123 protein-coding genes (2 of these 123 only partly in view) are annotated in these 109304 nt (G+C 62.0%); 52 read left to right on the top strand and 71 right to left on the bottom strand.

All coding sequences use genetic code 11. From position 1 onward, the window contains the following. The 4 genes from sufD to sufA all read left to right on the top strand — a co-directional run. Positions 1–1235, top strand: partial view of a Fe-S cluster assembly protein SufD gene (sufD, locus tag LB559_RS02265; RefSeq protein ID WP_127384847.1) — the 3' portion only. The gene continues 34 nt to the left of window position 1, outside the view; 1235 of the gene's 1269 nt are visible here — the last part of the coding sequence; its start codon lies beyond the left edge, outside the window; the stop codon is at positions 1233–1235. A gap of 4 nt (positions 1236–1239) precedes the next feature. Beyond that, positions 1240–2484, top strand: coding sequence for a cysteine desulfurase (locus LB559_RS02260; protein ID WP_224672949.1), 1245 nt, complete (start codon positions 1240–1242; stop codon positions 2482–2484). Between the two features lie 21 nt (positions 2485–2505). Further along, positions 2506–2898: an SUF system Fe-S cluster assembly protein gene (locus LB559_RS02255; RefSeq protein ID WP_013532157.1), complete on the top strand. Its 393-nt coding sequence runs from the start codon at positions 2506–2508 to the stop codon at positions 2896–2898. A 103-nt stretch (positions 2899–3001) separates the two neighbouring features. Next, positions 3002–3382 (top strand): Fe-S cluster assembly scaffold SufA, encoded by a 381-nt coding sequence (sufA, locus tag LB559_RS02250; protein WP_224672948.1) that lies wholly within the window; start codon positions 3002–3004, stop codon positions 3380–3382. Between the two features lie 184 nt (positions 3383–3566). Here sufA and LB559_RS02245 read toward each other — a convergent pair whose 3' ends face one another. Then, positions 3567–4064, bottom strand: coding sequence for a GFA family protein (locus LB559_RS02245; protein WP_024504571.1), 498 nt, complete (start codon positions 4062–4064; stop codon positions 3567–3569). A gap of 90 nt (positions 4065–4154) precedes the next feature. Between LB559_RS02245 and LB559_RS02240 the strand changes: the two genes are divergently transcribed. Continuing rightward, a complete protein-coding gene (locus LB559_RS02240; protein WP_224672947.1) occupies positions 4155–4478 on the top strand; it encodes a TfoX/Sxy family protein in 324 nt (107 codons plus the stop codon). A gap of 66 nt (positions 4479–4544) precedes the next feature. On the opposite strand, the gene LB559_RS02235 is transcribed toward LB559_RS02240, so the two are convergent. Together LB559_RS02235 and LB559_RS02230 are read right to left on the bottom strand one after the other, a co-directional pair. Then, entirely contained in the window at positions 4545–5462 is a 918-nt protein-coding gene (locus LB559_RS02235) for a pseudouridine-5'-phosphate glycosidase (protein ID WP_027162377.1), read from the bottom strand. Positions 5463–5536: 74 nt separating this feature from the next. After that, complete coding sequence (locus LB559_RS02230) at positions 5537–6481, bottom strand: carbohydrate kinase family protein (protein WP_224672946.1); 945 nt, start codon at positions 6479–6481, stop codon at positions 5537–5539. 280 nt (positions 6482–6761) lie between these two features. Between LB559_RS02230 and recA the strand changes: the two genes are divergently transcribed. Together recA and alaS are read left to right on the top strand one after the other, a co-directional pair. Next, on the top strand, positions 6762–7859 hold the full coding sequence (gene recA / locus LB559_RS02225; RefSeq protein WP_013532151.1) for a recombinase RecA: 1098 nt from the start codon (positions 6762–6764) through the stop codon (positions 7857–7859). Between the two features lie 292 nt (positions 7860–8151). Further along, positions 8152–10818 carry an alanine--tRNA ligase gene (gene alaS, locus LB559_RS02220; protein WP_224619625.1) on the top strand — a complete coding sequence of 889 codons (2667 nt, stop codon included), beginning with the start codon at positions 8152–8154 and terminating at the stop codon, positions 10816–10818. Positions 10819–10870: 52 nt separating this feature from the next. Here alaS and LB559_RS02215 read toward each other — a convergent pair whose 3' ends face one another. Together LB559_RS02215 and LB559_RS02210 are read right to left on the bottom strand one after the other, a co-directional pair. Further along, positions 10871–11497, bottom strand: a complete 627-nt coding sequence (locus LB559_RS02215; RefSeq protein ID WP_224672945.1) for a glutathione S-transferase family protein — start codon at positions 11495–11497, stop codon at positions 10871–10873. A gap of 12 nt (positions 11498–11509) precedes the next feature. Continuing rightward, complete coding sequence (locus LB559_RS02210) at positions 11510–12721, bottom strand: NADP-dependent isocitrate dehydrogenase (RefSeq protein ID WP_224672944.1); 1212 nt, start codon at positions 12719–12721, stop codon at positions 11510–11512. 213 nt (positions 12722–12934) lie between these two features. Between LB559_RS02210 and LB559_RS02205 the strand changes: the two genes are divergently transcribed. From LB559_RS02205 to LB559_RS02195, 3 genes are all read left to right on the top strand, one after another. Then, on the top strand, positions 12935–13849 hold the full coding sequence (locus LB559_RS02205; RefSeq protein ID WP_064995404.1) for an RNA methyltransferase: 915 nt from the start codon (positions 12935–12937) through the stop codon (positions 13847–13849). Continuing rightward, positions 13842–14642 carry a glutamate racemase gene (murI, locus tag LB559_RS02200; protein WP_064995403.1) on the top strand — a complete coding sequence of 267 codons (801 nt, stop codon included), beginning with the start codon at positions 13842–13844 and terminating at the stop codon, positions 14640–14642. Before LB559_RS02205 ends, murI begins: the two co-directional genes overlap by 8 nt. 64 nt (positions 14643–14706) lie before the next feature. Then, a complete protein-coding gene (locus tag LB559_RS02195) occupies positions 14707–14895 on the top strand; it encodes a DUF3008 family protein (RefSeq protein WP_013532144.1) in 189 nt (62 codons plus the stop codon). 112 nt (positions 14896–15007) lie between these two features. Here LB559_RS02195 and LB559_RS02190 read toward each other — a convergent pair whose 3' ends face one another. Next, positions 15008–15217: a hypothetical protein gene (locus LB559_RS02190; protein WP_013532143.1), complete on the bottom strand. Its 210-nt coding sequence runs from the start codon at positions 15215–15217 to the stop codon at positions 15008–15010. A 371-nt stretch (positions 15218–15588) separates the two neighbouring features. On the opposite strand from LB559_RS02190, the gene rpsD reads away from it, so the two are divergent. The 4 genes from rpsD to LB559_RS02170 all read left to right on the top strand — a co-directional run bounded on the left by rpsD (position 15589) and on the right by LB559_RS02170 (position 18482). Further along, the gene (gene rpsD / locus LB559_RS02185) at positions 15589–16206 is read left to right on the top strand and encodes a 30S ribosomal protein S4 (protein ID WP_013532142.1); all 618 of its coding nucleotides are present in this window, start codon (positions 15589–15591) and stop codon (positions 16204–16206) included. A 107-nt stretch (positions 16207–16313) separates the two neighbouring features. Next, positions 16314–17198 carry a tRNA 2-thiocytidine(32) synthetase TtcA gene (gene ttcA, locus LB559_RS02180; RefSeq protein ID WP_224619619.1) on the top strand — a complete coding sequence of 295 codons (885 nt, stop codon included), beginning with the start codon at positions 16314–16316 and terminating at the stop codon, positions 17196–17198. Continuing rightward, a complete protein-coding gene (locus tag LB559_RS02175; protein ID WP_013532140.1) occupies positions 17188–18015 on the top strand; it encodes an inositol monophosphatase family protein in 828 nt (275 codons plus the stop codon). The genes ttcA and LB559_RS02175 overlap by 11 nt, the downstream gene beginning before the upstream one ends. 59 nt (positions 18016–18074) lie before the next feature. Then, positions 18075–18482 (top strand): hypothetical protein, encoded by a 408-nt coding sequence (locus LB559_RS02170; protein ID WP_064995401.1) that lies wholly within the window; start codon positions 18075–18077, stop codon positions 18480–18482. Here the strand turns inward: LB559_RS02170 and LB559_RS02165 are convergent. The 6 genes from LB559_RS02165 to LB559_RS02140 form a co-directional block, all read right to left on the bottom strand. Further along, a complete protein-coding gene (locus LB559_RS02165; RefSeq protein WP_013532138.1) occupies positions 18479–19747 on the bottom strand; it encodes a multidrug effflux MFS transporter in 1269 nt (422 codons plus the stop codon). The two genes, LB559_RS02170 and LB559_RS02165, sit on opposite strands and share 4 nt — an antisense overlap. Positions 19748–19910: 163 nt before the next feature. Further along, on the bottom strand, positions 19911–20246 hold the full coding sequence (grxD, locus tag LB559_RS02160; protein ID WP_013532137.1) for a Grx4 family monothiol glutaredoxin: 336 nt from the start codon (positions 20244–20246) through the stop codon (positions 19911–19913). A gap of 140 nt (positions 20247–20386) precedes the next feature. Further along, a complete protein-coding gene (locus LB559_RS02155) occupies positions 20387–20620 on the bottom strand; it encodes a BolA/IbaG family iron-sulfur metabolism protein (RefSeq protein ID WP_010909092.1) in 234 nt (77 codons plus the stop codon). A gap of 125 nt (positions 20621–20745) precedes the next feature. Further along, complete coding sequence (locus LB559_RS02150; protein WP_024504561.1) at positions 20746–21258, bottom strand: hypothetical protein; 513 nt, start codon at positions 21256–21258, stop codon at positions 20746–20748. Beyond that, on the bottom strand, positions 21255–23486 hold the full coding sequence (purL, locus tag LB559_RS02145; RefSeq protein ID WP_027162367.1) for a phosphoribosylformylglycinamidine synthase subunit PurL: 2232 nt from the start codon (positions 23484–23486) through the stop codon (positions 21255–21257). The genes LB559_RS02150 and purL overlap by 4 nt, the downstream gene beginning before the upstream one ends. 119 nt (positions 23487–23605) lie before the next feature. Next, complete coding sequence (locus LB559_RS02140; RefSeq protein WP_224672943.1) at positions 23606–25015, bottom strand: PLP-dependent aminotransferase family protein; 1410 nt, start codon at positions 25013–25015, stop codon at positions 23606–23608. Between the two features lie 92 nt (positions 25016–25107). On the opposite strand from LB559_RS02140, the gene LB559_RS02135 reads away from it, so the two are divergent. After that, positions 25108–25359: a DUF1127 domain-containing protein gene (locus LB559_RS02135; protein ID WP_224672942.1), complete on the top strand. Its 252-nt coding sequence runs from the start codon at positions 25108–25110 to the stop codon at positions 25357–25359. A 76-nt stretch (positions 25360–25435) separates the two neighbouring features. On the opposite strand, the gene LB559_RS02130 is transcribed toward LB559_RS02135, so the two are convergent. The 7 genes from LB559_RS02130 to purC all read right to left on the bottom strand — a co-directional run bounded on the left by LB559_RS02130 (position 25436) and on the right by purC (position 30041). Next, positions 25436–26077, bottom strand: a complete 642-nt coding sequence (locus LB559_RS02130) for a Pr6Pr family membrane protein (protein WP_013532132.1) — start codon at positions 26075–26077, stop codon at positions 25436–25438. A gap of 3 nt (positions 26078–26080) precedes the next feature. After that, the gene (locus LB559_RS02125; RefSeq protein WP_064995398.1) at positions 26081–26488 is read right to left on the bottom strand and encodes a hypothetical protein; all 408 of its coding nucleotides are present in this window, start codon (positions 26486–26488) and stop codon (positions 26081–26083) included. Beyond that, positions 26485–27150, bottom strand: a complete 666-nt coding sequence (locus LB559_RS02120; RefSeq protein ID WP_013532130.1) for a glutathione S-transferase family protein — start codon at positions 27148–27150, stop codon at positions 26485–26487. The genes LB559_RS02125 and LB559_RS02120 overlap by 4 nt, the downstream gene beginning before the upstream one ends. 84 nt (positions 27151–27234) lie before the next feature. Then, positions 27235–27903: a phosphoribosylformylglycinamidine synthase subunit PurQ gene (gene purQ / locus LB559_RS02115; protein WP_224672941.1), complete on the bottom strand. Its 669-nt coding sequence runs from the start codon at positions 27901–27903 to the stop codon at positions 27235–27237. Beyond that, the gene (locus tag LB559_RS02110) at positions 27900–28928 is read right to left on the bottom strand and encodes a hypothetical protein (RefSeq protein ID WP_224672940.1); all 1029 of its coding nucleotides are present in this window, start codon (positions 28926–28928) and stop codon (positions 27900–27902) included. Before LB559_RS02110 ends, purQ begins: the two co-directional genes overlap by 4 nt. 26 nt (positions 28929–28954) lie before the next feature. Beyond that, complete coding sequence (gene purS, locus LB559_RS02105; RefSeq protein ID WP_224673102.1) at positions 28955–29203, bottom strand: phosphoribosylformylglycinamidine synthase subunit PurS; 249 nt, start codon at positions 29201–29203, stop codon at positions 28955–28957. A 43-nt stretch (positions 29204–29246) separates the two neighbouring features. Continuing rightward, the gene (gene purC / locus LB559_RS02100; protein ID WP_013532127.1) at positions 29247–30041 is read right to left on the bottom strand and encodes a phosphoribosylaminoimidazolesuccinocarboxamide synthase; all 795 of its coding nucleotides are present in this window, start codon (positions 30039–30041) and stop codon (positions 29247–29249) included. A gap of 274 nt (positions 30042–30315) precedes the next feature. Between purC and LB559_RS02095 the strand changes: the two genes are divergently transcribed. Together LB559_RS02095 and LB559_RS02090 are read left to right on the top strand one after the other, a co-directional pair. Further along, positions 30316–30636 (top strand): DUF1476 domain-containing protein, encoded by a 321-nt coding sequence (locus LB559_RS02095; protein WP_013532126.1) that lies wholly within the window; start codon positions 30316–30318, stop codon positions 30634–30636. A gap of 128 nt (positions 30637–30764) precedes the next feature. Next, positions 30765–31538, top strand: a complete 774-nt coding sequence (locus tag LB559_RS02090; RefSeq protein ID WP_224672939.1) for an HpcH/HpaI aldolase family protein — start codon at positions 30765–30767, stop codon at positions 31536–31538. A 38-nt stretch (positions 31539–31576) separates the two neighbouring features. On the opposite strand, the gene LB559_RS02085 is transcribed toward LB559_RS02090, so the two are convergent. Then, complete coding sequence (locus tag LB559_RS02085) at positions 31577–32746, bottom strand: acyltransferase family protein (RefSeq protein WP_224672938.1); 1170 nt, start codon at positions 32744–32746, stop codon at positions 31577–31579. A gap of 167 nt (positions 32747–32913) precedes the next feature. Beyond that, positions 32914–33462, bottom strand: coding sequence for an RBBP9/YdeN family alpha/beta hydrolase (locus LB559_RS02080; RefSeq protein WP_224673101.1), 549 nt, complete (start codon positions 33460–33462; stop codon positions 32914–32916). A gap of 249 nt (positions 33463–33711) precedes the next feature. Here LB559_RS02080 and LB559_RS02075 point away from each other — a divergent pair, with 249 nt between their 5' ends. Next, a complete protein-coding gene (locus LB559_RS02075; RefSeq protein WP_224672937.1) occupies positions 33712–34524 on the top strand; it encodes a VOC family protein in 813 nt (270 codons plus the stop codon). A gap of 243 nt (positions 34525–34767) precedes the next feature. On the opposite strand, the gene purB is transcribed toward LB559_RS02075, so the two are convergent. The 3 genes from purB to LB559_RS02060 form a co-directional block, all read right to left on the bottom strand. Beyond that, complete coding sequence (purB, locus tag LB559_RS02070; protein WP_224672936.1) at positions 34768–36075, bottom strand: adenylosuccinate lyase; 1308 nt, start codon at positions 36073–36075, stop codon at positions 34768–34770. Positions 36076–36134: 59 nt separating this feature from the next. Further along, complete coding sequence (locus LB559_RS02065; protein ID WP_084016242.1) at positions 36135–36548, bottom strand: hypothetical protein; 414 nt, start codon at positions 36546–36548, stop codon at positions 36135–36137. A 107-nt stretch (positions 36549–36655) separates the two neighbouring features. Next, positions 36656–37381 carry a DUF2259 domain-containing protein gene (locus tag LB559_RS02060; protein WP_224672935.1) on the bottom strand — a complete coding sequence of 242 codons (726 nt, stop codon included), beginning with the start codon at positions 37379–37381 and terminating at the stop codon, positions 36656–36658. 128 nt (positions 37382–37509) lie between these two features. Here LB559_RS02060 and LB559_RS02055 point away from each other — a divergent pair, with 128 nt between their 5' ends. Continuing rightward, the gene (locus LB559_RS02055; protein ID WP_013532118.1) at positions 37510–37764 is read left to right on the top strand and encodes a DUF2171 domain-containing protein; all 255 of its coding nucleotides are present in this window, start codon (positions 37510–37512) and stop codon (positions 37762–37764) included. 9 nt (positions 37765–37773) lie between these two features. On the opposite strand, the gene LB559_RS02050 is transcribed toward LB559_RS02055, so the two are convergent. Continuing rightward, positions 37774–38799: a P1 family peptidase gene (locus LB559_RS02050; protein ID WP_224672934.1), complete on the bottom strand. Its 1026-nt coding sequence runs from the start codon at positions 38797–38799 to the stop codon at positions 37774–37776. Next, entirely contained in the window at positions 38799–39872 is a 1074-nt protein-coding gene (locus LB559_RS02045) for a branched-chain amino acid ABC transporter substrate-binding protein (RefSeq protein ID WP_013532116.1), read from the bottom strand. The genes LB559_RS02050 and LB559_RS02045 overlap by 1 nt, the downstream gene beginning before the upstream one ends. 179 nt (positions 39873–40051) lie before the next feature. Between LB559_RS02045 and LB559_RS02040 the strand changes: the two genes are divergently transcribed. The 7 genes from LB559_RS02040 to LB559_RS02010 all read left to right on the top strand — a co-directional run bounded on the left by LB559_RS02040 (position 40052) and on the right by LB559_RS02010 (position 46452). Next, a complete protein-coding gene (locus tag LB559_RS02040) occupies positions 40052–40579 on the top strand; it encodes a flavin reductase (protein WP_013532115.1) in 528 nt (175 codons plus the stop codon). Continuing rightward, entirely contained in the window at positions 40576–41505 is a 930-nt protein-coding gene (locus tag LB559_RS02035) for an AAA family ATPase (protein WP_013532114.1), read from the top strand. The genes LB559_RS02040 and LB559_RS02035 overlap by 4 nt, the downstream gene beginning before the upstream one ends. A 3-nt stretch (positions 41506–41508) precedes the next feature. After that, a complete protein-coding gene (locus LB559_RS02030) occupies positions 41509–42753 on the top strand; it encodes a vWA domain-containing protein (RefSeq protein ID WP_224619601.1) in 1245 nt (414 codons plus the stop codon). Between the two features lie 60 nt (positions 42754–42813). Next, entirely contained in the window at positions 42814–43152 is a 339-nt protein-coding gene (locus LB559_RS02025; protein ID WP_063167827.1) for an XdhC family protein, read from the top strand. Between the two features lie 65 nt (positions 43153–43217). Continuing rightward, positions 43218–43922, top strand: a complete 705-nt coding sequence (locus tag LB559_RS02020) for an XdhC family protein (protein ID WP_013532111.1) — start codon at positions 43218–43220, stop codon at positions 43920–43922. Then, on the top strand, positions 43919–45529 hold the full coding sequence (locus LB559_RS02015; protein WP_224672933.1) for an NTP transferase domain-containing protein: 1611 nt from the start codon (positions 43919–43921) through the stop codon (positions 45527–45529). Before LB559_RS02020 ends, LB559_RS02015 begins: the two co-directional genes overlap by 4 nt. A gap of 32 nt (positions 45530–45561) precedes the next feature. Then, on the top strand, positions 45562–46452 hold the full coding sequence (locus tag LB559_RS02010; protein ID WP_013532109.1) for an alpha/beta hydrolase family protein: 891 nt from the start codon (positions 45562–45564) through the stop codon (positions 46450–46452). Between the two features lie 27 nt (positions 46453–46479). On the opposite strand, the gene LB559_RS02005 is transcribed toward LB559_RS02010, so the two are convergent. Continuing rightward, complete coding sequence (locus LB559_RS02005; protein ID WP_064995386.1) at positions 46480–47532, bottom strand: DUF1176 domain-containing protein; 1053 nt, start codon at positions 47530–47532, stop codon at positions 46480–46482. A 138-nt stretch (positions 47533–47670) separates the two neighbouring features. On the opposite strand from LB559_RS02005, the gene LB559_RS02000 reads away from it, so the two are divergent. Beyond that, complete coding sequence (locus tag LB559_RS02000) at positions 47671–48177, top strand: DUF1993 family protein (RefSeq protein ID WP_063167831.1); 507 nt, start codon at positions 47671–47673, stop codon at positions 48175–48177. 61 nt (positions 48178–48238) lie between these two features. Here LB559_RS02000 and LB559_RS01995 read toward each other — a convergent pair whose 3' ends face one another. Further along, on the bottom strand, positions 48239–48403 hold the full coding sequence (locus LB559_RS01995) for a hypothetical protein (RefSeq protein ID WP_023810361.1): 165 nt from the start codon (positions 48401–48403) through the stop codon (positions 48239–48241). Between the two features lie 309 nt (positions 48404–48712). Here LB559_RS01995 and LB559_RS01990 point away from each other — a divergent pair, with 309 nt between their 5' ends. The 3 genes from LB559_RS01990 to LB559_RS01980 all read left to right on the top strand — a co-directional run bounded on the left by LB559_RS01990 (position 48713) and on the right by LB559_RS01980 (position 51667). Beyond that, positions 48713–49168 carry a hypothetical protein gene (locus LB559_RS01990; protein ID WP_013532105.1) on the top strand — a complete coding sequence of 152 codons (456 nt, stop codon included), beginning with the start codon at positions 48713–48715 and terminating at the stop codon, positions 49166–49168. 114 nt (positions 49169–49282) lie between these two features. Further along, positions 49283–50350 (top strand): aldo/keto reductase, encoded by a 1068-nt coding sequence (locus LB559_RS01985; protein ID WP_013532104.1) that lies wholly within the window; start codon positions 49283–49285, stop codon positions 50348–50350. 51 nt (positions 50351–50401) lie between these two features. Next, a complete protein-coding gene (locus LB559_RS01980) occupies positions 50402–51667 on the top strand; it encodes a cysteine desulfurase-like protein (protein WP_064995383.1) in 1266 nt (421 codons plus the stop codon). 15 nt (positions 51668–51682) lie between these two features. On the opposite strand, the gene LB559_RS01975 is transcribed toward LB559_RS01980, so the two are convergent. The 9 genes from LB559_RS01975 to LB559_RS01935 form a co-directional block, all read right to left on the bottom strand. After that, positions 51683–52711 (bottom strand): histone deacetylase family protein, encoded by a 1029-nt coding sequence (locus LB559_RS01975; protein WP_224672932.1) that lies wholly within the window; start codon positions 52709–52711, stop codon positions 51683–51685. Continuing rightward, the gene (locus LB559_RS01970; RefSeq protein WP_064995381.1) at positions 52708–53220 is read right to left on the bottom strand and encodes a GNAT family N-acetyltransferase; all 513 of its coding nucleotides are present in this window, start codon (positions 53218–53220) and stop codon (positions 52708–52710) included. The genes LB559_RS01975 and LB559_RS01970 overlap by 4 nt, the downstream gene beginning before the upstream one ends. A 25-nt stretch (positions 53221–53245) precedes the next feature. After that, positions 53246–54175, bottom strand: a complete 930-nt coding sequence (locus LB559_RS01965) for a 3-keto-5-aminohexanoate cleavage protein (protein WP_013532100.1) — start codon at positions 54173–54175, stop codon at positions 53246–53248. 3 nt (positions 54176–54178) lie between these two features. After that, positions 54179–55564 (bottom strand): aspartate aminotransferase family protein, encoded by a 1386-nt coding sequence (locus tag LB559_RS01960; RefSeq protein WP_224672931.1) that lies wholly within the window; start codon positions 55562–55564, stop codon positions 54179–54181. A gap of 1 nt (position 55565) precedes the next feature. Continuing rightward, positions 55566–57209, bottom strand: coding sequence for a N,N-dimethylformamidase beta subunit family domain-containing protein (locus LB559_RS01955; RefSeq protein WP_224672930.1), 1644 nt, complete (start codon positions 57207–57209; stop codon positions 55566–55568). A gap of 8 nt (positions 57210–57217) precedes the next feature. After that, positions 57218–57982, bottom strand: coding sequence for an amino acid ABC transporter ATP-binding protein (locus LB559_RS01950; RefSeq protein ID WP_127367581.1), 765 nt, complete (start codon positions 57980–57982; stop codon positions 57218–57220). After that, a complete protein-coding gene (locus tag LB559_RS01945) occupies positions 57979–58638 on the bottom strand; it encodes an amino acid ABC transporter permease (protein WP_224672929.1) in 660 nt (219 codons plus the stop codon). Before LB559_RS01945 ends, LB559_RS01950 begins: the two co-directional genes overlap by 4 nt. A 12-nt stretch (positions 58639–58650) precedes the next feature. Next, entirely contained in the window at positions 58651–59298 is a 648-nt protein-coding gene (locus LB559_RS01940) for an amino acid ABC transporter permease (protein WP_063171988.1), read from the bottom strand. Positions 59299–59362: 64 nt separating this feature from the next. Next, on the bottom strand, positions 59363–60145 hold the full coding sequence (locus LB559_RS01935; RefSeq protein ID WP_224672928.1) for an ABC transporter substrate-binding protein: 783 nt from the start codon (positions 60143–60145) through the stop codon (positions 59363–59365). Between the two features lie 135 nt (positions 60146–60280). Here LB559_RS01935 and LB559_RS01930 point away from each other — a divergent pair, with 135 nt between their 5' ends. Beyond that, positions 60281–61240: a LysR family transcriptional regulator gene (locus LB559_RS01930; RefSeq protein WP_013532093.1), complete on the top strand. Its 960-nt coding sequence runs from the start codon at positions 60281–60283 to the stop codon at positions 61238–61240. Positions 61241–61255: 15 nt separating this feature from the next. Here the strand turns inward: LB559_RS01930 and LB559_RS01925 are convergent, their stop codons facing one another. Then, on the bottom strand, positions 61256–61672 hold the full coding sequence (locus LB559_RS01925; RefSeq protein ID WP_024504355.1) for an acyl-CoA thioesterase: 417 nt from the start codon (positions 61670–61672) through the stop codon (positions 61256–61258). 197 nt (positions 61673–61869) lie between these two features. Here LB559_RS01925 and LB559_RS01920 point away from each other — a divergent pair, with 197 nt between their 5' ends. The 10 genes from LB559_RS01920 to LB559_RS01870 all read left to right on the top strand — a co-directional run bounded on the left by LB559_RS01920 (position 61870) and on the right by LB559_RS01870 (position 69853). Continuing rightward, positions 61870–62118, top strand: a complete 249-nt coding sequence (locus LB559_RS01920) for a ParB N-terminal domain-containing protein (RefSeq protein ID WP_013532091.1) — start codon at positions 61870–61872, stop codon at positions 62116–62118. A 199-nt stretch (positions 62119–62317) separates the two neighbouring features. Further along, on the top strand, positions 62318–62803 hold the full coding sequence (locus LB559_RS01915; RefSeq protein WP_024504356.1) for an SRPBCC family protein: 486 nt from the start codon (positions 62318–62320) through the stop codon (positions 62801–62803). A 40-nt stretch (positions 62804–62843) separates the two neighbouring features. After that, entirely contained in the window at positions 62844–63800 is a 957-nt protein-coding gene (locus LB559_RS01910) for an alpha/beta fold hydrolase (RefSeq protein WP_224672927.1), read from the top strand. Between the two features lie 187 nt (positions 63801–63987). Further along, a complete protein-coding gene (locus LB559_RS01905) occupies positions 63988–64386 on the top strand; it encodes a GFA family protein (RefSeq protein WP_013532088.1) in 399 nt (132 codons plus the stop codon). 185 nt (positions 64387–64571) lie between these two features. Beyond that, complete coding sequence (locus tag LB559_RS01900; RefSeq protein WP_013532087.1) at positions 64572–64769, top strand: hypothetical protein; 198 nt, start codon at positions 64572–64574, stop codon at positions 64767–64769. Between the two features lie 189 nt (positions 64770–64958). Next, a complete protein-coding gene (locus LB559_RS01895) occupies positions 64959–65831 on the top strand; it encodes an undecaprenyl-diphosphate phosphatase (protein WP_013532086.1) in 873 nt (290 codons plus the stop codon). A gap of 71 nt (positions 65832–65902) precedes the next feature. Continuing rightward, positions 65903–66691 (top strand): phosphodiester glycosidase family protein, encoded by a 789-nt coding sequence (locus LB559_RS01890; protein ID WP_224672926.1) that lies wholly within the window; start codon positions 65903–65905, stop codon positions 66689–66691. Between the two features lie 148 nt (positions 66692–66839). Continuing rightward, positions 66840–67934, top strand: a complete 1095-nt coding sequence (locus LB559_RS01880; RefSeq protein ID WP_411970021.1) for a GH25 family lysozyme — start codon at positions 66840–66842, stop codon at positions 67932–67934. A gap of 226 nt (positions 67935–68160) precedes the next feature. Further along, positions 68161–68769, top strand: coding sequence for a class I SAM-dependent DNA methyltransferase (locus tag LB559_RS01875; protein ID WP_064995486.1), 609 nt, complete (start codon positions 68161–68163; stop codon positions 68767–68769). Positions 68770–68887: 118 nt separating this feature from the next. Next, complete coding sequence (locus tag LB559_RS01870; protein WP_224672923.1) at positions 68888–69853, top strand: DUF3592 domain-containing protein; 966 nt, start codon at positions 68888–68890, stop codon at positions 69851–69853. Positions 69854–69867: 14 nt separating this feature from the next. Here LB559_RS01870 and LB559_RS01865 read toward each other — a convergent pair whose 3' ends face one another. Then, a complete protein-coding gene (locus tag LB559_RS01865) occupies positions 69868–70227 on the bottom strand; it encodes a hypothetical protein (RefSeq protein ID WP_064995372.1) in 360 nt (119 codons plus the stop codon). 164 nt (positions 70228–70391) lie between these two features. On the opposite strand from LB559_RS01865, the gene LB559_RS01860 reads away from it, so the two are divergent. Both LB559_RS01860 and LB559_RS01855 read left to right on the top strand, forming a co-directional pair. Continuing rightward, positions 70392–70913, top strand: a complete 522-nt coding sequence (locus LB559_RS01860) for a hypothetical protein (protein WP_064995371.1) — start codon at positions 70392–70394, stop codon at positions 70911–70913. 341 nt (positions 70914–71254) lie between these two features. Further along, positions 71255–71524, top strand: coding sequence for a hypothetical protein (locus LB559_RS01855; RefSeq protein ID WP_224672922.1), 270 nt, complete (start codon positions 71255–71257; stop codon positions 71522–71524). Between the two features lie 19 nt (positions 71525–71543). Here LB559_RS01855 and pqqE read toward each other — a convergent pair whose 3' ends face one another. The 8 genes from pqqE to LB559_RS01815 all read right to left on the bottom strand — a co-directional run bounded on the left by pqqE (position 71544) and on the right by LB559_RS01815 (position 78964). Further along, complete coding sequence (gene pqqE / locus LB559_RS01850; RefSeq protein WP_024504365.1) at positions 71544–72665, bottom strand: pyrroloquinoline quinone biosynthesis protein PqqE; 1122 nt, start codon at positions 72663–72665, stop codon at positions 71544–71546. Next, complete coding sequence (gene pqqD, locus LB559_RS01845) at positions 72662–72958, bottom strand: pyrroloquinoline quinone biosynthesis peptide chaperone PqqD (protein WP_024504366.1); 297 nt, start codon at positions 72956–72958, stop codon at positions 72662–72664. Before pqqD ends, pqqE begins: the two co-directional genes overlap by 4 nt. Beyond that, positions 72955–73713, bottom strand: coding sequence for a pyrroloquinoline-quinone synthase PqqC (pqqC, locus tag LB559_RS01840; RefSeq protein WP_063167843.1), 759 nt, complete (start codon positions 73711–73713; stop codon positions 72955–72957). The genes pqqD and pqqC overlap by 4 nt, the downstream gene beginning before the upstream one ends. Then, positions 73710–74648, bottom strand: coding sequence for a pyrroloquinoline quinone biosynthesis protein PqqB (pqqB, locus tag LB559_RS01835; protein ID WP_224672921.1), 939 nt, complete (start codon positions 74646–74648; stop codon positions 73710–73712). The genes pqqC and pqqB overlap by 4 nt, the downstream gene beginning before the upstream one ends. A gap of 415 nt (positions 74649–75063) precedes the next feature. Continuing rightward, entirely contained in the window at positions 75064–75624 is a 561-nt protein-coding gene (locus LB559_RS01830) for a PQQ-dependent catabolism-associated CXXCW motif protein (protein WP_224672920.1), read from the bottom strand. Beyond that, the gene (locus tag LB559_RS01825) at positions 75621–76514 is read right to left on the bottom strand and encodes a quinoprotein dehydrogenase-associated putative ABC transporter substrate-binding protein (RefSeq protein ID WP_013532072.1); all 894 of its coding nucleotides are present in this window, start codon (positions 76512–76514) and stop codon (positions 75621–75623) included. The genes LB559_RS01830 and LB559_RS01825 overlap by 4 nt, the downstream gene beginning before the upstream one ends. Continuing rightward, entirely contained in the window at positions 76486–77010 is a 525-nt protein-coding gene (locus tag LB559_RS01820) for a c-type cytochrome, methanol metabolism-related (RefSeq protein ID WP_013532071.1), read from the bottom strand. Before LB559_RS01820 ends, LB559_RS01825 begins: the two co-directional genes overlap by 29 nt. Before the next feature lie 178 nt (positions 77011–77188). Continuing rightward, positions 77189–78964, bottom strand: a complete 1776-nt coding sequence (locus LB559_RS01815; protein WP_128278335.1) for a methanol/ethanol family PQQ-dependent dehydrogenase — start codon at positions 78962–78964, stop codon at positions 77189–77191. A gap of 812 nt (positions 78965–79776) precedes the next feature. On the opposite strand from LB559_RS01815, the gene LB559_RS01810 reads away from it, so the two are divergent. Further along, positions 79777–80130, top strand: coding sequence for a hypothetical protein (locus LB559_RS01810; RefSeq protein ID WP_013532069.1), 354 nt, complete (start codon positions 79777–79779; stop codon positions 80128–80130). A 124-nt stretch (positions 80131–80254) separates the two neighbouring features. Here LB559_RS01810 and LB559_RS01805 read toward each other — a convergent pair whose 3' ends face one another. The 6 genes from LB559_RS01805 to LB559_RS01780 all read right to left on the bottom strand — a co-directional run bounded on the left by LB559_RS01805 (position 80255) and on the right by LB559_RS01780 (position 84993). Beyond that, the gene (locus LB559_RS01805; protein ID WP_063171999.1) at positions 80255–81118 is read right to left on the bottom strand and encodes a quinoprotein dehydrogenase-associated SoxYZ-like carrier; all 864 of its coding nucleotides are present in this window, start codon (positions 81116–81118) and stop codon (positions 80255–80257) included. Between the two features lie 118 nt (positions 81119–81236). Then, the gene (locus LB559_RS01800; protein WP_224672919.1) at positions 81237–82199 is read right to left on the bottom strand and encodes a quinoprotein relay system zinc metallohydrolase 2; all 963 of its coding nucleotides are present in this window, start codon (positions 82197–82199) and stop codon (positions 81237–81239) included. A gap of 34 nt (positions 82200–82233) precedes the next feature. Continuing rightward, on the bottom strand, positions 82234–82974 hold the full coding sequence (locus tag LB559_RS01795) for an ABC transporter ATP-binding protein (RefSeq protein ID WP_013532066.1): 741 nt from the start codon (positions 82972–82974) through the stop codon (positions 82234–82236). Further along, positions 82943–83767, bottom strand: a complete 825-nt coding sequence (locus tag LB559_RS01790) for an ABC transporter permease (RefSeq protein ID WP_027162619.1) — start codon at positions 83765–83767, stop codon at positions 82943–82945. The genes LB559_RS01795 and LB559_RS01790 overlap by 32 nt, the downstream gene beginning before the upstream one ends. Next, positions 83764–84750, bottom strand: a complete 987-nt coding sequence (locus LB559_RS01785) for an ABC transporter substrate-binding protein (protein ID WP_024504373.1) — start codon at positions 84748–84750, stop codon at positions 83764–83766. The genes LB559_RS01790 and LB559_RS01785 overlap by 4 nt, the downstream gene beginning before the upstream one ends. A gap of 33 nt (positions 84751–84783) precedes the next feature. Next, positions 84784–84993: a hypothetical protein gene (locus LB559_RS01780; RefSeq protein WP_013532063.1), complete on the bottom strand. Its 210-nt coding sequence runs from the start codon at positions 84991–84993 to the stop codon at positions 84784–84786. Positions 84994–85356: 363 nt separating this feature from the next. On the opposite strand from LB559_RS01780, the gene LB559_RS01775 reads away from it, so the two are divergent. After that, entirely contained in the window at positions 85357–85737 is a 381-nt protein-coding gene (locus LB559_RS01775; RefSeq protein WP_024504374.1) for a c-type cytochrome, read from the top strand. Positions 85738–85779: 42 nt separating this feature from the next. Here LB559_RS01775 and gph read toward each other — a convergent pair whose 3' ends face one another. The 10 genes from gph to LB559_RS01725 are packed head-to-tail and all read right to left on the bottom strand — an operon-like array spanning position 85780 to position 95757. Then, positions 85780–86481 carry a phosphoglycolate phosphatase gene (gene gph, locus LB559_RS01770; protein ID WP_013532061.1) on the bottom strand — a complete coding sequence of 234 codons (702 nt, stop codon included), beginning with the start codon at positions 86479–86481 and terminating at the stop codon, positions 85780–85782. Further along, a complete protein-coding gene (locus LB559_RS01765; RefSeq protein WP_027162618.1) occupies positions 86478–87035 on the bottom strand; it encodes a thioredoxin family protein in 558 nt (185 codons plus the stop codon). The genes gph and LB559_RS01765 overlap by 4 nt, the downstream gene beginning before the upstream one ends. A 21-nt stretch (positions 87036–87056) precedes the next feature. After that, the gene (gene rpe / locus LB559_RS01760) at positions 87057–87743 is read right to left on the bottom strand and encodes a ribulose-phosphate 3-epimerase (protein WP_224672918.1); all 687 of its coding nucleotides are present in this window, start codon (positions 87741–87743) and stop codon (positions 87057–87059) included. Between the two features lie 58 nt (positions 87744–87801). Continuing rightward, positions 87802–88740 (bottom strand): CbbX protein, encoded by a 939-nt coding sequence (cbbX, locus tag LB559_RS01755; protein ID WP_013532058.1) that lies wholly within the window; start codon positions 88738–88740, stop codon positions 87802–87804. Between the two features lie 7 nt (positions 88741–88747). Continuing rightward, complete coding sequence (locus LB559_RS01750; protein ID WP_013532057.1) at positions 88748–89182, bottom strand: ribulose bisphosphate carboxylase small subunit; 435 nt, start codon at positions 89180–89182, stop codon at positions 88748–88750. Positions 89183–89200: 18 nt separating this feature from the next. Continuing rightward, on the bottom strand, positions 89201–90694 hold the full coding sequence (locus tag LB559_RS01745; RefSeq protein WP_013532056.1) for a ribulose-bisphosphate carboxylase large subunit: 1494 nt from the start codon (positions 90692–90694) through the stop codon (positions 89201–89203). 21 nt (positions 90695–90715) lie between these two features. After that, the gene (fba, locus tag LB559_RS01740) at positions 90716–91795 is read right to left on the bottom strand and encodes a class II fructose-bisphosphate aldolase (protein ID WP_224672917.1); all 1080 of its coding nucleotides are present in this window, start codon (positions 91793–91795) and stop codon (positions 90716–90718) included. An 11-nt stretch (positions 91796–91806) separates the two neighbouring features. Then, positions 91807–93819 (bottom strand): transketolase, encoded by a 2013-nt coding sequence (gene tkt, locus LB559_RS01735; protein WP_224672916.1) that lies wholly within the window; start codon positions 93817–93819, stop codon positions 91807–91809. A gap of 10 nt (positions 93820–93829) precedes the next feature. Continuing rightward, a complete protein-coding gene (locus LB559_RS01730) occupies positions 93830–94702 on the bottom strand; it encodes a phosphoribulokinase (RefSeq protein WP_013532053.1) in 873 nt (290 codons plus the stop codon). An 8-nt stretch (positions 94703–94710) separates the two neighbouring features. Beyond that, positions 94711–95757 (bottom strand): class 1 fructose-bisphosphatase, encoded by a 1047-nt coding sequence (locus tag LB559_RS01725; RefSeq protein ID WP_013532052.1) that lies wholly within the window; start codon positions 95755–95757, stop codon positions 94711–94713. A gap of 123 nt (positions 95758–95880) precedes the next feature. Here LB559_RS01725 and LB559_RS01720 point away from each other — a divergent pair, with 123 nt between their 5' ends. Further along, positions 95881–96819, top strand: coding sequence for a LysR family transcriptional regulator (locus LB559_RS01720; protein ID WP_063172003.1), 939 nt, complete (start codon positions 95881–95883; stop codon positions 96817–96819). Positions 96820–97020: 201 nt separating this feature from the next. Next, a complete protein-coding gene (locus LB559_RS01715) occupies positions 97021–97221 on the top strand; it encodes a hypothetical protein (RefSeq protein ID WP_013532050.1) in 201 nt (66 codons plus the stop codon). Between the two features lie 16 nt (positions 97222–97237). Here the strand turns inward: LB559_RS01715 and LB559_RS01710 are convergent, their stop codons facing one another. The 6 genes from LB559_RS01710 to LB559_RS01685 all read right to left on the bottom strand — a co-directional run bounded on the left by LB559_RS01710 (position 97238) and on the right by LB559_RS01685 (position 102280). Further along, entirely contained in the window at positions 97238–97768 is a 531-nt protein-coding gene (locus LB559_RS01710; protein ID WP_224672915.1) for a hypothetical protein, read from the bottom strand. A gap of 98 nt (positions 97769–97866) precedes the next feature. Beyond that, positions 97867–98703, bottom strand: a complete 837-nt coding sequence (locus LB559_RS01705) for an ABC transporter permease (RefSeq protein WP_224673100.1) — start codon at positions 98701–98703, stop codon at positions 97867–97869. A gap of 35 nt (positions 98704–98738) precedes the next feature. Continuing rightward, positions 98739–99527, bottom strand: coding sequence for an ATP-binding cassette domain-containing protein (locus tag LB559_RS01700; protein ID WP_024504382.1), 789 nt, complete (start codon positions 99525–99527; stop codon positions 98739–98741). A 57-nt stretch (positions 99528–99584) separates the two neighbouring features. After that, the gene (locus LB559_RS01695) at positions 99585–100028 is read right to left on the bottom strand and encodes a hypothetical protein (RefSeq protein ID WP_013532046.1); all 444 of its coding nucleotides are present in this window, start codon (positions 100026–100028) and stop codon (positions 99585–99587) included. Positions 100029–100057: 29 nt separating this feature from the next. Further along, entirely contained in the window at positions 100058–101029 is a 972-nt protein-coding gene (locus LB559_RS01690) for a YVTN family beta-propeller repeat protein (protein ID WP_224672914.1), read from the bottom strand. Between the two features lie 21 nt (positions 101030–101050). Further along, positions 101051–102280, bottom strand: a complete 1230-nt coding sequence (locus tag LB559_RS01685; protein ID WP_027162614.1) for an ABC transporter substrate-binding protein — start codon at positions 102278–102280, stop codon at positions 101051–101053. 250 nt (positions 102281–102530) lie between these two features. Here LB559_RS01685 and LB559_RS01680 point away from each other — a divergent pair, with 250 nt between their 5' ends. The 4 genes from LB559_RS01680 to LB559_RS01665 are packed head-to-tail and all read left to right on the top strand — an operon-like array spanning position 102531 to position 106897. Next, on the top strand, positions 102531–104360 hold the full coding sequence (locus tag LB559_RS01680; protein WP_224619560.1) for a (5-formylfuran-3-yl)methyl phosphate synthase: 1830 nt from the start codon (positions 102531–102533) through the stop codon (positions 104358–104360). A 3-nt stretch (positions 104361–104363) separates the two neighbouring features. Continuing rightward, the gene (locus LB559_RS01675; protein ID WP_013532041.1) at positions 104364–104915 is read left to right on the top strand and encodes a flavoprotein; all 552 of its coding nucleotides are present in this window, start codon (positions 104364–104366) and stop codon (positions 104913–104915) included. After that, entirely contained in the window at positions 104908–106302 is a 1395-nt protein-coding gene (locus LB559_RS01670; protein WP_224672913.1) for a DUF6513 domain-containing protein, read from the top strand. The genes LB559_RS01675 and LB559_RS01670 overlap by 8 nt, the downstream gene beginning before the upstream one ends. A gap of 4 nt (positions 106303–106306) precedes the next feature. Next, positions 106307–106897 (top strand): DUF447 domain-containing protein, encoded by a 591-nt coding sequence (locus tag LB559_RS01665; RefSeq protein WP_224672912.1) that lies wholly within the window; start codon positions 106307–106309, stop codon positions 106895–106897. 20 nt (positions 106898–106917) lie between these two features. Here LB559_RS01665 and LB559_RS01660 read toward each other — a convergent pair whose 3' ends face one another. Continuing rightward, a complete protein-coding gene (locus tag LB559_RS01660; protein WP_224672911.1) occupies positions 106918–107955 on the bottom strand; it encodes a hydantoinase/oxoprolinase family protein in 1038 nt (345 codons plus the stop codon). Between LB559_RS01660 and LB559_RS01655 the strand changes: the two genes are divergently transcribed. After that, a complete protein-coding gene (locus LB559_RS01655) occupies positions 107905–108699 on the top strand; it encodes a HisA/HisF-related TIM barrel protein (protein ID WP_224672910.1) in 795 nt (264 codons plus the stop codon). The two genes, LB559_RS01660 and LB559_RS01655, sit on opposite strands and share 51 nt — an antisense overlap. 137 nt (positions 108700–108836) lie before the next feature. Here the strand turns inward: LB559_RS01655 and fae are convergent, their stop codons facing one another. After that, positions 108837–109304: the 3' portion of a formaldehyde-activating enzyme gene (gene fae / locus LB559_RS01650; RefSeq protein ID WP_013532036.1), read on the bottom strand. Its footprint extends 39 nt past the window's final position; only the last 468 of its 507 coding nucleotides appear in the window; the start codon falls outside the window, past its right edge; the stop codon is at positions 108837–108839.

The following is a 109304-nucleotide window of genomic DNA, read 5'->3' as shown; positions in this document are numbered from 1 at the left end:
CCGAGACAGCGTTGATCGACGCGTTCGGCGACCGGTTGTCGCTGCTGCCCGGCGACGGCGCGGTGATGCTGAAGCGCGACGACGCCATCGAGACGATCAAGCACGGCCTGCCGACGCGGCGCGTCGAATCCTGGCACTATACCGACCTGCGCCGGTTGCTGAATACCGTGCCGGACTTCGACCCGGCCGCCTTGGCCAAAGTCATTGCGCCGATCGTCGACGGTTCCACCGTGGTGTCGATCCTGAACGGCAAGTCCGACGCCAAAGCGCCGGTTCTTGAAGGCGTCTCTTTCCAGCGCCTGTCGGAAAAGCTGGTCGACGGCAGCGCAGCACCTGGGCTCGACCCCTATGGCAGCGACGACGCCATCGGCGCGCTGAACACGGCTTTCGTCGCCGACGGATATTTTGTCGACATCGCCGATGGCGTGGAACTCGAAAAGCCGGTCGAGCTGCAGAACCTGCAGGCCGGCGGCCAGACCCATGTGCGCCTGCCAGTGCGTGTCGGCGCCGGCGCCAAGGCCGTCATCGTCGAACGGCAGACAGGTGACGGCGCTGCCCTGGGCAGCTCGGTCAGCCAGCTCGTGCTCGGCGAAGGCGCCGAGGTGACGTGGCTGATTGTCCAGGAACAGCCGGAAACGGCGACGCATCTGGCCCAGTTCAAGGCCCATATCGGCAAGAATGCCAAGCTGACGTTGTTCGTCATGAACGCCGGCGGCAAGCTCGTGCGCCAGGAGATCATGGTCAGGACGACTGGCGAAGGCGCCGATTTCAAGCTGCGCGGCATCAACCTCTTGGCCGGCGACACCCATACCGACGTGACCATGGTTCTCGACCACGCCGTGCCGCACACGACCTCGACGGAGATCATCCGCAACGTGGTGACGGGCAAGGCGCGCGGCGTGTTTCAGGGCCGCATCAACGTCCATCAATATGCGCAGAAGACCAACGCCAAGATGGCTTGCAACACGCTGTTGCTGTCGGACGACGGCGAATTCTCGACCAAGCCGGAGCTGGAAATCTTCGCCGACGACGTGATTTGCGGCCATGGCGCGACGGTCACCGAGATCGACCACGATCATCTGTTCTACCTGATGGCGCGCGGCGTCGACGAGAAAAGCGCGCGGGGGCTGCTCGTGAAGGCCTTCGTCGCCGAGGTGATCGAGGAACTGGACGACGAGGCGATCGTCGAAGCGCTGGAAGCGCGGCTCGACGGCTGGTTCGTGGCACACGGGTGACCTGATGAACGCACCGGGCAAGATCGGAGATTTCTACGACGTCGAAGCGATCCGCCGCGATTTCCCGATCCTGTCGCGGGAAGTCTATGGCAAGAAGCTGGTCTATCTCGACAATGGCGCCTCGGCACAGAAGCCGCAGGTGGTGCTCGACGCCGTCCAGCACGCCTACAGCCAGGAATACGCCAACGTCCATCGTGGCCTGCACTTCCTCTCGAACGCCGCGACCGACGCTTATGAAAAGGCGCGAGAAACGGTGCGCCGCTTCCTCAATGCGCCAAGCACCGACAACATCGTCTTCACCTCGAACACGACCTCGGCCATCAACACGGTCGCCTACGGCTATGGCATGCCCAACATCGGCGAGGGCGACGAGATCGTGCTGTCGATCATGGAGCACCACTCCAACATCGTTCCCTGGCATTTCATCCGCGAGCGGCAGGGCGCCAAGCTGGTCTGGGTGCCGGTCGACGATCTCGGCGTCTTCCACATCGAGGAATTCGAGAGGCGGCTGACCGATCGCACCAAGCTCGTTGCCATCACGCAGATGTCGAATGCACTGGGCACGGTGACGCCGATCAAGGAGATCGTGCGCATCGCGCATTCGCGCGGAATTCCCGTCCTCGTCGACGGCAGCCAGAGCGCCGTGCATATGCCGATCGATGTGCAGGATCTCGACTGCGACTTCTTCGTCTTCACCGGGCACAAGGTTTATGGCCCTTCGGGCATCGGCGTGCTCTACGGCAAGAAGGACATTCTCCAGGGCATGCGCCCCTTCATGGGCGGTGGCGAGATGATCGAGGAGGTGACGGAAGACATCGTCACCTACAACGAGCCGCCGCATCGTTTCGAAGCCGGCACGCCGCCGATCGTGCAGGCGATCGGACTGGGTGCCGCGCTCGACTATATGGAAACGATCGGCCGCGAGCGCATCGCCGCGCATGAGGAAGACCTCAAGACTTATGCGCATGAGCGGCTACGCGCCATCAATTCGCTGCGCATCTTCGGCGATGCTCCCGGCAAGGGAGCCATCATCTCGTTCGAACTGCAAGGCATTCATGCGCACGACGTGTCGATGGTGATAGACAGGCAGGGCGTTGCTGTCCGCGCGGGCACCCATTGCGCCCAGCCGCTGTTGAAACGTTTTGGTGTAACCTCCACATGCAGGGCATCGTTCGGCATGTATAATACCAGGGCCGAAGTCGACGCTTTGGCCGAGGCGCTTGAAAAAGCGCGCAAATTCTTCGGATGACGATTTTTTTGGGTGACGACCATGGATGATGCAAGCATCGCTGCCGAGACCACTCCGGAAACCGCGCCCAATGCGCTGGTTTCGGGATCGGCCATTCCAGCCGACGAACTGGCGCGGTTGACCGACGACATCGTATCGGCGCTGAAGACGGTCTACGATCCGGAAATCCCGGCCGATATCTACGAGCTCGGCCTCATCTACAAGATCGACATCGAGGACAATCGCTCGGTCAAGATCGACATGACGCTGACCGCTCCCGGCTGCCCTGTCGCCGGCGAAATGCCCGGCTGGGTCGAAAATGCCGTCGGCGCCGTCGAAGGCGTGTCCGGCGTCGAGGTCAACATGACCTTCGACCCGCCCTGGTCGGCCGACCGCATGTCGGAAGAGGCGCAGGTGGCGGTGGGTTGGTACTAGCCCGACAGAGGCTGGTGCACTTGCGCCATGGATAAAACTTCACCATTTTAGGTGAGGAATCATTCGGCAGGCCTTGAACCTGCATGGAATGGAAGGAAAAAGAATGGGACGCTTCGCCGTCATCACCATGACCGAAAAGGCCGCCGACCGGGTGCGCGAGATCGTCGCCACCCGCGGCAACGCGCATGGCATCCGCCTCGGCATCAAGAAGGGCGGCTGCGCCGGCATGGAATATACGGTCGATCTGGTGAGCGAGCCCAACACCAAGGACGACCATATCGAGCGCGACGGCGCCCATGTCTATGTCGCGCCGGAAGCAGCCCTTTTCCTGTTCGGCACCGAGATGGATTTCGAGCAGACGACGCTGCGCACCGGCTTCACCTTCCACAACCCGAACCAGAGTTCGGCCTGCGGCTGCGGCGAATCCGTCGAATTGAAGCCGGCCGACCTGAAGGCGCTGGCAGAGGCCCGCGCTTCGGCTTGATTTTTTCCTTCGCCCCGTTTACGCGGAGAAAGTGTCACGAAGTGACGGATGAGGGGCAGCGCCAGCCTTTCCAGAGTTAGCTCCGCCCAGCCTGCCGGCGTACGTCGTTAGAAAATCCAAGCAATTGGCTTTTCGTTCGCTGCGCGGATCACTCCTCACCTCCCCGTAAACGGGGCGAAGAAACTCACTCCACCCACATGCCCGTCCGCTTGTGCCAATCGGCGATCGATTCCTCGGGATAGACGTCGAAGACCTTGTCGTGCTTGCCAACCACCGGCTCCACCCAGTTCGCTTTGTATTTCAGCATCAGGTGCACTCGGCTCGGCGGAATGGGTAAATCGCTGTCGATCGCTGAGGCGAAGGGGTGCACCAGTTCCGGCCATGTCGGATCGTAGAGCCAAAGGGCTGAGCCGCATTTCTTGCAGAAATTGCGCTCGCCGGTTGAGATTTCGCAATGCGGATGCTCGTCGTCCTCGATCTCCGCCCGAAAGACGCCGAGGCTGCGCTTGCCCCTGATGTTCAGTGTCTCGTTGTCGGCACCGAGATTGATGGCAAACCCGCCGCCGCCCTGCTGCTTGCGGCAGATCGAGCAGTAGCACAGCATGAATGGCGCCGGCGTGTGGCTCTCCACCTCGAAACGCACGGCATTGCAGCGGCAGGACCCTTTCAGCAGAAGCGGCATGGCGGGAAAACTCCGATACCTCTCTCAACCTGTCAGCATGATTTTGGTTGCGGCGATGACAAGGCCAGATGCCGGTGACATGATCTCGGCATGGACAATGAACGCATCGCCGAACTGTTCGAGGGCCTAGGCCCGGTCAGCATCCGCAAACTGTTCGGCGGCAAGGGCATCTATTTCGACGGCGTCATCGTCGCCATCGTGCTGCGCAGCGAATTGCTGTTGAAGGCCGACGAGCAAAGCGCCCCCGAGTTCGAGGCCGCCGGCTGCACGCAATGGACCTATACCGGCTCGCGCCACGGCAAGCTGGTCGCCATGCCCTATTGGAGCGTTCCCGACAGCGCTTTCGATGATCCCGACGAGATGACGGCCTGGGCACGCCGGGCCTATGAGGCGGGGCGAAGGGCGGGGAAGTGAATGCCAACTTTGGCACAGCGGAGGGACAGCACCCCCCTCTGTCCCGCCGACCTTGGAGGCCGTGCCCTACAATGCCCTGGCTATCCTCGCCGCCAGCCGTGCATTGTTTTCCACCAGCGCGATGTTGGTCTTGAGGCTCCTGCCGCCGGTCAGTTCGAGGATTTTTCCCAGCAGGAACGGCGTCACCGCCTTGCCGGTCACGTTGAGCGCTTCGGCGGCCTTCTGCGCGGCCTCGATATAGCCCGTCATCTCTTCAGCCGGGATTTCCTGGTTTTCCGGCACAGGATTGGCAATCAGCATGCCGCCGGCGAGCCCTAGTGCCGCCCGCGTCTGGTAGAAATGCGCGATCTCTTCCGGCTCGTGCAAGGTCAGCGGCGCGCGGAACGGCGATTGCCTGGACCAGAAGGCCGGCATCGTCTCGCAGCCATGGCCGATCACCGGCACGCCGCGCGTCTCCAGCACTTCCAGCGTCTTTTCGATGTCGAGGATGGCCTTGGCGCCGGCCGAGACGACAATCACCGGGGTGCGCGCCAGCTCGTCGAGATCGGCGGAAATGTCAAAGCTCTTTTCGGCGCCCTTGTGCACGCCGCCGATACCGCCGGTGGCGAACACTTTTATGCCGACCATATGCGCCGCGATCATCGTGGCGGCGACCGTGGTGCCGCCGGTGCGCCCTTGCGCCACGGCAAAACCGAGATCGGCGCGCGACAGTTTCATGGCGTCGCCCGTCATCGCCAGCGATTCGCGCTCGCCGTCCGAAAGCCCGATCTTGATGCGGCCGCCAACCACGGCGATCGTCGCCGGCACGGCGCCGCCATCGCTGATGATCTTTTCGACATCAGCCGCCATGGCGCCATTGTCGGGGTAGGGCATGCCATGGGTGATGATGGTGCTTTCCAGCGCCACCACCGGCCGGCCGTCGGCCAGGGCCTGCGCCACCGGCGCGTGGATGTCGATGAAGGGGCGGGCGGTCTCAGGGGTCATCAAGGTCTCCTATCCGGAATGCGGCGCGTCCGTCGGACGCTCGGCAACATCGCGGCACTATGAATTCGCCGGTCTCATGCCACTTCCCTGGCATCCGGCACAAGAGCCAACGCTTCCGCGAAGCTCGCCGCGGTGAACTCCGGAACGGCGGCGGCGCTTTCGATGGCAAGCGTCGCCCCGGCAATGCCTTCGCGCAGAGCTGCCCGCAGCGGCAGTCCGCGCAGCAAGGCAGCGACCGTTGCGCCCGCCAGCGCATCGCCGGCGCCGGTGACGTCGGCGACCTTTCTTGGTGGCGGCGGCAGGATAGAGAAGGCGCCGGCTTCATCGAAGCCCAGCATGGGCCCGCCGCCTGCCGTCACCACGCCGCTGACGAGGCCGCTGCATCGCAACCCGTCGACGACCTCGCGCTTCGTGGCATTCGCGGCGACGCCGGCCAGCGCCATGGCCTCGCGCCGGTTCATGAAGACCAGCGAAAGCTCCTTCAGCACCGGTAGCAACCGCACCACCTTGGCCGGCGAAATGGCAATCGCGAAAACCGGCTTGCCCGCGGCGAGCGCGACCAGCCGCTCCAGCGCCGTCGTCGGCAGGTTGGCGTCGCAGAAGACGGCATCTGCGGCAGCGATCACCTCCCGCACCTTGGAGCGCCTGATCTGCTTGGGAAACGCCAGGTCGTAGAGCGCCATGTCGGCAAAGCCGACGATCAGTTCGCCTTCGCTGTCGATCAGCGCCGTGTAGCTCGGCGTCGTGCGGTCGAGGAAGACCGCCGACAGGTCGGCAATGCCTGCCTCGGCGATGGCTCGCGAAACGGTGTCGGCAGCGGGATCGCCGCCGCGAACCGACATCAGCGACGCGGAGACGCCGCGCCGCACGGCACTGCGCAAGGCGTTGAAGACGCCGCCGCCGACATCCTCGCGCATCGTGCCCGGATTGGAGGCGGCGGGCACGTAGGCGCCGGACACCTGGCCGCGCCGGTCGATATGGGCGCCGCCTACGGCCAGTATTTTCGCGGATTTCAGCATGCCGGCGATATGACCTTTGTTATTCCAGCCGCACAAGCGCTAGGCTGTGCGACCGAGCTTCGCATGCAAGGCGGCGATTCGGCAGGTCGAAACAACCGAGCCGTCTGGCCCAACGTGCGGTGCATTCCTGATCGAATCCTTGGACAAAAAAAGAACAAATCCGGATATTGCTTGTTTTTCAGTTATTTGGTCCCTCTTGCCAAATGAGAACAAAAAAGGTACAAATAGGCAGGGATTACGGATTGTCCGGCCTTCATTGACGACCAAGGGGTGATGTATCATGGCTCAGAATTCTTTGCGGCTGGTAGAGGACAAGGCAGTGGACAAATCAAAGGCTCTGGATGCGGCGCTGTCGCAGATCGAGCGGGCTTTCGGCAAGGGCTCGATCATGCGGCTCGGCGCCAACGAGCAGGTCGTCGAGATCGAAACGGTGCCGACCGGCTCGCTTGGCCTCGACATCGCGCTTGGCGTCGGTGGCCTGCCGCGCGGCCGCATCATCGAGATCTACGGGCCGGAAAGCTCGGGCAAGACGACGCTGGCCCTGCACACCGTGGCCGAAGCCCAGAAGAAGGGCGGCATCTGCGCTTTCGTCGATGCCGAGCACGCGCTTGACCCGGTCTATGCCCGCAAGCTTGGCGTCGATCTCGAAAACTTGCTGATTTCGCAGCCCGACACCGGTGAGCAGGCGCTGGAAATCTGCGACACGCTGGTGCGCTCCGGCGCCATCGACGTGCTGGTGGTCGATTCGGTCGCGGCGCTGACGCCACGCGCCGAAATCGAAGGCGAGATGGGCGATTCGCTGCCCGGCCTGCAGGCCCGCCTGATGAGCCAGGCGCTGCGCAAGCTGACCGCCTCGATCTCGCGCTCCAACACCATGGTCATCTTCATCAACCAGATTCGCATGAAGATCGGCGTCATGTTCGGTTCGCCCGAGACGACGACCGGCGGCAACGCACTGAAATTCTACGCATCGGTGCGCCTCGACATCCGCCGCATCGGCTCGGTCAAGGACCGCGACGAAGTCGTCGGCAACCAGACCCGCGTCAAGGTGGTCAAGAACAAGCTGGCGCCGCCCTTCAAGGTGGTCGAGTTCGACATCATGTATGGTGAAGGCGTGTCCAAGACCGGCGAACTGGTCGATCTCGGCGTCAAGGCCGGCGTGGTCGAGAAGTCGGGCGCCTGGTTCTCCTACAATTCGCAGCGTCTCGGCCAAGGCCGCGAGAATGCCAAACTGTTCCTGCGCGACAATCCCGACACCGCACGCGAGATCGAGCTGGCGCTCCGACAGAATGCCGGGCTGATCGCCGAAAAGTTCCTTGAGAATGGCGGCTCCGAAGGTGGCGACGACGGGTTCGAGGAGGAATCCGGCGCGATGTGACAACTCGCGAGGTCGGCCGGAGTTCGGCCATAATCGCATTCTATTATCTCGGGCTTAAGTAATCGAGTTCCGCGTTAATGCGTTTTGAAACCGCCGGCCCAGTGCCGGCGGTTTTGCGTTTCGGCGGCGAAAACAGGCCGGTTCGAACGGCCGGCAAAGGCCGTGGATTGGACCAATTCCGTGTTTCTGGACAGGGTGAAGCGCGGCGGCTAAAAGGCCAAGTCCTAATCTTCTAAAACGCAGAGCCCATTTCCGCCGGTTTGCCGGCGGCCCTTCCGAAAAGGCAGCATTCATGAGTGGCGTGAACGAAATCCGGTCGACATTTCTCGACTACTTCCGCAAGGAGGGGCACGAGATCGTCGCGTCGAGTCCGCTGGTGCCGCGCAACGACCCGACGCTGATGTTCACCAACGCCGGCATGGTACAGTTCAAGAACGTCTTCACCGGCCTGGAGAAGCGGCCCTATTCGCGCGCCTCGACCGCCCAGAAGAGCGTTCGCGCCGGCGGCAAGCACAACGATCTCGACAATGTCGGCTACACCGCGCGTCATCTGACCTTCTTCGAGATGCTCGGCAACTTCTCCTTCGGCGACTATTTCAAGGAGCGCGCCATCGAGCTTGCCTGGAACCTGATCACCAGGGAATTCGGGCTGAGCAAGGACAAGCTGCTGGTCACCGTCTATCACACGGATGACGAGGCGGCCGGCTTCTGGAAGAAGATCGCCGGTTTTTCCGACGACCGCATCATTCGCATCGCGACCTCGGACAATTTCTGGGCGATGGGCGACACCGGACCCTGCGGGCCGTGCTCGGAGATCTTCATCGACCGCGGCGAGCACATCTGGGGCGGCCCTCCCGGCAGCCCGGAGGAAGATGGCGACCGTTTCCTGGAATTCTGGAACCTGGTATTCATGCAGTATGAACAGGTGACGAAGGAGGAGCGCATCGACCTGCCGCGCCCCTCGATCGACACCGGCATGGGCCTGGAGCGCATGGCGTCCATCCTGCAAGGGGTGGAAAGCGTCTTCGAGACCGATCTGTTCCGTCACCTGATCGACGCGGCCTCGTCCGCGATCGGGCATGGTCCCGACAAGGAGACGGTCGCCTCCTACCGGGTCATTGCCGATCATCTGCGCTCGTCCTCCTTCCTGGTCGCCGATGGCGTGCTGCCCTCGAACGAAGGCAGGGGCTACGTCCTGCGCCGCATCATGCGCCGCGCCATGCGCCATGCACAGCTGCTCGGTGCCAACGAACCGCTGATGTGGAAGCTGGTGCCGGCGCTGGTGCGCGAAATGGGCCAGGCCTATCCGGAACTGCTGCGCGGCGAACAATTGATCACCGAGACGCTGAAGCTCGAGGAGACCAGGTTTCGCAAGACGCTGGTGCGCGGCCTCGGCCTGCTTTCCGAGGCGACCGAAACGCTGCATGCCGGCGACATGCTGGATGGCGAGACGGCCTTCAAGCTCTACGACACCTATGGCTTCCCGCTCGACCTGACGCAGGACGCACTGCGCCAGCGCAGCATCTCGGTCGATCTTGCCGGCTTCACCAACGCGATGGAGCAGCAGAAGGCCGAGGCGCGCAAGCATTGGGCCGGGTCCGGCGACGCCGCCACCGAGACCATCTGGTTCTCGGTGCGCGAGAAGGCCGGTGCCACCGAGTTCCTCGGCTATGAGACTGAAGCTGCGGAAGGCATCATCCAGGCGCTTGTCCGGGACGGCAAGGCTGTCGACGGCGCCGGCAAGGGCGACGCGGTGGCGATCGTCGTCAACCAGACGCCGTTCTATGCCGAGTCCGGCGGCCAGATGGGCGACACCGGCGTCATCTCCGGCGAGGGGTTCTCGATCGAGGTTTCGGATACGCAGAAGAAGGCCGACGGGCTGTTCGTGCATATCGGCAAGGTGGCCAGCGGCACCGTCAAGACGGGCGCGGCTGTCGAGCTGAAGGTCGATCATGCAAGGCGCTCGAGGCTGCGCGCCAACCATTCCGCGACGCATCTGATCCATGAGGCGCTGCGCGAAGTGCTGGGCAGCCATGTCGCACAGAAGGGCTCGCTGGTCGCGCCCGAGCGCCTGCGCTTTGACATCTCGCACAACAAGCCGATTTCGGCCGAAGACCTCGAAGAGGTCGAGCGCATGGCCAACGAGATCGTCGTCCAGAACGGCCCGGTGACCACGCGCCTGATGTCGGTCGACGATGCCATCGCCGAGGGCGCCATGGCGCTGTTTGGCGAAAAGTACGGCGACGAAGTGCGCGTCGTGTCGATGGGCACCGGCCTGCACGGCGCCAAGGCGAACCGGCCCTATTCGGTCGAGCTCTGCGGTGGCACCCATGTCCGGGCGACCGGCGATATCGGCCTCGTGCGTGTCGTATCGGACAGCGCGGTCGCCGCCGGCGTGCGCCGCATCGAGGCATTGACGGGCGAAGCCGCGCGCAAACATCTCGACGAGCAAGACAGGCGTTTGAAGGCGACGGCAGCCGTGTTGAAGATTTCGCCGGCCGATGTACCGGCGCGCGTCGAGACGCTGCTCGAAGAGCGCAAGAAGCTCGAAAAGGAACTGACCGAAGCGCGCAAGAAGCTGGCATTGGGCGGCGGATCGTCTGCCGATGCTCCAGCCGCCAATGAGACGGTCGCCGGTGTCGGCTTCCTCGGCAAGACGGTCTCAGGTGTCTCACCGAAGGACCTGAAGCCGCTGGCCGATGCCGGCAAGACGTCGCTCGGCTCCGGCGTCGTCGTCTTCGTCGGCTCCGGTGAGGACAACAAGGCCAGCGTCGTCGTCGCCGTCACCGACGACCTCGTCGGCCGCTTCAGCGCCGTCGACCTTGTCCGTGTGGCCTCCGCAGCACTCGGCGGGCAGGGCGGCGGCGGACGGCCCGACATGGCCCAGGCTGGCGGCCCCGACGCTTCCAAGGCCGATGATGCGATTGCTGCGGTAAGGGCGGCACTCGAAGCGGCGTAGGCGAGTGGACTGAATTTAAAGCAACGGTTGGAGGGACAGCGGACGTCACTTATCAGCCGATTTTTTCAGTCTGCACGAAGCTCGGCCGAGCCGCAATGCGCGCATACCAGTCCCGGATATCAGGGAACTCGGCCAGCAGATTTTGCCCCTCGGCGACCTTGACGAAATAACCGATGATCGGTGCGGCATGCAGGTCGGCCAGCGTCAGCTGGTCGCCCAGCAGCCACGGTCCCGGCGCTTTCAGCGCGGACAGCGTCCGAAGCGCTTTGCTCGCCTGAGCAAGGCCGCCGGCGATCAACGCCTCATCCGGCTGAGCCTTCTCCAGCCGCTCGACGGCGACATCCCAGACCATCGACCTGTAGGCGTAGGCATCGAGCAAGCCGATGATCAGGTTCATGGTTGCGCGGGTGCGCGCATCGGCAGGCTGCAGCGCCGGCCCGTCGAAGGCTTCGTCGATATAGCGGGCGATCGCATTGGTCTCGAACAGCCGAAACCCGTCATGCGCGAAGGCCGGGATGCGGCCGAACGGATGATGCTCGAAATACCAGGCGGGAACGCCCTCGGCGGCAAAGACATCGACCGGCACAAGCTCGTAGTCGATGCCTTTTTCCGCGAATACGAGGCGGACGATGCGTACATAGACGCTGTAATCCGCCCCGTAGACGATGGGCTTGCCCATCTTGCTTACTTATCAGGCCATCGCTTTCTGCAAATTCTCGTCGATCTTGTCGAGGAAACCGGTGGTCGACAGCCAGGGCTGGTCGGGGCCGATCAGCAGCGACAGGTCCTTGGTCATGAAGCCGGACTCGACCGTCTGGATACAGACCTTTTCCAGCGTGTCGGCAAAGCGCTTCAGCTCGGCATTGTCGTCGAGCTTGGCGCGGTGGGCGAGCCCCCGCGTCCAGGCGAAGATCGAGGCGATCGAATTGGTCGAGGTTTCCTCGCCCTTCTGGTGCTGGCGATAGTGGCGGGTAACGGTGCCGTGCGCGGCTTCCGCTTCCACGGTCTTGCCGTCCGGCGTCATCAGCACCGAGGTCATCAGGCCGAGCGAGCCAAAACCCTGGGCCACCGTGTCGGACTGCACGTCGCCGTCATAGTTCTTGCAGGCCCAGACATAGCCGCCCGACCATTTCAGGGCGGAGGCAACCATGTCGTCGATCAGGCGGTGTTCGTACCACAGCTTCTTCGCCTTGAACTCGGCCTCGAATTCAGCCTCGTAGACTTCCTGGAAGATGTCCTTGAAGCGGCCGTCATAGGCCTTGAGGATGGTGTTCTTGGTCGACAGATAGACCGGATAATTGCGCAGCAGGCCATAGTTCAGCGAGGCGCGGGCAAACTCGCGGATGGACTCGTCCAGATTGTACATGGCCATGGCGACACCGGCGCCGGGCGCATCATACACGTCGTGCTCGATCACCTTGCCGTCCTCGCCGACGAACTTGATCGTCAGCTTGCCCTTGCCGGGAAAGCGGAAATCGGTGGCGCGGTACTGGTCACCGAAAGCGTGACGGCCGACGATGATCGGCTTGGTCCAGCCGGGCACCAGGCGCGGCACGTTCTTCATGATGATCGGCTCGCGGAAGATCGTGCCGCCAAGGATGTTGCGGATAGTGCCGTTCGGCGACTTCCACATCTTCTTCAGCTTGAACTCCTCGACGCGCTGCTCGTCAGGCGTGATCGTCGCGCATTTCACGCCGACGCCGTATTTCTTGATGGCGTTGGCCGAATCGATGGTCACCTGGTCGTTGGTGGCGTCGCGATGCTCGATGCCGAGGTCGTAATATTCCAGCTTGAGGTCGAGATAAGGGTGGATCAGCTTGTCCTTGATGAACTGCCAGATGATGCGGGTCATCTCGTCGCCGTCGAGCTCGACGACCGGGTTCGCCACCTTGATCTTCGCCATGGAAAGAATGCCTCGTTGCTGGGATGTGGGACGGCCTTGCCCGCGTGGCGTTGGGCCGGGAGATGTCGCCCGTATATCAAAGCGCTTTTGGCCACGCAAACGGCGATCGGTCACGAATTGGCCAGAGCCGTCGTCATTTGCGAATGCTTCATTTTCCCGGCCGAATATGGCAGGGGACGCTGAAATGCCGCAAACAGCAGTTCATTGACAATCATGCCCGTCACCAAAGATCCTGATAGCATTGCAGTCGCCGGCCCGGCGATCATCCTCGTCGAGCCTCAGCTTGGCGAGAACATCGGCATGGTCGCGCGCGCCATGGCCAATTTCGGTCTGTCGGAGCTGCGCCTCGTCAATCCGCGTGACGGTTGGCCGAGCGAGAAGGCACGCGCGGCGGCCAGCCGCGCCGATCATGTCATCGACGCCGTCACCGTCTTTGACGATCTGGCCTCGGCGCTCGCCGACCTGAACTTCGTCTTCGCCACCACGGCCAGGCAGCGCGACGGCTTCAAATCCGTGCGCGGGCCGGTGGAGGCGGGCAGATTGCTGCGGGCGCGCCACGTGATGGGCCAGCGCACCGGCATCCTGTTCGGACGCGAACGCTTCGGCCTCTACAATGACGAGGTCGGCCTTGCCGACGAAATCGTCACGTTCCCGGTCGATCCCGATTTCTCGTCGCTCAACATCGCCCAGGCCGCGCTTCTGATGTCCTACGAATGGATGAAGTCCGGCCTGGAAGACGAGACCAAGACCAATTTTTCCGGCCCGGACATGAAGCCGGCAAGCAAGGAGGAATTGCACGGCCTGTTCGCCTATCTCGAAGGCGCACTGGAAGCACGCGGCTATTTCCGGCCGGCACCGAAGAAGCCGAAAATGATCGACAATCTGCGTGCGGTGCTGACGCGCGCCGGTTTTGCCGAACCGGAGCTGAAGGTGCTGCGCGGCATCATCTCGTCGCTCGACAGGTTTTCGCCGGCGATGCCGCGCGGCGACGGGTCCCCTGGCGATGATCCACGGCGCTTGCCCGCGGCCGCCGCGCGGGCCCGCAAGGCGGAAGCGGCGCGCCTTGCCGGCGCCGGCAAGGACGATGACATACCGCCGCTTGGCGGAAAAGGAACCGACAATGACTGAGCGGCCGATCCTGATGTTCGATTCGGGCATCGGCGGGCTCACCGTACTGCGCGAGGCGCGCGTGCTGATGCCCGACCGCCGCTTTATCTATGTCGCCGACGACGCTGCGTTTCCCTATGGCGCCTGGGAAGAGCCGGCGCTGAGGGTGCATATCCTCGAAGTCTTCGGCAAACTGCTTGAGCGGTTTGCGCCGGCCATTTCGGTCATCGCCTGCAACACCGCCTCGACGTTGGTGATCGACGCGCTGCGCGACAGATTTCCCGAGCATCCTTTTGTCGGCATGGTGCCTGCGATCAAGCCGGCGGCGGAACGCACGCGCTCAGGGCTGGTTTCGGTGCTGGCGACGCCTGGCACCGTCAAGCGCCAGTACACGCGCGACCTGATCAGCAAATGGGCGCAGAAATGCCATGTCCGCCTGGTCGGCAGCGACAGGCTGGCGGGACTGGCTGAGATCTACATGCGTGAGGGCTTCGTCGATGAGGAGGCCGTGCGCGCCGAGATCACGCCATGCTTCGTCGAACGTGATGCGCTGCGTACGGATATCGTCGTGCTCGCCTGCACACACTACCCCTTTCTGGCCAATCGTATGCGCAAGACGGCGCCTTGGCCGGTCGACTGGCTCGACCCCGCCGAAGCGATCGCGCGCCGGGCGCTGTCGCTTCTCGCCGACATCGATCCGAGCGGTCGTGGCGAGATGTTGCCTGAAGGGCCCGACCTTGCCGTCTTCACATCGAAAAGAGCCGATTTCCCCACCCGCCGCCTGATGCAGGGGTTCGGGTTGGCGATGTCGTGATTGCGAAGCGGAACATCACGGCAGTCGTTGCGTTTTTCTCCTGATGCCAACGGGAGAAAGAGCCATGCCAGCCACCTCGAAAGCCCAGCAGAAAGCCGCCGGCGCGGCTCTGTCGGCCAAGCGCGGCGAGACCAAGAAGAGCGAACTCCAGGGCGCTTCCAAGGGAATGTACGAATCGATGAGCGAAAAGCAGCTCGAGGAATTCGCCGAGACGAAGCGCAAGGGCCTGCCGGAGAAGAAGTCGAAAGGCTAGAGTGCGGTCCGCCGTTCAAGGGAAACGCCGAAGAACACGAGCCGGAATCGAAAGCCCGCGGCCAAACCGCGGGCTTTGAAGTGATGTCGGCCGCCTGAGACCGGATTGGAGCCTACCAGCGCCCTCTGCACTGCTTGATCTTGTAGCGGATGACCTTCTTGTGGCCGTGCCGCCAGATAATTTTCTTCTTGATCACGATGCGGCAAGCCTGGTGGTGCCGGTGCCCTTGCCAATGCCTGGCCTCAGCCGGCTCCGGTGTCATGACCGCCATGGATCCCGCCAACACAGCGGCTCCTGTCAGGGTAAGGAAGAATTTCTTCATGCGAATGTAGCTCCTCTGCTCCGGTCCCTTCCTGATGCCGCTGGCGCAACCTCCCGCCACATCCGGCACTGTACTCAACCCAGAGACGCTATATCGTCGCCATGGCCTACGCCAGCCACAAGCTTGACACCGGTTAAATCTCCGTTTAATCAGCGCGCCAACACCGGGCCGCAATGCCCGGTGGTTTTCTTTATGTGCGCAAGATGGAAATCCAATTCTACTATCTTGTTTGAACTGACGTGTCCCGTGGGTTTTCCGCCGCGTTGCGTGGGAAAACCCTGTCAGGTCTCGAAAACGGAGGCCAGAGGAGGGCGCGTTTCCTTCACCCGGACCATGAGGTTCCGGGTGTGTTGTTTTGAAAAGGGAATGCGATGAGCAAGCGCGAATCCGCGAAGTACAAGATCGACCGCCGTCTCGGCGAAAACATCTGGGGCCGCCCGAAGTCCCCGGTCAACAAGCGTGAATACGGCCCCGGCCAGCATGGCCAGCGCCGCAAGGGCAAGCTTTCCGATTTCGGCCTGCAGCTGCGCGCCAAGCAGAAGCTGAAGGGGCACTATGGCGACGTTTCGGAAAAGCAGTTCCGCAAGGTTTATGAAGAGGCTGACCGCCGCAAGGGCGACACCTCGGAGAACCTGATCGGCCTGCTCGAGTCGCGTCTCGACGCGGTCGTCTACCGCGCCAAGTTCGTGCCGACCATTTTCGCCGCCCGTCAGTTCGTCAACCACGGCCACGTCAACGTCAACGGCAAGCGCGTCAACATCGGCTCGTACCGCTGCAAGCCGGGCGATGTCGTCGAAATCCGCGAAAAGTCCAAGCAGCTGGTCATCGTTCTGGAAGCGGTCGGTCTCGCCGAGCGCGACGTGCCGGACTACATCGAAGCCGATCACAACAAGATGGTCGCGACCTTCTCGCGCATCCCCGGCCTGGCGGATGTTCCGTTCGCCGTGCAGATGGAACCGAACCTGGTCGTCGAATTCTATTCGCGCTAAACGAGCGCGTTCTGCGACATCCTGCGAAGGCCGCCCGTCGAGGCGGCCTTTTCTTTGTCGGTCATGTCCGCTAATCCGGCGCTCTGGGCCATTGAAAGCGACATGCCATGAACATGCTTCCAGACATTGAAACGCTCGAACCGGTCGCCGACAGCGAAGGCGGTTTCCATCCGCTGTTCGCCGACGTGCCGTCCTCGGTCGAGTTCAACAAACTGCGCAAGCGGCTGCTGCGGCTGACCCGGCAGGCGATCGAGGATTTCTCGATGGTCAAGCCCGGCCAGCGCTGGCTCGTAGCGCTATCGGGCGGCAAGGATTCCTACGGCCTGCTCGCGGTGCTGCTCGACCTAAAATGGCGCGGGCTCTTGCCGGTCGATCTTCTGGCCTGCAATCTCGACCAGGGCCAGCCGAATTTCCCCAAACATATCCTGCCGGACTATCTCGACAGCAACGGCATTGCGCACCGGATCGAATATCAGGACACCTATTCCGTCGTCACCGACAAGCTGCCGGCGGGCAGCACCTATTGCTCGCTCTGCTCGCGTCTCAGGCGCGGCCATCTCTACCGCATTGCACGCGAGGAGGGGTGCTCGGCGCTGGTGCTCGGCCACCATCGCGAGGACATTCTCGAGACCTTCTTCATGAACCTCTTCCATGGCGGGCGTCTCGCCGCCATGCCGCCAAAACTGCTCAATGACGAAGGCGACGTCATGGTGCTGCGGCCCTTGAGCTATTGCGCCGAGGTCGATCTGGAAAAATTCGCTGCCGCCATGCGATTCCCGATCATTCCCTGCGATCTCTGCGGCAGCCAGGAAGGTCTTCAGCGCAACGCCATGAAGGCGATGCTCGAGGATCTGGAAAAGCGCATGCCGGGCCGCAAGGATACGATGCTGCGCGCGCTGTCGAACAGCAGGCCATCGCATCTGCTCGACAGAAAGCTGTTCGATTTCGCTGCCCTCAAGACCCTCACCACAAGGCAAGCCGATGACATTTGACGACACCGCGATCGACTGGCTGGCCGGCATTCTGGCCGAGGCGGCACTTGCCGAGATCATGCCGCGCTTTCGCCGGTTGGGCGATGGCGATGTCAGGCAGAAGACGTCGGCCGCCGACCTGGTGACCGAAGCCGACGTCAATGCCGAGCGGCTGATCACCGCGCGGCTGCGCGAGCGGTATCCCTCAGCGATGGTCGTCGGCGAGGAGGCCTGTTCCGACAATCCAGCGCTTTTAAACGGGTTGGGCGATGCCGATCTGGCCTTCGTCATCGACCCGGTCGACGGTACTTTCAATTTCGCCTCCGGCGTGCCGCTGTTCGGCGTCATGCTGGCGGTCGTGGTCAAGGGCGAGACTGTCGCCGGCATCATCCACGATCCCGTCGGCAAGGACTGGCTGATTGGCGCCAGGGGCGCCGGCAGCCATATCCGGCATGCGCATGGCAGCATCGAGAAGGTGCATGTAGCGGTACCCGCGCCGATCTCGGAGATGACCGGCTCTGTCTCCTGGCAATATATGGCCGAGCCGGAACGGACACGCCTGGCGCGCAACCAGACCAAGATCCTGTCGCAGTTCGCCTATCGCTGCGCCGCGCACGAATATCGCCTGCTGGCGAGCGGCCATGCCCACTTCGTCGTCTACAACAAGCTGATGCCGTGGGACCACCTGGCCGGCGTGCTGATCCATGCCGAGGCCGGCGGCCATGCGGCGCGCTTCGACGGCAGCGCCTATCTGCCCTCGCATCTCGGCGGCGGCCTGCTTGTCGCGCCGGACAAGGAAAGCTGGCACGAATTGCGCCGCGAGCTCTGGGCGCAGTAGGATCGATTGCTGCATTAGCCGAAAGCAGTACAATCTCGCGCAAATCCGGAGGCTCTCGAATGAAACCTCGGTTTGCATTTGTCGCGGTGGCTCTTGCCGCCGGTCTGTTCGCCAGTTCCCTGGAAGCAAGGTCGCAAGAGCGCAGCTGTCGCAGTACCGATCTCGTCGACACGATAAAGGAGATGTCGGACGCGATCTATGCCTGCTGGAAGCCGCCACCCGGAACCGCGGGCATGTCCCTCACGCTGCGGTTCTCGCTTCGCCGCAACGGCACGCTGATCGGCAAACCTCGCGCCACATATTCCGATCTGGGAACCGATGCCCAGCGCAGCCGGGCCTTCGTGGCATCCATCCTCAGGGCACTCGATGACGCTCTGCCATTGCACTTTTCGGACAGCATGGGCGAAGCAATTGCGGGGCGCATGCTTGCCCCTCGGTTCACGGCAGCCCTTGAAGGTGCGTCCTAATGCAAGTCGGTGATGTGCCCTGAAACGGGCGGGTTCTGTGGCTGGAACATCTTGCCGCGCTCAGCGATGAAGATCATCAGCAGCGCGGCGACCGAGACGCTGCAGAAGCCGGCGGCCAGCGGCGTCACCGTGCCGTTGAAGGCCTGGCCGATCAGCGTACCGAGAATGCCGCCGAGAAACGTCTGCATGAAACCGAGGATCGACGAAGCCGTGCCGGCCAGTTGGCCGAGCGGCTCCATGGCCAGCGCGTTGAAGTTCGCGCCGAGCGCACCGAATGGAAGCATGGCGCAGGCAAAGAAGGTGATGAACAGCCAGAGCGGCATCTTCATCTCCAGCGAAATCACCAGCCAGGCAAGGCTGATGACCAGGAACAGCAGCAACGCACTCTGCGACAGGCGGCGCATGCCGATGCGGCCGACAAGGCGCGAGTTCAGAAAGTTGGAGAAGGCGAGCACGCCCGCAACCCCAGCAAAGATGACCGGGAACATCTCGCCGACTTTGAAAATGTCGACATAGATCTGCTGCGCCGAAGCGATGAAGCCAAACATGGCGCCGAAAATGAAGGTGCTGGCGAAGGCATAGCAGATCGCAATGCGGTTGGTGAGAACGATACGAAACCCGCCGACAATGGAGTTGAGCGTCAGCGGCCGGCGATGTTCGGGATGCAGCGTTTCAGGAAGGCGCAGCAGCGACCAGGCCGAGACGAGCAGCGCACCGACGGCCATGGTGACGAAGATCCAATGCCAGGTCGCAAACAGCATGATAAATTGGCCGATGCCGGGAGCAATGACCGGTATCGCCATGAACACCATGAAGATCAGCGACATCACCTCGGCCATGCGCCGGCCGTCGAACGTATCGCGCACGATCGAGACCGCGATGACACGAGTGGCGGCTGCACCGATGCCTTGCACGGCCCGGCACAGCAGAAGTGTTTCAAAGCTTGGTGCAACGGCGGCGGCCGCAGCCGCGGCGACATAAATCACCAGCCCTGCGACCAGTGGTGCGCGACGTCCGAAGCGATCCGAGATCGGCCCGAAGAACAGCTGCCCGCCACCGAAGCCCAGAATGTAGGCCGTTATGACGTACTGCCGGTGGTTTTCATTTTCGACGCCGAGCGAGGCGCCGATCTGCTGCAGAGCCGGCAGCATGATATCGATGGCCAACGAGTTCAGCGCCATCAGCGCCGCGCACAGAGCGATGAACTCCCAGCGCGGAATGGGCAGTTTGCTTGCCGATTGCGGCGCTGGTCTTGGCTGGTCCACGGCAAGTCCGATCTTTCAAACGAAAATGCGCCGGCGGGCCGGCGCATTGGCTCGTCCTGGTCCTGGGGTCAGGACATGAAAATTGCCGAGGTGGGGTTGCCCCGGTGCCTGGTGCTCGATGCCCGAAAATCAACGTCGATTTCGGGCATGCACAAAACAGAAATCAGGCGGCGCCTTTGACGCTGACGCCCTTCTCGACGAGGAACGTCTGTAGCTCGCCAGCCTGGAACATCTCGCGCACGATGTCGCAACCGCCGACGAATTCTCCCTTGACGTAGAGCTGAGGGATCGTCGGCCAGTTGGAGTATTCCTTGATGCCCTGGCGCAGTTCAGCCGAGTCCAGGACGTTCACGCCTTTGTAGTCGGCGCCGATATAGTCGAGGATCTGGACGACCTGGCCGGAAAATCCGCATTGCGGGAAACCAGGTGTGCCCTTCATGAAAAGGACGACGTCGTTGCCCTTCACTTCATTGTCGATGTAGTCGTTGATGCCGCTCATGGAATATCCTTTCCCGCCTGTGGGAGTCAGGCTCGAAACATACCCTTCAAATAAACCCAACGATTGCTCGAAACAAGACGTTAGCCGCGCCGTGGCTGAAATGGCGCAAAGGATGAGCCGTGTTGGGCCAAGCGCTAAGGTCAGTCGGGAACGCTGGTCTGCAGCGCCAGTGCGTGCAACACGCCGCCCATATTGCCCTTCAGCGCGTCATAGACCATCTGGTGCTGCTGGACGCGGCTCTTGCCGCGAAAGCTCTCGGCCACCACCTCGGCCGCATAGTGGTCGCCGTCGCCGGCGAGATCGCGAATCGTCACCTTGGCGTCCGGAATGCCGTCCTTGATCAGTTTTTCGATGTCGTGGGCATCCATTGCCATGGCAAAATCCTGTTTCGAGCGGCCGGTAGCCGGCCATAAGATGAGAGTCGGGTGAGCCTAAAGCCTTTCCGGTCCGGATTGAAGCCGTTCTGTCCCGCCAACGGCCACACGGCTTCAGAGAAAGACTAGGCCGGTGGGCTTGCTTCATCCTCGGCAACGTCCTCGCGTGTCGAGAAAGCGCGGCCAAGGCTGAAGGCAAGCACATAGAGCGGCGCGTTGAGCAGCAGGCTGACAATGGGGAGATAGCTCGTCATTTGCCAAGCCGGCGAGAAGAACCCTTGGCCATGGCCGTCGCAGATGAGCGACGAGCCGTACTCCCACAACGCGCCCACGACCACCGTGCCGGCGAAAAGCTTGACGCAGGTGACGATGTGCCTTGCCCGTGCCGGATCCGGGAAAAGGCGGCCCCAGAGCACCAGGCAGATGATCGGGACCGCGTAGAGGAGGTTCTGCAGCGCCAGCATCGGGACGGCGCCGTTCGCCGCGGCAAGGAACTCCGCACGTGTTTCCAGCCGCATACAAACCTCGCTCGAGGTTGTCGACAGCAGGAAAAAGACGAACGGTCCCAGGAACCAGAAGAAGAACAGCGACGGCCAGAAAACGACTGCAAGCAGCGCCCGGGCAGCCAGTGTGGTCAACTAGCCTGATCCATGAAGCGCGGGAACCAGCCTTCGTGAGCCGAGGAGAGTTCGCTGACCGGGATTGCCCTGGCGTCGCCAAGCTTCAGCGCGCTGCCGCCTGTGGAGCCGATCCACGGCGCGAAGATGCCAAGCTCGCCCTGCTGCTTGCGAATGGCGTCCCATTCGTCACCATGCGGATCGATCGACAGCGTCAGCAGATAACGGCCCTGATCCTCGCCGAACCAGACCGGGATCGGGTCGGTGCCGACAAGCCCGGGGACGGTGGCGCCGATGCCGGACGCCATCGCCATTTCGGCAAGTGCCACGGCGACACCGCCATCGGAAACGTCGTGCGCCGCCGTGACGATGCCGGAGGCGATGAGCGCGCGCACATGGTCGCCGACGCGCTTTTCATGCTCGAGGTCGACCGGCGGCGGCGGTCCATCCGTGCGGCCGTGTATGTCCCTGAAATAGACCGATTGCCCGAGATGCGTTCCCCAGGACGCCGGCGCGCCGACCAGCAGGATCATTTGGCCCTCGGCCGCAAAGCCGGCCCGCACCATCTTCGACCAATCGGCGATCAGGCCGACGCCGCCGATGGTCGGGGTTGGCAGGATGCCCTGGCCGTTGGTCTCATTGTAGAGCGAGACATTGCCGGAGACGATCGGGAATTCGAGCGCACGACAGGCGTCGCCTATGCCTTTCACAGCACCGACCAGCTGGCCCATGATCTCGGGCCGTTCCGGGTTGCCGAAATTGAGGTTGTCGGTTGCGGCCAGCGGCAGAGCGCCGGTGGCGGTCAAGTTGCGCCAGCATTCGGCCACCGCCTGCTTGCCGCCCTCGTAAGGGTCAGCCTCGCAATAGCGCGGCGTCACGTCGGACGAGAAGGCGAGCGCCTTGGTCGCATGGCCTTCGACCCGCACCACGCCGGCATCGCCGCCTGGAAGCTGCAGCGAATTGCCCTGGATCAGCGTGTCATACTGCTCCCAGACCCAGCGGCGCGAAGACAGGTCGGGACCGCCGAGCAGCTTCAGCAGCGCGTCTGCAACATCGGCTTGCGGAACATCATTGGCGGCCAGCGGCGCCGGCTTCTTCGGTTCGGTCCACGGCCGGTCATATTCCGGAGCCTTGTCGCCAAGATCCTTGATCGGCAGGTTGGCAACCTCGTCGCCCTGGTGCAGCACGCGGAAGCGCAGATCGTCGGTGGTCTTGCCGACGATGGCGAAGTCGAGCCCCCATTTGTGGAAGATCGCCTCGGCTTCCTTTTCCTTTTCCGGACGCAGCACCATCAGCATGCGCTCCTGGCTTTCCGAAAGCATCATTTCGTAGGCGCTCATGCGCTCTTCGCGCACCGGCACCTTGTCGAGATCGAGCTCGATGCCGAGGTCGCCCTTGGCGCCCATTTCGACCGCCGAGCAGGTGAGGCCGGCCGCACCCATGTCCTGGATGGCGATGACGGCGCCCGAGGCCATCAGTTCGAGGCTGGCTTCCAGCAGGCACTTTTCGGTGAAGGGATCGCCGACCTGCACTGTCGGACGCTTCTCATCGATCTTGTCGTCGAATTCGGCCGAAGCCATGGTGGCGCCGCCGACGCCGTCGCGGCCGGTCTTGGCGCCGAGATAGACGACCGGCAGGCCGACTCCCTTGGCTTCGGACAGGAAGATCGCATCGGTCTTGGCAAGGCCCGCTGCAAAGGCGTTGACCAGGATGTTGCCATTGTAGCGGGCATCGAAATTGACCTCGCCGCCGACCGTCGGCACGCCGAACGCGTTGCCATAGCCGCCGACGCCGGAAACCACGCCTGAAACGAGGTGCCTGGTCTTGGGATGGTCGGGCGCACCAAAACGCAGCGCATTCATCGCCGCGATCGGCCGCGCGCCCATGGTGAAGACGTCGCGCAATATGCCGCCGACGCCGGTCGCCGCACCCTGGTAGGGCTCGATGTAGGATGGGTGGTTGTGACTCTCCATCTTGAAGACGACGCAGTCGCCATCGCCGATGTCGACCACGCCAGCATTCTCGCCCGGCCCCTGGATGACCTGAGGTCCGGTGGTCGGCAGCGTGCGCAGCCATTTCTTCGAGGATTTGTAGGAGCAGTGCTCATTCCACATCGCCGAGAAGATGCCGAGTTCGGTGAAGCTCGGCTCGCGCCCGACGAGGTCGAGAATGCGCTGGTACTCGTCGGGCTTGAGCCCGTGTGAGGCAATGAGCTCGGGGGTGATCGGCACGGAATTGGAAATGGTCATGGGCGGCGATTTTTATCCGGGACGTTGGGATTTTGAGTCCCGTCTTATCGCAAGCCTTGCGGCCGATACACCCATGGATTGACGAAAAACGACGGAAAACCGGACAAAGCCACGCAGTGTCAGGAGAAGCTGTCGTAGCCGGCGCGGCCTTCATCGAGAAGTCGCCGGATCACCGCAACGCCTTCAGCGATATCCCCGCGCTGTCTCGGCTGCGAAACGCCGAAGCGGACGCCATGGAAAACCTGCTCGGAACGGCCGGCCTTGAATTCGTCCTCGTCGTCGATCAGCACGCCGTGCTCCAGGCAAGCGTTCTTGAAGGTGCCGGAAAGCCAGGGGTCGGGCAGGGTCAGCCAGACAAAGGGCACCCTGTCATGCGACTTGAAGGCGAAGCCGGCCAAAGTCTCGCGTACGATGGCGATGCGGGCGCTGATTTCGGCGATGCTGCGCTTTCGTATCTCATCCGCCTGACCGGACAGCACCAGCCTTGTATTCACCTCCGCCAGCAGGAAGGGCATGCCGCCGGTCATCATCTTGTGGGCGACGCGGATGCGGTGGCGGTAGGCGGGCGGGCAGGAAAGCCAGCCGCCGCGCACACCGGCTGCGACCGACTTCGACAGGCCGCCCGCGACAATGGTCCTCTCAGGAGCATATTCGGCCAGCAACGGCGTCGGATCATCGGTCAGATTGCCATAGAGGTCGTCCTCGATGAGGACGACATTGTATTCGCGTGCGACATGGGCGATCGTTTCGCGGCGCGCCGCCGACAAGGTGGCCAGCGTCGGATTCTGCGCCGTCGGCATCAGGAAGATCATTTTGGGATGCTTTTGCGCGCAGACGCGCTCGAAATCCTGCGGATCGATGCCTTCATCGTCCGATGCCACCAACGCGGTGCGCCTGCCGATCAAGCCGGCACTGCGGGAAACCTGCGAGTAGGTGAGGTGCTCGAAGGCAACATAGTCGCCAGGCATGGTGAGCGCCGCGATCGCCGCCATCACCGCCGCATGGGTGCCGAGCGTGGGAACGATGGTGTCGGCATCCGGGCGAAAGGAATTGCGCGCCAACCAGCGGGCGCCGGCTTCGTACCATCGTTCGGGGAAATCCCTGGTGTAGCTCGAAATCTCATGCGGATGGTCCTGCGCCGTGCGCGACAGGACACCGGCGACAATGTCGCCCTGGCCGATATCAGGTGCTGCGGTGCTGTCGAAACGCAGCTTGCCTTTAGGCGCATCGATATAGCGCGTGCCTTCGCCGCCGACGTCCGGAGCCGGAAAATCCGGCTTCGCGCGCTGGCCGAGCACATAGGTTCCACGCCCGACCTCGCCGCTCACCAGCCCACGCTCGCGCAGCAATTGATAGGCCCGGCCGACCGTGCCGACGGTGGTGCCGATGTCGTAGGCGAGGTCGCGCTGCGGCGGCAACTTTGCGCCGGCATCGATCACGCCCCGATCGATGTCCGTCTCGATGGAATCCGCCAGCCGCTGATACAGCGGGCCGGAGCCGGCAGTGAGATCTGGAAGCCAATTTGTCATGGTGACAATTTTCTATATTGCACCGATAGATGAGTCAATACATATCAATCGCGTGCCAAAAGGGTACAATTTAGGACTTTGGCAGAAAGAAAATGAATACAATTGCGATAATACGTCATTCGAGCGCTGCATTATCGGCCCAATCGACACGCCCGTCGGCTCAGCGCGGCTTTGTCAGCCGCCTTGTGCGCGTGCTGAGGTCGCTGGCAGGATGGATCGACAACCTGCTGGATCGCCGCCGCAGCCGGTTGGCTCTGCTGGAGATGACCGACGACCAGCTCAAGGATATCGGCGTCACGCGCTGCGACGCCCACCGCGAGGGCATCAGGCCGTTCTGGGACTGACCGTGATCCCAAAAGTGGGAACCGGTTTGGGAAAGATGATGGTCCCGGGAAATCCGGACAGAAGGTCCGCACAGTTCTAACGGACCCTCGACGCCCTGGTGCGTGCAACGGCATGGTCCGCAAGGACGGCGACCACGCACAGCACGAGGAAAAGTCCGGTGATGGCTGCAGCTGAGATGACGACGCTGGTCGCGCCGTTCTTGGCGATGTTCAGGAAAGGGTAGGGCACCTCGCCGGCAAGCGGCGCCCGCACCAGCGCATAGACCAGATAAGCGATGGGATAGATCACCCACCACGAAATGTCGCTCCAGCGTGTCCGGCCGTCGGCGCCCGATATCAGCCACCACAGCACGAACAGCACCGGCGTGACGTAGTGCAGGAGAACATCGCAGAGCAGGAACAGTCCCTGCGGCTGCCAGAGTCGTGCCAGAACCGTTGCGTAGATGATGAAGACCAGTGCGATCGAAACCGCAACGCCGGTGCGCATCCGCGCCCCTGCAAAGGCCGGCAGCCAGGCATAGAAGGTGGGTGACAGCAGCGACGTGTACACCAGCACCGCGCCGATGTTGGTCAGGATGGTGAAGAAGCTGAAGACGAAAATGACGGAGCCAAGCAGGCTGCGGCCTGCTTCCATCGATGCAGGAATGCTGATGCAGAACTGCAGGATGAGCCCGGCCAGACCGATGACCAGCCCCACAATCTGCAGGAACCGGCCCATGGGCTAGGCCGTCGCGGCGCAGGCCGGATTGCCGGCCTGCCAGCGCGCAATGTCGGAGCCGATGCGGGCGCCGAGCGGATCGTTCATCAGCGGTCCGAAGACGTCGACACGGCTAGAATTGCCTTGCGCCTGCACGACCAGCAAAGGTTTGCCGCCATAGTGCTTGGCCGGAACCAGCAGGAAACGCGGCGTGCCGCTGAACGAATTCAGCTCATTGGCCATCTGGTACGGTTTGAAGGCCGGGTCCTTGCTGGCGATCCAGCATTTGTGGGCGGCGATCGCCACTTGTTCCATGGCCAGCAGCGCAGCACTTTTGCCCGAGGGAACAGGCGTGCTCTTTGGCGTCGACTGGCAGGATGCCAGCACAAAGCCCGCCGCGGCGACCAGCGCGATCGTCCTCGACTTGATCAAGCGGCACCCATCTCAAGCTCGGACAGGAAGATTTTCAAGCCGTCGGTCATCTCGCCCCACACACGCGACAATGCCGGGTGTTGCGAGGCGATCTGCTGGTAGGCGTCGAATTTGGGATAGGCGTCGAGCAGGTCGTGGCGTCCTGTCATGGCGCGGAAATTGTTGAAGATGAACCGCGTCGGCGTCAGCCAGGCATCGGCGAAGCTGATGTCGTCGCCGAGTGCGAAGGGCCCTTGCGCCATACGGGCCTCGATTGCCGCCAGTCCATGATGCAGACGGGCGAACTGAGCGTCGATCTCGGCATTGTTGCGCTTCGGCACGGAATGAAGCTCGAAAAGCTTCATCAACGGGGTCAGCACATCGAGATCGGTGATGCGGGCGAACATGCGCACCAGCGCACGGTCCTTGGAATCGGGCGGCAGCAGCGCCGGTTCCGGAAACCGTTCCTCGAGATATTCGGCGATGACCACCGATTCGACAATCGTCTCGCCCGAGCCGGTGATCAGCACCGGAATCCGGTTCATCGGCGAGATGGCGCGAAACTCTTCCGGGATGGGAAAACCGGGCGGCGGCGCGATGATCTTGAGTGGTACGTCTTTGATGTAGGCCAATGCCCGCACGATCGACGAGTAGGGCGACAACGGCCGCGAATAGAGTTTCATGACCGTCTCTCTCCCCAATGAACCAGACTTGCTCCAAAGAGACAGGAATGTCCGGCTGTTTTCAAGCTGTTCGCTTCGATATCGTCAGGCAGCGATGCCGAGGGCGCTCTCGAACAGTCCGCGGCCGTCGGTACCGCCATGAGCTGCTTCGATCAGGTTTTCCGGATGCGGCATCAGCCCGAGCACATTGCCTTGGCTGTTGACGATGCCGGCAATGTCGTTGATCGAGCCGTTGGGGTTGGTGCCCTCGGCATAGCGGAACACCACCTGGCCTTCGCCTTCGAGACGGGCAAGCGTGTCGGCGTCGGCGAAATAATTGCCGTCATGATGCGCGACCGGCGAGCGGATGATCTGGCCCGGCTGATAGCGGCGGGTGAACATGGTGTTGGCGTTGGTGATCTCGAGCTTCACCTCCCGGCAGACGAATTTCAGCGAGGTGTTGCGCATCAAGGCGCCCGGCAAAAGGCCGGCCTCGACCAGGATCTGGAAACCGTTGCAGACGCCGATGACCGTCACGCCCGCGGCCGCTTTTTCGGCCACTGCCCGCATGACCGGCATGCGCGCGGCGATCGCGCCACAGCGCAGATAGTCGCCGAAGGAAAAGCCGCCCGGAATGGCGATCAGGTCGACATCGGGGATTTCGGTGTCGGTCTGCCAGACGGTGACCGGCGGTGTTCCCGAAATCTTGGTCAACGCCGCGATCATGTCGCGGTCGCGATTGAGGCCAGGCAGGAGGACGACGGCTGATTTCATTCTGATGTCTCACCCTTGTTCGCTATCAACCGAGGACCTTTCAAAGGGGGCAGCATTTCAAATCTTTTATCTATTTCAGCTGCTCGATCCAGCAATATCTTTCGCGCCTCAGCCTCCGAATTAACAGCCTCAGCTTCGTTCTTTTGGCCGTCTGATGCCTCGCCGATAGGAGGAATATGAACGTGGTACTCAAAGCCTGATTCGATGCTGTCGAGCAGCCGCTTTGCCACCAATGTGCATTTCTGAATGTCGAATTTATCTCCACTAGTAAACGCCTCAGATATCTTTTCAGCGCACTTAAGCGCTATTTGCTCCTTGGCTTTATTGTAGAACTCACTTTCGTAAGGTAAGCCAGTAGCATCGCTGATTTCATTCATCTTTATACGAATATCAAGCATTGAGTTTGCTGATGTAAGTATGAAGCAAACGGCTGCGCTAAAATGCGTAATGTATTTGTAGTTAGATTTCAAAAATGCACTAATTCTCGAGGAGGATATTGAGAGGATTTCAATATCTTCCTGCGTGCCAAATAGGCATTCATTTAGCAATTTTAATATTGTATCTTGATCGGATGTAAGCTTTGAAAAAGAAAGAAGATTGACGTATTCGGGGAATACAATCTCTATTATTGGACCTTCGTTCGGACTATCTGGAGCATAAATGGCGTCTGCCTGCACCATCGCAATATAGATGCTAGAAACTGAACTTCTTGCTTCTATATACTTTTCTTTAAGGCCGCGAGTGATTTCAAAAAAAGTGTCATTTATATCGTAATCGGAGTATGCTTGTTTTATTGGTAGTAAAAGTTTTGGAGTAAGGAATCTATCAAAATCCGACCCATTCTTCAGTCCTGAACGAAATAAGTACGTATCGTATCTATAGTGTTGGAATTTGGATTCTAAGGAATTGATGTTTTTATCGATTGTTTTCTTTGCGGCATCCTTGTCGGAAAAGTGTTGCACTGCCAAAATTTCATTGAAGTTCTTTTCCGCATTTACGCGGACAGTGTAGTTCCAAAGATTCATATAAAATCTCTGTAAATACTCCGCCTTCATTGTTTAATGATATCCACCGCGTAGTTCTCAATCACCGTATTCGCCAGCAGCTTGTCGCACATGGCCTTGAGGTCGGCTTCGGCCTTGGCCTTGTCGCTTTCCGCCAGCTCGACATCGAACACCTTGCCCTGCCGCACCGCGCCGACGCCGCCGAAGCCCAGGCCGGACAATGCGTGTTCGATCGCTTTGCCCTGCGGGTCGAGCACGCCGTTCTTGAGTGTGACGGTAATGCGGGCCTTGATCACGCTGGACATGCTCCTGTTCTGACTATCGGGTCGCAAACCGCGATCAGTGCGGCTTGCCTTTGAGGCCGTCGGTCGAGGCGACAAGCACCGGGCCGGTCGGGCGCGGCGGCTCGTTCTCGTTCATGATGCCGAGGCGGCGGGCAACTTCCTGGTAGGCCTCGACGAGGCCGCCCATGTCGCGGCGGAAACGGTCCTTGTCGAGCTTGTCCTGCGTCGCCACGTCCCACAGGCGGCAGGAGTCCGGCGAGATCTCGTCGGCGACGACGATGCGCATCATGTCGCCTTCGAACAGGCGGCCGCATTCGATCTTGAAGTCGACGAGCTGGATGCCGACGCCCATGAACAGGCCGGAGAGGAAGTCGTTGACGCGGATGGCCAGCGCCATGACGTCGTCGATCTCCTGCGGGCTCGCCCAGCCGAACGCGGTGATGTGCTCTTCCGACACCATCGGGTCGTCGAGCGCGTCGGCCTTGTAATAGAATTCGATGATCGAGCGCGGCAGAACGGTGCCTTCCTCGATGCCGAGCCGCTTGGACAGCGAGCCGGCGGCGACATTGCGCACCACCACTTCGAGCGGAATGATCTCGACTTCCTTGATCAGCTGCTCGCGCATGTTCAGACGGCGGATGAAATGGGTCGGAATGCCCATGCGGTTCAAATGGTTGAAAATATACTCGGAAATGCGGTTGTTGAGGACGCCCTTGCCGTCGATGACCTCGTGCTTCTTCTTGTTGAACGCGGTTGCATCATCCTTGAAGAACTGGATAAGCGTGCCCGGTTCGGGTCCCTCATAGAGTATCTTGGCCTTGCCTTCATAAATGCGGCGGCGATTTTTCATCTGATTTTTCTCTGGGGTTCCGGACAGGCGGTATCAGACCATTTCCTGTCCGTCTGCCTGAAATAGTGCGGCTACGGTAGGGTTCAATGCCGGGTCTATCCCAATCACATCGTTTGCTCAATCGGCAAATCCTTCCAATCAACCGCTTTCGGGACTGAAATGCCGCAGCGCAGCATGCGATGAAGCATATTGACCGGCCCGCGACCTTTTGGTTTGTGCTTTGACAACGCACATATTCACCGCCAACGAATCGAATTTGACCCGGAGGGACGCCATGAGCAGCATGAAAGACCGTGAAGAGGGCTTTGAGCGTAAATTCGCATTCGACGAGGAGCTTCGGTTCAAGGCCTCGGCGCGCCGCAACAAGGCGCTCGGCCTGTGGGCCGCCGAAAAGCTCGGAAAGTCCGGCGCCGATGCCGACGCCTATGCCAAGGAAGTGGTTATCTCCGACATCGAGGAGGCCGGCGACCACGACGTGTTCCGCAAGATCCGCGGGGATTTCGACGCGGCCGGCGTCGAGCAGTCGGACCACCAGATCCGCCGCACCATGGACGAACTGATGGCGCAGGCGATCGAGCAGATCAAGAACACCTGATCCGGACCATGCGCTGATCCCGCGGCCATACGCTGGACCAATCGACCGCCCGGCCTATCCGGGCGGTTTTTCTTTGCCTTTGCCGCCGTTTCCGGCTGAAACTGCGGTCGTTAACAAGGAAAGAGTTCATGTCCCTGAAGTCCCGCCTCGCGGCCGATGAAACGTTGTTCACCGCATGGTCCGGTGTGCCGGATGCCTTGACGGTCGAGATCGTCGCCAAGCAGGGTTTCGATGCCGTCACGCTCGACATGCAGCATGGCGGCCATCACGAAGACAGCGTGCTGCGTGGCCTGGTGCCGGTGCTCGCTACCGGCAAGCCGGCGCTGGTGCGAATTCCCGTTGGCCGTTTCGACATGGCAAGCCGCGCGCTCGATTTCGGCGCCGAGGCGGTCATCGCGCCGATGGTGAACTCGGTTGCCGACGCAAAACTGTTCGCCGCCGCCATGAAATACCCGCCGGTCGGCGAGCGCTCCTGGGGCCCGACCTACGCTTTTCCCCGCCACGGCCAAGGCGACCAGGCCGACTGGCTGCGCGACACCAACCAGCGCACCATGGCCTTCGCCATGGTCGAGACGCGTGCAGCCCTCGATGCGCTCGATGGCATCCTCGATACGCCCGGCATCGACGGCATCTTCCTGGGCCCGTCGGATTTCTCGATCGCCTGGAGCAATGGCGCCACGGTCAATTCGACGCTGGAAAGCATGATGGAGACGGTGGCGTCGGTGGCCGAGCGCACTCGCAAGGCCGGCAAACATGCGGCGATCTACGTTGTCGAGCCGGCAATTGCCGGCCGGGTCGTGTCGATGGGCTATCGCCTGCTCGCCACGGGCTCGGAGCATGCGCTGATTTCACTGGGCGCAAAGACCCTGCTCAAGGGCATCAAGGATTCGATCGGATCCTGAACCCGAACCGGAAGCACTGCCGTCACAGCGCCGGGCGGTTAGGCGCTCGACGCCGCAGGCGCCGCGGCGATAGGTCCGCCGTGCCTGAACCTGTTGAACAGGGCGCCGACCATCTGGACCCACCAGTTGTTGAAAGTCATGAGCGGCAACGCCGCGAGGATCGAACCCAGTATGGCGGCGGCGGCGCCGAGTGCGGTGGAACCGCTTGTCAACAAAACCCATGACCCCAATGAGCAGATAACGGGTACATGCACGAGGTAGAGTGGGAAGGACAGGTCGCCCAGAAAACGTGCCACCTTACCCGAGAGCCATGATAGAGGCTCATCCACACTCAGCACCGCGTAGACCAACATGACGCTTGCCGGGATGGCCACGCAGGCTTGCCGCAGGCCCACATCGGAAGCCACGTCAAGCACGGCGAACGGGCGATATATGCCCACGGCACTCCCCGCATAACCCAGCAGCGCCAGGGAAATCATCACCATGGCGCCTCTCACCCACCGATTCGGGCGAAAATCCATGGCGAGAAGCGGATAGAGCAAGAGGCTGGCCGGAAAGGCACAAAGAAAGTAACTGACTTGCAGCGCCAGGAACACGACTGCTGCTATGCAGACCCGGAACGATAACGTCCAGCGGCCTTGAAGGAAAAAGACGATCGGGGCGAGGGCGAAGGTCAGCATGCTCCCCCAGAACTCGACCGTCATGGTCCACAGACTGCTGTCATAATAGTTGTCGCCGTAGATGAACGTCCGCCACGCCCCTTGCAGAAACGCGTCGGCGAAACTCGCAGTCTCCGGCGATAGCACCTTTGAAGCATTGCCGAAACTTCTCAGCCAGTCGGATTGGGTGACAGCGGCCGCATCCTTGATGAAATACAGGTCGAGCTTGAAGATGATGCAGGATGCCAGCGTCGTAACGAGTACCGGGCCGGCCAGGCGTGGCAGGCGCTTGATCGCACCCAACCGCAGATCTTGTGCCTTGCTGGTCTGAAAATAACGCTTCACGAGCACGTAGGAAGACAGGACGAAAAACAGGTAGACGGCGGAGCCGCCATTGAACGCGACGAAAGCCAGGCTTGTTTTGAGCGATTGCCCGGCCAAGTCTCCCTCGCCTTCCATCAATGGCGCAAAAGCACCCAAACAATGCCCATTCAGAACTACGAGCGCGGCGACACCTCTTAACAATTCGAGTGAAGCATCCTTGGCCAAGTATGGGCTTTCTTTGAATAATTGCTATTTAGTACGCGCGAATATAATCGTTCGGCGAACAGAGTTCGCCGTTGCTGGAGAGATTATCGCGATCTGCATTAAATTATTGTTCACGCAAGCCGGATGGCCTGCCGAGCAGCTTCGTGTTCAGGCTTTGACCGTATATATTACAGGTCCGTCAGGAACTTGGCGAAGGTCATCGAGCCTTCGGGCCACGGTCCGAAGCCCGAATCCGCGTTGAGATGACCGGTTTCGCCGGCATCGATGAACAGCGAGCCCCAGGCACCGGCAATGTCTTCGGCGACATCGAAGGCGCAGAACGGATCGTTGCGGCTGGCAATCACGATCGAGGGAAAGGGCAGCGGCTCACGCGGGTAGGGGCCGAAGGTCATCAGGTGCCTGGGCCTGATCTCGGGGTTAGCGACATCGGGCGGCGCCACGAAGAAGGCCCCGGCGACCGGCTTGCGGAATTGCGGAATGGCTTGCACCGCGGTGGCGACGCCAAGTGAGTGCGCGACCAGGACGACCGGCCGCTCGGCCTCGTTGACCGCCTTGGCGACGCTCGCCGTCCAGTCCTCGCGCACCGGCTTCGACCACTCCGCCTGTTCGACGCGGCGCGCCGTCGACAGCTTCGACTGCCAGCGGCTCTGCCAATGGTCGGGGCCGGAATTGGTGTAGCCCGGCACGATGAGAATATCTGCGTCTCTGACCTTCATGGCGCTGAGATAGCGAGCGGCATCGCTTCGTGCAACCGGCAGAAACGCCACGTTTGATCACAATAGTGAACACCATGTTCGCTTCTTCGCGTCTTGTGTGAACGATGCGGATGGACGATCTGTGGTCAGGAAAAGAAACAGCCGTGCGCGGGAACCCTGACTTTGGAACTGACACGACGTACAATGATCGGCGGAGTGGGGTTTCTCGCTTTGGGAGCTTCATCGCAGGCCGGTCGAACGGAGCATTTGATGAGCGAGTTGCCTTTTGCCGCCACCACCCCGGTCAGCGTTGCCCGCGTCGGGCTGAAGGCGCGCGACGCGGAAAGCCTTGCCGCATATTATCGCAGCATCGTCGGTCTGCAGGAACTGAGCCGCGCCGATGGGGCGATCACGCTGGGCGCCGCCAACCGTCCGTTGCTGGTCATCGAGGCCGATCCTTCGGCCAAGCCGGATGATCCTCGCAGCGCAGGCCTGTTCCATACGGCCTTCCTGCTGCCCAGCCGTGCCGATCTCGGCCGCTGGATCAACCACGCCATATCAAACAAGATCGCCATCGAGGGCGCTTCCGACCATCTGGTCAGCGAAGCACTGTACCTGACCGATCCCGAAGGCAACGGCATCGAGATCTATGCCGACCGCCGTCCGCAGGACTGGAAGTGGAATGGCGACAAGGTGGCGATGGCGACCGAGCGGATGAACATTCCGTCCGTCGTTGCCGAAGTGCCTGCGGGTGACGCCGGCTGGCAGGGCGCGCCGGAAAACAGCGTCGTCGGCCATGTCCACCTGCGCGTCGGCAGTCCGGAAGACGCCGAAGCCTGGTGGAACCAGGAATTCGGCTTCGACACGGTGGCCAAATATGGCGGCCAGGCGGTGTTCCTGTCGTCAGGCGGCTATCACCACCACATCGGCGCCAACGCCTGGCAGAGTTCGGGCGCCGGCCGCCGCGATCCCAGCCGGTCGGGTCTGGCCTGGGTGGAGATGCGTTCGGACAATGTGACCAGCCCGGTGACCCGCGAAGATCCATGGGGCACGGTGATCAGGACTGTTCCCGGCAAGGCTTGATTTGAGGGCTGCGCCAAGCTGGAGCACCCCTCAACCGTCGCGGCGTTGCGCGCCGATCCACCTTCTCCCACAGGGGAGAAGGTGAAGCCTGCCGCTCGCGGCTCTGCAAATCTCGATCGCTGATGCTTGGCGGCAAGGTTGCCGCAGCCTTTCCTTTTCCCCTTGTGGAAGAAGGTGGCCTCGCGAAGCGAGGTCGGATGAGGGGTGCTCAGCTTGACGCCAGCGACGGTATAGCGCTTTGCCTCAGGCTTTGCCAAACACCCGCTTGAAGATCGTGTCGACATGCTTGGTGTGATAGCCCAGGTCGAATTTCTCGCGGATTTCGGCCTCGGGCAGGGCAGCGGTCACTTCCCTGTCGGCCAGTAATTCTTCAAGAAAATCAGCGCCTTGCTCCCACACCCTCATGGCGTTGCGCTGGACCAGACGGTAGGAGTCTTCGCGAGACAACCCAGCCTGCGTCAGCGCCAGCATGACACGCTGCGAATGCACGAGGCCGCGGAACTTGTTCATGTTCTTCAGCATGTTGTCGGGATAGACGAGCAGCTTGTCGATGACGCCGGTCAGCCGTGACAGTGCGAAATCGAGCGTCACGGTGGCGTCAGGGCCGATCATGCGCTCGACCGAGGAGTGGGAAATGTCGCGCTCGTGCCAGAGCGCCACATTCTCCATCGCCGGCATCGCCATGGAGCGAACCATGCGGGCAAGGCCGGTGAGGTTTTCGGTCAGCACCGGGTTGCGCTTGTGCGGCATGGCCGAGGAGCCCTTTTGGCCCGGCGAAAAATACTCTTCCGCTTCGAGCACTTCGGTGCGCTGCAAATGCCTTATCTCGATCGACAGCCGCTCGACCGACGAGGCGATGACGCCGAGCGTGGCAAAGAACATCGCGTGGCGGTCGCGCGGGATCACCTGCGTCGACACCGGCTCGGGCTTCAGGCCGAGCTTCGCCGCCACATGTTCCTCGACATAGGGGTCGATGTTGGCGAAGGTGCCCACAGCCCCGGAGATCGCACAGGTGGCGATATCCTCACGCGCGTGCACCAACCGCTCGCGGCAGCGCGAGAACTCGGCATAGGCTTGCGCCAGCTTGACGCCGAATGTCGTCGGCTCGGCATGGATGCCGTGGCTGCGGCCAATGGTGACTGTGTTCTTGTGCTCGAAGGCGCGGCGCTTGAGCGCTGCAAGCAGACCGTCGATGTCGGTGAGCAGGATGTCGCTGGCGCGGGTCAGCTGTACCGCGAAGCAGGTGTCGAGAACGTCGGACGAGGTCATGCCCTGGTGGATGAAGCGGGCGTCCGGTCCGACGAATTCGGCAAGATGGGTCAGGAAGGCGATGACGTCATGCTTTGTGACGCGTTCGATCTCGTCGATCGCCTCGACGTCGAATTTTGCGGCACTGCCCTTTTCCCAGATGGTTTTTGCCGCTTCCCTGGGGATGACGCCGAGTTCGGCCAGTGCGTCGCAGGCATAGGCTTCGATCTCGAACCAGATGCGGAACCGGGTTTCTGGCGACCAGATGGCGACCATTTCCGGCCGGGAATAGCGAGGGATCATCGGTCAGTCCTGACATATCGAGAAGTTTGCCCGCGTCCTAACAGAGGCGAGCAAAATGCTCAACGCCGCTGGCGCGCAAACCAGACGCCCGCGGTAAACAGAGCGATGAAACCAACTGGAAAATAGAGCCGGATGCCCAGCACCACGAATTGATAGAGCGCAATCAACGTCGTGAAGACGAACTGGAGGACCCAGGTGCGGGTGAAAGCAGGCGCATGCCACTCGGCGTAGTAGGAGCGGTACTGCAGGGCAAACAGCCCGCCGGTCAGGCCGATCGTCGCCGCTGCTAGGCACACGAAGGCGGCGGCGAAAGCGACTTCCCAGCGTCTTCCCTGCGAGACCAGCCGCGCCGCAAACAGGCCGATGGGGAAGGCCAGCGCAGCTCCCGCCGCAAACAGCATGGTGACTATGAGGATTTTCGCCGGCGTCTCCCAGTCGCCCAAAGACAAGGTGAGGAGCGCGCTGGCGCCCATTGTCACGGCCCACAACAAGGCGCCGATAAGCGCTGTGCGCGGCGTCGGTATCGCGCGGCGAAGGCGGTTCAGCGCACGATCGCGCGCGGCGGGTTGAGCAGGGGGTGTCACAGGCGGCCGGTCACCGCGATCCAGCGAAAGTCCGGGCCTTCAAAGCCGTATTGGCGCACCGCGATCAGCACGGCATAGGCGCTGAGGCTGTCCATGGAAAAGGTCTGCACGGCGCCGATGCGATAGCCGTTCGGGCAACCCCGGCTTTTCGGTATCGCCTTGTCCTCGTGCAGCAGCTTGGTCGTGCCGCCATCCTGCGCCTCGATGCGCAGCAGCCGGAAGCCGTTGATTTCGCCCTGGCTCTCGCAGCCATCGGCGTTGTTCATGCCCAACTCGTCGAGCCGGAACTCGAGCGGTGGGTCGACCGGAGTGAAGATCGGGCGCGGATTGACCGCCATCCGGTGCGGATCCGCCGAAAGCTCGGTCACCGGGTTGAAACCTGCGGTGATGCCGCGGTTGGCGTCCAACTCGGCCTGGCTGGCAATGGATTCGCCTTTTTGCCGGGCCTGAAGGCGCACCGCATCCAGTTTGGCATTCTCGTCCTCAAGCCGGACCCGGATCGGCGTGCCCTTCAGAAAGCTGTCGGTGCTGGTGTCGATGTAGTAGCGGTTGGCATAGGGAAAGCCCGATCCATCCTGCACGCCATATTCCTCGAAAGCGAAGACGCTGCCGTCCTTGGTGAAGCCGAGGATTTCAAGTTCAGCGACATCGCCGGCATGAGCCGCGATCGAGGTCGCAAGCTGTGCAAGCAGGCCAACGGCAAACAGAAAGAGCATTCGCATCGGTCTTCACCCCCATGATCGTTTCAATCCCCTAGCACGACGGAATCAAAACGTCGTGCGGTGCGAAAGCCGATGCATCCAATCGGCCCGTCATTTGTTATTGTCGGCAGTCCCAATGGAGAACCACCATGACCGACACCAGCAAAATTCGTGAGCATATGGAAGTCGTCGGCGCCGATGGCGTGCATGTCGGCACTGTCGACAAGGTCGATGGCCAGCGCATCAAGCTGACCAAGGCCGATAGCGGCGAGGGCGCCCACAAGGGCCATCACCACTACATTCCCCTGAGCCTGATTGCCGAAGTCGACGGCAAGAAGGTCTGGCTGTCGGCGAATTCTGATGTCGCGGTGACGTTCGAGGAAGAAAAGTCCGATCCGGTCTGATTGATCGCTTCACTTCATGCGTGACGACCAGACCGGAAACAGATCGTTTTCGGCAGGCGTCGCGGCATAGACGCCTCGGCTGATGGCGCGCGCCATGGTGGCGCCGGCGGCGGCGTAGAGATCGATTGCTGCATCGGCGGCGAGTTCGATACCGCTCGTGCCGGTCGCCAGCGCGAACACAAGGTCGCCATCGGCCGGAGTGTGCGTCGGCCAGATGGCGCGCACGAATCCATCATGCGCCGACATCGCCAGGCGCTTGGCGGCAGCCTTTGTGAGCACCGCATCGGTGGCAATGACGGCGATGGTGGTGTTGCCGCCGGTCTCCGTCTGCCGGCCAAAATGTTTGTCGCGGTACTTCAAAAGAATCCGTTTCGCCTCGTCAGGCATCGGCGAGGGATAGCCAAGCCCACCGAATTCGTCGCCGATTTCGAACGGTGCCGCCCAGAAATGGCGGGTTCGGCCTGTGGTCACCGAACCGGTCGGATTGACGGCGGCCAGCGCGCCGATGGTGACGCCATTGTCGAGCAGCGTCGAGGCGGAGCCGAGGCCTCCTTTCAGCCCCGAAGTGAGCGCGCCGGTGCCGGCGCCGATGGTGCCGAGTTGGAAATCGGCGGTGGCGGTTTGCGCGGCTTCATAGCCAAGCTCGCGGTAGGGCGGATAACGGCCCCAATCCTTGTCGCCGCCATTGCGCAGGTCGAACAGGATCGCCGACGGCACGATCGGAACGCGAAAACCGCCGACCTCGAGGCCGATGCCGCGTTCACGCAACGCCGCCTGCACGCCGGAAGCTGCGTCGAGGCCGAAAGCCGAGCCGCCCGAAAGCACCACAGCGTGCACCACATCGACGGAATTGTGCGGTTCGAGCAGGTCGGTCTCGCGGGTGCCCGGCGCACCGCCCAGGATCTGAACGCCCGCCACTGTGGACGCATCGCAAAGCACGGTCGTTACCCCGGATTTCAGCTTGGCGTCGGACGCATTGCCGACGCGCAGGCCGGCAACGTCGGTGATCAGGTTGCGTGGGCCGGTGCGAAACATCAGTTGCTTTCCAAGGGCGCAAAGCGCGTGCCATCGAAGCGGAAGACGCGGTAGGGGCTCCGGCTGAGATCGCCTTTCGCATCAAACCGGATCGGCCCGATCGCCGTGGTGAAATCCTGTCCGGTCAGAGCTTCGGTCAGTGGTTTGCCCGAGCTTTCGGACAAGCCCGACGCTGCCTTGGCGATTTCGACCGCCGCAAAGGCCGGCAGCGTATAGCCGTCGGGCACGACTTTCTGCGCGGCAAAGGCCGCCAGCACTTTTGGATCGGCGACATCGGCCCATTCCGGCGGTGCGATCATCAGTGTGCCCAAGGAATAGGGCACGTCGCCGGGCGGCGTGCGCAGATTCTCGCCGCCGGCAAAGACGATGCCCGCCTGAAGCTGTGCGGCATCGCGGCCCATGATGGCGATGTCGTCGCCATCGCCGCCGGCAAAGACATGCGTCGCGCCGGCCTTCTTCAGCCGACCGATCATGCCGATCTGATTGTCGAGCTGGGGCCGGAACGTGTCGACGAACACAGGTTTCAGCGCTGCCTGTTCGGCCGCTGCCCGCAACGTCTCGGCGATTTCACGGCCGTAGATGGTCCCGTCGTCGATAATGGCGAACAATTCGTTTTGCCACAGGCGGGTGAGGGCTGACGCGACCGCATTGCGCTCATCGTCGCCGCGTGGTCCGAGGCGATAGACCGGCCAGCCGGTCTTGGCGCGGCGGTCGGTCAGGCTTTCGGTTCGCACGCCAATGGTGATGACCGGAATGTTGGCGTCCTTCAGGATCGGCATCGCCGCCTCGATCGCCTCGGTGCAGAGAAAGCCGACCACGATATTGACCTTGACGGCTGCGAATTCCCTGGCCGCGGCAGCGCCGCCATCGGCGGTGCAGGCGTCATCCACGGTCTTGAGTTCGATGCCGTCCGCTTCGGCGGCCATACCGGTACCGGCCTCGATCTGCTTGCCGAGAATGGCCGATGGTCCCGACAGGGGCGCCGAGACGCCGACCAGCAGCGTCCGGGCATCCGCACCACTGGCCAGGAACAGCCAGAACAGCGCCGCTATTGTTCTTGTCCTGGGTCGCATTCGAGCGATGGGATCCTCCGGGCCGGTCCTATGCTCCCGGCACTGTTGCCGCCAAGACCTAAAGGCTGCCCGGCCTTGGTGCAACACGCGAATTTCGGGATATGGCTCAGGCACTTCGCTTGTGGCGGGCTATGTCTGGCCATATATGTCGATAGGATCCTGACAATGGAAAAAATACGGTGCTGAAGAAGAACGACATTGGGCCGCAGGCCTATCGCGACGCGATGAGCCACTTTGCCGGCCACGTCCATGTGGTCACCACCGACGGGCCGGCCGGCAAGCGCGGCGCGACGGTGATCGCGGCCTGCTCGGTTTCGGACACCCCGCCGACCATTCTGGTCTGTCTCAATCGCGAAAATCCCAAGAACGAACCGTTCGTGAAAAACGGCAGGTTTGCCTTGAACACCCTGGCTTCCCACCAGGAGCCGCTGTCAGTCGGCTTTTCCGGAATCACCGGCTTGCCGGTCGAGGAGCGCTTCGCGCTCGGCGAATGGGACGTGATCTCCACCGGCGCGCCGACGCTGAAGGGTGCGCTCGCCGTGTTCGACTGCGAATTGATCGATACCAAGGACCTGGCCACCCATCGTGTGCTTTTTGGCAAGGTGACAGGCCTGCGGATGGGCGATAATTTGCGGCCGCTGATCTATCACGCCCGCGGCTACCACGTACTGGAAAGCGGAGCGGCGGCGTTCACGGAGAAAGAATGACCGAGCTGAAACCGCGCGCCGCGCCACGGACGATCGACGAGACGCTCGATCTCCTGACCGGTGCGGACTATGTGGCGGACCGGTCGCTGGCGACCGTACTGTTCCTGTCGTTGCGTATGAAGCGGCCGCTTTTCCTTGAGGGCGAGGCCGGCGTCGGCAAGACCGAGATCGCCAAGGTGTTGGCACAGGCGCTCGGCCGCCGGCTGATCCGCCTGCAATGCTATGAAGGCCTTGACGTCTCGTCCGCCGTCTACGAGTGGAACTACGCCGCGCAGATGATCGAGATCCGCATGGAGGAGGCGGCCGGCAAGGTCGAGCGCTCCGCCATGGAGCGCAACGTCTTCTCCGAAAAATACCTGATCCGCCGCCCGGTGCTCGATGCGCTGACCGGCAAGGCGGGGGCTGCCCCGGTTTTCCTGATCGATGAGCTCGACCGCACCGACGAGGCGTTCGAGGCCTTCCTGCTCGAAATCCTGTCCGACTTCCAGGTGACGGTGCCCGAGCTCGGCACCATCAAGGCGGAAGAGCCGCCGATCGTCATCATCACCACCAACCGCACCCGTGAGATCCACGACGCGCTGAAGCGGCGCTGCCTCTATCACTGGGTCGACTATCCCAATGCCGAGCGCGAGTTGGAGATCGTGCGCCGCAAGGTGCCGCAGGCCAACCAGCGCCTTTCGGCCGAAGTGGTCTCCTTCATCCAGAAGCTGCGCCAGATCGAGCTGTTCAAGGTGCCGGGTGTCGCCGAAACCATCGACTGGGCCGGCGCGCTGACCGAGCTCGACAAGGTGGCGCTCGATCCGGAAACCGTCTCCGATACGATCGGCGTGCTGTTGAAATACCAGGACGACATTGCCCGCATCGAGCAGGGCGAAGGCCGGCGCATCCTCAACGAGGTGAAGGCCGAGCTTTCGGCGGCGGAGTAGGCGATGCCGCGCCCCGAGCCAAAAGAGGCCATGCCGCACGGGCGGATCGCCGACAACATCGTCTATTTTGCCCGCACCTTGCGCAAGGCGGGCATGCGGGTCGGGCCGGCCTCGGTCAAGGACGCCATCGAGGCGGTGCTCGCCGCGGGCATCGGTTCGCGCGACGATTTCTACTGGACGCTGCACGCGGTGCTGGTGTCGCGGCATGAGGATCACGCCATTTTCGACGAGGCCTTCCGGCTGTTCTGGAAGTCGCGCGAACTGATCGAAAAGATGCTGGCGATGTTTTCGCCGGTGGCGCCCGACACCAGGGAAAAGCAGAAGCCACGCGCCGCTGAAAACCGGGTCAGCCAGGCGATGTTCGAGGGACACCAGAAGAATCAGCCGCTACAGGAAATTCCCGAGATCGAGGTCGACGCCCGCTTCACCTTTTCCGGCAACGAGGTGCTGCGGGCCAAGGATTTTGCCCAGATGAACGCCGCCGAGATGGCCGACGCCAAGAAGGCGATCGCGCAGTTGCGGTTGCCTTTCGATATGGTGCGGACGCGGCGCTTCAAGGCCGATGCGCATGGCCGCCGCATCGATCCGCGCGCCATGATGCGTTCGGCCGCGCGCACCGGCGGCGAACTGATCCTGCCGAAATTCCGCTCAGCCCGCGAGGTTCATCCGCCGCTGGTCGTGTTGGCCGACATTTCCGGCTCGATGAGCCAGTACACGCGGATTTTCCTGCATTTCCTGCATGCGCTGACGGAAAAAAGGCGTCGCGTGCACACCTTCGTCTTCGGTACCCGGCTGACCAATCTGACGCGGCAGATGCGCCATCGCGACCCGGATGCAGCCCTTGCCGACTGTTCGGCGGCGGTCATGGACTGGTCGGGTGGCACCCGCATCGGCGACACGCTGGCCGAGTTCAACCTGATATGGTCGCGTCGCGTGCTGGGGCAGGGGGCGGTCGTGCTTCTGATCACAGATGGGCTGGAGCGCGACGATGTCGCCGGCCTGTCGGAGGAGATGGAGCGCCTGCACAAATCCTGCCGGCGGCTGATCTGGCTGAACCCGTTGCTGCGCTTCGACGGCTTCCAGGCGCGCGCCCGTGGCGTCAAGGCGATGCTGCCGCATGTCGACGAGTTCCGCTCGGTGCACAATCTCGATGCGCTCGCCGATCTCTGCGCGTCATTGGACAAGAAGTCGGCACAATCCGTCGATCCGCGCCGATGGCTGGAAGCTGGCGCGAGGCGCGCCGCATAACCATATCCTTCCCATCCGGAAAACAGATCCCGAGAAAAACAGACTTCTGGAGAAACGATCATGGAAAACAGCATTTATCTGGATGAGGCCCGCGACCCGCTGATCATTGCGGAGGGCTGGATGAAGGACGGCAAGGACGTGGCCATCGCGACAGTGGTCGAGACCTGGGGTTCGGCGCCCCGACCTGTAGGCAGCCATCTGGTCATCGACGCACACGGCAATTTCCATGGCTCCGTCTCGGGCGGCTGCGTCGAAGGCGCTGTGGTCAGCGAGGCCATCGACGTCATCGACAGCGGCAAGGCCAGGATGCTGGAGTTCGGTGTTGCCGACGAAACCGCATGGCAAGTGGGCTTGTCCTGTGGCGGCCGCATCAAGGTGTACGTGGAAAGACTGGGCTAGAGCATGATCCCAAAAAGTGGGACCCGGTTTTTGGACAAGATGATGCTCGGACAAGAGATTTCCTGATGGATCCCTACGCCTTAAAAACTTTGAACGCCGAACGACGCGCCCGCCGTGCGGCGATCCTTGTCACCGATCTCGGTGACGGCCGCGACCGGATCGTGCGCGAGGGCGATCACGTCGCCGGCGATCTCGGAACCGCGATCGCCAGGGCGTTTCGCACCGGTAATTCCGGTTCGGTCGAAGCCGAGGGGCGGACTTTCTTTCTCAACGCGCATCTGCCGCAGCCGCGTCTGGTCGTGATTGGCGCTGTCCATATCAGCCAGGCGCTGGCGCCGATGGCGAAGATCGCCGGCTATCCCGTGGAGATCATCGACCCCCGCACCGCTTTCGCCACGCCGGACCGCTTTCCCGATGTGGCGCTTCATGCCGAATGGCCGGAGGATGTGCTGAAGCGTCAGCCGCTCGACAGCTACACCGCACTTGCCGCCGTCACCCATGATCCGAAGGTCGATGATTTCGCCCTGAAGGCAGCACTAGACGCCAACTGTTTCTATGTCGGCGCACTCGGCAGCAGGAAGACGCATGCCAAGCGTGTCGAACGTTTGCTGGCGCTGGGCGCGAGCGCCGACCAGATCGCCCGTATCCATGCGCCGATCGGGCTCGATATTGGTGCTGCCAGCCCGGGAGAGATTGCTGTTGCGGTGTTGGCCCAGGCGATCCATGCCTTCCGCTCGCGCGGGCTGGACGCAAAAGGTGCGGCGGCGTGAAATTCGGACCGATCCCGATCGAGACGGCGGAAGGCGCGGTGCTGGCACACTCCACCACCGCTGGTGAACGCCGCTTCCGCAAGGCGCATAGGCTGAGCGCCGAAGATGTGGCGCTGCTACGGACTGCCGGTGTTTCCGAGGTCGTTGCGGCTGTTCTGGCTGAGGACGACCTCGGCGAGGATGCGGCCGCGCAAACGATTGCCGGGAGCATGGCCTTTCGCGGCATCGAAGCCAAGCCTGCCGCGACCGGGCGGGTCAACCTCCACGCCAAGGCGCCGGGCATCTTCACGGTCGATGCCGTTGCCATCGACGCCATCAATGCCATCGATCCCGCCATCACCATCGCCACGCTGGCGCAGCATGCGCCGGTCGAAAAAGGCCAGATGGTCGCGACGGTGAAGATCATTCCCTTCGCGGTCGGTTCAGCGCTGGTCGACGCTGCGACAGAAATCTGCGCCGCAGGCGAGATATTTGCCGTCAATGCCTACCGGCCCGTGCGTGTCGGCGTCATCCAGACGGTTCTGCCGGGCATCAAGCCTTCCGTGCTCGACAAGACGCTGCGGGTCACCGAAGCACGGCTGGCGCGCACCGGCGGCAGGCTGACGGCCGAGCGCCGCACGGCGCATGAGATCGCGCCGGTGGCGGAGGCCACGGCTTCCCTGGTGCGCGACAATGACATGGTGGTGATCTTCGGCGCCTCGGCGATGAGCGATTTCGCCGATGTCATTCCCGCGGCGATCGAGAAAGCGGGCGGTACCGTCGTCCGGGCCGGTATGCCGGTCGATCCCGGCAATCTGCTGGTGCTCGGTACGCTCGGCGGCAAGCACGTCATCGGCGCGCCCGGCTGCGCCCGCAGTCCCAAGGAGAACGGGTTCGATTGGGTGCTGGACCGATTGATCGCCGGTCTCGACGTGACCGCCAGGGATATTGCCGGCATGGGGGTCGGCGGGCTGCTGATGGAAATCCCCACACGGCCGCAGCCGCGCGAACCGCTGCCGGCCAAATCTCAGCTCAAGGTCGGCATCGTGCTGCTGGCGGCCGGCCGGTCGAGCCGCATGGGTGGGCCGAACAAGCTGTTGGCGCTGTTCGACGGCAAGCCGCTGGTGCGCCGCACCGCCGAGCGGGCGCTTGGCTCGAAGGCGTCCAGAACTGTCGTTGTCACCGGCCACCAGCGCGAGCGGGTGCGCGCTGCGCTGGCGGGCCTCGACGTGACCTTCGCCGACAATCCTGATTTTACCGACGGCTTGTCCACGTCGCTGAAGGCCGGCATTGCCTATCTGCCGGAGGACTCCGCCGGTGTGATGATCGCGCTCGGCGACATGCCCGATATCACGTCCGACGATCTCGACAGCTTGATCGATGCGTTCCGCAAGGGCGGCGGCAATGCGGTGGTCCGCGCTTCGCATGACGGCAAGCGCGGCAATCCGGTGCTGTTGCCGCGTTCGCTGTTTCCGGCGATCGCCCATCTGGAGGGCGACACCGGCGCACGCCATCTGGTCGAGACCGAAGGGCTCGATGTCATCGATGTCGAGATCGGCGCGGCGGCGTCTGTCGATGTCGACACGCGCGAGGCGCTGGAAGGCGCCGGCGGCGTGCTGCAGGATTGACAAACCCAAGCCGAATTACGCATGCGTTGGGTATGTCTTTTCGCCGCCAAATTTTCTGTGCCTTTGCAGTCACGACCGCGTTGCTGTCGTCGGCTGCGCAAAGTCAGACGCTGTCCCTAAAACCCTTCAAGGACGATCTCTTCGCCTATCCGCCCACGCTGTCGTCCGACAGCAACGGCGCCTACACGGTCATCGACTACCGCGAGATGCGCGACATCAACCAGCGTGACCAGGTGCCCGAGCGGCGGGTGAACGCCCAATATACCGACGCCAGCGTGCGCAAGGTGCAGCAGGATCTGTTGCTGAAAACCGACGCCGGCGATATCAGGCATGTCGCCGTCGGCAAGACCGAGGGCGCCGGCATCATCGTGCTTTACCTGCACGGGCAGGGCGGCAGCCGCAAGCAAGGCGTCGACGACTTCACCTTCGGCGGCAATTTCAACCGGCTCAAGAACCTGATGGCCAGCAATGGCGGCCTCTACCTTAGCCCGGATTTTACCGATTTCGGCGACAAGGGAGCAGCGCAGGTGGCAGCGCTGATCGGTCACTATGCCGACCGGTCGCCAGGCGCGAAGATCTTCGTTGCCTGCGGATCGATGGGTGGTGCGCTGTGCTGGAAGCTTGCCGCGCGCAAGGACATGGGCGGCCGCATCAACGGCCTGCTGCTGCTCGGCTCGCTATGGGATGAGAGCTTTTTCACCAGCCCAGCATTCAAGCGCCGTGTGCCGGTCTTTTTCGGCCAGGGCAGTCACGACGTGGTCTTCCCAGTGGCAAATCAGGAGGCATTCTTTCGCTCGATCCTGGCCAAATCGAAGACTTACCCGACCCGTTTCGTTCGTTTCGAGACCGGCACCCATGGCACCCCGATCCGCATGACCGACTGGCGCGGCACGCTCAACTGGATGCTGTCGAAGTCGCCCTGACAGGCTGCCTGCAAGCCCGTGTGACGCTCAAGGCGCAGTGTTGTAGTCGACGACAGTCTCGGGATTTTGCTCGCCGTCATATGATGCATCGACGTCGTACTGGACCAGCGAGAAATTGCCGTTGCGGAACAGATACGTGCCGGCGTCGGAAGCATCGCCGACCCCGCGCCACTTGTTGAACGTGGTGATCGTCTGGGTGGCCTCGTCATAGTCGGAATTGACCGCCCAGCCGGACGTCTGGAAACCGACGATGCTCATGCCCAGCAATTTGCCGTTGCTGTCATTGTTCTCGTAGCGGATGTCCATCTTGGGTTCGGCGAATTGCAATTGCTGCACGGCCGATGTCTCGTCGGTCATATAATAGACCGAGCTTTCATTGTAGGCGGCGGCCGAGCAGGAAAAATGGAACAGCCGCGTCTCCTTGTCGGGGTCGCCGGGCTGCGCATCCTTGTCCTTGTATTTGATTGAAAAGACCGTCGGCTCGTCGGCCAGGAACTGTTTGTCGCACTGGCCGCCATAGGTTGCCAGAAACGCCTTCTTTGCCTGCTCCAGCGCAGTGTCCTTCTTCGGTGGCGGCGGCCCATCGCCGCAGCTTGGCGGCAGCGCCTCCTCGAAATCGGCGGTGGAGGGTTTCAGTGCCCCCTTCTCGATGTGGATCGGATCGAAGGGTGGCTCCGCCTGGATCTGGGCATTCACCTGGCGCAGCGTGTAGCAGCCCGCAAAAACCTTTTCGCCGCCGCTCTTGTCGGTGGCGCGGATGGCGATGGGCACGTTGTAGAAAATGCTGCCGGCCGCCCCTTCGTCGGAAACCGCCCCGGTCAAGACCTCGACCTTGTCGGTGCCGTCATAGCCCTTGACGAAACTGTCGAAATCCTTTGCCGGTTTTGTATCGCCGAAATACCCCCAGGCGCGAGCGAATTCGTGCCGGCTGATGGCGCTGTAGAGCGAACGCACAACAGCATCGGCGCTCGACCGGTCGTCGACATAGGGCGTTTCGCGGGCATCTTCGGCTGCCAAGGTCGTTTGACCGATCGGGGCAAGGGAGAGAAAGGCAGTCGCTGCGAAAAGGGCGCATCTCATCGGGAACCTCCGCTCGATAAGAGGATTCTACGACGGCGATTGCGGCAACGTGGTGACGCGGCGTCGGCGGCCTTGAAAAATCCTGCACGAAGGCGCTACGTCGCGTCCGCCGGCGCTGGGCCGGGCAGGAGATTTGACGTGACGATATCGATGTATGAGGCATCCGTGCCGGTGTTTTCGGCCAGGCTGAAAGCGCTTTCCAATGTGCTTGCGACCGCCGAACAGAATGCGCTGGACCGCAAGATAGACCCGCAGGTTTTTCTGACGGCGCGGCTGGCGCCGGACATGTTCGCCTTGACCAGGCAGGTGCAGATCGCCACCGATCATGCCAAGGGCGCGCCGTCACGGCTCGCCGGCCGCGAAGTGCCGAAATACGAGGACAATGAGGCGAGTTTTGCCGATGTCCAGGCTCGCATCACGAAGACGCTCGACCTTCTCGCGACATTTTCGGCTGCCGAATTCGACGGCTCCGATGACAAGATCATCGAGCTGAAGCTTGGTGGACGCGAAAGCTCGATGCCCGGCCTGCAGTATCTGCTGCATGTGGCCATGCCCAACTTCTATTTCCATCTCACCACGGCTTACGACATCCTTCGCCACAATGGCGTACCGTTGGGCAAGGCGACGTTCCTGGGATCGCGCTAAGGAATTGAATTTTTTGGAGGTGTCCCGGACCGATCCGGGACATCCTGAACACCGGATGCAGCTAGCGAATGGACATTTCGCGGGCGATGCGGGGGAAGTCGGCCGGCTTGATCCCTATGTCGGCGCGGTCGGCATTGCTCATCGAATGAAGCAGCGCGAGCGCCGAGCGGTATCTCAGATGTTCCTGTGGCCGAGGCCGGGCGAACATTTCAGTGAAGAAACCCATGATTCAAGCCCCAAATTGGTCCTCCACGGCTGCCAATATAGGTGAATCGTGACAATTGTGCAGTGCAGCATTTGCATACCTGCCATGTCTTGGCGATTTTTTTCGCCATTTTCCGCAACCGGGTGAAACTTTTGCTGACGCGCATCGTAGCCTCGAATGCTGGCTGCATGGCTGCCACGAGGCGACGGCTAAATTCATTGAGATCGGTGCCATGCATTTTTAACGAGCCGGTTCTATGCTTCGATACCCGAATGGTCGGGCGAGGGGGAGGCTGACATCGCTACTGGCGCCAAGCGGGATTTCGCTTCGTTGCTCGACGACCTCTTCATCGCCCCCGACAAGAATGGCGAGGGCGAAGCGGCCGGCGCTCGTCCATCCATCCCGTTCGACTATCTTTCGGTGGCCGATGAACTCCATTCCGGCCGCATCAAGGTTTCCGCTGCCGAATATCGCGAGGCGGGAGCGGATCTGGCGACCGAATTCGCCGCTTTGCTCGATCATGCCAAGCTGGTTCTCGCCGGCGAAGAGCCAAAGCCCGAGGAAAAACTGCCGCCGATCGATCCCGAAGCCATCGCCGTCGAACTCGGCCTCAATCAGCCCAAGCAGGTCGCCGATTTCGGCCGTATGCGCCGCAGCTTTGCCTTTGCCAACCATCCCGACCGCGTCGCCCCACATTTGCGCCAGCGCGCCATGATCCGCATGCAAGTGGCCAACATGCTGATCGACGAGGCCAAGCGTCGTGCACTGGCCGGTGCTCGCCGCTAACCCGGCTGGTTCACGCAAAAGTCGGCCTGGCGAGGCTTGGAGAGCGGCTCTGCTTTGCCTATAGATGCGGCTCCTCCGCGCAGTCGCGCCAGCCTTCCTCCGGAGCCGAATTCCATGCACAAACGCCGTCTCGGTCGGACTGATCTTCTTGTTACCCAGATCTGCCTGGGCTCCATGACCTGGGGCCAGCAGAACACCGAGGCCGAAGGCCACGCCCAGATGGACCTGGCTTTCTCGCGCGGCGTCAATTTCATCGACACTGCCGAGCTCTATCCGATCCCGCCCAAGGCGGAGACGCAGGGGCGGACCGAAAAGATCATCGGCAGCTGGATGAAGGCCAAGGGCAACCGCGACAAGGTGATCTTGGCCTCGAAGGTCGTCGGCCGCACGGCCAACAGCTGGTTTCGCGGCGACAGGCCGTCGCAACTGGTGCGCGCCGATATCTTTGACGCCATCGACAAGTCGCTAGCCAAGCTCGGCACCGACTACATCGACCTCTATCAGATCCACTGGCCGGAGCGGGATATCCCCTGGGGCGCCAACCCGACGCGCGTCGGCGCCGTGTCGCCACGCGCCGATTCCGTCGGCGCACCGGCCGGCGAAACGCCGATCGCCGAGACGCTTGCCGTGTTTGACGAATTGGTGAAGGCAGGAAAGATCCGGCATTTCGGCCTGTCGAACGAGAGTTCCTGGGGCGTGATGCGGTTCCTTGCCGAAGCCGACCAGGGTATCGGCCCGCGCGTCGCGTCGATCCAGAACGCCTACAATCTCGTCAACCGCACCTTCGAGGTGAATCTCGCCGAGGTCTGCGAGCGCGAGCAGGTGTCGCTGCTGCCCTATTCGCCGCTGGCGCAGGGCTATCTCACCGGCAAGTACGACCACGGGGCGCGGCCTCAGGGCTCGCGCACGCAGCTGTTCAACCGCGGCCAGCGCTACGAGACGCCAGGTGCCGCCGAAGCGCAACTTGAGTACAACGAGCTGGCGCGCTCCTTTGGCCTGGAGCCGGCACTGTTTGCCAACGCCTATGTCTCGAGCCGGCCGTTCGTGACCTCGAACATCGTCGGCGCGACGACCGTTGCGCAGCTCGATATGGCGCTGTCTTCCGTCGACGTCGTCTGGACCGATGAAATGCAGAAGGCGGTGGATGCGATCCACCAGCGGGTCGGCAATCCCTGTCCTTGAACGGGGATCGCTGGCCGAATATCCAATGATTACAATGGGAGAAGGGCGGCAATGAATTTTCCGATCGAGGCTATCCGGGGAAAATTTCCCGCTCTCTCTCTGACCGACAAGGGCCGCCGCCGCATCTATCTCGACAACCCTGCCGGCACGCAGGTGCCACAGGCAGTGGCGGATGCGGTATCGCGCTGTCTCTTGACCACCAATGCGAACCTTGGCGGCTACTTCGAAACGACGATTGCCGCGCAGGCGGTCGTCGATGAGGCACATGAGGCCATGGCCGATTTCCTCGGCGCCGCAAGCCCTGAGGAAATCGTCATCGGCGCCAACATGACGACGCTGACCTACCACATCTCGCGCACGCTCGGCCGCACGATGCAGCCCGGTGACGAGATCATTCTCACCCGCATGGACCATGAGGGCAACGTCTCGCCCTGGCTGCAACTGGCCGAGGATCACGGCCTCGTCGTGCGCTGGCTGCCGTTCGACGAAACCAGCTGGCAGGTCGAGGAGGCGACGCTGGCTGGCTTGCTTTCGGAGAAGACACGGCTGGTCGCGTTGAACTACGCCAGCAATTTGACCGGTTCGATCAACCGGGTGAAGGCGCTGACTGCGATAGCCAGGAATGCCGGTGCGCTGGTCTATGTCGATGCCGTCCAATTCGCGCCGCACGGGCTGATCGACGTGCAGGAGCTCGGCTGCGATTTCCTGATCTGCTCGGCCTACAAATTCTTCGGCCCGCATATGGGCATATTGTGGGGCCGCCGTGATGTCATCGAGACGCTGGAGCCCTACAAATGCCGCTGCTCTTCCAACGGTCTGCCGGAGCGGTTCGAACTCGGCACGCCGCAGATCGAGCTGATGGCCGGCCTCACCGCCGCGGTCGACTACTTTGCCGACCTTGGCGCGGCGGCGGGCGAGGGCGGTTCAAGAAGGCAGAAGATCGCCAAGGCGTTCGCGGCTTCGATCGCGTACGAAAACCCGCTGGCGCAACAACTGATCGACGGCCTGTCCGATATCGAGGGCTTGACCGTCCACGGCATCACTGACCCGAAGCGGCTCGGCGATCGCGTGCCGACGGTTTCCTTCACGGTCGAGCGCATCGTGCCGGAGACAATCGTGCGGCAGATGAACGCCGAAAACATCTTCCTGTGGTCCGGTCACAACTACGCCTGGGAGATCGTCCACCAGCTCGGCATTCCGGCCGAGCATGGCGTCGTGCGCATCGGCATTGCTCACTACAACACGGCAGCCGAAATCGACGAAACGCTGGAAAGTGTGCATCGGGTCATCGCCATGCTCAGGCAGCAGCGCTCCTGACGCTGGCTTGAGCATTCACCGCATCTTGCCGCCGAAACCAGTGAGGAACGCCGTGAGATTGTCGCCGAGTTCGTCGCAGAGGTAGCCGCCCTCCTGGACGATGACCGTCGGCAGGTCGAGCTTTGCGATGGCCTCGCCGATGCGCGAGAAGCCAGGCGTCGTCACCGAAAGTCCGCCGAACGGATCGCCCTCGAACGCGTCGAGGCCGAGCGCCACAACGAGCGCGTCGGGCGAAAAGGCACGGATGCGCTGGAAGGCCGTCTCGAGCGCTTCGAGAAACGCCGCGTCGGCGGATTTGCGCGGCAGCGGCAGGTTGAAATTGTAGCCGAGGCCGGGCCCTTCGCCGCGCTCGTCGGCATGGCCCCAGAAGAACGGATAGAAGCGCACCGGATCGGCGTGCAGCGAGACGGTCAGCACATCCGGCCGTGCATAGAAGATGCCTTGCGTGCCGTTGCCGTGATGCAGGTCGACATCGAGGATCGCCACCCGTGCGGCCTGTTTGCGCAGAACCTGCGCGGCGACGGCCGAGTTGTTGATGAAACAGAAGCCGCCGGCGACATCGGCAAAGGCATGGTGGCCGGGCGGGCGGCACAGCGCGTAGGCGGCCGGCGCGCCTGATATCACCGCCTCGGCGGCTTCGACCGCGCTCCAGGCGCTCCACAGCGCGCTCTGCCATGTTTCGCCCGAGATCGGGCAGGCAGTGTCGGCCATGTGATAGCCGGCCTGGCCGACCGCCGAGGCCGGATAGGAGCCGTTGCGCGCGATCGGATGGATGTTGGGGATCACTTCGGCCGAAGCGCCCTCGATGCGCTGCCAGCGCGCGTAGATATGCTCGAGGAAATCCAGATATTCCGGCGTGTGCACCGCCGCGGCCGGGCCGAGCCCATGATCCCGAGGTCGCTCGATCGTGCAACCCGCAGATAGTGCGCCGACCAACAATCTCTCGATGCGCTCCGGCTTTTCCGGATTGGGCTGTGCCGCGCCGCTCGAAAGAAAGGCCTTGGGGTCGTGGCGCTTCTGTTCCTCGGCATAGAAGGCTTTCATTCCTGATCCCCGTTTTCCGGCGCGTCGGCGAAAGCAAAGAAGGCCTCGCCGATGATTTTCTGGGTCTGTTCGTAGCTCGACCAGGCGATGCCCAGCCTCTCGTAGAAGGCCTTGGCCCCTTCATTGTCGGTGTCGACGGACAGCCGGAGATAGACGCCGCCTTCCTTCCGGCACTGCGCCGCAACGTGCCGCAGCAGCCGCTCGCCGATCTTGCGGCCGCGAAACCGGTCTTCGACATAGAGGTCCTGCACATAGACGCCAGGCCGCCCCATCCATGTCGAAAAGATCGGGAAATGCAGGCAAAGGCCGGCAAACTCGCCGCCCACTTCGGCGATCAGGGTGGAGAAAGCGGGCTTTTCACCAAAGCCGTAGGTGCGCAAATCATCTGCTGTCGAAATGATCTCCTCGGGCGCACCGATATGCGTGCCGAGTTTCAGGATCGCGGCGTGGATGGTTTCGACGTCTTCCACTCGGCCGGGGCGGAGGCGGATTTTGGGCGAGGCAATCATTTCAGGTTCATCTCAGATCAGCATCTCAAAACGCCACCCGGTCGCCGCCCTTGAGCGCCAGCATGTCGCGCGCTTCGGTGGGCGTTGCAACCTCCAGCGACAGCCCGTCGAGAATGCCACGGATACGGCGCACCTGATCGGCATTGGATTTCGCCAGCTGGCGGCCGTCATAGAGACTGTCCTCCAGCCCGACACGGACATTGCCGCCCATGGCTGCTGCAATTGAGATCAGCGGCATCTGCTGGCGGCCGGCGGCGAGCACCGAGAACTGGTAGCTGTCGCCGAACAATTTGTCGGCGATCCGCTTCATGTGGACGAGATTGTCCGGGTCGGCGCCGATGCCGCCCAATATGCCAAGGACGAATTGGATGAACAGCGGTCCCGACACCAACCCCCGATCGCGAAAATGCGCCAGCGAATAGAGATGGCCGACATCATAGCATTCGAATTCGAAGCGCGTGCCGCAGCCCTTTCCCAGTCTTTCCAGCACCGCTTCCATATCGGCGAAGGTGTTCTTGAAGATCGTGTCGCGGGTGGCTTCCAGCAGCTTGGGTTCCCATTCGTGCTGCCATTCCCTCGGCTTGTCGAGCATCGGGAACAGCGCGAAATTCATCGAACCCATGTTGAGCGAGCACATTTCGGGTTCGGCCCGCAAAGGGGCTGCCAGCCGCTGGTCCAGCGTCATCAGCGACGAGCCGCCGGTGGTGATGTTGATCACTGCATCGGTCGCCTGCTTGATGCGCGGCAGGAACTGCATGTAGACGTCCGGATCGGCGGTCGGGCGGCCATCTCTGGGGTCGCGGGCGTGCAGATGCAGGATCGAGGCGCCGGCTTCCGCCGCCGCGATCGCGTCTGCGGCGATCTGGTCCGGCGTCACCGGCAGATAGGGCGACATGGACGGCGTGTGCACCGAGCCGGTGACGGCGCAGGTGATGATGACTTTTCGCGGTGCCATTTCTTACCCCTGGCCTCCGACCGGCAGGTCGAGCTCGGCGGCCAGAACCTCCAGCGAGTCACCGATGATGGAGATGATCTCGCCGACCTGCTCGGCCGTGACGATCATCGGTGGCGCGACCATGAAATTGTCGCCGTCGACGCCGCCCTTGACCCTGCGGCCATAGATGATCAGCCCGCGTTCATAGGCGAGGTCGAGCAGCCGCTGCGTGGCTTTCTTGTTCTGGTCGATCGGTTTTAGGGTCTCGGGATCGGCGACCATCTGGGCGCCGGTGAGCAGGCCCTTGCCACGCACGTCGGCAAGGAACGGAAACCGCTTCGCCAGGCCTTTAAGCCCGTCCATCAGCACGTCGCCCATGGCTGCCGCATTGGCGATCAGGTCGAGCCGGTCCATTTCGCCGAGCACAGCCAGGCCGGCGGCACAGGCCAGCGGATTGCCGGCATAGGTGTGGCCGTGCTGGAAGCCGCCGGAGGCGAGCAACGGCTGCACCAGCCGCATCGGTGCGGCGAGTGCGCCAAGCGGCGCATATCCGGAGCCCAGCCCCTTCGACAAGGCGACGATGTCTGGCTTGCAGTTCCAGTGATCGCCGCCGAGGAATTTGCCGGTGCGGCCGGCACCGCTCATGACTTCGTCATGGATGAGCAGGATGCCGTAGCGGTCGCAGATCTCGCGGATGCGCGGATAGTAGCTGTCGGGCGCAACCAGGGCTGAGGTCGCAGCGCCGCCGATCGGCTCCATGATGAAGGCAACCACGCTGTCCGGGCCTTCCGCAAGAATCTTCTCCTCCAGCATGTCGGCATAGCGGATGCCGCGCTGCTCAATCGAGAGATTGTCGCGGTCGCGCCAGGCATTCGGCGCCGGCACGGTTGGCATCACCCGCATCATCGGCTCGAACGTTTCGGCCAGCGCATCGTCGCCGGTGATCGAGAGCGAACCCAACGTGCCGCCATGATAGGAGGGGAAACGCGTGATCACCTTCCAGCGGCTGGCCTGGCCGGTGGCGACCGCCCATTGCCGCGCCAGCTTGATGCAGGATTCCGTCGCCTCCGAGCCACCGGAGACGAAGAAGATGCGGTCCATGCCCTCCGGCAGCTTGCCGGCCAACTCCCGCGCCAACTCCTCCGCCGGCTCGTTCTCGAAATGCAGCCGATAGGCGAAGGTGGCGCGGTCCATCTGCCGCTTCATGGCGTCGAGCACATTGCGATTGGAATGGCCGATATTGGCCACCATCGGGCCGCTCGAGCCATCGATGAAGCGGCGGCCGTCCTGCGTCCACATGTAGATGCCTTCGGCGCGGTCGATCAGCGGCCGGCGCAGGCTGGACAGATAGAACAGATGCGAGTCTCGCCGGGCTTCGGTTTCTTGAACGGCGGATTGGACTTTCGACATGTCAGGACTTTCCGAGGTAACGATCGAGGACATTTTTCGTGACGCGTTCGACCATCGGGTCCTGTCTTAGCAGGCCGGCGACCCATTCGCAGCTTCCGGCATGGAACACCTCGCCCTTGCCGCGCGGGAAATTGACGATCATGCCGTTGCCGCGTTTGACCTTTTCCAGATTGGCGTCGCTCGCCTCGCCAAATAGCGTTTCGGCGGTGAAGCGGCCGTCTTCGTCGGTGAGGAACTGGTCCTCGATCGGGATATCGGCGCTTTCCTCGACCTGGGAGGCCATGCCGACGGCGAGAACCTGCAGGCCATCTGGCGCGCCGCTGGTCGCAGTCGGGTAGGGCAGGCCGCCGCGTATCTCGAAGTCGAGCCCGTCGACCTCATAGCCATAGACATGGCTGTCGGCGCCCAGCAGGTCGCCATAGTAGATGCCGGTGCCGGCGAAGGCCCAATGCTCGGGCCGGTAGACCGGGAAACCACGCACGCCGCGCGGTGCACAGCCGCCCCAGCCGGCATAGACACCGCGCGTCGCGTTGAGCCCGAAGGTCGCCGAACCCGGCCGGCCGATTTCCGGCGCCTCCCAGGAATTGGTGGCACGGGTGACGTCGCCGTCTGGGAGATAGGCCGGATCTTCGGCACGCGAGCGATATTTGTAGCAGACCTGCCGGCGGCCCTCGTCTTCGAACCGCGTCTGCCACATGAAATTGCCGGCAAAGCGCGCTGCATGGCCACCGCGCTCGACATAGGCGTCGACGGCATCGCGCATTTCCCAGGTCCAGTATTCGTCATGGCCGACGAACACGGCGCAGTCATAGCCGTCGAGAATTTCCGGCGAAAAATGCAGATCATGCTGGCTGGCGAGATCGACGCCATAGCCGGCCTGTTCGGCGAAGCGGAAAAAATGGCTGTCGTAGCTGGCCCAGCCGGACGAAGCGTATTTCTTCGAATGGCCGGTGGCGAGCGCCCACTCCATGTGCGGATAGCGCGGCACGGTCTTCGGCGGCACAGCGACCTCCAGCGGCACACGCGGCGCATCCTTGGGCAGCACGACGAAGCCACGGCACCAGGGGCGCTGCGTCGAGACGATGGGCGAATACTGGTTGCGATCCGGCCCGGTGATGCCCTGATAATGGTTGGAGCCGCCCCAGGTGTTGTAGGCCAGCCATGTGCCTGTCGCCGCCACCTGGAGCACGCGGCCAGGTTTGCGGCCCGGCTGCGGGCAGACGATGAAAATATGGTGGCATTGGATCGGCTTGCCGTCGAGCCCGTCGGCGGTCAGCGTGACCCGATAGGCGCCGGACGGCCAGTCGTTCTCTACACGGAATTCAAACGAGGCTTCCCAACCGCAGCCTTCAGCCGAACACTGGTCGGGTGTGTCCTGCCAGCGTGCCGCGATGCCCGATTTCTCGAATACTTTGTTTTCGCTGCCGCCATCTCGGGTGATTGTGATGCCGAACGTCGCAGCTGTCGAACTGACATGCAAAGCCACCGTTTCGCCGGCGCGATAGGAAAACCGGTCGCTGTAGCACCAGATCTCGCCGCGCTCGCCATCCATGCCTGGCCACTCGTAATAGTGGCCGCGCACCGCGTGGCGGCGCTGCTCCGGCGTCAGTCCGAAATCGGGGAATTCCGTGTTTGGGCTGGTCATGGTCATCCTCAGGCGGAAAGATATTTCTTGAGGAAGCTGCGCGTGCGGTCCTTCTGCGGCGCGCGGAACATGTCGCCGGGCGGGCCTTCCTCGACGATCACGCCGCCATCCATGAACAGCACCCTGTCGGCCACTTCGCCGGCAAAGCGCATCTCATGCGTTACGATGAGCATGGTCATGTGTTCGGCGGCAAGCTGTTTCATCACCGCGTTGACCTCGTCGACCAGTTCCGGATCGAGCGCCGAGGTGGCTTCGTCGAACAGCATCACCTTGGGCTGCATCGCCAGCGCACGGGCAATGGCCACACGCTGCTTCTGGCCGCCCGAAAGCCGCGAGGGGTAGGCGTCGATCTTGTCGGCGAGCCCGACCTTGGACAAAAGGCTATGCGCCAGCGCATGCGCGTCACTTTTGGTCATGCCTTTGAGGATGATCGGTCCCATGCAAATGTTCTCGATCACGGTCAGATGCGGGAACAGATTGAAGTGCTGAAACACCATGCCCATCTGCTGGCGCACCTTGTTGATGTGCCGCTCGAAGGCATGGCCGTGCAGCTTCTGGTTGACCTGCACGCCGTCGAGCCAGACTTCACCGGAGTCCAGGGATTCCAAATGGTTGATGGAGCGCAGCAGCGTGCTCTTGCCGGAGCCACTCGGGCCGATGATGGCGACGATCTGCCCGCGATCGACCGACAGGCCTATGCCTTTGAGAACCTCGACGGCGCCAAACGATTTGCGCGCGCCGCGAACCTCGACCATTGGCCGCTGCGTGCTCATCGGGAAACCTCCACATGTCTTTCAAACCGACGCAAAGCCGCCTCGAGCACAAGATTGAGAATGTAATAAAGCGCCGCTGCGGTGATGTAGAACTCGAACGGGCGGAACGTTTCGCTGATCGCCAGCTGGGCCGAATGGACCAACTCGGCGATGCCGATGACCGAGACGATCGAGGATTCCTTCAACAGCGCGATCAGATTGCCGCCGATCGGTGGTGCCGTGTTGCGGATGGCTTGCGGTATCACGACATGGCGCAGCGTCTGCCACTTGCCGAAGCCGATGCTGCGCGCACCCTCCGTCTGGCCGACATCGACGGCCACGATGCCGGCGCGGATGATGTCGGCATTGTAGACGGCAAAGTGCAGGCCGAGCCCAACAATGCCGGCGGCAAGGGCAGGAATGTCGATGCCGATCTGCACCAAGCCAAAATAGATCAGGAACAGCTGCAACAGCAGCGGCGTACCCATGAACACCCACATGAGGGCGCGCACGGGATAGGCGACGATCTTCGGAGCGTAGAGCACGATGACCGCGAACAGGATGCCGCCGACGAAGCTGAGTGCGCCCGCCGAGACCGTCAGCACCCCCGTCCACCAGGCACCAATCAACAGAAGGTCCCAGTAGGGCGCGACGACGGTGAAATCCAAACCTTGCATCGTGCTCTCCGGTCAGACGATGGCGAAGCGTTTGTCGAGCAGGTCGACGACCCGCGCAACCGCGTAGACCATGATCATGTAGAGCAGGGCTGCAACGCCGAATATCTCGAACGGCTTGTAGGTGGAGCCGATGAAGCGCTGGGCGGTGTAGGTCAGTTCGACGACTGAAATGGTCGACACAAGTGCTGATCCCTTCAACAAAGCAACCGTATTGACCCCGAGCGGCCGGATCATCAGCCGTGCGGCCTGCGGCAGCACGACCTTGCGCAAGGTCTGGAAACGGCTGAAGCCTATTGTGCGGGCGGCCTCCGTCTGGCCCCTGTCGACCGCGACCAGCGCACCACGGATCGATTCCGCCATATAGGCGCCGATGTTTAGACCGAGGCCGATAACGCCGGCGGCGAACGGCTCCAGATTGATGCCGATCTGCGGGCCGCCGAAATAGAGCACGAAGAGCTGGATCAGGCACGGCGTGCCGCGAAACAGGCTGACATAGAGCGTGCCGATGGTCCGCAGGATTGCCGATTTCGACATCTTGGCGGCCGCGGCCAATGAAGCAGCCGCGAGGCCCAGGATCAGGGCCAACACCGTGATCTCGATCGTCACCAAGGCGGCCTCCACGAAGAACGGGAAGACGCGCTGCATCAAGGAGAAATCCATGAAAGGGTCCAGCAGGAGTAACGCTCGGCTTCAGGCGGCTTTGGTCGCCTGAAGCCAGGAGAGATCAGCGGATGTCGCTGCCGACCCACTTCATCGAGATCTTTTCGTAGCTGCCGTCCGCCAGCATGTCGTCCAGCGCCTTCTGCATCGCAGCCTTGAGCTCCGGATTGTCCTTGCGGATGGCGATGCCGATGGCAACAGCGCCGCCTTCGATATCGGGCGTGTTGAGCTTGCGGACCTTCTCGCCCGTCTCCTTGACGGCAACCATGACCGGAATGTTGTCGACGACTATCGCGTCGACGCGGCCGGCCCTCAGTTCCAGCAGCAGTTCCGGCAGGCCCTTGTAGGTACGGATATCCCAGCCGCCCTTTTCGCGCGCCCATTTCTCATGCGTCTCGCCCAGCGTCACGCCAATGGTCTTGCCCTTGAGGTCGTCGAGGCTCTGCACTTTCGACTGCTCGCTGACGAAAACGGCGCGGCCGGCGTGGTAGTAAGGCCCGACGAAATCGACCACCTTCTCACGCTCAGGCGTGATCGTCATCGAGCCAACGACGGTGTCGTATTTGTTGGCGAGCAGGCCGGCAATGATGCCGTCCCAGGCCGTGGTGATGATGGTGCCCTTGACACCGATGCGCTCGGCGATGGCCTTGCCGATATCGGCGTCGAAACCGACGACTTCATTCTGGTCGTTGACGAAGTTGAAGGGCGGATACTGACCGCTCATGGCAATCTTCAGCTCGCCCGCCGCCTTGATCTTTTCGAGGTCGTCGGCCCTGGCCGAAACGGCAGTGAAGGTCGACGCAAGCAGCAGGGCCGCAACGGCGATGCCGGAAAATACTCTGTTCATCTGATTTCCTCTCCTCTGGATGGCGCGCAAGATTTGTTCTTGGGAGGCGTGCAGACGCTTTCCTGTCATCAATGATTGCCTTTGCGGTATCATTGCGCAAATAGATAATGGGAATAGAGAGCATAGATATCAGGAATGGCACTTCCACGCCCCGAACGGCTGGTCTGGGATCTCGACTGGAACCTTCTGCGGACATTCGTCGTCATCGCGGAGGTGAAGGGCATCACGCGAGCTGCGGAGCGACTGAACCTCAAGCAACCCAGCGTCAGCAATGCTCTGCGGCGGCTGGAGGACCGGGTGGGCCGGCGTCTGGTCGAGCGCGACGCGACGCGCTTCGAACTGACCGAGGTCGGGCGGCTTCTCTACGAGCAGAGCGTCGAGGTGTTCGGCACCATATCGCAGTTGCCGCTGCTGATGCGCGGCATCAGCGACGATGTTACCGGCCATGTGATGATCGCGACGGCAAGCCATGTCGTCTCGCCGCTCTTTGATCAGGCGCTGTCCGAGTTCCACAGCAACTACCCGCACGCCAGCATCACCATTTCAGTCGCAGCAAGCACCGAAGTCGCCAAGCAGGTGAGGGAGCGGCGTGCTTCCTTCGGCATCTGCCTGGTCAGCCAGCGCGATCCGGCGCTGGAATATGCGATGGTCTACCGCGAGTTCTTCGGCTTCTTCTGTGGGCCGCAGCACAGGCTTTATGGGCAAACCGGGCTGACGCTGACCGATCTCCGGGGCGAGCCCTCGGTATCGTTCCAGACCGACCACATCTCGGATGCGTTGCGGCCGGTCGCGCTGTTGCGCAGCGAGGCCCGGCTCAACGCCGATGTCGTCGGCGTGTCCTCGAGCCTGGAAGAGGTGCGGCGCATGATCGTCGCCGGGTTGGGCATTGGGCCGCTGCCGCTGCACGTCGCGCGGCGGGACGTGGCGGATGGAATGCTGTGGCGGCTGCCGCCCTATGACGCGCCGCCGGCCATCGACATCTTCCTGCTGGTCAATCCGGACAAGGTGATGAACCGCGCCGAGAAGGCGCTGCTGTCAGGGCTGCAGACGCTGATTGCCGACACGCCCCTCGAGGACCGCATCTACATAGGCTGACGGGCGGAGACAGGCTTATTCGATCAGGAAGGCCGAAGAGCGGTCGCGCATCGGCTCGTCCAGAGCGACCGAGGCGCGCGCGGCAAGGTCGAAGCGCACGCTTGTCGTCCGGCTCGATGCGCGGACAATGCCGTCGAGCGAGCCCAACATCACCTGTTCGAAGGTGATGGAGGTGCGGCCGATCTTCACGACATGCGAGCGGATGGTGATGAGCGCACCGGCTTTCGTTTCATGCCGATAGTCGATTTCGGTGCGCACGTCGGCCCATCCGATCTGCGACGCCTGGTTGTCGTCCTGTCCGGCGATATGGCCGAGAAGCTGGAAGCTGGCATCATCGAACATCGCCGCGTAGTGACGCACATTCACGTGCCCCATCACGTCGCACATCCAGGGATGAGCGACGCCGACAAAGGTGACGAGAGATTTGCTCATGGGGATTTGCTCCGTGGCCTTCGACGATCGCGCAGACGCAATATCGAAACGCGCGACGACAGGCAAACGATCTGCTGTCCCTGGCATCTTCGAACCGAGAATGGCCTTCGGACTTCGTATTCGTTAGCCGCACCCTTGGCCACCTCCATCAAACGGACTATCTCAGGGGTGGCGGCGTTTCCGCCACGGGGGTCGGCATGCTCAGAGTGCAAAAGGTCAAGGTCGACGAGATCTACGTGCCGACGGCGCGCAAGAAGACGCTGCATCCCGAGACCGTCCGCCATCTCGCCGAGGACATTCTGGAAAACGGCATGAAGACGCCGATCCAGGTCCGCCATGACGGCAAGCGCCACATCCTCGTCGAAGGCCTGCACCGGCTGGAAGCGGCAAAGTGGCTCGGCGAGACCGAGATCGAGGCCTATCTGGTGCAAGCCAAGCGCCACTGAGGCTTTGGCCCATCGATCACTTCGTCATCCTCGGGTCTCCGCGACGGAGCTGCGTTCCTGCTCCGCCCGTGGATGACGAAGGTGAGTGACGCCTCGGGTCAATCGAAACGGTGTCGCAAAATTTTCGCTGGCCGATGTCGGCTTGCGGTTCATCGGCTCGTCCTTGGGACGGAAGCCAGATCAAACGCAGGACGCCATCATGACCACCAAGCTCGACATCGCCCCCACCAACGACCGCGAACTGGTTCTCGCCCGCATCATCGATGCGCCGCGCGAGAACGTCTATCGCTGCTGGACCGATCCGAAACTGATCACGCGCTGGTTCTCGCCAAAACCGTGGACGACGCCGCGCGCGGAGATGGATGTGCGCGCCGGTGGCTCGAGCCTTGTCGTCATGGCCAGCCCGGACGGCAACGAGTTCCCCAACCCAGGTGTCTTCCTCGAAGTCGTTGCCGGCAGGAAGATCGTCCTCACCGACGCCTACACTGAGGCTTGGCAGCCTTCGGAAAAGCCGTTCATGACCGTCGCGCTGACCTTCGAGGACGAGGGCAACGGCAAGACCCGCTACATCGCTCGGGTCAGGCACTGGAGCGTCGCCGACCGCGAACAGCATGAGAAGATGGGGTTCCACGAGGGCTGGGGACAGTGCGCCGACCAGCTCGAAGAACTCGCCAAAACGCTTTGATCCGCATAACGCCTTGATATCGACAGGAGAGGAGATCGATATGTTCAAAATCCTGTTTCTCGCCATTTTTGCTTCGGCCGCAGCACTGCTTGCCTGCCCGGGCATCACCAATGCAGAGGAGACAAAACCTGCCATGACGACTGAAACGAATGCACTGCCGAAGCCGGAAAAGTCCGGCCTTCTGACGATCAACGGCCTGAACTACTACTATGCAATCTATGGCAAGGGCGAGCCGCTGCTTCTGCTGCATGGTGGTCTTGGCACCACGGATATGTTCGCGCCGATCCTGCCGAAACTTGCCGAAAACCGCACCGTCATCGGCGTCGACCTGCAGGGTCACGGCCGCACCGCGCTGGGTGACCGACCATTCACCGTGGAGGCGATGGGCGACGACATGGCCGCCATCGTCAAGGCGCTCGGTTACAGCCAGGTCGATGTCATGGGCTATTCGCTGGGCGGCGGCGTCGCCTTCCGCATGGCCGTCCAGCATCCCGAAGCGGTGCGCCGCCTCGTCCTGGTATCGACCGGCTACGCCACGGACGGCTTCTATGACGAGATGCGTCCGCAGCAGGCACAGGTGAGCGCAGCCGCGGCTGAGTTCATGAAGGACACGCCGATGTACAAATCCTACGTCGCGGTGGCGCCGCATCCGGAGGAGTTCCCGAAGCTCCTCGATGCGCTGGGCGGCTTCATGCGTCAGAACCGCGATTACTCGGCCGATGTCGCCAAGCTGAAGATGCCTGTCATGCTGGTCTATGGCGACAGCGATATGTATAAGCCCGAACACGAGATCAAGTTCTATCAGATGCTCGGCGGCGGACTGAAGGACGCCGGCTGGATGCGCGAGAACCTGTCGCAGAACCGCCTGGCGATCCTGCCCAACCGCACCCACTACGATGTCTTCTTCGCCCCGGAGCTGACGGCCGCCGCGCTGCCGTTCCTAAACGGCCAGACCAAGGTCAAGACCTGGGACGAGGTCGTCGGCGAAATGGAGTGAACGCCAAAACCGCCGACTGTTGGCGGGCAGCCGGCATTCCGTGGCTCCATGACGGCTTTCGGCGTCATGGCTTCATCCCAACTCGCATCAGCACAAGCGATGACATTGCATCAAAGCTTTTCAATTGACCCAATCGGCCCCGCCGATACGTTGCGCGCCTATTCTCTCCCACCAGTGGATCCAGACAATGGCAAGATATGAGGGCGGATGCCTGTGCAAGGCGGTGCGCTACCGCGCGGACGCGGCTCCCATCAACGAACGCGTCTGCCACTGCCGGCTTTGCCAGAAGGCGATCGGCGCCGCCTTCAACGCACGCGTGCTGTTTCGCATCGAGGACGTGACGATCGATGGGCCGCTGGCGACTATAGGCTCTTCACCGGATCTCAAGCGCGGCTTTTGCCCGAGCTGCGGCACAACGCTGTTCTCCCGACGTGATTCCGCAGGCATTATCGGCATCACCACCGGTTCGCTCGACGATCCCACGGTTTTCAAGCCGCAAATGCATATTTTCACGGCCTCGAAGCAGCCTTGGCTGGTGCTTGATGACGGCCTGCCGAAATACGAAGGCGCCCCTCCGCCAGGCTAATTTTTCCCTTCTCCCCTTGTTGTGGAAGAAGGTGGATCGACGCGCAGCGCCAGGGGAAGGGAAGAGCGCAAGCATGGCCAAAATTTAATCCAAATCGACACGAGATAGCCGGCAAAGCGTCATTGGCGAGCCATCTTTGTCGTCCTATTTAAGGGTCGCGGGTACGGCATTCGAGGAGACGACGGATGAACGACAGCATCAGCACCCTGGACGAGCTTTTGAGCGATCCGATGGTCCTGCTTGTGATGGAGCGCGATCGTGTGCGTCCCGAACAGGTGCGCATGCTGCTCGAACGGGCTCGCCGGCCTTCGACCGATGAGCCCGAAGTGCCGCCGGCGCATGTGATCGCCAGGACATGCCAGAAACTCTGGCTCTGCCCGTAGTCGCTTTGCGATTTTCCCTGTGTACCTCAAGCCGGCCCCAAGGTGGGCCGGTTTTCGAACGGCGTGCACCTCGGCGTGCCAGCTTACAAATCCGTAAATTGATTATCCGGCCCATGACGATAAGGCTTGCCCGGGATTGACCGATGGTCGGTCCACGCAACTCCGATCTCTCATGCACGGAATTCGATTTTGGCCGATATCTGCACCCAAGGCCTCGACACGGGCTTCGTCGGCCTGGGGTTCGCCAAGGTGGCGTTCCTCGGCGTGGTGCAAGGCATCACGGAACTGCTGCCAATTTCCTCGACTGCCCATATGCGCATCGTGCCGGCCGTGCTCGGCTGGCAGGATCCTGGCTCCGCCTTCTCCGCCGCCATGCAGCTTGCGGCCCTTGCCGCGGTGGTCAGCTATTTCTGGAGCGACGTCAGGGATATCCTGTTTGGATCGCTCGACGCTCTGGCGCGACGCGATTTCGCCGACCGGCATTTCAAGCTGGCGCTCTGGATCGTGCTGGCGACGATCCCCATCGTCATCGCCGGCGTTGCGCTGTCGGGCCTGCTCAACGCCTGCAATTCGCCGCTGCGTAGCCTGACGGTGATCGGCTGGGCCTGCATCGCCATGGCTATCCTGCTGGCGCTGGCCGAGATCTTCGCCCGTCACCGGCGCAGCATGGGCGATGCGTCGCTGACCGATGCGCTGCTCGTCGGTATCGCCCAGATCGGCGCGCTTGTCCCCGGCGTCTCGCGCTCGGGCTCGACCCTGACAGCGGCACTGGGGCTCGGCTTCAAGCGGGCCGAAGCGGCGCGCTTCTCATTCCTGCTCGGGCTGCCTGCCATCGCGCTCGCCGGCCTCAAGGAACTCTGGGAACTGCACAAGGTCCATCTCGACGCCCATGGCTGGTCGGTGCTTGCTGTCGGGCTGGTCGTCGCGTCGATCTCCGCCTTCTTCGCCATATGGGGGCTGATGCGCGTGCTGGAGCGTTTCTCGGCTTGGCCGTTCGTCATCTATCGCGGCCTGCTCGGCATCGTCTTGTTGTCGAGCGTCGCCATGGGATGGCTCGTCTAAGGCAGTTCCACAGTATCGCTTGAAACGAGCTATATCCGTACCGGACCTCGAACTTCGATTCCGGTACGCACATGGATTTTTTGACCCTCCTGCAATCGGTGCCACTGTTGCTGGCGATGGCCAAGGGGGCGCTGCCGTCGGTGGCGGCGCTTGGCGCGTCGTTCGGCCAGTGGGTTGTCTCGCTGCCGCCATGCCGGGACTTCACCTTCGAGGCGACCAGCTATCTCGTTTGCGAGGTCGATCCGAAACGATATCAGCTCGAGCTGTTCTGGAAGGATGCGGCGGGCAAGCCGTTTCAGTCGCTGCACAATCTGCATGCCGCGCAACAGGCGATCGGGCGCACGATGCTGTTCGGCATCAATGCCGGCATGTATCACCCGAACCTCGCGCCGGTCGGTCTCTATGTCGAGCGCGGCCGGGAGATGGCGTCGGTGAAAACGGGTTCGGGAAGCGGCAACTTTTCCCTGCAGCCGAACGGCATTTTCTACATACGCGACGGCAGGGCCGCGGTCCGCGCCACCAGGGACTTCGTGAAGAGGCGCCCGACCGTCGACTATGCAACGCAATCGGGGCCGATGCTGGTGATCGACGGCAAGCTGCATCCGAAATTCCAGGCCGACGGTACCTCGCGGAAAACCCGCGACGGTGTCGGCGTGCGAAAGGATGGCGTCGCGGTCTTTGCGATTTCGAATGGCACGGTGACCTTTCATGCCTTTGCCCGGCTTTTCCGCGACGCGCTCGGTTGCGATAACGCGCTGTTCCTCGACGGCACGATATCCAGCCTGTTTGCGCCTGCCATCGGCCGCAAAGACGACTACTGGAATCTCGGGCCGATGATCGGCGTTTTCAGGAAGTCCTAGCCGGTTTTCCACCGCGCTTACCCGCACGCGGTATGGCGAAAAAAACTTGATTCAAACTTTATTGGTAATTTCTCATTCATAACTGATCCGGTTTGTCCGTCGGCTGTCGTTTTGCCCTCGGTCTGTTGTGTTTTGAGTACAGGTCCAGATGCGGATTCCGGGCGTCGTCAGTTTTTTGATAGCATCGCTATGCCTTGCCGGCTGCTCGTCAACGGCCGGCGTCGATGCGCTGGATTTGCAGAAACCCTCCAACGAGACCACCAGTTCCGTGATCCGGCCGCCGGCACCGATCGCCGCTGCTCCGGCGGCAAGGGGTAACAGGGCGAGGGCCGGATTGGCTCCCATGTCTGACAACGGTCCGGGGGAAAAAACGCGCCCGTTCGGCTTGGCGGAGGAGGAAGAGACGGGGGTGTTTGCCGCACCTGATGCGCCTGATCCCCAAGTGCCTGATGTCGGCGGGCTGCCGGTCGAGCCGGCAGCCTTGGTGTCGCCGCCCAAGCTATTGACCCGCGCGGCACCGGCCATGCTTGCCGGGCCGCTCACCCGTTACGGTTTTCGCGACGCCAAGCCGATCAATTTCGGCAAGGGTTCGCCTCGCCGCCTTGCAGTGCACGGCGTCGACGTCTCGCGTTGGCAAGGCAACGTCAACTGGGACAAGCTGCGGGCGCAGGGCGCCAACTTCGCCTACATCAAGGCGACCGACGGTGGCGACCACCTCGATCCGATGTTCATGAAAAACTGGCGCAACGCCGACGCCGCCGGCTTGAAGCGCGGCGCCTACCATTTCTTCTACTGGTGCCGCACGGCGGGCGAGCAGGCGGACTGGTTCATCCGCAACGTGCCCAGGGTCGAAGGCGCGCTGCCGCCGGTGATCGACGTCGAGTGGAACGGCGAGTCCAGCTGCAAGCGGCGGCCGTCGCGCGAAAAGGTGCTGGAAAAGATGCAGGTGTTCATGGACAAGCTGGAGCGCTATTACGGCCAGCGGCCCATCATCTACACCGCGCCCGATTTCTACCGCGACAATCTCAGGGGCGAATTCCTCGACTATCCGTTTTGGCTGCGTGCGGTCGCCCAGCATCCGTCAAAGGTCTATCCCGGCCGCAAATGGCTGTTCTGGCAGTATTCCGGCTCCGGCCTGTCGCACGGCGTCACTGGCCGCATAGACCTCAATGTCTTCCATGGCGACGAACGGCAATGGCGCGCCTGGGCCGGCGGCCGGCAGACGGTAGCCGACGCCAACTGAGACAAGCTATCAGGCTTGGCGTCGTTCGCTTTCTCGGGTGTCCGCCGATCCTCGACCTCTTCGCCGCTCCCTTCAGGACCCGCTCACGCGGCCTGCTTGACCAGCGTGCGCTGTCGGACCATTTCAAGCGCGATATCGGACTGCTCGATGGACACGCTTCCGCCGGCAGCATTCGCTGAGGAAAGTGTCTGGCTCTTTGACCAACAAGGACGCATGGGAGGAAAAGATGGGTGTGTCATCGGAGGCTCTGGCACAGAGCCGTCAAACGATCAGCGCTTACGAGGATTATGCGGAACAATATGATGCCATCGTGCGCAATGTTCCCAACGAGAGGGAGCAGGCATCGCTCAAGCGCCTGGTGGCAATCGCCGGCACAGGCGGTCGGATTTTGGAAGTCGGGTCCGGAGCCGGATACGATGCGGATTTTCTGGAAAATTTGGGCGTCAAGGTTCGGCGCACCGACGCGACCAAGCGGTTTCTCGAGCTGCAGGCCGCGCGTGGTAAGCATGGCGAGTTGCTCGATCTCATCACCGATGATCTCGGCGGCCCCTACGACGCGGTCCTTGCCCTATGCGTCCTGATCCACGTGCCTCGCGACCAGACCGACCAGGTGCTTGCCAAGATAGCCGGGTCGCTGCGCCCGGGCGGCGCCTTCCTCGTCTCGATGCGCAATGGCGATGGCGAGACATCAGGCGAATATCACATGGTCTACTGGCGCAGGGACGACTTCGCCGCCCGTCTCGAAGGCGCCGGGCTGGTCCTCATCAGGGACGATTTCAACGTCGGCCGCAATAGCGAAGAATGGAACACGTTCCTGGCCGTGAAGCCTGCATAACGCGGCGTGGGCTGTTGCCGTTTGCGCTGCTCAGCCTTTTCAGATTTGCGAAAATACAAGACATTGCCGCCGCCATGCTGTCTATGTGCGGGTTCCTGCACTCCTGGGGGGAGACGAGTTGGAACTCAAGATCATGCTTGTCGGCTTTGCCTGCGTGGTCGCGGGCGCGCTGTCGTTCATCACCTTCATGAAATGGCGAGAGGTGAAGGCACTCAGCCGCTGGCTGCCGACGCCGGGAAAGATCATCTCGTCGCGCGTCGAGGCACGCGAGGTCAGAAGCTCGGGCGTTGGTTCGGACAGCACTGATACCACCGAAATGCGCAATTTTCCGGCGATCACCTTCGAATACAAGGTCGGCGGCAAGAAATTTCAAAGCTCGCGCTACAGCGTGAAGGAGAATTTGGGGAATTTCGAAGTCACCGAAACCCTTGCCCAGTTTCCCCGCGGCGCGGAGGTGACTGTCTTCTACAATCCGGCCGATCCGAGCAAAGCCGTGATCGAGCGCACCATGCCCGAAGGCGCCTTCAAGTTCATGATCCAGCTCTCGGCCGGGCTGGTGGTCGGCGCGCTGGTTCTGGTGTTTTCCGTCGGCGGCGTCCTGGAGGCGATCAGGCCGCATTTGCCCAAGCCGCAGAACCTCGGCGCGGGAGCGCTGCTGCTGTTCATGGGCCTGTTTGCCTTGCGCATGGGCTTCGTCCAGAAATCGATGGCCGAGCAGGCGGCAAAATGGCCGGTCACTGCCGGCCGCATCGATGCCTCGGGCCTGCAGGCGCTCCGAAACCATTCAGGCTATGGTCGCTGGCGCACCGTCTTCAAATCCCGCATCGTCTACTCCTATGACGTCGCCGGCCAGCGCTACAGTGCCGATCGTGTGACCTTCGGCGGAACCGTGACGGCTTCGTTGCCCGGCCTCGTCGGCGGCCAGGCACGGCAGTATGTCGAAGGCAGCAAGGTCGACGTCCACTATGACCCCGCCAACCCCGGCTCGGCGGTGCTGGAATGCCGGGTACGGGGGCTCTGGCTGTTATGGATCTGCTCGGCAGGCTTTCTCGGTGGCGCCGCCTTTCTGGTCGGCCTGGTCTGAGGCGCCGGACGCCTTCAACAGCGGACGAGCGGTCCGCTGTTGAAGCCAGGCCAGGTGAACCGCAGCGTGGCCCCATGCCTGACGATATGGATGACACGCGCGAACGGCTCCTCGATCGACGGGTCGGAACCGTAGCATTGGCTGGCATGCACCACCCAGCCGGTCGAGCTTTTGCGAAATGTCGCCTGCTCGCAGCCGAGATCGGGGAACGACAGCGACGCCTGGTCCACTGTGAACACAGTCTCGCGTTGGATGTCGGGAGCCGCGTGGCAGTTCAGCCTGTCGCTAGACCATGTCCCAACATAAGGCGGCGCCGCCAGCGCGGAGCCACCGGCGAATGCGGATATTGCCGTCGTCATCACCAAACGCCGCATCACCACTCCTTCGATCAGTGCGCTCGACCATACAGGCTGGTGGGATTTTGCGTGGACAAGTTTTGTCCAGGAGCGGACAAACGCCGCCGTTCCGGATTTTGCTATGCTTTTGCGCGGATGATGCGACTGTGCGGGCCGACTCAACGCTTTCCCAGAGACATTGGATGATCACCCGCATACTGGCCTTCTTCCTCCTGGGCCTGCTCGGCCCGATGCAGGCGGCCTTGGCAAAAGAATGCCTCCTGAGCCACGCCACCTATCAGGAGCCGCGCTCGGGTGCCGTCGTGCAATTCCGGCCGCTCGCCAACGAGCCGGCGGCGCTGACGGCCGAAGTGTTTTCGCTGGCCGTGCCCAACACCGGCACGAGCCTGCCCGCCGACATCACCTGGACCAACGGCAAGAATTCCTTCCCGCTCGGCACCATTCGCCACGCCTGCACCGACGACGACCGGGAAGGCGGCCTGCAGGACGGTAGCGGATTGTGCAGGCTATGGGAGGGCCAGGTCTATGCCTTGACCGGCGGCGGCGCCGAGCAGTTGAATTCGCGCGAAGCGACACCGGCGCCGAGAGGGCTGCTCTTGCCCGGTTTCGGCGTGGCTTTCACCGAAGGAGCCGATTTCGCCAATGCCAATCCAGGCGGTTCGGCCTGGGACGCCTTCATTTTAACAGGATGCAGCGATGAATAGCGTGCGATCGACCATCTGGGCCAGTGCCCTGCTTGCATCCGCGACGATACCAGCCATGGCGGACGAGCCGGCCCCGTCGCGCCCGCCCATCGACAAATGCGCCTGGGAAAAATTGTCTGACAAAACTGTCGGGCTGGCCGCCTGGACGCAGCGCTGCGATTTCGGCTTCCGCCAGATCCATTTCGAATTCGCCGGCAAAGCGCTCGCCATCAAATACAGCGACGGCGGCGCGGCTGACCCTCTTGCCGAGGTCTTTGACATCAAGCCTGGCGAAACCGCCGAGGCTGCGTTGCAGCGCCTGTTCCTGGAAAAGACCGACAAAGCCGTCAGGCGCCCGCTGTGTGCTGGCGCCTTACACCGAGGGCACGGTACCCGCCGGCGTCAAACGCTACACATTCAGCCCCGACGCCGCCTATGCGAAAGAGCTGAAAGCACTTGCCAGCTCCGACGAGATTCCCGAACCGCCCTGCGGCGACTGGGGTGAAATGCCTGACGGCATGCAGTATTTCGAGGTGCCCGCGGGTGAGGGGCACAGCCTGCTTTTTGTGCGCATCGGCCAGGACGAGCCATTGTTTGACGAGCAGACGCTACGCGTCTTGCCGAGGGGGTGAGAAGCGCTTTCTCGCCAGGTCAGGCGGATTCGGTCACCGCACCGATCCGCCGGTAGACGAATGCTTCTTCTCTCGAAGGAACTGTGGCAATGCGCCTGGCTTCGTCGATCAGCATTGCCATGCGAGCATGGATCGGCGATTTCGCGCAAGCCGGGTCCGTTGCAGCGGCATCGCCGGCGATCGCCATCGCCTGGCAGCGGCAGCCGCCCCAGTCGATCTCGCGCCGCTCACAGCCGCGGCATGGCTCCTGCATCCAGTCCGTACCGCGAAAGGCATTGAACGCCGGGGAATCGGCCCAGATCGAGGACAGCCTGCGTGGTTCGAAACGCTCGAAGCTGAGCGACGGGATCGTCTGTGCGGCATGGCAGGGCAGTACGGTGCCGTCAGGCGTCACCATGAAGGCGTCCCGCGCCCAGCCGCCCATGCACGGCTTGGGATAGATCGCGAAATAGTCCGGCGTCACAAAATCGATGTTGATGATGCCGGCCAACCGCTCCTGTGCCTCCGCGACGATCTCCGCCTGCCTATCGACCGCTTCACGCTCCGGCATCAGTTGATCGCGATTGGTTAACGCCCAGCCGGCATATTGCACATTGGCGATCTCGAGCCTCTCCGCGCCCAACGAAAGGGCGAGATCGATGAATTCCGGCACCTCCTCGATGTTATGGCGATGGATCGGCGCGTTGATGGTTAGAGGCAGACCGGCCGCGCGCGCGCGGCGTGCCGTCTCCAGCTTCTTTTCGTGGGCACCCTTGTGGTTGCCGATGCGATCCGTGGTCGCCGGCCGCGCGCCCTGAAAGCTCAGTTGCAGATGGTCTAGACCGGCTTCGGCAAATGCCTCGACACGGCCCTCGACGATGCCAACGCCCGCGGTAATCAGATTGGTGTAGACGCCGCGCCCCGCAAGCCCGGCGATCAATTGCTCGAGGTCGCGGCGCAGTGTCGGCTCGCCACCGGACAGATGCACCTGGAGCACTCCGAGATCGGCGGCCTCCGAGAACAGGGCGAGCCAGGTCTCTGTGTCGAGTTCGCGATTGGCCTTGAGCAGTTCGAGCGGATTGGAGCAATAAGGGCATTGCAGCGGGCAGCGATGCGTCAGTTCCGCCAGCATGCCGATTGGAGGGAGGAGGGGCGTGCTCATAGCCTCACCAGCAGCTTGTCCGACCATTCCTGCAGGAAGGCGATGACGTCGGTCGCCACGGCCTCCTGTTCGGCCTCATAATCGGCGGCAAGGCCGGCAATGATGTCGCCGACCGTGGACCGTCCATCGCAGCGTCGCAATATGTCGAGACTGACATCGTTCGGCCAGAATATCTTTTCCGGTGAAAGCACGGCGAATGCCTGCCGCAAGGGATCGTATTGTATGCGCACGTGCTTCGGCAGCGAAGGTACCGATCGCAACGACACCACAGCTCTTTCGCGCAGCGCCGTCATAGGGCTGCCTCGGGCTGGAAGGCGCCGGGCGGTATGTTTCCCCGCTCGCCATAGGCGTGTTGAAGCGCGTCAAGCATGGCCCAGAGTATATCGCATTTGAACACCAGTGCATCGATTGCCTGCTGCTGGCGCTCCGCCGTATCGGCGTGGCTGAGCACGTAGGCAAGGGCGAAGTCGGCGTCACGCGAGGCCTGTTCGGGCCGTTGCTTGAAATAGGCAAGCGTATCCTCGGTGATGTAGTCGTATTTGGCCAGCATTGCCGGCACCCGCTCGCCGATGATGAGTGGCGAGAACATCTCGGTCAGCGAGGACGCGACCGCCTCGAACAGCGTCCGGTTTGTGCAAAAGGAAAGGTAAGCGCCCACCGCGAAGCGTGTCGCCGGCAGTGCCAGCCTTTCGCTCTTCACGGCCTCGGCGTCCAGGCCGAGTGAAGTTGCCAGATACAGCCAGCGCGCGATGCCGCCGCTCCAGCCGTCCTCGCCGTCATGATCCTCGATCCGCTTGCGCCACGCGGCACGAAACGCTGGATCCTCGGCATGTACGAGTATCATGGCATCCTTGCGTGGGATGACCGCCTGATAGCAATAGCGGTTCAGCGCCCAAGCCTTCATCTCGGCCTTCGACAACGCGCCGCTGGTCATCCTGTGGTGAAAGGGATGACGATTGTGATAGCGCTCGGCGCCAACCTGCCTCAATACGGCTTCGAGAGCGCTCGTGGAGAGTCCGCCTTTGGCTGCATCGCGGAAGTCGCTCAAAATTCCATCTCCATACCGTCGTTTGCGATTTCCCAGCCTGCCGCCTTGACCGCCGCGTGCTCGGCGGAATTCTCGTCTAGGATGGGGTTGGTGTTGTTGATGTGGACGAAGACGCGACGGCCGACCTTCACATCGGCCAAGCCCGCAATCGAACCCAATTCTCCCGAGATCGCCAGATGCCCCATGCGCGCGCCGGTTTTCTGACCGACGCCGGCGACGATCATCTCGTCGTCGGTGTAGACCGTGCCGTCGAACAAAAGACAGGCGGCATCGGTGAGACGCGCGCGTAGCCGCGCATCGATGCGCGCGCAGCCTGGGATATAGAAGACGGAGCCGCGGCTGCCGATGCCGGCAATTCGGACTCCGATCGTGTCACCTGCGTCGGAGCTGAAATTGGCATCCGGATGGTCTCTATCCTCCAGATAGAGTGCTATCTTCCCGGGCACGGGAAAGGGCTCGATCATTACGCCGGTATCGCGGCCTTCTGCGTCGCAGATGGCCAATTCTTTCGCCGGCGGCAGGATGCGCCGCGGCACAAGCGCTGGATCGAGAACGTTGAAAATCGAATTCGCCTCCAGCGTTGCCAGAACCTGCGCCGTTGCATAGATGGCGAAAGGCTGCCGCTCGCGCAGGCTGAGCAGTCCGGCGATATGATCGACGTCGGCATTGGTCAGCACCACAGCGCGAATAGGTGTCGAGCGCAGCGGCGCATCGCCCGCAGGCTGCAATTCAGGTGTTGCAGCGATTTGCTGGCGAATGTCGGGCGAGGCATTGAAAAGAACCCAGCCCAACCCGTCCGCCGAGGCGGCGACACTTGACTGGGTTCGTGGATGCACGCTTGCCATGCCGGAGCGAGCCGCACGACTGAGACGGTAGTTGCAGTTCCATTGCGGAAAGCCGCCGCCCGCCGCCGATCCGATGATCCTCAAATGCATGAAAATGCCCGCGCGCCGGCTTCTCTGACCTGCAGGCAATTTGCAGTCACAAACAACACTCCGCGCGCTTTGCGTGCGTCAAAATCTTTCACGAAAATCCCATGCGGGGAGGGGATGCGCGCCCCTGTCGCCAGGGACGCGCACCTCTGCGGCCTACTTCTTGGGAGTAATTTCAGCAGGCAGATACCGTGAAATTTCGAAGCCAGCGGCAACCTGACACATGGTCGGTTTTTTCCAGTTCTTCTTCATGACATTTCTCCTGTTATACCAGCCCGAAGGGACCGATCCTGTCGTTAGCCAACCATTGCAGGGCACCGACGCAATGGCTCGTCCATCAAGTTTCAAAATGGACAAATGAAACAATAGGTTTTGAAAAATTGAAAACAAACTATCGAGAATAATTGCAGTCCTCCCTTCAATTGTTCGTTGCGTAGGGTTTCTTCTCCTCTAGTGGAAGGTTTGCATCATCCCACCCATCGGCGCCGAGCGGATACCAGATTACTGAACTGTAGCCCCACTGGACGGCCCGTTTCGCCGCATTCCACGACATCCAGCAATTCGTCATGCAGTAGAACAGAATCGCGCGCGACTTGTCCGTCCCGGCCTTGGCCGCGAGGCCTTGGCGAAAATAGCTGGCGGTCTCCTGCGAAATAGCGCCGTATCCCACATTGGCCAGCCATATGCTGCCTGGAATGTCCTTTCTGACCTTGTCTCTCCATATCGTCCCTGCCGGCAAATTGGCCGGTTTGGGCGTGTCCGGCATCACGTCGAAGAAGATCGCCTTTTTCGCTCGCCACAGCGCTTCCGCTTCCATCGTCGTCACCACCCTCGCGCCTTGCAGCGTCCGCGGCACCGGCGCCCGATAGTCGTCCATCCGGAAACCGCTGGGTTCGGCGATGTCGCCAGCCCATGTCGGCTCGGCCAGACCCAGAAGGCTCGCGGCGACCAGCACGAAAATAGTCTCCCTTCCATTCATTGGGTAATCAGGTTGTCGTGTTCGTCGATCAGCGGCACGTTGTAGCTCAGCAGGATCCTGGTGATCTCCGCCTGGTTTTCCCTGATCACCCGGTTGAGCGTCCGCTTCCATTCCTGGTCCGACGGACGTACGCCCATGGTGATGCGGTAAGACATGCGCGAGCCGGTTTTTTCCTTCACCAGTGGAACGATCGTCACATCAGCTCCGAGTTCCTTGGCGTAGTAACCTGCCATCGGTCCCCACAGCACCGCCGCATCGATCTTGTGTGCCAGCATGTCCTTGATCATGACCTCCCCCATTGATGGGGTGACGCGCGTATCCACCGCAAGCGGATAGATCTTGGCGGTCCGCAGAAGCTTGTTGGCGGCCATGTTGGCGGTTGGCGGCGTGCTTTCAACGACGCCGATCGTTTTGCCTGTGAGTCTGGGATCCTCGATCGTTTCCACGCCTTCCATATCGTGGCTTTTCGGATGCACCAGCACATAGGCGGAGCGATAGTAGGCGTTGGTGTTCTGCACCAGCTCATCGCCTTGAGCATAGCCCATGATGATGTCGCATCGGTTGGCCCCCAACGTATTGCGCACGAAGCCGGTGATCGTGGGAAACCAGGTGTAGGAGACGGACTTGCGCCCGGTTTTCGCGGCAACCAGTTCGGCCAGCTTGTTTTCGAAGCCTTCGCCGCTCTTGTCGGTGAAGGGCATATTCGAGGGATCGGCGCAGACGCGCAGAATGTCAGGGTCGACCAGTTCTCCCGCCGCGCCAAGGCCGGCGCTTTGCGCATGCGCGTTCGACGGCAGCAAGGCGAGTGTGCCGAGGATCGGCAGGACGACGCGCAGCTTCAATGCATCGCGGCCGATCATGTCATCCACCCATGCAGGATGCTTCGGCATCCTTCGCCGCCTGGGCCTTGTCTTCGTGCTTGGGCGGCCTTCCGCGGGGCGCCGCGCCATCCGCGCGCGCGCGCAGATAGACGTAGAGATCGTCCAGGTAGCAATAGACGTTCTTGTTGTCGCCAAAGGCAGGCATGACGTTTTCCTTGCCGCCGCCGACATTCTTGCGGCCTTCGGCGACGATCGAGAGGAATGTGGCGTAATCCATGGTTTTCAGGCTGTTGACCAAAGCCGGCGCATAGCTCGAACCTGTCGCGTCCTGTCCGTGGCAGACATGGCAATCGGAATGATACCGGCGGTAGCCGCTGAACGTGTACCAATCGACGGTTCCGTTTTCGATCTTGTAGGTCGGATTTCCATCCGCATCCAAATACTTGCCGCCTTCTTCCTTTACCGCCTTGGCTTTTTCCATGCTGTCGTCGGCCCGGGCGAGGCTCGAGCTTGCCAGAGGCAGCAGAGCCAGGACGAAAGCCGAAATTACAATGCGAACGGACATTCAAACGCTTCCTTCATTTGCCAATGGACACGGTTTTGCTGTCGCGACCGGCATTGATCGGTGTTTTTGGGTGCGTAACCGAATCGAGAGCCCGGCCATGGCTTCCGGATGTCCGGGCTCTCGTTCTTCAAGCCTTTGGTCTCACAAGACCTGAGGCATGCTCAAGGTTCCCAGCGCATCAATCCGGGAGACCGAAGACGGTGAGCTGACCGCCCAGCGTCGTGTAGTCGGCAAGTGCCGCGTAGCCGCCGACGGCACCCAGGCCAGCTGTACCAACGACAGCGGCTTGGTCGCCTTGCGCGCGGCCCTGATCGACGGCGCCATGCCAGGCAGCGGCGTTGTCAGGCGAAAGCAGGCCGCCTGCCAGGCCGATACCAGCCCATCCACCGACGCCCGACAGAACGGCGATATACTGCTTGCCGCCCTGCTCGTAGGTCGTGATGTTGCCGATGATGCCGGACGGGGTCTTGAACTTGTAGAGTTCCTTGCCGTCCTTATCGACCGCCTTGATGTAGCCTTCGAGTGTACCGTAGAAGACGACGTCGCCATCTGTCGCCAACGCGCCCGACCACACCGAGAACTGCTCGGGCTTCGACCAGACGATCTCGCCCTTGGCCGCATCCCAGGCAATGAAGTTGCCCATGTTGCCGTCGCCGCCAGGTGCGGGATACATCGACACGGTGGCGCCAACATAAGGCTGACCGGCGGTGTAGCTCACCTTGTAAGGCTCATAGTCCATGCAGACATGGTTGGTCGGGACATAGAACAGCCCGGTCTTCGGCGAATAGGCCGCCGGCTGCTGGTCCTTCGTTCCAAGCGCCGCCGGGCAGATGCCCGTCGAGTTGGTGTCTTCGCCGTTCTGCTGGGTCGAATATTTCGCCACGACCTGCGGGCGACCATACTGTTCGCTCTTGGGGTCCATGACGACTTCGGTCGCCCAGTTCACGGCCGGATCGTATTTCTTGGCGACGAGAAGGTCGCCGGTGGCGCGATCCATGGTGTAGGCAAAACCATTGCGATCGAAATGCACCAGCACGTCGTGCTTGGCGCCGTTGACCTCCATGCCATCGACGAGGATCATCTCGTTGATGCCGTCATAGTCCCATTCGTCATGCGGGGTCATCTGGTAGAGCCATTTGGCAACACCAGTATCCGCATCGCGGGCCATGATCGTCATCGACCAGCGATTGTCGCCGGGGCGTTGGACCGGGTTCCACGTCGAGGGATTGCCGGTGCCATAGTAGACCAGGTTCAGCTTGGGATCATAGGAATACCATCCCCATGTCGTGCCGCCGCCGGTCTTCCACTGCTCGCCTTCCCAGGTGTTCGTGCCGGAATCCTTGCCAACCGGCTTGCCGAGTTGCGTGGTCTTCTCGGGATCGATCAGGGTGTCTGCGTCCGGACCTTCCGAATAGGCTTTCCAGGCGAGTTTGCCATCTTTCAGATTGTAGGCGGCCAGCCAGCCGCGAACGCCGAATTCGGCGCCGGAGACGCCGATGAGCACCTTGTCCTTGACGACGACGGGGGCAGCCGTACCGGATTCGCCTTTGCCGCCATCGGTCTGGTCGCCGTTCTTGACCGACCAGACGACCTTGCCAGTCTTCGCGTCGAGGGCGACGACCGTGGTGTCGGCCTGATTGAGAATGATCTTGCCGTCACCATAGGCAACGCCACGGTTGACCGTATCGCAACACATGATCGGAATGACGTTGGGATCCTGCTTGGGCTCGTATTTCCAGAGGATCTTCCCGTCATTCTTGAGATCGAGCGCAAAGACATTGTTCGGGAAAGGCGTGTGGACATACATCACATCGCCGATGATAAGCGGTCCACCCTCGTGGCCTCGTAGCACGCCGGTGGAAAAGGTCCACTTGACCTGCAGGTTCTTCACATTGTCCGCAGTAATCTGGTTGAGTTTGGAATAGCGGGTGTTGGCGTAGTCACCCGTCTGCATTGCCCAGTTCTTCGAATCCGAAGCCAGCTTTGCAAGGTCCTCGTTAGCCGACGCCGTATAGGCCGCGCCGAGCGACAGAAACGCCGCAGTCGTTAGAATATAGGTAGCTTTCGTAAGTACACGCATCCGAATTCCTCCCGAGGTTCATAGTGATGAATCATTTGCTGAGCCCACAAGGGCTTGCCCAAGCGATTCACGGGGGGGAAATATTTCCGGCAGCGTGTCACGACCTAAGCCAGATGTGCAGAGGGCACCGTTACTGCCCACCTCACCTTGGCCTACGAAAGACTGTCGCCGCTCCCTAATGACGGTGACGCCCTTGAAGCCGGAAACAGGGTGAGGCTATGTCATCGTAAAAGGCTAGGCAAGCAAAAAAGCCTGCTGGTGTTTTTGCACCGCAATATCGTAAATGATGCGGTGCAATATAAGAAAATAAGCAGGACGGTATTTGTTAGATAAAGTATTTATGACCGCGAAATAACGATGGGGCACATAAAATTTAGTTATTTTTTGATTTTTACATTTCGCCTAAGCGTTGATTTTATTTGGAGGTATTCGCTTCGATGTCTCGGCATGGTCATGCGCGTGCTCCATTGGGAATCGATAGTGGGCCAAGCATGAGATGATCGTTGGAGTCGGGGCGTGGAGCAGGCCACGGAGCCGCCATGCGGAACCACGGTCGACAAGCCCCGCATTCCTCCTTTGGTCGCATACGGAAGCCATGGGCGCTTGACTGACTCTGCTGCACGTTGCCAACTGCCACGGTGATCCCGACTGGGCGCATCGCGCCTAGGCTAACCGGAGGTTTTCCCGTGATCAGATATGTTGGATTTTCGACTTTGCCGCTGCTCCTTGCCGCGCCGCTGGCCTTCGCAAACCCCGCGGGCGCCGCGGGTGATTACCCGACGGCAACGATCGCCGACTACGTGCTCGGCTGCATGCAGACGAACGGCCAGACACGTCAGGCGCTGGAAAGCTGTTCCTGCTCGATCGACGTCATCGCCTCGATCCTTCCCTACGACCACTATGAGAGAGCCGAGACTTTCAAGAGCATGTCTTTGACCACAGGCGAAAGCGCGGCGCTGTTTCGCGAAAGCGCACCGGCGAAGGCAGCCCGTACCGAATTGAAGCGCGCGCAGTCGGAAGCCGACGTGCGCTGCTTTTAGAGCCTGCTCCATCCGGAAGCCGGATGGAGCTCCGTCCTCTGCCTGGGCGTGATCTTCCCGAACGAGCTCCATTTTCGGGATCAAGTGGCAAGCACCCGGCAGTCCAGCGCAAGATATCGAGACTTCAGAGTCCCGCTGTCTCGAGCGGCCACTGATTGCGAAATGTTTTGCCGTCCGTATCGATCGCTTCAACCTGGATTTCGCCATTGCCGTGCACGGTGAAATCGAATCGGAAGTTGGGGTCTTCCGAAATCGATATTCCACCTTCCATGGAGAGGATCGGCCGGCCGGCTTGGGAGATCGACAGTTTCTGGACAAAATGCGCCGGTATGAAATATTGGGTCAGCGGATCCCGCTGCAGCCCCGAATTGTTAGGGTGCCGGATCATCAACTGCAGTTCCTCGGTCTTGGTCATCGTCTCTTTGGGCGGGAACTGGCGCAGCTTCATCTGACCCATTGTCGCGTTGGCCTCGTCCTGGTTCTTGACCGCAGGGGCGGAGCAGCCACCTGACGCCTTGACGAAGGTCTGTACCATATGGAGTTGACCACCCTGCGTCTCAGCGATGGCACGCAGATAGGAATAGTCGTTGACGCGCACGCGCGTCGACAGATGCGTCACGCCGGCATCCTTGCCGAGCTGGAACGTTGCCGCCACCGGTGCAGGGTTCGCGTCGATGATCAAGGTAACGGATTTGATGCCGTCTGGCGCCTTGGCTGGATCGAGATAGATGTCGACGGGCACGATGGCGGCATCCTGCGCCCGCTTCGGTGCTTCGATCCTGACGACGCCGGTATCGACCAGAATTGCCCGATCGCCGAACACGTCGCCCTTCAAGTCATGCCAGATTCTATCCGAGGACGCGGTTGTTTGCTGTGCGTTGGCGGCTCCCGAGGAGCCGAGCAACGTGCCGATGGTCAAGATGATCGCGGCGAAAACGGATGCGAGCGGCAAGGCGAGCTGCCGGCTCGAGTAAGCTTGATTTTGCATTTCGATGCCTCCACCAATGCAAGAGAGGTGGTGCCCAGGCTGGCGTTGAGGATAAGCCTTTGGCGACGCCTTGGCAAATCGCCGTGCTTTGCGGCCGCCTGGCGCATGTCGGCGTCGTCTATTCCCATTCGAGTTCGGCAAATGCGGCCGTTGCGTTGCGCTCGTTGTAATCGTCGAACAGGTGCCAATTGTCCCGTTCGCTTCCGCCTGCGGTTTTGACTGCTTCGCGCAGCGGCGTTCCGTCGGCGATCGCCTTGCGGATATCGCGCGCCAGAACCTCGAAATAGCGTCGCTCCCCCGCCAGTGCCTGTGGCCAGTCGGCCGTTACAGGACCATGACCTGGAACGACGCGCGCGGCGTCGATCGCGGTGAGTGCATCCATCTGGCGGAGCCATCCAAGCAGTGATCCGTCGAGCGTCGGCAAGGAGCCCATGAACACCAGATCGCCGGCAAAGAGCGTTCTGGTCGTGGTATCGAATACGGTCAGGTCGTTGTCGGTGTGCGCCGCCTTCCATGCCCGCAGTTCGATCGTGCGCCCGCCGAGGTCGAGTTGCAGGTGATCGTCGACCAGCCTGGTCGGCGACACGATCTCGACCCCCTCCATCAGCGCCTCGCCAAGCTGTTCGCGATAGTTGTGCAGATAGAACACGCCACGCGCGTCGAGGGCGCGCGGCAGATTGCGGTGACCGACGATGGTCGCGCCGATCTCCCTGAATGCCGCATTGCCGAAGATGTGGTCGGGGTGCATGTGGGTGTTGACCAGGAAGCGAACCGGCTTTGCGGTTACCTTTCCGATCGCGGCGAGAAAGGCGTGCGCCTCGATCAGGCTGCCACCGCTGTCGATGACGGCAACCGCATCGGTACCGACGACGGCGCTCAGATTGCAGATCGCACCGTCGTTGGCGGCGGTCATCAATTCATCCGTGCCCTGGAAGGCGAAGACGCCGTCGGCGATCTGCCTGAGCGAGAATCCCAGGTTGCCAGCCGCGGCTCGTCCGAGGCAGCACGGCAGCAAGGCGGCGCTGGCGGCGGTACAGGCGAAGCCACTCACAAGCCTGCGTCTTAGCCGATCGATCGACATGAAGGCCTCCGATATGCATTTCGCCTGCAGGCGATCAGGTGACGTCCGGAAATCTATGATGGAACGACCGCAGAAGGTCGCTCATCACCTGCGAATTGCGATGTTGCCGTGGCAACCGTACGTCGAACACGCCGAGCACATGGGTTGGCCGCGGCGCGAGCACGATGATGCGGTCCGACAGCATCAGTGCTTCGCGTAGATTGTGCGTCACCATCAAGGCGGTCGTGGGCCGTGCCGACCACACTGTCAAAAGCAGATGCCGAAGCCGCTCGGCGGTCTGTTCGTCGAGCGAGACAAAGGGTTCGTCCAGGAAAAGCACCGCCGGCTCCGTGGCGAAAGCCCTGGCAAGTGCTGCCCTGCGCGCAAGGCCGAGCGACAGTTCGGCAGGATAGAGCGAGCGCATGGCCGCGAGGCCGAGCGTGTCGAACAGCCCGTCGAGATTTTTCGCCCTCAAGCTTTTCGGCAACGCCAGCCTGACATTCTGCTCCACCGTTCGCCACGGCAGCAGGGTCGGTTCCTGGAATACGGCGGCGATGCGGTTCGAACCTCCTTGCGGCAACTGGAAGGAGCCGGAAAAGTCTTTGTCCAAGCCAAGCAGAATACGCAGCGTCGTGGTCTTGCCGCAGCCCGACGGTCCAAGCAAGCAGGCGAATTCGCCTTGCCGGACCTCGAAGGAAAGGTCCTGAAGCGCCGTGATCGAGACGCCTCGCGCGGACCTGAAGGTCTTTTCGGCGATGTCGACCTTAAGCGGGACGACGGCGCCAACGGGTTGCATGTCGTTCAACGGGCTGCACCAGGAGAAGTTCAATGACAAGCATCACCGCCACGAAAGCCAGCGTGTAGGCAAGAATGGCGGCGACATCGAAAAGCTGGAAATAGAGATGGATCTGGAAGCCGACACCGTTCGAGCGGCCGAGCAGTTCGACGACCAGGACGATCTTCCAGATGAGGGCGATGCCGGATCGCGACGCGGCGGCAAGATAGGGCTGCAGTTGCGGCAGCAGGATATGGCGGATGCGATCAAGGCGGCCGAAGCGATAGACGGTGGCCATTTCGGCGTAGCTTGGGTCAAGCGTCCTGGCGCCTTCACGCATCGTCACCACGACATTCGGGATCTTGTTCACCGCCACCGCGCCGATCGCCGCCGCCTCGTTGAGGCCGAACCAGATGTAGCCGAGGACGATGACCACCAGCGCCGGGATGTTGAGGAACAGGATCACCCACGGGTTGAAAAAACGGTCGACGCGACGATAGCTGCCGAGCAAAACGCCGATGACGGATCCGATGATCATTGCGACGATATACGCCGCGGCGACCCGGCCGAGGGTCACGCCGAGATGGTAAAAGAGGTCGCCGCTCGCAGCCTCCCTGAGAAGCACCTGCCAGACCTGCCCAGGTCCTGGAAAGGCACGGCTTGGCCAGACGCCTGCCGCAAGGTTCCACAGCAGGCAAAGCCCGAGCAGGGAAACCGCTACCGTCAGCGCGGGCGCCAGTGCCGTCGCCAGGCTGCGTCGGCCGGACATGCTCGGCGGGGCATCACGCGTGCCGTCGGTTTCCGATGCGGTCATTTCCAGGGTTCCTGCCAGAATGTGCCGGGCGCCATCTCCGGCGCGCTGCCGACCAGCTTCGCGCCGCCGATCGCCGCCAGCACATGGTATAGCCTGCCGGCGTCAGCCGCTTCCTCGGCGACCGACCGTCTGGGAATGCCCTGACGATAGCGATCGCGCAGTTTTTCCAGTTCCTTGCCTTCCGCGCGAATGATCGGCGCCAGGCGCAGCCATTCGTCATCGGATCTGGCCAGCAAGTCCTTGGCTTGCGCGGACGCTCTCACGAACCCCCTGACGGCATCGGGGTTCTCGTTCGCCCATTGGTCATGGAAGACGTAACCGAGCGCCGACACGGGTCCCAGAGCCCCAAGCGTCTTTGCCGCGTCATTCACGCCGATCAATCGACGGAAGCCATTGGCCTCGAGACGGGCGCAAAAATGCCAGAAATTCAGCACTGCATCGAGTTCGCCCTGTATCGCCTTTTCCGAAATCAGTGGCGGCGCGCCAAAGACGATGTCGCTGGTTGCCGACAGGTCGACGCCGAGATCGCGTCTGGTCAGCGCTTGTATCAGCAGCCAACTCTTGTCGAGCGGGCCGCCGGCGACGCCGATCTTCTTGTCCTTGAGATCGGCGACCGTCCGGATCGGTGAACCCTCCTTCACCATGATCGCGCCCACGGCGGTGGAATAGGGGAACAATGTGAGGTCGCCGCCTTCGGAGCGCTGGCGCGAGACCCATAGCCAGTCGGAGACGATCATGTCGATCGCGCCAGCCTGCATCGCGACGTTGGTTGCATCCTCGCCGGCGAAGTCGATGATCTCCAGATCGATCCCGTTCGCGGCATCGAACTTGTGCTGCCGTAGCGTATCGAGTTCCCAACTCACGGTTCCAAACTTCAGCACACCGAGGCGAATCCTGGCTGCCGCAACGGCTGGCCTGGTAGCAAGAACAGCGGCTGTCCCGAGAACCGCCAGACGCAACGTCATGCGCCGTGAAACCATCATGACACCTCCTCCCCAGGGTTCCGCGCTGCCAAATCAGATGGCTCGTTCCTTGCTCGGAAATGCGCATTTCCAGCGCATGACCTTGAGGGTCGGGTGTTCTTGAGACCATTTCGCGATTTCGCTGGGGGCAAGGAACATGCATTGGAACAGGGTGCCGCGGCTCTCGAAATAGAGATGTTCGTCTCGGCAATTGCTCGGATTGGCGCTGAGGCAAACCGTCAATATGAGATCGACCATGTCCATTCAGCACCTCTTGCGCGTTCCCAAACGCCCATCTCGGCGAGTCCAGCCCAACCAGGAGCCAGGACAAAACCGCCACTTGCCGGATTTCTCAAGGTGCCAATGGAGAAACCGGAATGAGGTCAAGCTACGCGCTCGCCCAATAGCCGTCAACAAAGACGAATGGACAGGATCCTTGAGAACCCAGGCCTCTAAACCTTTGTACGATTGACTTTCACAACATGCCGATTAGCTTCCAGGTGACGCGGCGCGGCTCCACGGGAGAAGCGGAATTTCCACGCCACCGCGTAAGGCGCATGCCGACGGATCAAAGGATCGGCATGCGCAAATCGTCCAGGGCACCCAGACGATCAATGAGGAAATACCATGCGCGCAATCGCATTTTTCGCAGTCATGTCCGTTGTGCCCTTCATCGCGAGCCAATCCCAGGCACAGGACGCGGCGGCGGGTGAGAAGGTCTTCGCCAAATGCAAGGTCTGCCATGTCGCCGACCAGGACAAGAACAAGGTCGGCCCGTCGTTGAACGGCGTCATCGGCCGAACAGCCGGCACGCACCCGGGGTTCAGCTATTCTCAGGCGATGGTCGCGGCAGGCAAGTCCGGCGTCAAATGGGATGAACCCACGCTGAAGACTTACCTTCACGATCCCAAGGCCATGGTCAAAGGAACAAAGATGGCGTTTGTCGGCCTCAAACAGGACGAAGACATCGCCAATGTCATCGCCTATCTGAAGCAATTCTCGAAATAGCGCGCCGCCGGCCGTTCGAACTTGCGTTCGGCCGGCGTTCGCCTACGCATCGGCTTGCAGCCCCTGCATTGCCGAAGGCAGATCGAAAAGGCTGTCGCAAACAAGATCGGCGCCAAGCTCTTCCACCGGAATGTGGCTGTAGCCGCCACGCAGCAGGATGACGGGCATGCCGGCGGCGCGTGCGGCGCCCAGGTCAGCGCCACTGTCTCCGACCAGCAGCGCGTCACCCGGGTCGACGCCTAGCTGTGCCAACGCCAGCAGCAGGGCATCGGGCGCCGGTTTCAGGTATGTCACCGCGTCTCCGCCGACGATCGCACCGAAATATTCCGTCAATCCGAAATGAAGCAGGATTTCGCGGGTCGCCAACTGCGGTTTGTTGGTTGCCACCCCCATGCTTACTCCGCCCAAATGAAAGTGGGTGAGGGCCTCCCTGACGCCAGGCATCAGCCTTGTCAGGCCGGTCAGATGCCGGCGGTAGATAGGCGCCATGACGCGGTTTGCCTCATCGAGAGCGTTGCCGAGCAGTGGCGCTCCCGATGCCGCGAAGGCTCGCTCGATCAGTTTCCTGACACCGCCGCCGATCATGGCCTTGACCCGGTCCAGGCGCAGCGGCGGCAGATCGCGGCTGGCCAGCAATTCGTTGACGGCGGCCGCTATGTCCGGTGCCGAGTCGACCAGCGTGCCGTCGAGGTCGAACAGGATCGCCTTCGGCGATCGAAGCGGCCTACCTGCGCCGACGTTCATGCGTCATCCTTCCACTTGATCGAGCAGCCGATCGAGGCGACCTGGTTCAGCGGCCCGTCGCCGGTTCGGGCAACCTGCTTCATCGCCTCGAACAGATCGCGTCTCAGCCCGGGCGCTCCGGCTTCTCGTCGCGAGGCGTCCAGCCGACCGCGATATTGCAATCCCAACTCGCTGTTGAACCCGAAGAAATCGGGAGTGCACACCGCCACGTAATCGCGCGCTACAGTTTGGCGCTGGTCGTGCAGGTAGGGGAAGCTGAAGCCGTTCGTCGTGGCGAAGAGCTTCATTTGGTCGAAGGAATCCTCGGGGTAGGTGTCGGCATCGTTCGAGTTGATCGCAACGAAGCCGATACCTTCGGCCTTGAGGTCGTTGGCATCGCGCACGATACGTGAAATCACCGCCTTCACATAAGGGCAGTGATTGCAGATGAAGGCCACGACCAGGCCGTTCGGGCCGGCCTGGCTGAGGATCGAATGCGACCTGCCGTCGACGCCGGGCAAAACGGCATCGATCGCGCGCCAGCCGAAATCGCAGACAGGGGGGACGGCCGCCATGCTTGCCTCCGATGGAATGGTTTACGCGGCTTTCCGGATCGCGCCGTCGGCCGCCTGTCGGATGGTTCCAATGTTGGTGCGGTAGGCCGCCTCGGCGCCTCCCTTGAACACGGCCGACCCGGCGACCAGCACATTAGCGCCGGCCGCGGCGACCAGCGGGGCGGTTTCGGCCGTGACGCCGCCATCGATTTCGATGTCAATCGGGCGGTGGCCAACCAATGCCTTGATTCGCCTGATCTTCTCGATGACCGCGGAAATGAAGGCCTGGCCGCCGAAGCCTGGATTGACCGTCATCAGAAGCACCAGATCGAGCCTGTCGAGCACATACTCGATGACGCTCTCCGGCGTCGAAGGATTCAGCGATACGCCGGCCTTCTTGCCGAGATTTTTGATCGCCTGCAGGGAACGATCGAGATGCGGCCCGGCCTCTGCATGCACCGTGATGATGTCGCAACCGGCGTCGGCGAAGGCGGCCAGATAGGGGTCGGCCGGCGCGATCATCAGATGGCAGTCGAAGATTTTGTCCGTTCGGTCGCGGATCGCCTTGATCACCGGCGGACCGAAGGTGATGTTGGGCACGAAGTGGCCGTCCATCACGTCGAGATGGATCCAGTCGGCACCCGCCCGCACGACAGCTTCGACCTCGTCGCCGAGCCGCGAGAAATCCGCGGAAAGCACGGAGGGTGCGATGATTGTCCCGGTGACCATGGTCGTCGTCTCCAATTCTGTCTGCGGTGTTGGTCGCTGCGCCGGCCGCTTCGTCCTGTCAGCGCATCTTCGTCTCCGGTTCGCCTTCCAGTTTCCCTTCCGCGAACACGCGGCTGCCGCGAATGTCGGATTCCTCGATGGTGATAAGATCGGCCTTGGTCAACACCCGGCTGCGCGATGCGAAAAGCCGGTTGGCCTGCCGCAGCCGCGCCCGGTCGAGCCCATTGCGAACCGAACGCGCGTTGGAGAAATGCGGCAGCCTCATGCGGATCGGAAGATACTCTTCGAGCGCCTGGGACGCCGCCTCGCTGAGGCGATAATTCTGCTCCGCGAGCATAATCTCGGCGATCGATTTCAGTTCGCTGACGCCATAGTCGGGGAAGTCGAGGTGGTGGGCGATGCGCGAACGCATGCCGGGATTGCTGTCGAAGAAGCGGTCCATCTTGTTCTTGTAGCCGGCAAGGATCACAACCAGATCGTCACGGTTGTTCTCCATGCACTGCAGCAAAATTTCGATCGATTCCTGGCCGTAGTCGCGTTCGTTCTCGGGCTTGTAGAGATAGTAGGCCTCGTCGATGAAAAGCACGCCCCCCATGGCACGCTTGATGACCTCGCGGGTCTTGGGCGCGGTGTGACCCACATACTGGCCGACGAGATCGTCCCGCGTCACGGCGACCATGTGGCCTTCGCGGACATAACCCAGACGATGCAGGATTTCGGCCATCCTCAGCGCTACGGTGGTCTTTCCGGTGCCGGGATTTCCGGTAAAGTTCATGTGCAGCGTCGGCGCGCCCGATGTCAGTCCGAACCTGCGGCGAAGCCGGTCGACCAGGAGGAGGGCGGCGATCTCGCGGATGCGGGTCTTGACCGGCTTCAGGCCAACGAGTTCTCGGTCGAGCTTGTCCATCACCTCGTCGATGTTGGACGCCTCGAACTCGGCCTGCAGATCAACCGTCGCGTCCTGTGCGGCAGCGTCCTTTGTCATCGCGTTCAGCATGGTTCGGCTAGCTCCGCTCGCCCTCGGGCCTGTCGGTCGCATAAGGCACGATCGAATAACCCTGGCTGCGGCCGTCACGCTCCTGGCGCAGCAGCCGGAACCCGGGTTCGCTGGGCGGCCGGTTGACAATGAACGACATGCGCGGCGCTTCCCAGCCCTTGGTCGAATCGAAGGCGGTTACCCGCACATACATGTTCGGACAGGCTTTCCGGCAAGCATTGACCTCGAGCAGTATGCCCGCCGGATCTTTCAAGTCGAACATCGGGTTGCCGTACATTTCCCAATAGGTGTTTCGCGGATGCGGATCGTCCGTGTACTCGACGCTGACCGCCCAATGGTTCTTCAGCGCGTATTTGATCTGCGCCGAAATCTGCTCGTCGGTCAGGTCGGGCAGGAACGAGAACTGCCCCTGTGTGACCTTGTTTCCCGGATTGGTCATCATGACGACGGTTCCTTTCGTCTAGAAGCTGGGCGTTGCGGTTGGCACGAAGTCGGCCGTGTCGGTCGATTCGTAGTTGAAGGTGACGTCCTTCCAGGTCTCCAGGGCAGCCTTCAGCGGCGTGCACCATCTGGCCGCCTGTTCGAGGATCTTGGTCCCTTCGCGCAAATAATCGCGCCCCTCGTTGCGGGCCAGGATCATCGCTTCCAAGGCGACGCGATTGGCCGTCGCGCCTGCTTGGATACCGTCCGGATGGCCGATCGTGCCGCCGCCGAACTGCAGGATGACGTCCTCGCCGAGATAGTGGATCAACTGGTGCATCTGGCCGGCATGGATGCCGCCCGAGGCAACGGGCATCACCTTGTTGAGGGAGGCCCATTCCTGATCGAAGAACAGCCCGGTTTCGAGGTTCTGCGGCGTGCGCTCCTCGCGCAGCGTGTCATAAAATCCCTTGATCATGAGCGGGTCGCCTTCCAGCTTGCCGACCACCGTGCCGGCATGGATGTGGTCGACGCCGGCCATGCGCATCCATTTGCAGATGACGCGGAAATTCATGCCGTGGTTCTTCTGGCGCGAATAGGTCGAGTTGCCGGCACGGTGCAGGTGCAGGATCATGTCGTTGCGGCGTGCCCACTTGGCCATCGACTGGATCGCCGTGTAGCCGATGACCAGATCGATCATCACAATGCAGGAGCCAAGTTGCTTGGCGAATTCGGCGCGCTCGTACATCTCCTCCATCGTGCCGGCGGTGACGTTGAGATAATGGCCCTTGACCTCGCCGGTGGCGGCCGACGCCTTGTTCACGGCCTCCATGCAGTAGAGGAAGCGGTCGCGCCAATGCATGAAGGGCTGCGAGTTGATGTTCTCGTCGTCCTTGACGAAGTCGAGGCCGCCCTTCAGCGCTTCATAAACGACGCGCCCGTAATTGCGTCCCGACAGGCCGAGCTTCGGCTTCGTCGTCGCGCCGAGCAGCGGCCGGCCGAACTTGTCGAGCCGCTCACGCTCCACCACGATGCCGGTCGCCGGCCCCTGGAAGGTTTTGAGATACGCCACCGGGATACGCATGTCTTCCAGCCGCAAAGCCTTGACTGCCTTGAAGCCGAACACATTGCCGATGATCGATGCGGTCAGGTTGGCGATCGAGCCCGGCTCGAACAGGTCGAGGTCGTAGGCGATGTAGGCGAAGTACTGTTGCTCGGTCTTGGTTCCGGGACCGGTGTTCGGCACCGGCTCGGATCTGAACGCCTTGGCGCGATAGAGCTCGCAAGCTGTCAGCCGGTCGGTCCACACCACGGTCCACGTCGCGGTGGAGGATTCACCGGCGATGGCGGCTGCCGCCTCCTCGTGGTCGACACCGGGTTGCGGCGTGATCCGGAACATGGCGATCAGATCGGTTTCCTTGGGCCTGTAGTCAGGCTCCCAGTAGCCCATCTTCTTGTAGGGGATGACCCCTGACTTGTAGCGCTCCTTGCCTTCCTTGAGCGTCCCCGCTGGCAGTATGTCGATCTTGTTCATGACAGGTCTCCTGTTTGTTGCTCAGGCGGCTTTCGCGGTTGCGATTTGGGGGTCGAGTTTTCCCGCGGCGTAACGTTTCGCCATCTCGTCCATGGCGATGACCTTGATCTTCGAGGCGTTGGACGCCGTGCCGAAACGCTCGAAGCGGTCCCGGCAAAGGTCGCGCAAGGCATCCATGGCGGGCTTCAGGAATTTGCGGGGATCGAACTCGCGCGGGTCTTCCGTCGCGACGCGGCGGAACTGCCCGGCCATGGCCATGCGGCAATCGGTGTCGATATTGACCTTGCGCACGCCGTAGCGGATGCCGCGCTCGATCTCCTCGACCGGGACGCCAAAAGTCTGGGGCATCTCGCCGCCGTATCTGTTGATGATGTCCTGCAACTCCTGCGGCACAGAGGAAGAGCCGTGCATGACCAGATGCGTGTTGGGCAGCTTCTCGTGGATCGCCTCGATCACCTGCATGGCCAGGATGTCGCCGTCCGGCTTGCGGGTGAATTTGTAGGCACCGTGCGAGGTGCCGCAGGCAATCGCCAGCGCGTCGACTTGGGTTGCGGTCACGAAGTCGACCGCCTGATCGGGATCGGTCAGGAGCTGGTCGTGGGAGAGCGCGCCCTCGGCGCCGTGGCCATCCTCGGCCTCGCCTTGGCCGGTTTCCAGCGAGCCGAGCACGCCCAGTTCGCCTTCGACGGAAGCGCCGACCCAATGCGCCATACGTGCGACGCGTTCGGTTATGGCGACGTTGTAGTCGTAGCTTGCCGGCGTCTTGGCGTCTGTCATCAAGGATCCGTCCATCATCACCGAGGTGAAGCCGTGGCGGATCGCGGAAAGGCAGGTGGCCTCGCTGTTGCCGTGGTCTTGATGGATGCATAGCGGGATGGTTGGGTGGATTTCGGTCAGCGCCTCCATCATCTTGGCCAGCATGATGTCGTTGGCATAGGACCGGGCGCCACGCGAAGCCTGGATGATGACAGGCGCGTCGCAGGCCTTGGCCGCTTCCATGATGGCGAGGCCCTGTTCCATGTTGTTGATGTTGAATGCCGGTACGCCGTAGCCGTGCTCGGCGGCATGGTCGAGAAGCTGGCGAAGGGTGATGCGAGCCATTGTGAATCCTCCTAGATGATGAGCTTCAGCGCCGCTGCAGCAACCGCTTCGGACGTTATGTTGAAATGCCGGTAGAGGTCGGGGGCAGGGGCGCTGGCGCCGAAGCCGGTCATGCCGACGAAAGCGCCGGTCTCGCCGATCCAGCGGTCCCAGCCCAGCCGGGCTGCCGCTTCGACCGCGACGCGCGGCGCCGAGCCGAGGACGGCCTTGCGGGTGGCGCTTTCCTGCTCCTCGAAAAGCTCCCAGCACGGCATCGACACGACGGCGGCGGCGACACCATGCTCGGTCTCCAGCCTTTCGGCGGCAGCAACCGCGATCTCGACCTCCGAGCCGGTGGCGATCAGGGTGACGGCACGGTGCTCGGCTGGTTCGCGCAGGACGTAGGCACCTTGGCGGGAGCGGTTCTCGTCACTGTGCGACCGACGCAGCATCGGCAGGTTCTGGCGCGACAGCACCAGGACGCTCGGCCGATCCTTGCTCTTCAGCGCGAGTTCCCAGCACTCCGCCGTTTCGATGACATCCGCCGGACGGAAGACGTTGAGATTAGGCGTCGCACGCAGCATCGCAAGGTGCTCGACCGGCTGGTGCGTCGGGCCGTCCTCGCCGAGACCGATGGAATCGTGTGTCATCACATAGATGACGCGCTGGCCCATGAGCGCCGAGAGCCGCATCGCGCCGCGCGCATAATCGGCGAAGCACAGGAACGTACCGCCATAGGGCACGAAACCTCCATGCAGCGCGATGCCGTTCATGGCGGCCGCCATGCCGTGCTCACGAATGCCGTAGTGAATGTAGCGGCCGGCATAGTCACTCGGCGCAATGCGGTTCATGCCCTTGGTGATCGTCAGATTCGAGTGCGTCAGATCGGCCGAGCCGCCGACGGTCAATTCCGTTGCGCCGTTGATGGCCTCCAGCGCCATTTCGGAGGCTTTTCGCGTCGCCACCTTGGTTGCCTTCTCGACATTTTCGCGACGAAAGGCTTCGAGCGCGTCGAAGACCGTGTCGGCCAGTTCGGCGGCGACGGCGTTTTCAAAAGCCTCGCGTCGCGGCGAGGCGGCAAGCCGCTGCTCCCAGGCGCGCCGCATCGCTTCGCCGCGACCGGCAATCTCGCGCCAGGCGAAAAGGATATCATCCGGCACCTCGAACGGCGCGTGGGCCCAGCCGATGTTTTCGCGTGTCGCGGCGATCTCTGCTTCACCCAGCGGTGCGCCGTGCGTCTTTTCCGAACCGCCGAGATTGGGGGCACCCATACCGATCACTGTGCGGCAGGCAATCAGCGATGGCCGATCCGACCGCCGCGCCGCCTCGATTGCCGCGGCGACTGCTGCCATGTCGTGCCCGGCGACACTTTGGACATCCCAGCCGGCGGCCTTGAAGCGCGCCGGCTGGTCCATCGACGTGGAGAGGGAGGTCGGCCCGTCAATGGAAATCGCATTGTCGTCCCAGAAGACGATCAGGCGGGAAAGCTTCAGGTGACCAGCGAGGTCTATCGCCTCGTGACTGATTCCCTCCTGAAGGCAGCCGTCGCCCGCAATCACATAGGTATGATGATCGACCAGATCGGCACCGTAGCGGGCGGCAAGCATGCGTTCCGCCAGCGCCATGCCGACCGCCGTGGAAATGCCCTGTCCAAGCGGTCCGGTGGTGGTCTCCACGCCAAGCGCATGGCCGTATTCCGGATGTCCGGCGGTGCGGCTGCCCAGCTGCCGAAATCGCTGCAATTCCTCGACCTGCATGTCTTCGTAGCCGAGCAGATGATGCAGCGCGTATTGCAGCATCGAGCCGTGGCCGGCTGAAAGCACGAAACGGTCACGGTCGGGCCAGTCCGGTCTCGACGGATCGATATTGATGAAGCGGTTGAACAGCACCGTTGCGACATCGGCCATGCCCATCGGCATGCCGGGATGACCCGAATTCGCCTTTTGGACGCTGTCCATCGCCAGCGCGCGAATGGCGTTCGCCATGTCGCGCTCCGAGACGGGAGCGGTTGTGGTGACGGGCTTCAGTGCTGTTTGGCTGGTCATTGCATCCTCCTCACGACACACGGCTCTTGCGTTCAACCAATTGCAGGATGAGCGGCGTCAGGATCAGCTGCATGGCAAGATCGAGCTTGTTGCCTGGCACCACGATGGAATTTGGCCGCGACATGAACGAGTCGTGGATCATCGACAGCAGATACGGAAAATCGATGCCGCGCGGATTGGCGAAGCGGATAACCAGCATCGATTCGTCGGGTGTCGGAATCCAGCGCGCGATGAACGGGTTGGACGTATCGACGATCGGCACGCGCTGGAAGTTGATGGCGGTCTGCGAGAATTGCGGGACAATGTAGCGGACATAGTCGGGCATCCGGCGCAGGATCACGTCCATCACCGCCTCGGTGGAATAGCCGCGTGTCGAACGGTCGCGATGGATCTTCTGGATCCATTCGAGATTGATGACCGGCACGACGCCGATCTTGAGATCCGCATGCTTGGCCAGATTGATCGTGTCGGTGACGACACAGCCGTGCAGCCCCTCGTAGAAGAGCAGGTCGCTGGGAGCGAATTCGCGCCATTCGGTAAAGGTTCCCGGTGGCGTGCCGTGCTGCTTTTCCTCTTCCTCATCATGAATGTAGGTGCGGGTCTTGCCGGTTCCGCGGCGGCCATATTCCGCGAACACCTCTTCGAGAATTCCGAGTTCGTTGGCCGCGGCATTGAAATGGGTGAAGTTCGGGTTGCCGGCCTTTTCCTCCTCGGCCACCTTTGCCTTCATCGCCGCGCGGTCGTAGCGGTGAAATGCGTCGCCTTCGATGAAAGCGGCCTCGATGTTCTCGCGCCGGAAAATCAGCTCGAAGATGCGCTTGACCGAGGTCGTGCCGGCGCCCGACGACCCGGTGATGGTGATGATGGGGTGCTTGGCTGACATGGTGCAGCTCAGGCTCTGAACAGGCCGCGGCGGCTGAACAGCGGCGCACGCTCACCGATGTTGCTCGGCTCTGTGTGGTAGCGCGTGATGCGCGCGACTTCCCGCGCCGACCCGAAGATCATCGGCACGCGCTGATGCAGGCTCTCGGGCTCGATTTCCAGGATGCGGGTGATCGCGTCGGTGGCGGCACCACCAGCCTGCTCTATGAGATAGGCGATCGGGTTGGCCTCGTAGACGAGGCGCAGCCGTCCCTGACCATAGCCCTTGCGCCGATCGCCGGGGTAGAGAAAAACGCCGCCGCGCATCAATATGCGGTAACAGTCGGCGACCAGAGAGGCGATCCAGCGCATGTTGAAATCCTTCTCGCGCGGTCCTTCGGTGCCCTCCAGGCAGTCGTCGACATAGAGCCGCACAGCCTCGTCCCAGTGCCGGTAGTTGGCGGCGTTGATGGCGAACTCCTGAGTGCGTTGCGGAATGATCCGGCTTTCATAGGCCTGGACGAAGGTGCCGAGCCTTGTCGAGAAGACGAAGACATGCGTGCCGCTGCCGAGCGACAGGACGAGTGCCAGCTGCGGCCCATAGATGAAGAAACCGGCGCCTAGCTGGTTCACGCCCGCCTGCAAGAAAGAGGCAGCCGGATCAGCGTCCGGCGCGCCAGTTGCGGTCAGGAGCGAGAAGATCGTTCCGATCGACACGTTGGTGTCGATGTTGGAAGAGCCGTCGAGCGGGTCGATCGCAATGGCGAGTGGCGCTTGCCTGTCGAGCAGGACTGGCTGCTCCAGCTCCTCGGAGGCGTAAAGCGCCACCGGCGCACGGCGCATGGCGTCGAGGAAGATGTCGTCGGAGAAGACGTCGAGATCCTTCTGGACGTCGCCGTCGGCATTGGCGCCACGGGTCTCGGCAAAGGCGGCGCCGAGCACCCCTTGGTTGATGGTGTTGCGGACCTTGATGGCGGCCTGTGTCAACTGACGAACGGTCGTCACAACGGCCGAGCGGAATTCGTCTGGCTGGCCGAGATAGGAGTTCAGAAAAGCGTCGAGCGTTGCCGCTGGCATCGTAACCTCCCCTCCCGCCGCATCTCCTCGGAGCGGCTGGACTGGAGGAATGGAAACAAACGTCGCACGATAAGTAAAATTCAATAACTTTACCTAGTCAGTAAAAATAATTTAGTATGCGACATGAGAAATCTCACGCTCAAGCATTTCAAGACCGTCCAGGCAATCATCAAGTGCGGCAAAATTGTCAGCGCAGCCAAGATGTTAGGCCTGTCTCCTCCAGCGCTCACAATCCAACTGCGACAAGTGGAGGAAGAATTCCAGCTGGCTCTGTTCGACCGAACGTCGGACGGCATGCGTCCCACTGCCGCAGGTCTGGCTTTCGTCGAGACAGCGCAGGCTATCGAGGAGCATCTCGGTTTGCTCGAAGACAAGATGGATGCCATCAAGGGCGTACGCACCGGCAGCTTGAGGCTCGGCGTCGTCTCCACAGCCAAATATTTCGCGCCGCGGCTGATGGCTGCGTTCATGAAGGACCATCCCGACATCGACATGCGGCTTGCCATCGGCAATCGTGCCCAGACGATCGACAACCTCAGGAACCACGACATCGATATCGCGCTGATGGGGCGTCCGGCGAAAGAGGTTCCGGTGCGTGCTTCGGTCTTCGGTGATCACCCGCTGGTCATCATCGCGCCGCCCGACCATCCCTTGGTGGCGGCGCGCGATATCTCCAAGGAGCGGATTGCCGAGGAGCATTTCCTTATTCGCGAGCCCGGCTCCGGAACCCGTATCTCGTTGGAAATATTCCTGAGCGACGTGCCTGGGCGCATCGACGACCTCGGTGTCGAGATGGCCTCGAACGAAACGATCAAGCAGGCGGTGATGGCTGGTCTGGGCATCGCCTTCATCTCTGCTCACACCATCGCTGCGGAAACCGAGGCAGGCCGGCTTGTCATCCTCGACGTTGTCGGCATGCCGATCCGCCGACAATGGTTCTCGGTGATGCGAACCGATCACGCAATCTCGCCGGCGATGGCCACATTCAACGATTTCCTGATGCGCAAGGGCGCAATGTACCTGCCCCTTTTCGGAAAGCTGTATCCAGACAAGGCTGGATGACACTGCACGAGCGCAACGGATGAAAGTCCGGTGGAGAACGCCCGCGCTCGTTGGTATTATATAAGCGATATGTTATGTTGCAGTGCGAAAGAGCGGGGGCCACGTCCTTTCACACCGTAAGCGATCTGTATGTGTAACCCCTGCAGACTGTTCGGAACTCTCCCAAGTATGGGTTCGGGAATTCGATGGGGAAAAGGGGTAATGCTTTACACACTCGTTATGATGGTCTGCCTGACGGATGGACCGCGGACCTGCGAACAACGCGAGGAAATGGTAGACGGTCTGGCGATGAATCCCGGGACTGCCTTCATGCAGGCGCAGCCGCTGGTGGCAAGGTGGATCGAGACGCATCCCGGTTATTTCGTGCAGCGCTGGCGTGTGCTCCCCGGAAGAGAGTCGTGAGACAGGCGGCCAAGGTCTATTTCTTCACGATGAGCGTTTCCGAGACAGTCTTCGACAACTGGTAAAGCCGCTGCTCGATTACCGTCGGCACATCGCAGACATAAGTCAGCGACTGGACGCGTTCGTTGAAAATTCGCGTCGCGAAATTCAGTTGATCGGTTCGCCGTTCTACTTCGTCCGGATCCGCATCGGCCTTGGCGCGCAGCGCGTCCACTTCGGATGCTTCCTTGCGCAACTGTGCCGCCATTTCCAGCTGTTTGTGGGCATAGCGGGAGATGCCGGAGATCACGTGCGAACGCTCGGCGTCCATGTGATCGAACATTCCCTGCACCAGCATCGTCATTTTGGTTGCGACCTGCTCGGGCGGTAGGGAAGTCGCGAAATCCTTGATCTCTTTCTGGGCTTGTGCAATCGGCGTCCGCCGGGCCGCCACAGCATCGACAAGCGCTGACACGCCTGGATCCTTCGCCCAATCCTTCGCGGTCGCCGGAAGCTCCGGCCCATTCCAGATCTGGCCAAGCGAGAGCTGTGGCACCTTACGCTGCATGCAGGGCCAGTCGGGATCGGTGTTTGCCGCGCCGGCGCCCCCCATCGACGCAAGCGTGGTGACCAGAACCAGAGTGTGAACAAGTCTCATTCGCGCCATCAGGCGGTTCCTCCCATGTCCTGTTTGCGGATCACCAAACCGCGCGAAGGGTCGTATGCGATGATGGCGCCGCCCAGGAACAGCAGCGTGCAGCCGGCGACGACGCCCAGCGACAGCCATTCGATCTGCCCGTAGAAGGCAAAACGGATCAGTTCGACGGCATAGGTGAACGGGTTGCAGAGGCAGATCTTGTAGAGCAGGGGGCTCGCCTCCTGGATGCGCCACAAGGGATACAGCGCCGGAGACGCGAAATAGCCGGGAAAGATGACGAAGTTCATGATGCCGGCGAAGTTTTCAAGCTGCTTGATCAGCGAAGACAAGAGCATGCCGAGCGCGCAAAGCATCATGCCCGACAGGAACAGTGCCGGCAGAACATAGAGATAGCCGAGTGGCGGCGCTTTGACGCCCCACAACCAGGCAACGATCAGGAACGCGTAGACCTGCACGATCGATACGGCCACACCGGCCAGCATCTTCGACACCAGCAGGAACCAGCGCGGAAACGGGCTGACCAGCAGGATGCGCATGTTGCCCATCTCGCGGTCGTAGACCATCGACAGTGAAGACTGCATACCGGAAAACAGCAGGATCATGCCGCAAAGGCCCGGCGTGATATAGACCTCGTAGAGCACATAGGTCTTGTAGGGCGGGATGATCGACACGCCAAGCACCTGGCGAAAGCCGGCCGCGAAGATGAACAGCCAGACCAGCGGCCGGACCAGCGAGGAAATGAAGCGTTCGCGCTGGTGCAGGAAGCGCAGGCACTCGCGCAGGACGACGCCTTTCAGGCAAATGAGATAGTGGCGCAGGCCGAATGGCTCGGACCGCACCGGCATGATGCCGGCGACCTTTCCGGGCATCGAAGGGGCGCTCATGGCGACGTCTCCGTCATGCCCGCCGCATCGACGCGGCTGAGCTTCGAAAAGGTTTCGCGAATCGAACTTCCGCCGTTCGCACGGATCACATCCGACACCTTGCCGCTGGCGACCAGGTCACCCCGCCGCAGTATGACGACATGGTCGGCGTCTTCGACTTCGTCGATCAGATGCGTGGCCCAGAGCACGCCGATGCCCTCTGCTTGGACGAGCTTGCGGATGGTGGCGAGGATGCCCGCACGAGATTCGATATCCAGGCCGACGGTCGCCTCGTCAAGCAGGAGCAGGGAAGGTCGGTGCAGCAGCGCCCTGGCGATTTCGATGCGCCGCATCTGACCGCCGGAGAGGCTGCGTGCCTTGTCATGCTGGCGGCCCTGCATGTCGACCGTTTCCAGCAGCGCGGCAATGCGCTGGCGAGCTTCGCGTCCGCCAATGCCATGCAACGAGGCATGGTAGGAGAGATTCTGGTAGACGCTGAGGTCGAGATCGAGCGTGCGTGCCTGGAACACGATGCCGACCCGCCTGAGTGCTTCGCCGGACGCGCGGCGAATGTCATGGCTGAAGATGCGGATCGATCCGTGACGCGTGTCGTAGAGGTGGCTTATCAGTGAGAACAGCGTCGTCTTGCCGGCCCCGTTGAGGCCGAGCAGAACGGTGAAAGTCGCCGGCGCGATCGAGAAGGAGACGTCGTTGAGCGCCCGCTTCTGGCCATAGGAATGGCTGACGGCTCGGACATCGAGCGCCGCCACCTCGTCTCCCGGTCCGCTTGTCCTCATATGCTGCATGCCGGATCGCTCCTTCAGGACGCGTTGGCCTATTGGCGCCCCTGATCGCCTTTTGTCTTACTTGATCGTAATCTTGCCCTTCAGTCCCTTGTCGGCAAGGTCGGGAACCGACCAGGTATATTCGCCCGGGCGAACGGTATGGAACTGCACCTGGATCGTTCCCGCGTCGTCGAATTCCAGCCAGGCCGGTCCGCCGTCCATATGCACTTCCAAATCGTTGATGACGATCTGGTCCATCCAGACATTGCGGAAGAGATCGGTCACGAACTTGTACTCGAAACCGCCCTTGGACGTGATCTTCCAGCGATAGCCCTGGCCGGCGATCAGCTCGAAGTCCTTCTGATTGACCGCATAGGTGGAATCGGCCGAACCGATAATCAATTCCGGCAGGTTCTTGCTGGCACGCGACGGTTTTGACGTCGCATCGTCGGCGTTTGCTACGATCGGAGCAAGGACAAATCCGGCGAGCGCGGCGAAGAAAAACCTACGGCAAAGTTTCATGTCTTGAGCCTCCCGATGATCAATGTCTGCTATTTGGGCGAAATGACCACACCCCAGGGCTGCTGGCCCACAGTGAGCGATTGGACCGGCTCGTCGGTGGCCGTGTCGATGAAGGTGATATCGTTGGAATTGCCATTCGTGGTGATCAGCGTTTTCTGGTCGGGCGTGAAGGCCAGATGCCAGACGCGCTGGCCGACGAGGATGTATTTTTCCACCTCATAAGTGTCGGTATTGATCACCGCGACATGGTTCGCCGGGCCGAGCGCGACATAGGCTTTCTTGCCATCGGCGCTGATGGCGATGCCTACCGGCTGGATGGTTTCGGCCCGCAGTCCCTGAATCGCGAACTGGATCTTCTTCACCACTTCGCGTTTGGCGTTGTCGATGACGCTGACGGTGCCGCCGACCTCGGCGCTGACCCAGACCTGCGAACCGTCGGGCTTGAATTCGGCGAAGCGCGGGCGCGTGTCGACCAGCACATTGTCGGTCACCTCATGCGTGCCGGTGTCGATGAAATGCGCCATGCTGGTGGTTTCCGAGGTGTTGACCATGGTCTTGCCGTCGGGGCTGACACCCATGCCTTCCGGCTCCACGCCGACTGGTATCTCGGCCAGGACCTGCTTGCTTTCGACGTCGATGGCGGTGACGAGATTGTCGTCCTCATTGGCGACATAAAGCGTCTTGCCGTCGGGCGAGAGGACGAACAATTCGGGATCGGGGCCGGATGGCAGCGTACCGACGATTTCAAGTGTCGCGGTGTCGATGATTTGGATCGTGTCGTCATCGCTGGCGCATAGATAGACGAATTTGCCGTCATGCGAGATGGTGATGCCGCGAGGTCTCTGGCCGACTTCGACGGTCTTCACCACCTGCATCGTCGCCGTGTCGACGACGGTTATCGTGTTGTCCTTCTCGTTGGACACGTAAGCCGTATAGGCCGATGCCGGGCTGGCCGTGAAGCCGGCCGCGAGAATGGCGAATGCGCAAGCTCGTTTCTGCACGCAAATTCCTCCCGATTGACTCTACTTGAGAGCGCATTTCGTTTCCGGCTGATCGACACCGAGAGTGTCGAGTTCGGAGACCTGGTGAAGATAGCCCTCCTGTGGCGATGTCGAGACGACCGACTTGGTATCGCCAAGCAAGATCGGCTGGCGAAGCTGGAGGTTCCATTTGCGGAAGGTCAGCTTCTGCCCCTTGAAAGCAGCAACCGAAAAATCGTCAGAGCGTATATAGTCGCTGATCTTTTTCGCATCGTCGCCCTTGGTGCGCGTGGTTGCCTCGCCGACCGCACGCACCGCGGTCCAGGCCGACATGTCTTTGGAGAGCATCCGCCGGCTCGTCGTCTTCAGGAAGCGGCTCTGCATCTGGATGCCGCCCCATTGTTCGCTGGCGGGATGCCATGACGATGCAACCAGACCGGCCGTGCCGGCGACCAGCCGCGGCGTCCAGGTGCGGTAGGGCACGTAGGTGCCGAAAACCTCGCTTTCGTCGGCGACAAGCACCACGTCGTGCTCCGGGAGGTCTTGCGTGAACACGGAAATCTGCTGCTGTATCTGCGTGGCGCCGGTGTCGGTGCGCCTGGCTGTGCCGGTATCCTTGAATTCCTTCTCGGCGACGATCTGGCCGCCGAAGCGGGTTGCCGCGCGGCGCAGCGCATCGGCGTAGAGATGGTCCTGTTCATGTGATCCATAGAGCAGCACCCAATTCGGCCACTTCTTCACCATGAGATACTGCGCCAGCGCGTCGGCCAGCATGCTGCGCGTCGGCGCGATATGGAAAACGTTGATGCGGCAGTCCTCCTCGCGAAGGCTGTCGTCGGTGGCGCCGACGTTGAAGATCAGCACGCCTTTGTCGCGGGCGATGTCGGCGATCGACAGCAATTGTTTGGCTGAAAGATCGGCGACCACATAGCGGTCGCCCTTGGCGATCATGCCTTCGAATGCCTGAACCGCGTCGCCGTCGGGCTTGACCTCGGTCACGTCGAGGCTGAATTTCTGGTTGGTGAACTTTCCCGTCGTGTTGTTGTCGCCGATCGCCACCTCGGCGCCGGCGACACCTTCGTCACGTGGCGGCAGGTCGAGCATGGAAAGCGTCAATTGCGGTGCGTAGGCCCGCAAATAGCCTATCTTGATTTCAGTTATCTTTTTTTCCGGCTTCGCCACCGTTTCCTGGCCTGTCGCGTCGGAAACGTTGACGGTCAGGGAAAAAAAGCACAAAAAGGCAGCGAGAGTGCCTGGCACCGCGCTCGTCATCGATAGTAATTATCCATTCTTGCGCAGAGGTTCGACGGTTGCCGGACCCGCGCCAAGTCAAGGTGCCCATGATCAACTTAGCCGACCCGCAAAATTTATCAAACCCTATAGGACGACTTTTCGCGCCTGCCAGAACGGTGCGGAAGGTCGCCAGCATCGATTCGCATGGCAACACCGGCGAGACGTGGCGCAGGGGGATCGGCCGCCTCTATAAAGGCGTCTTGTCCTCCAAACTGGAGAAACTGTTCAAATGACCAGAATGCTGGCAAGCGTCACCGGCATCGAAGAGGCGGAGATCGCTCTTTCTGGAGGTGTCGATATCGTCGACCTGAAGGACCCGAAGGCGGGAGCCCTGGGCGCGGTGTCCATGGAAACTATGCTCCGAACGATCTCTTTCATCGCGGGTCGGGCTCCGGTCAGCGCTGTCTGCGGCGACCTGCCGATGGAACCCGAAACGATCCGCATCAAGGCCGAAGAGATCGCGGCGACCGGCGTCGACTATGTGAAGATCGGATTTTTTCCTTCGGCAAATATCTCTGCCTGCGCACAGGCGCTTGAACCGCTCGCCGCACGAACGAAGCTGATTGCCGTGCTGTTTGCCGATCTGGCGCCGGACTTCGAGCTTCTGCCGATGTTCGCCAGGCATCGCTTCCACGGCGTGATGGTTGATACCGCGCAAAAGGGGAAGGGCCGGCTGCTCGATCATCTGCCGCCGGAGCGTATTCCGGGATTCGTCGATCGAACGAAATCGCTCGGTCTGATGGTCGGCCTGAGTGGATCGCTGGAAGCTCCGGATATTCCGCGCCTATTGCCTTTCGCTCCCGATTTTCTCGGCTTTCGGGGGGCGCTGTGTGGCCATTCCGGTCGCACGAGTTCGATCAGCGCCGAGGCGGTCTCGCAGATTCGCGAGTTGATTCCAGCGGAATCCGGGACCGGCGATCAATCGAGTATCGACTATCGCCTGTTGGCAGCGAGAGGCTATTCGCCGGACACCGACCCGACACTGGGCACGGACAGGATTTTTGTGCGGGATTTTGTTCTGCCGGTCCAGATCGGTGCCTACAGCTTCGAGCATGGCCATACTCAAAAAGTGCGCTTTGATGTGATCGCCGACGTGCTGCAAATCACCGACCATCCCGAGGACATGCGCCATGTGTTCTCCTACGACATCATCATGGACGGCATTCGCACCATCATCGCGCGGGGCCATATCCAGCTCAGCGAGGCTTTGGCCGAGCAGGTGGCAGCGCACGTGCTGGAGAACCAGCGTGTCGTGCGCGTCACGGTTAGGGTGGAAAAGCTCGAGCTCGGCCCTGGCGGCGTCGGCGTTGAGATCGAACGCAAGCGCCAATCGGCGGGACGCGGTGCTGCCTCCGGCATTGCTGGCCGAAAAGACCGAAGCGTTGTTTTCCGGCCGCGCCAGGAGCGCCCCGAAATGCTTCGACGGGCCATCGTCAAGCTTGGCGGCAGCACGGCCCATGCGGCGGAGATGAAGAGCTGGATCGCAGCGCTGGCGGGTTCCAGGCTGCCGATCGTCATCGTGCCCGGCGGCGGGCTCTTTGCCGATCATGTGCGCGAGACGCAGACCAGCATGGATTTTTCCGACACCGCCGCTCATGCCATGGCGATCCTGGCCATGGAGCAGTTCGGCCATGTCATCCTCGACCGGGACGAAAGGCTGGCGCCGGCACGGTCGCTGGACGAGATCGGGCGAGTGTTGGAGGCGGGGAAGGTTCCGGTGTGGCTGCCGTCGTCACTGGCACTGGCGGCGCTGGATGTTCCGGCCTCCTGGGACATTACCTCCGATTCTCTGGCCGCCTGGCTTGCCGGCAAGCTTGGCGCAAACGCGCTGTTGCTTGTCAAGCAGACCGGTGCATTCTTCGACAGCGATACCGCTGACAGCCTGAGGGCCCGAGGCATTGTCGACCCAGGCTTTGCCGCCATGCTGCCCGACGGCATCGATTTCCATCTCGCCGGTCCGAAGGATGCTGCCGGGGCCGGCGCGATGCTCGCGTCGGGCAAGCTGCCCGGCATCCGGATAGTGGCTTCAACAGGGTCGTCGGCAAAGAAGGCGGGATAGCCGATGGTGAAGCTGCATGTGCCGCGCTGGGCGTGGGTTTTGACGGGTTCCGGGCATTTTTTTACGGAGAGCTTCGCACTTGTTCGCCAGCTCGAACATTGCGATGTCTTCGTGTCTAAGGCCGCCAACGAAGTGCTGCGCATGTACAAGCTTAAACTTGATTTCCCGGAGACGACGCGCGTGCTGCACGACAAGACCGCGAGCGCGATCCCGGTCGGCGAATTCTACCACGGTGTCTATCACACGGTCGTGGTGGCGCCGGCTACGTCCAACACGGTCGCCAAATGCGTGCATGGCATTTCCGACACGCTCGCCACCAATGTCTTTGCCCAAGCGGGAAAGTGCCGTGTGCCAGCCATCGTCTTTGCTTGCGACACCGCGCCGGAACTCGAAACCCAGGCACCGCACGGGCTGGTCAAGGTCTATCCGCGCAGGATCGACCTGGAAAATACCAAACAGTTGAAGAGTTTCGAGCGGACCCTGGTGGTCGAGTCGCTCGCTGATCTGGAAGCCTCGCTCACACGGCGCCAGGCCGAACTCGCAAGCGATGGCTGAGCGGCTGGTTTTTCTTACCGGCCATCTGGCCAAGGCGCGGCTGGAACGGCTGCTGACCGGGCTGGGCAGAACCGAATTCGCGTGGGAAATCGTCGACGTCGGCGTCAAGGTCGCCGCGCTGATGAGCGAGGACATCGTGAAGCGTCGGCTCACTCTGACAGGAGACGTCGACCGCGTCATCCTGCCCGGACGCTATCGGGGAAACATCGAACACCTGTCGGAGCATTTCGGCGTGCCCTTTGTGCGCGGCCCCGACGAGATCGCCGACCTTCCGGCCTTCCTTGGCCGGGCGGGCAAACCGCCGGATCTGACGCGTCACGATATGCGCATCTTCGCCGAGATCGTCGATGCGCCGATGCTGTCGGTCGAGGCCCTGATGGCGAGGGCCTCGATGCTGGCTGCGGCCGGCGCCGATGTCATCGATCTGGGCTGCCTGCCGGAGACGCCGTTTCCGTTGCTGGCTGAGGCAGTGCGGGCACTCAAGGCACAGGGGTTTGTGGTCAGCGTCGATTCGGCCAGCGCAGACGAACTGTCGATCGGTGCGCACGCCGGCGCGGACTATCTTCTCAGCCTCGATGAGAACACGCTGCCGTTGATCTTCGACCATCGGGCTACGGCAGTGTTGATACCCTCCATCCCCGGCGATCTGGATTCGCTCGGCCGGGCGATTACCGCGGCACAAAAGGCCGGCGTCGCCTTCATTGCCGATCCCGTGCTCGACCCGATCCATTTCGGCTTCGCCGTTTCACTCGGGCGCTTCATCGAGGCGCGGCGCCGTTGGCCGGACATCGAATTGCTGATGGGCACCGGCAATCTCACCGAATTGACCGACGCCGACAGTTCCGGCGTTACAGCCGTTCTAGCGGGGCTCTGCTCGGAACTCCGGATCCGGAACGTGCTGGCGGTGCATGTCAGCCCACACACGGTGCGCACGATCGAGGAGCACGATATCGCCCGCCGCGTCATGTTGGCTGCTTGCACGGACGGCGCGTTGCCGCGCGGCTATCACCCAGGCCTGTTGCAGGTCCACGATCGCAAGCCTTTCACAGCCTCAACCGACGATATCGAGGCATTGGCGGCCCAGGTGCACGATGCCAACTTCCGGATCGCGGTAGCGGAGGACGGCATCCATGTTTTCAATAGCAAAGGGCATGCGGTTGCCACGAATGCGTTCGAACTTTTTGCCGGGCTGGACGTCAACGCCGACGGCGCACACGCTTTTTACCTCGGCGCGGAACTGATGAAGGCGGAGATCGCGTGGCGCCTCGGCAAGCGTTATGTGCAGGACGAGCCGCTCGCATGGGGCGTTGCCGCGCCGGCACCCGAAACCGACCGTACCCGTCTTGCCGAGCCGGGCAAGACGCTCCGCGCAAGGAAAGAGCGCTAGGACCATGCCCTACATTCGCGAATCGATCATCACGACGGTCAACAAGGCAGGCAACGTCCACATCGCGCCGATTGGCATCATTGCCGAGAATGACGGTTGGGTTATCGCGCCGTTCCGGCCGTCGGTCACGCTCGACAATCTCGCCGAAGTGCCGTTCGCCATCGCCAATTATACTGACGACGTGCGTGTCTTTGCCGGCTGCCTGACAGGCCGCAAGCGTTGGCCAACCGTTCCGGTTGACGGGTTCCCGGTGCCGAGGCTCGAGGCGGCGCTGGCGTATTCGGGCCTCGAAGTCCGGGCGGTCGATGACAATGGTGTGCGCCCCCGCCATTTCTGCCGCGTGGTGCGGGAGGAAACGCTCGCGCCGTTCACCGGCCTCAACCGAGCCAAGGCGGCGGTGCTTGAGCTGGCCATCCTGGTCAGCCGGCTCGGCATGCTGCCGCGCAACAAGATCGAGGCGGAAATTGCCTACCTTTCAATTGCCATCGAAAAGACCGCAGGCGAGGGCGAAAAGGAAGCCTGGGGCTGGCTGATGCAGCGTATCAGCGATCACTTGACCGCCAAAGGTTCGGGTAGCGAGGACCCGCGAGCATAGGCGCGAGCGCCGCAACCTGCTTACGAAGGATATGCCGCCAAAAGCGCTACCGCAGACGCGGGTGCCGCGCTGCTCGCTTGCCCGCGAACAGTGTCATCGGCGGGGATGATGTCGGCGAAATCGACGTAACTGCGTTCCATGCGTTCGGCCAGCCGCCTGATCTGCCAGCGACCGCTTCCGGCGCCGACGATCGGGACATCCCGAGACAGGGTTCCGGCAACCAGCGCCGCTGCATCGTGCACTTTGCGCAGTTGCTGCTCGCTGAACCAGCGCGCGACGTCACCCCATTCCGGCGTGGTGAGGTCGGTGGCGTCGCGCCCTACCATGCGCGCCAGCCGCGCGATCGAGCCGTCCACAGTCTTTTCCTTGCCGTCGGCGGGAGGGTGCCTGTCGTCGTCCTCGTCGAGCACGCCCAGGATGCGGTGAGCGTCGGCGATCGAGGCGAAATATTCGTTCATCAGCGGCGTTAGCCTGCCATGGACGGGAGCCGACGAGGCTACGCCGAACAGGAATGTCCTGGTAAAGCCGGTATAGACCAATTCGCCGGTTAGAAGCCGTCCGGCATCGGTGTAGCCGTCATTGGCCACGGCGCCGTTCTTGATGGCGATAATATCGGTGGTGGTGGAGCCCATGTCGACGAACAGGGCATCGCCGGCGAGTTTTGCCACCAACAAGGCTGTCGCGTGCCAATTGGCGGAAGCCACATCGGCGGTCAGCTGCGCTGCCCGCTCGACTCCGACGAAACCGGATGGTCCGGCATAGACCAGCTTTTTGTCTGCGGGGAAATGGGTGGAAATCTGACCCAGCAGAGCCGCCACGCCGGCATCGCGGGACGGAAAGATGTCCGACAGTTCGCCCGTCATGGTGAATGCGTTGAGATCCGCACCCGCGTAGATCGGAGCCGTTTCGTCGAGGGCTGAAGCCAGCTTGTCCAGCCCTTGCCAGAGCGGCGTTGCGATCGTTACCGCCTCGACGATGCGACCGTCTTGTGCGCGGGTCACCTTCAGATGCGCGCCGCCAATGTCGAAACCGGCAATGATGCCCTTTCTTTTTTCCACGCTTCAAGCTTTCATGACGGGGGCAATTGGTCGGTGAAAAAAGCGTTGCGTATCATTCCGGTTCTCGACCTGAAAGACGGCGTGGTGGTTCGCGCCCAGCAGGGAAAACGCGATCGCTACAGGCCGATCGTTACGCCGCTCAGCCGAAGCCCTGATGTGGTCGCGGTCGCTGAAGGACTGCGTGGGCTTTATCCTTTTTCCACCTTCTACATCGCAGATCTGGACGCTATCGAAGGCGGAGCGCCAAACAGCGACGCACTCGCCCGGCTGAGGACGATGGCGGAGCCGCCGGAACTTTGGGTCGATGCCGGCGTGGCCGACGAAAAGACACTTTTGGCGGCGCTTGCCGAACGCTCGCTGTCTCCTGTTCTGGGCTCTGAATCGCAGCGAGACGACATGTTGCTGCGGCGTTTTCGCGATCATCCCGATCTCATCCTGTCCCTTGATTTCGTCGGCGATAGTTTTTGCGGGCCGCGTTCTCTTCTCGATGAGCCCGAGCTTTGGCCGCAAAAGGTGATTGTCATGACGCTGGCCAAGGTCGGTGCGGCCGCCGGTCCCGACTTCGGGCGGTTGCAGGAGGTCAAGGCCAAGGCCGGAAATCGCGCTGTCATTGCGGCCGGCGGTGTCCGCGACGAGAACGACATCAGGGCCTTGTCCGCCATGGGCGTCGCCGCGGCACTGGTCGCAACCTCATTGCACAACGCTACGCTCACGCCCGGCCGCCTCGCGTCACTCGGCGCCTGATCATCGTTGCTCGTCAGCTCCCGAAGGGCGTGCGCCCTTCGGGAGCTGACGTTTCAAAAGCCCAGAACCTTTTTCAGCCGGCGCAACAGACCATCCGTCTCAGAAGAGGGTTTTTCCTGTGCGGGGCTGTCTCTTGTCTAGGCTGCGAACGGATGCTTGACCTTGTCGCGCTGGGCCGTTGCTTCGGCGGCGGTCGGGGTTCCTGCAACGGCGCGCTGGATGGCTTCCTTTGTCGCCTCGTAATTGTATTTCTGGATCTTGGCGTCGTCCGCCGCGTCCCAATGGATGAATACCCCGACGCAGATGAACACGTCGTCTGCTTCGTTGGCCGGAATGGTCCCGTCCGCAACGCTGTCCTGCACGGCCTTTGCCACGGCGTGCTGCGCCGGGCCGAACATCTGAACCGCCTGTTTGGCACCCTTGATCGTGACCTTGTTGAACATCACGGTGTTGGGTTTGCATTGAAGATTGGGCGCGATCACCGCCAAAAGCGAAGTAAAGCCGTCCTTGTTGTTGGTAAGCGCGTTGCAAAATGCCGTTTCGACCGCGCTCCCCCGCGGGCCGATGAGCAGGTCGACATGCGCGACTTCGTTGCCGTCTCCCAC

It is taken from the genome of Mesorhizobium sp. BR1-1-3, assembly GCF_020165455.1.
Classification (GTDB): Bacteria; Pseudomonadota; Alphaproteobacteria; order Rhizobiales; family Rhizobiaceae; genus Mesorhizobium; species Mesorhizobium ciceri.
This window is presented reverse-complemented; position numbering and strand designations above follow the sequence as displayed.

Coding starts and splice junctions, on each gene's coding strand:
- pqqE (WP_024504365.1), bottom strand. CDS start 72,665: ATGAGCACGCCCCTCCTCCCTCCAATCGGCATGCTGGCGGAACTGACG.
- LB559_RS01945 (WP_224672929.1), bottom strand. CDS start 58,638: ATGCAAGGTTTGGATTTCACCGTCGTCGCGCCCTACTGGGACCTTCTG.
- LB559_RS01960 (WP_224672931.1), bottom strand. CDS start 55,564: ATGTCGAAAGTCCAATCCGCCGTTCAAGAAACCGAAGCCCGGCGAGAC.
- sufA (WP_224672948.1), top strand. CDS start 3,002: ATGGGACGCTTCGCCGTCATCACCATGACCGAAAAGGCCGCCGACCGG.
- LB559_RS01880 (WP_411970021.1), top strand. CDS start 66,840: ATGCGGATTCCGGGCGTCGTCAGTTTTTTGATAGCATCGCTATGCCTT.
- LB559_RS01800 (WP_224672919.1), bottom strand. CDS start 82,199: ATGTCGATCGATCGGCTAAGACGCAGGCTTGTGAGTGGCTTCGCCTGT.
- LB559_RS01780 (WP_013532063.1), bottom strand. CDS start 84,993: ATGGACATGGTCGATCTCATATTGACGGTTTGCCTCAGCGCCAATCCG.
- rpe (WP_224672918.1), bottom strand. CDS start 87,743: ATGGTCACCGGGACAATCATCGCACCCTCCGTGCTTTCCGCGGATTTC.
- LB559_RS01795 (WP_013532066.1), bottom strand. CDS start 82,974: ATGCAACCCGTTGGCGCCGTCGTCCCGCTTAAGGTCGACATCGCCGAA.
- LB559_RS02230 (WP_224672946.1), bottom strand. CDS start 6,481: ATGCTGAAATCCGCGAAAATACTGGCCGTAGGCGGCGCCCATATCGAC.
- fba (WP_224672917.1), bottom strand. CDS start 91,795: ATGGCTCGCATCACCCTTCGCCAGCTTCTCGACCATGCCGCCGAGCAC.
- LB559_RS01720 (WP_063172003.1), top strand. CDS start 95,881: ATGAGAAATCTCACGCTCAAGCATTTCAAGACCGTCCAGGCAATCATC.
- recA (WP_013532151.1), top strand. CDS start 6,762: ATGGCTCAGAATTCTTTGCGGCTGGTAGAGGACAAGGCAGTGGACAAA.
- LB559_RS02060 (WP_224672935.1), bottom strand. CDS start 37,381: ATGCGAATGCTCTTTCTGTTTGCCGTTGGCCTGCTTGCACAGCTTGCG.
- LB559_RS01970 (WP_064995381.1), bottom strand. CDS start 53,220: ATGATTGCCTCGCCCAAAATCCGCCTCCGCCCCGGCCGAGTGGAAGAC.
- LB559_RS02135 (WP_224672942.1), top strand. CDS start 25,108: ATGAATACAATTGCGATAATACGTCATTCGAGCGCTGCATTATCGGCC.
- LB559_RS01905 (WP_013532088.1), top strand. CDS start 63,988: ATGGCAAGATATGAGGGCGGATGCCTGTGCAAGGCGGTGCGCTACCGC.
- LB559_RS01940 (WP_063171988.1), bottom strand. CDS start 59,298: ATGGATTTCTCCTTGATGCAGCGCGTCTTCCCGTTCTTCGTGGAGGCC.
- LB559_RS02035 (WP_013532114.1), top strand. CDS start 40,576: ATGACCGAGCTGAAACCGCGCGCCGCGCCACGGACGATCGACGAGACG.
- LB559_RS01685 (WP_027162614.1), bottom strand. CDS start 102,280: ATGACGAGCGCGGTGCCAGGCACTCTCGCTGCCTTTTTGTGCTTTTTT.
- LB559_RS01965 (WP_013532100.1), bottom strand. CDS start 54,175: ATGGCACCGCGAAAAGTCATCATCACCTGCGCCGTCACCGGCTCGGTG.
- LB559_RS02235 (WP_027162377.1), bottom strand. CDS start 5,462: ATGACCCCTGAGACCGCCCGCCCCTTCATCGACATCCACGCGCCGGTG.
- LB559_RS01665 (WP_224672912.1), top strand. CDS start 106,307: ATGCCCTACATTCGCGAATCGATCATCACGACGGTCAACAAGGCAGGC.
- pqqD (WP_024504366.1), bottom strand. CDS start 72,958: ATGACGGCGCTGCGCGAAAGAGCTGTGGTGTCGTTGCGATCGGTACCT.
- LB559_RS01805 (WP_063171999.1), bottom strand. CDS start 81,118: ATGCAAAATCAAGCTTACTCGAGCCGGCAGCTCGCCTTGCCGCTCGCA.
- LB559_RS01680 (WP_224619560.1), top strand. CDS start 102,531: ATGACCAGAATGCTGGCAAGCGTCACCGGCATCGAAGAGGCGGAGATC.
- LB559_RS01995 (WP_023810361.1), bottom strand. CDS start 48,403: ATGGGTTTCTTCACTGAAATGTTCGCCCGGCCTCGGCCACAGGAACAT.
- LB559_RS01695 (WP_013532046.1), bottom strand. CDS start 100,028: ATGAAACTTTGCCGTAGGTTTTTCTTCGCCGCGCTCGCCGGATTTGTC.
- LB559_RS01655 (WP_224672910.1), top strand. CDS start 107,905: ATGCGCGCCGCCAATGTCGAAACCGGCAATGATGCCCTTTCTTTTTTC.
- LB559_RS02205 (WP_064995404.1), top strand. CDS start 12,935: ATGCCCGTCACCAAAGATCCTGATAGCATTGCAGTCGCCGGCCCGGCG.
- purL (WP_027162367.1), bottom strand. CDS start 23,486: ATGACCATTTCCAATTCCGTGCCGATCACCCCCGAGCTCATTGCCTCA.
- LB559_RS02030 (WP_224619601.1), top strand. CDS start 41,509: ATGCCGCGCCCCGAGCCAAAAGAGGCCATGCCGCACGGGCGGATCGCC.
- LB559_RS01955 (WP_224672930.1), bottom strand. CDS start 57,209: ATGACCAGCCCAAACACGGAATTCCCCGATTTCGGACTGACGCCGGAG.
- LB559_RS01950 (WP_127367581.1), bottom strand. CDS start 57,982: ATGAGCACGCAGCGGCCAATGGTCGAGGTTCGCGGCGCGCGCAAATCG.
- LB559_RS02175 (WP_013532140.1), top strand. CDS start 17,188: ATGACATTTGACGACACCGCGATCGACTGGCTGGCCGGCATTCTGGCC.
- murI (WP_064995403.1), top strand. CDS start 13,842: ATGACTGAGCGGCCGATCCTGATGTTCGATTCGGGCATCGGCGGGCTC.
- LB559_RS02255 (WP_013532157.1), top strand. CDS start 2,506: ATGGATGATGCAAGCATCGCTGCCGAGACCACTCCGGAAACCGCGCCC.
- pqqB (WP_224672921.1), bottom strand. CDS start 74,648: ATGCATTTGAGGATCATCGGATCGGCGGCGGGCGGCGGCTTTCCGCAA.
- LB559_RS01890 (WP_224672926.1), top strand. CDS start 65,903: ATGGATTTTTTGACCCTCCTGCAATCGGTGCCACTGTTGCTGGCGATG.
- LB559_RS01900 (WP_013532087.1), top strand. CDS start 64,572: ATGAACGACAGCATCAGCACCCTGGACGAGCTTTTGAGCGATCCGATG.
- LB559_RS02005 (WP_064995386.1), bottom strand. CDS start 47,532: ATGAGATGCGCCCTTTTCGCAGCGACTGCCTTTCTCTCCCTTGCCCCG.
- purQ (WP_224672941.1), bottom strand. CDS start 27,903: ATGAAATCAGCCGTCGTCCTCCTGCCTGGCCTCAATCGCGACCGCGAC.
- LB559_RS02215 (WP_224672945.1), bottom strand. CDS start 11,497: ATGGGCAAGCCCATCGTCTACGGGGCGGATTACAGCGTCTATGTACGC.
- LB559_RS02170 (WP_064995401.1), top strand. CDS start 18,075: ATGAAACCTCGGTTTGCATTTGTCGCGGTGGCTCTTGCCGCCGGTCTG.
- LB559_RS02155 (WP_010909092.1), bottom strand. CDS start 20,620: ATGGCAATGGATGCCCACGACATCGAAAAACTGATCAAGGACGGCATT.
- LB559_RS02260 (WP_224672949.1), top strand. CDS start 1,240: ATGAACGCACCGGGCAAGATCGGAGATTTCTACGACGTCGAAGCGATC.
- grxD (WP_013532137.1), bottom strand. CDS start 20,246: ATGAGCGGCATCAACGACTACATCGACAATGAAGTGAAGGGCAACGAC.
- LB559_RS01935 (WP_224672928.1), bottom strand. CDS start 60,145: ATGAACAGAGTATTTTCCGGCATCGCCGTTGCGGCCCTGCTGCTTGCG.
- LB559_RS01705 (WP_224673100.1), bottom strand. CDS start 98,703: ATGCCGGTGCGGTCCGAGCCATTCGGCCTGCGCCACTATCTCATTTGC.
- LB559_RS02010 (WP_013532109.1), top strand. CDS start 45,562: ATGTCTTTTCGCCGCCAAATTTTCTGTGCCTTTGCAGTCACGACCGCG.
- purC (WP_013532127.1), bottom strand. CDS start 30,041: ATGAAAAATCGCCGCCGCATTTATGAAGGCAAGGCCAAGATACTCTAT.
- LB559_RS01785 (WP_024504373.1), bottom strand. CDS start 84,750: ATGATGGTTTCACGGCGCATGACGTTGCGTCTGGCGGTTCTCGGGACA.
- LB559_RS01910 (WP_224672927.1), top strand. CDS start 62,844: ATGTTCAAAATCCTGTTTCTCGCCATTTTTGCTTCGGCCGCAGCACTG.
- LB559_RS02095 (WP_013532126.1), top strand. CDS start 30,316: ATGAGCAGCATGAAAGACCGTGAAGAGGGCTTTGAGCGTAAATTCGCA.
- LB559_RS01930 (WP_013532093.1), top strand. CDS start 60,281: ATGGCACTTCCACGCCCCGAACGGCTGGTCTGGGATCTCGACTGGAAC.
- LB559_RS02240 (WP_224672947.1), top strand. CDS start 4,155: ATGGACAATGAACGCATCGCCGAACTGTTCGAGGGCCTAGGCCCGGTC.
- LB559_RS01745 (WP_013532056.1), bottom strand. CDS start 90,694: ATGAACAAGATCGACATACTGCCAGCGGGGACGCTCAAGGAAGGCAAG.
- LB559_RS01710 (WP_224672915.1), bottom strand. CDS start 97,768: ATGCAGCGTAAGGTGCCACAGCTCTCGCTTGGCCAGATCTGGAATGGG.
- LB559_RS01860 (WP_064995371.1), top strand. CDS start 70,392: ATGATCACCCGCATACTGGCCTTCTTCCTCCTGGGCCTGCTCGGCCCG.
- cbbX (WP_013532058.1), bottom strand. CDS start 88,740: ATGCTGAACGCGATGACAAAGGACGCTGCCGCACAGGACGCGACGGTT.
- LB559_RS02090 (WP_224672939.1), top strand. CDS start 30,765: ATGTCCCTGAAGTCCCGCCTCGCGGCCGATGAAACGTTGTTCACCGCA.
- LB559_RS02245 (WP_024504571.1), bottom strand. CDS start 4,064: ATGCCGCTTCTGCTGAAAGGGTCCTGCCGCTGCAATGCCGTGCGTTTC.
- LB559_RS02080 (WP_224673101.1), bottom strand. CDS start 33,462: ATGAAGGTCAGAGACGCAGATATTCTCATCGTGCCGGGCTACACCAAT.
- LB559_RS01775 (WP_024504374.1), top strand. CDS start 85,357: ATGCGCGCAATCGCATTTTTCGCAGTCATGTCCGTTGTGCCCTTCATC.
- ttcA (WP_224619619.1), top strand. CDS start 16,314: ATGAACATGCTTCCAGACATTGAAACGCTCGAACCGGTCGCCGACAGC.
- LB559_RS01730 (WP_013532053.1), bottom strand. CDS start 94,702: ATGTCAGCCAAGCACCCCATCATCACCATCACCGGGTCGTCGGGCGCC.
- LB559_RS02110 (WP_224672940.1), bottom strand. CDS start 28,928: ATGAATCTTTGGAACTACACTGTCCGCGTAAATGCGGAAAAGAACTTC.
- LB559_RS01790 (WP_027162619.1), bottom strand. CDS start 83,767: ATGACCGCATCGGAAACCGACGGCACGCGTGATGCCCCGCCGAGCATG.
- alaS (WP_224619625.1), top strand. CDS start 8,152: ATGAGTGGCGTGAACGAAATCCGGTCGACATTTCTCGACTACTTCCGC.
- gph (WP_013532061.1), bottom strand. CDS start 86,481: ATGAACGTCGGCGCAGGTAGGCCGCTTCGATCGCCGAAGGCGATCCTG.
- LB559_RS01875 (WP_064995486.1), top strand. CDS start 68,161: ATGGGTGTGTCATCGGAGGCTCTGGCACAGAGCCGTCAAACGATCAGC.
- LB559_RS01980 (WP_064995383.1), top strand. CDS start 50,402: ATGAATTTTCCGATCGAGGCTATCCGGGGAAAATTTCCCGCTCTCTCT.
- LB559_RS02210 (WP_224672944.1), bottom strand. CDS start 12,721: ATGGCGAAGATCAAGGTGGCGAACCCGGTCGTCGAGCTCGACGGCGAC.
- purB (WP_224672936.1), bottom strand. CDS start 36,075: ATGATCCCTCGCTATTCCCGGCCGGAAATGGTCGCCATCTGGTCGCCA.
- LB559_RS02195 (WP_013532144.1), top strand. CDS start 14,707: ATGCCAGCCACCTCGAAAGCCCAGCAGAAAGCCGCCGGCGCGGCTCTG.
- LB559_RS01825 (WP_013532072.1), bottom strand. CDS start 76,514: ATGCCGAAGCATCCTGCATGGGTGGATGACATGATCGGCCGCGATGCA.
- LB559_RS01820 (WP_013532071.1), bottom strand. CDS start 77,010: ATGTCCGTTCGCATTGTAATTTCGGCTTTCGTCCTGGCTCTGCTGCCT.
- LB559_RS01670 (WP_224672913.1), top strand. CDS start 104,908: ATGGCTGAGCGGCTGGTTTTTCTTACCGGCCATCTGGCCAAGGCGCGG.
- LB559_RS01675 (WP_013532041.1), top strand. CDS start 104,364: ATGGTGAAGCTGCATGTGCCGCGCTGGGCGTGGGTTTTGACGGGTTCC.
- LB559_RS01700 (WP_024504382.1), bottom strand. CDS start 99,527: ATGCAGCATATGAGGACAAGCGGACCGGGAGACGAGGTGGCGGCGCTC.
- LB559_RS01765 (WP_027162618.1), bottom strand. CDS start 87,035: ATGGCGGCCGTCCCCCCTGTCTGCGATTTCGGCTGGCGCGCGATCGAT.
- LB559_RS01920 (WP_013532091.1), top strand. CDS start 61,870: ATGCTCAGAGTGCAAAAGGTCAAGGTCGACGAGATCTACGTGCCGACG.
- rpsD (WP_013532142.1), top strand. CDS start 15,589: ATGAGCAAGCGCGAATCCGCGAAGTACAAGATCGACCGCCGTCTCGGC.
- LB559_RS02120 (WP_013532130.1), bottom strand. CDS start 27,150: ATGAAACTCTATTCGCGGCCGTTGTCGCCCTACTCGTCGATCGTGCGG.
- LB559_RS01715 (WP_013532050.1), top strand. CDS start 97,021: ATGCTTTACACACTCGTTATGATGGTCTGCCTGACGGATGGACCGCGG.
- LB559_RS01830 (WP_224672920.1), bottom strand. CDS start 75,624: ATGAATGGAAGGGAGACTATTTTCGTGCTGGTCGCCGCGAGCCTTCTG.
- LB559_RS02050 (WP_224672934.1), bottom strand. CDS start 38,799: ATGTTTCGCACCGGCCCACGCAACCTGATCACCGACGTTGCCGGCCTG.
- LB559_RS01815 (WP_128278335.1), bottom strand. CDS start 78,964: ATGCAGACGGGTGACTACGCCAACACCCGCTATTCCAAACTCAACCAG.
- LB559_RS02055 (WP_013532118.1), top strand. CDS start 37,510: ATGACCGACACCAGCAAAATTCGTGAGCATATGGAAGTCGTCGGCGCC.
- LB559_RS02065 (WP_084016242.1), bottom strand. CDS start 36,548: ATGGGCGCCAGCGCGCTCCTCACCTTGTCTTTGGGCGACTGGGAGACG.
- LB559_RS01725 (WP_013532052.1), bottom strand. CDS start 95,757: ATGCCAGCGGCAACGCTCGACGCTTTTCTGAACTCCTATCTCGGCCAG.
- tkt (WP_224672916.1), bottom strand. CDS start 93,819: ATGACCAGCCAAACAGCACTGAAGCCCGTCACCACAACCGCTCCCGTC.
- LB559_RS01925 (WP_024504355.1), bottom strand. CDS start 61,672: ATGAGCAAATCTCTCGTCACCTTTGTCGGCGTCGCTCATCCCTGGATG.
- LB559_RS01865 (WP_064995372.1), bottom strand. CDS start 70,227: ATGCGGCGTTTGGTGATGACGACGGCAATATCCGCATTCGCCGGTGGC.
- LB559_RS02190 (WP_013532143.1), bottom strand. CDS start 15,217: ATGAAGAAATTCTTCCTTACCCTGACAGGAGCCGCTGTGTTGGCGGGA.
- LB559_RS02130 (WP_013532132.1), bottom strand. CDS start 26,077: ATGGGCCGGTTCCTGCAGATTGTGGGGCTGGTCATCGGTCTGGCCGGG.
- LB559_RS02075 (WP_224672937.1), top strand. CDS start 33,712: ATGAGCGAGTTGCCTTTTGCCGCCACCACCCCGGTCAGCGTTGCCCGC.
- LB559_RS01915 (WP_024504356.1), top strand. CDS start 62,318: ATGACCACCAAGCTCGACATCGCCCCCACCAACGACCGCGAACTGGTT.
- LB559_RS01975 (WP_224672932.1), bottom strand. CDS start 52,711: ATGAAAGCCTTCTATGCCGAGGAACAGAAGCGCCACGACCCCAAGGCC.
- LB559_RS02045 (WP_013532116.1), bottom strand. CDS start 39,872: ATGCGACCCAGGACAAGAACAATAGCGGCGCTGTTCTGGCTGTTCCTG.
- LB559_RS01750 (WP_013532057.1), bottom strand. CDS start 89,182: ATGATGACCAATCCGGGAAACAAGGTCACACAGGGGCAGTTCTCGTTC.
- LB559_RS02140 (WP_224672943.1), bottom strand. CDS start 25,015: ATGACAAATTGGCTTCCAGATCTCACTGCCGGCTCCGGCCCGCTGTAT.
- LB559_RS02025 (WP_063167827.1), top strand. CDS start 42,814: ATGGAAAACAGCATTTATCTGGATGAGGCCCGCGACCCGCTGATCATT.
- LB559_RS01985 (WP_013532104.1), top strand. CDS start 49,283: ATGCACAAACGCCGTCTCGGTCGGACTGATCTTCTTGTTACCCAGATC.
- LB559_RS02020 (WP_013532111.1), top strand. CDS start 43,218: ATGGATCCCTACGCCTTAAAAACTTTGAACGCCGAACGACGCGCCCGC.